103 protein-coding genes and 18 pseudogenes (2 of these 121 running past the window's edge) are annotated in these 113,513 nt (G+C 60.0%); 73 read left to right on the forward strand and 48 right to left on the reverse strand.

The features are described from left to right. Positions 1-1,137: the 3' portion of a site-specific integrase gene (locus BA011_RS35560; RefSeq protein ID WP_065284286.1), read on the forward strand. 12 nt of this gene lie to the left of the window's left edge; the window shows 1,137 of its 1,149 coding nt (coding positions 13-1,149); the start codon falls outside the window, past its left edge; it ends in the stop codon at positions 1,135-1,137. A 631-nt stretch (positions 1,138-1,768) separates the two neighbouring features. On the opposite strand, the gene BA011_RS35565 is transcribed toward BA011_RS35560, so the two are convergent. The 6 genes from BA011_RS35565 to repA all read right to left on the reverse strand — a co-directional run bounded on the left by BA011_RS35565 (position 1,769) and on the right by repA (position 8,120). After that, positions 1,769-2,755 (reverse strand): IS110 family transposase, encoded by a 987-nt coding sequence (locus BA011_RS35565; protein WP_065280768.1) that lies wholly within the window; start codon positions 2,753-2,755, stop codon positions 1,769-1,771. Positions 2,756-3,126: 371 nt separating this feature from the next. Next, positions 3,127-3,333 carry a cold-shock protein gene (locus BA011_RS35570; RefSeq protein WP_027511051.1) on the reverse strand — a complete coding sequence of 69 codons (207 nt, stop codon included), beginning with the start codon at positions 3,331-3,333 and terminating at the stop codon, positions 3,127-3,129. A 157-nt stretch (positions 3,334-3,490) separates the two neighbouring features. Continuing rightward, a complete protein-coding gene (locus tag BA011_RS35575; protein ID WP_065284287.1) occupies positions 3,491-4,225 on the reverse strand; it encodes an NYN domain-containing protein in 735 nt (244 codons plus the stop codon). A gap of 232 nt (positions 4,226-4,457) precedes the next feature. Next, entirely contained in the window at positions 4,458-5,672 is a 1,215-nt protein-coding gene (gene repC / locus BA011_RS35580) for a plasmid replication protein RepC (protein WP_065284288.1), read from the reverse strand. A 190-nt stretch (positions 5,673-5,862) separates the two neighbouring features. Beyond that, the gene (gene repB / locus BA011_RS35585; RefSeq protein WP_065284289.1) at positions 5,863-6,900 is read right to left on the reverse strand and encodes a plasmid partitioning protein RepB; all 1,038 of its coding nucleotides are present in this window, start codon (positions 6,898-6,900) and stop codon (positions 5,863-5,865) included. Further along, on the reverse strand, positions 6,897-8,120 hold the full coding sequence (repA, locus tag BA011_RS35590) for a plasmid partitioning protein RepA (RefSeq protein WP_065284460.1): 1,224 nt from the start codon (positions 8,118-8,120) through the stop codon (positions 6,897-6,899). The genes repB and repA overlap by 4 nt, the downstream gene beginning before the upstream one ends. Positions 8,121-8,496: 376 nt before the next feature. Here repA and BA011_RS35595 point away from each other — a divergent pair, with 376 nt between their 5' ends. The 13 genes from BA011_RS35595 (at position 8,497) to BA011_RS35655 (ending at position 19,654) form a co-directional block, all read left to right on the forward strand. Continuing rightward, positions 8,497-9,135: an acyl-homoserine-lactone synthase gene (locus tag BA011_RS35595; protein WP_065284290.1), complete on the forward strand. Its 639-nt coding sequence runs from the start codon at positions 8,497-8,499 to the stop codon at positions 9,133-9,135. After that, positions 9,132-10,109: a P-type conjugative transfer ATPase TrbB gene (gene trbB, locus BA011_RS35600; RefSeq protein ID WP_065284291.1), complete on the forward strand. Its 978-nt coding sequence runs from the start codon at positions 9,132-9,134 to the stop codon at positions 10,107-10,109. Before BA011_RS35595 ends, trbB begins: the two co-directional genes overlap by 4 nt. Continuing rightward, on the forward strand, positions 10,099-10,482 hold the full coding sequence (locus BA011_RS35605; RefSeq protein WP_065284292.1) for a TrbC/VirB2 family protein: 384 nt from the start codon (positions 10,099-10,101) through the stop codon (positions 10,480-10,482). Before trbB ends, BA011_RS35605 begins: the two co-directional genes overlap by 11 nt. Further along, positions 10,475-10,774 carry a conjugal transfer protein TrbD gene (locus BA011_RS35610; protein ID WP_065284293.1) on the forward strand — a complete coding sequence of 100 codons (300 nt, stop codon included), beginning with the start codon at positions 10,475-10,477 and terminating at the stop codon, positions 10,772-10,774. Before BA011_RS35605 ends, BA011_RS35610 begins: the two co-directional genes overlap by 8 nt. Before the next feature lie 10 nt (positions 10,775-10,784). Further along, positions 10,785-13,235, forward strand: a complete 2,451-nt coding sequence (locus tag BA011_RS35615; RefSeq protein ID WP_065284294.1) for a conjugal transfer protein TrbE — start codon at positions 10,785-10,787, stop codon at positions 13,233-13,235. Next, positions 13,213-14,010: a P-type conjugative transfer protein TrbJ gene (gene trbJ / locus BA011_RS35620; protein ID WP_065284295.1), complete on the forward strand. Its 798-nt coding sequence runs from the start codon at positions 13,213-13,215 to the stop codon at positions 14,008-14,010. Before BA011_RS35615 ends, trbJ begins: the two co-directional genes overlap by 23 nt. Next, positions 14,004-14,177 (forward strand): entry exclusion protein TrbK, encoded by a 174-nt coding sequence (gene trbK, locus BA011_RS35625; RefSeq protein ID WP_065284296.1) that lies wholly within the window; start codon positions 14,004-14,006, stop codon positions 14,175-14,177. Before trbJ ends, trbK begins: the two co-directional genes overlap by 7 nt. A 4-nt stretch (positions 14,178-14,181) precedes the next feature. After that, positions 14,182-15,369 (forward strand): P-type conjugative transfer protein TrbL, encoded by a 1,188-nt coding sequence (gene trbL / locus BA011_RS35630; RefSeq protein ID WP_065284297.1) that lies wholly within the window; start codon positions 14,182-14,184, stop codon positions 15,367-15,369. 22 nt (positions 15,370-15,391) lie between these two features. Then, positions 15,392-16,054 carry a conjugal transfer protein TrbF gene (locus BA011_RS35635; RefSeq protein ID WP_065284298.1) on the forward strand — a complete coding sequence of 221 codons (663 nt, stop codon included), beginning with the start codon at positions 15,392-15,394 and terminating at the stop codon, positions 16,052-16,054. A 17-nt stretch (positions 16,055-16,071) separates the two neighbouring features. Next, a complete protein-coding gene (gene trbG / locus BA011_RS35640) occupies positions 16,072-16,884 on the forward strand; it encodes a P-type conjugative transfer protein TrbG (RefSeq protein WP_065284299.1) in 813 nt (270 codons plus the stop codon). A gap of 3 nt (positions 16,885-16,887) precedes the next feature. Next, positions 16,888-17,328, forward strand: a complete 441-nt coding sequence (gene trbH, locus BA011_RS35645; protein WP_065284300.1) for a conjugal transfer protein TrbH — start codon at positions 16,888-16,890, stop codon at positions 17,326-17,328. 11 nt (positions 17,329-17,339) lie between these two features. Continuing rightward, a complete protein-coding gene (trbI, locus tag BA011_RS35650) occupies positions 17,340-18,638 on the forward strand; it encodes an IncP-type conjugal transfer protein TrbI (protein WP_065284301.1) in 1,299 nt (432 codons plus the stop codon). Positions 18,639-18,949: 311 nt separating this feature from the next. After that, positions 18,950-19,654 (forward strand): autoinducer binding domain-containing protein, encoded by a 705-nt coding sequence (locus tag BA011_RS35655; protein WP_065284302.1) that lies wholly within the window; start codon positions 18,950-18,952, stop codon positions 19,652-19,654. Positions 19,655-19,657: 3 nt separating this feature from the next. Here the strand turns inward: BA011_RS35655 and BA011_RS35660 are convergent, their stop codons facing one another. Next, positions 19,658-19,948 carry a transcriptional repressor TraM gene (locus tag BA011_RS35660; RefSeq protein WP_065284303.1) on the reverse strand — a complete coding sequence of 97 codons (291 nt, stop codon included), beginning with the start codon at positions 19,946-19,948 and terminating at the stop codon, positions 19,658-19,660. Between the two features lie 257 nt (positions 19,949-20,205). On the opposite strand from BA011_RS35660, the gene BA011_RS35665 reads away from it, so the two are divergent. From BA011_RS35665 to BA011_RS35675, 3 genes and pseudogenes are all read left to right on the forward strand, one after another. Then, complete coding sequence (locus BA011_RS35665) at positions 20,206-20,454, forward strand: helix-turn-helix domain-containing protein (RefSeq protein WP_065284304.1); 249 nt, start codon at positions 20,206-20,208, stop codon at positions 20,452-20,454. 238 nt (positions 20,455-20,692) lie between these two features. After that, positions 20,693-21,310, forward strand: coding sequence for a type IV toxin-antitoxin system AbiEi family antitoxin domain-containing protein (locus BA011_RS35670; protein WP_072642654.1), 618 nt, complete (start codon positions 20,693-20,695; stop codon positions 21,308-21,310). After that, positions 21,303-22,171, forward strand: a pseudogene (locus tag BA011_RS35675) (nucleotidyl transferase AbiEii/AbiGii toxin family protein). The gene BA011_RS35670 and the pseudogene BA011_RS35675 overlap by 8 nt, the downstream one beginning before the upstream one ends. 234 nt (positions 22,172-22,405) lie before the next feature. On the opposite strand, the gene BA011_RS35680 reads toward BA011_RS35675, so the two are convergent. The 4 genes from BA011_RS35680 to traA all read right to left on the reverse strand — a co-directional run bounded on the left by BA011_RS35680 (position 22,406) and on the right by traA (position 28,082). Next, positions 22,406-23,023, reverse strand: coding sequence for a TraH family protein (locus tag BA011_RS35680; protein ID WP_065284307.1), 618 nt, complete (start codon positions 23,021-23,023; stop codon positions 22,406-22,408). A gap of 16 nt (positions 23,024-23,039) precedes the next feature. Continuing rightward, entirely contained in the window at positions 23,040-24,203 is a 1,164-nt protein-coding gene (locus BA011_RS35685; RefSeq protein ID WP_065284308.1) for a conjugal transfer protein TraB, read from the reverse strand. Continuing rightward, positions 24,193-24,690: a conjugative transfer signal peptidase TraF gene (gene traF, locus BA011_RS35690; protein ID WP_420493455.1), complete on the reverse strand. Its 498-nt coding sequence runs from the start codon at positions 24,688-24,690 to the stop codon at positions 24,193-24,195. The genes BA011_RS35685 and traF overlap by 11 nt, the downstream gene beginning before the upstream one ends. Before the next feature lie 65 nt (positions 24,691-24,755). Continuing rightward, positions 24,756-28,082: a Ti-type conjugative transfer relaxase TraA gene (traA, locus tag BA011_RS35695; RefSeq protein WP_065284310.1), complete on the reverse strand. Its 3,327-nt coding sequence runs from the start codon at positions 28,080-28,082 to the stop codon at positions 24,756-24,758. Between the two features lie 255 nt (positions 28,083-28,337). Here traA and traC point away from each other — a divergent pair, with 255 nt between their 5' ends. From traC to BA011_RS35715, 4 genes and pseudogenes are all read left to right on the forward strand, one after another. Continuing rightward, on the forward strand, positions 28,338-28,631 hold the full coding sequence (traC, locus tag BA011_RS35700) for a conjugal transfer protein TraC (protein ID WP_011654562.1): 294 nt from the start codon (positions 28,338-28,340) through the stop codon (positions 28,629-28,631). 4 nt (positions 28,632-28,635) lie between these two features. Beyond that, on the forward strand, positions 28,636-28,851 hold the full coding sequence (gene traD, locus BA011_RS35705) for a type IV conjugative transfer system coupling protein TraD (RefSeq protein WP_027668129.1): 216 nt from the start codon (positions 28,636-28,638) through the stop codon (positions 28,849-28,851). Further along, positions 28,838-30,772, forward strand: coding sequence for a Ti-type conjugative transfer system protein TraG (gene traG, locus BA011_RS35710; RefSeq protein ID WP_065284311.1), 1,935 nt, complete (start codon positions 28,838-28,840; stop codon positions 30,770-30,772). Before traD ends, traG begins: the two co-directional genes overlap by 14 nt. A 440-nt stretch (positions 30,773-31,212) precedes the next feature. Next, positions 31,213-31,658 (forward strand): annotated as a pseudogene (locus tag BA011_RS35715) (thermonuclease family protein). 240 nt (positions 31,659-31,898) lie between these two features. Here the strand turns inward: BA011_RS35715 and BA011_RS35720 are convergent. Next, a complete protein-coding gene (locus BA011_RS35720; RefSeq protein WP_065284312.1) occupies positions 31,899-32,213 on the reverse strand; it encodes a hypothetical protein in 315 nt (104 codons plus the stop codon). Between the two features lie 783 nt (positions 32,214-32,996). Here BA011_RS35720 and ltrA point away from each other — a divergent pair. Together ltrA and BA011_RS35730 are read left to right on the forward strand one after the other, a co-directional pair. After that, on the forward strand, positions 32,997-34,490 hold the full coding sequence (ltrA, locus tag BA011_RS35725; protein ID WP_065283682.1) for a group II intron reverse transcriptase/maturase: 1,494 nt from the start codon (positions 32,997-32,999) through the stop codon (positions 34,488-34,490). 350 nt (positions 34,491-34,840) lie between these two features. Further along, a complete protein-coding gene (locus BA011_RS35730) occupies positions 34,841-35,149 on the forward strand; it encodes a WGR domain-containing protein (protein ID WP_065284313.1) in 309 nt (102 codons plus the stop codon). A gap of 62 nt (positions 35,150-35,211) precedes the next feature. Here BA011_RS35730 and BA011_RS44645 read toward each other — a convergent pair whose 3' ends face one another. The 3 genes from BA011_RS44645 to BA011_RS35735 form a co-directional block, all read right to left on the reverse strand. Then, on the reverse strand, positions 35,212-35,385 hold the full coding sequence (locus tag BA011_RS44645; RefSeq protein ID WP_167379016.1) for a hypothetical protein: 174 nt from the start codon (positions 35,383-35,385) through the stop codon (positions 35,212-35,214). A gap of 293 nt (positions 35,386-35,678) precedes the next feature. Beyond that, positions 35,679-35,840 carry a hypothetical protein gene (locus tag BA011_RS44650; RefSeq protein ID WP_018516739.1) on the reverse strand — a complete coding sequence of 54 codons (162 nt, stop codon included), beginning with the start codon at positions 35,838-35,840 and terminating at the stop codon, positions 35,679-35,681. Positions 35,841-36,139: 299 nt separating this feature from the next. Next, the gene (locus tag BA011_RS35735; protein WP_018482050.1) at positions 36,140-36,451 is read right to left on the reverse strand and encodes a DUF736 domain-containing protein; all 312 of its coding nucleotides are present in this window, start codon (positions 36,449-36,451) and stop codon (positions 36,140-36,142) included. Positions 36,452-36,903: 452 nt separating this feature from the next. Between BA011_RS35735 and BA011_RS44655 the strand changes: the two genes are divergently transcribed. Then, positions 36,904-37,080, forward strand: a complete 177-nt coding sequence (locus BA011_RS44655; protein ID WP_167379017.1) for a hypothetical protein — start codon at positions 36,904-36,906, stop codon at positions 37,078-37,080. 6 nt (positions 37,081-37,086) lie between these two features. Here BA011_RS44655 and BA011_RS35740 read toward each other — a convergent pair whose 3' ends face one another. Both BA011_RS35740 and BA011_RS35745 read right to left on the reverse strand, forming a co-directional pair. After that, positions 37,087-38,013: an ArdC family protein gene (locus BA011_RS35740; RefSeq protein ID WP_065284314.1), complete on the reverse strand. Its 927-nt coding sequence runs from the start codon at positions 38,011-38,013 to the stop codon at positions 37,087-37,089. Between the two features lie 296 nt (positions 38,014-38,309). Continuing rightward, positions 38,310-38,894 (reverse strand): hypothetical protein, encoded by a 585-nt coding sequence (locus tag BA011_RS35745; protein WP_065284315.1) that lies wholly within the window; start codon positions 38,892-38,894, stop codon positions 38,310-38,312. A 788-nt stretch (positions 38,895-39,682) separates the two neighbouring features. On the opposite strand from BA011_RS35745, the pseudogene BA011_RS35750 reads away from it, so the two are divergent. Next, positions 39,683-40,008: pseudogene (locus tag BA011_RS35750) on the forward strand (integrase core domain-containing protein); the annotation flags it as partial. Here the strand turns inward: BA011_RS35750 and BA011_RS35755 are convergent. The 4 genes from BA011_RS35755 to BA011_RS35770 all read right to left on the reverse strand — a co-directional run bounded on the left by BA011_RS35755 (position 40,005) and on the right by BA011_RS35770 (position 49,046). Then, positions 40,005-40,199: a hypothetical protein gene (locus BA011_RS35755; protein WP_065284316.1), complete on the reverse strand. Its 195-nt coding sequence runs from the start codon at positions 40,197-40,199 to the stop codon at positions 40,005-40,007. The pseudogene BA011_RS35750 and the gene BA011_RS35755 sit on opposite strands and share 4 nt — an antisense overlap. 87 nt (positions 40,200-40,286) lie before the next feature. Beyond that, positions 40,287-42,110: a ParB N-terminal domain-containing protein gene (locus BA011_RS35760; protein ID WP_065284317.1), complete on the reverse strand. Its 1,824-nt coding sequence runs from the start codon at positions 42,108-42,110 to the stop codon at positions 40,287-40,289. A 506-nt stretch (positions 42,111-42,616) separates the two neighbouring features. Next, positions 42,617-47,716 carry a DEAD/DEAH box helicase family protein gene (locus tag BA011_RS35765; RefSeq protein WP_065284461.1) on the reverse strand — a complete coding sequence of 1,700 codons (5,100 nt, stop codon included), beginning with the start codon at positions 47,714-47,716 and terminating at the stop codon, positions 42,617-42,619. Between the two features lie 298 nt (positions 47,717-48,014). Beyond that, positions 48,015-49,046 (reverse strand): DUF3991 and toprim domain-containing protein, encoded by a 1,032-nt coding sequence (locus BA011_RS35770; RefSeq protein WP_065284318.1) that lies wholly within the window; start codon positions 49,044-49,046, stop codon positions 48,015-48,017. A 228-nt stretch (positions 49,047-49,274) separates the two neighbouring features. Between BA011_RS35770 and BA011_RS44660 the strand changes: the two genes are divergently transcribed. Next, a complete protein-coding gene (locus BA011_RS44660; RefSeq protein ID WP_155755858.1) occupies positions 49,275-49,424 on the forward strand; it encodes a hypothetical protein in 150 nt (49 codons plus the stop codon). A 263-nt stretch (positions 49,425-49,687) separates the two neighbouring features. Here BA011_RS44660 and BA011_RS46690 read toward each other — a convergent pair whose 3' ends face one another. From BA011_RS46690 to BA011_RS35795, 4 genes and pseudogenes are all read right to left on the reverse strand, one after another. Beyond that, positions 49,688-50,086 carry a hypothetical protein gene (locus BA011_RS46690; protein WP_420493457.1) on the reverse strand — a complete coding sequence of 133 codons (399 nt, stop codon included), beginning with the start codon at positions 50,084-50,086 and terminating at the stop codon, positions 49,688-49,690. A gap of 50 nt (positions 50,087-50,136) precedes the next feature. Next, positions 50,137-50,470: pseudogene (locus tag BA011_RS45705) on the reverse strand (aminotransferase); the annotation flags it as partial. A 29-nt stretch (positions 50,471-50,499) separates the two neighbouring features. After that, entirely contained in the window at positions 50,500-51,264 is a 765-nt protein-coding gene (locus BA011_RS35790) for a GntR family transcriptional regulator (protein WP_065284321.1), read from the reverse strand. Then, positions 51,261-52,142 carry an N-acetylglucosamine kinase gene (locus BA011_RS35795; RefSeq protein ID WP_065284322.1) on the reverse strand — a complete coding sequence of 294 codons (882 nt, stop codon included), beginning with the start codon at positions 52,140-52,142 and terminating at the stop codon, positions 51,261-51,263. The genes BA011_RS35790 and BA011_RS35795 overlap by 4 nt, the downstream gene beginning before the upstream one ends. Before the next feature lie 132 nt (positions 52,143-52,274). Between BA011_RS35795 and BA011_RS35800 the strand changes: the two genes are divergently transcribed. The 4 genes and pseudogenes from BA011_RS35800 to BA011_RS43365 all read left to right on the forward strand — a co-directional run. Continuing rightward, positions 52,275-52,568, forward strand: a complete 294-nt coding sequence (locus tag BA011_RS35800) for a hypothetical protein (protein ID WP_065284323.1) — start codon at positions 52,275-52,277, stop codon at positions 52,566-52,568. 89 nt (positions 52,569-52,657) lie between these two features. Then, positions 52,658-53,380 (forward strand): Crp/Fnr family transcriptional regulator, encoded by a 723-nt coding sequence (locus tag BA011_RS35805; RefSeq protein WP_065284324.1) that lies wholly within the window; start codon positions 52,658-52,660, stop codon positions 53,378-53,380. Between the two features lie 143 nt (positions 53,381-53,523). Next, positions 53,524-54,735: an NADP-dependent isocitrate dehydrogenase gene (locus tag BA011_RS35810; RefSeq protein WP_065284325.1), complete on the forward strand. Its 1,212-nt coding sequence runs from the start codon at positions 53,524-53,526 to the stop codon at positions 54,733-54,735. Positions 54,736-54,796: 61 nt separating this feature from the next. Continuing rightward, positions 54,797-55,759, forward strand: a pseudogene (locus BA011_RS43365) (transposase); the annotation flags it as partial. On the opposite strand, the gene BA011_RS35825 reads toward BA011_RS43365, so the two are convergent. The 4 genes from BA011_RS35825 to BA011_RS35840 are packed head-to-tail and all read right to left on the reverse strand — an operon-like array spanning position 55,747 to position 60,452. Next, the gene (locus BA011_RS35825) at positions 55,747-56,670 is read right to left on the reverse strand and encodes a sugar phosphate isomerase/epimerase family protein (RefSeq protein WP_065284328.1); all 924 of its coding nucleotides are present in this window, start codon (positions 56,668-56,670) and stop codon (positions 55,747-55,749) included. The pseudogene BA011_RS43365 and the gene BA011_RS35825 overlap by 13 nt on opposite strands. Before the next feature lie 16 nt (positions 56,671-56,686). Beyond that, the gene (locus tag BA011_RS35830; RefSeq protein WP_065284329.1) at positions 56,687-58,396 is read right to left on the reverse strand and encodes an ABC transporter permease; all 1,710 of its coding nucleotides are present in this window, start codon (positions 58,394-58,396) and stop codon (positions 56,687-56,689) included. Continuing rightward, entirely contained in the window at positions 58,393-59,397 is a 1,005-nt protein-coding gene (locus BA011_RS35835) for an ABC transporter ATP-binding protein (RefSeq protein ID WP_065284330.1), read from the reverse strand. Before BA011_RS35835 ends, BA011_RS35830 begins: the two co-directional genes overlap by 4 nt. A 50-nt stretch (positions 59,398-59,447) precedes the next feature. After that, entirely contained in the window at positions 59,448-60,452 is a 1,005-nt protein-coding gene (locus tag BA011_RS35840; protein WP_065284331.1) for an extracellular solute-binding protein, read from the reverse strand. Positions 60,453-60,592: 140 nt separating this feature from the next. Here BA011_RS35840 and BA011_RS35845 point away from each other — a divergent pair, with 140 nt between their 5' ends. Further along, the gene (locus BA011_RS35845) at positions 60,593-61,750 is read left to right on the forward strand and encodes an ROK family transcriptional regulator (RefSeq protein WP_065284332.1); all 1,158 of its coding nucleotides are present in this window, start codon (positions 60,593-60,595) and stop codon (positions 61,748-61,750) included. Positions 61,751-61,866: 116 nt separating this feature from the next. Here BA011_RS35845 and BA011_RS35850 read toward each other — a convergent pair whose 3' ends face one another. Next, entirely contained in the window at positions 61,867-63,126 is a 1,260-nt protein-coding gene (locus BA011_RS35850) for an ROK family transcriptional regulator (protein WP_065284333.1), read from the reverse strand. Between the two features lie 286 nt (positions 63,127-63,412). Here BA011_RS35850 and BA011_RS35855 point away from each other — a divergent pair, with 286 nt between their 5' ends. The 28 genes and pseudogenes from BA011_RS35855 to BA011_RS35990 all read left to right on the forward strand — a co-directional run bounded on the left by BA011_RS35855 (position 63,413) and on the right by BA011_RS35990 (position 90,510). Continuing rightward, positions 63,413-64,867 carry an ABC transporter substrate-binding protein gene (locus BA011_RS35855; protein ID WP_065284334.1) on the forward strand — a complete coding sequence of 485 codons (1,455 nt, stop codon included), beginning with the start codon at positions 63,413-63,415 and terminating at the stop codon, positions 64,865-64,867. A 70-nt stretch (positions 64,868-64,937) separates the two neighbouring features. Next, a complete protein-coding gene (locus BA011_RS35860; protein ID WP_065283724.1) occupies positions 64,938-65,867 on the forward strand; it encodes a carbohydrate ABC transporter permease in 930 nt (309 codons plus the stop codon). A 1-nt stretch (position 65,868) separates the two neighbouring features. After that, entirely contained in the window at positions 65,869-66,702 is an 834-nt protein-coding gene (locus tag BA011_RS35865) for a carbohydrate ABC transporter permease (protein WP_018517040.1), read from the forward strand. A 28-nt stretch (positions 66,703-66,730) separates the two neighbouring features. Continuing rightward, positions 66,731-67,756, forward strand: coding sequence for a Gfo/Idh/MocA family protein (locus BA011_RS35870; protein ID WP_064249279.1), 1,026 nt, complete (start codon positions 66,731-66,733; stop codon positions 67,754-67,756). Positions 67,757-67,836: 80 nt separating this feature from the next. Then, positions 67,837-69,003 (forward strand): ABC transporter ATP-binding protein, encoded by a 1,167-nt coding sequence (locus BA011_RS35875; RefSeq protein WP_065284335.1) that lies wholly within the window; start codon positions 67,837-67,839, stop codon positions 69,001-69,003. A 181-nt stretch (positions 69,004-69,184) separates the two neighbouring features. Then, entirely contained in the window at positions 69,185-71,104 is a 1,920-nt protein-coding gene (locus BA011_RS35880) for a methyl-accepting chemotaxis protein (protein ID WP_065284336.1), read from the forward strand. A gap of 270 nt (positions 71,105-71,374) precedes the next feature. Continuing rightward, positions 71,375-71,959, forward strand: a pseudogene (locus BA011_RS35885) (2-hydroxychromene-2-carboxylate isomerase). Beyond that, positions 71,956-72,654, forward strand: a complete 699-nt coding sequence (locus BA011_RS35890) for an SDR family NAD(P)-dependent oxidoreductase (RefSeq protein ID WP_065284337.1) — start codon at positions 71,956-71,958, stop codon at positions 72,652-72,654. The pseudogene BA011_RS35885 and the gene BA011_RS35890 overlap by 4 nt, the downstream one beginning before the upstream one ends. Positions 72,655-72,935: 281 nt before the next feature. After that, the gene (locus BA011_RS35895) at positions 72,936-74,018 is read left to right on the forward strand and encodes a hydrogenase small subunit (RefSeq protein ID WP_065284338.1); all 1,083 of its coding nucleotides are present in this window, start codon (positions 72,936-72,938) and stop codon (positions 74,016-74,018) included. Between the two features lie 23 nt (positions 74,019-74,041). Then, the gene (locus BA011_RS35900) at positions 74,042-75,832 is read left to right on the forward strand and encodes a nickel-dependent hydrogenase large subunit (protein ID WP_065284339.1); all 1,791 of its coding nucleotides are present in this window, start codon (positions 74,042-74,044) and stop codon (positions 75,830-75,832) included. A 13-nt stretch (positions 75,833-75,845) separates the two neighbouring features. Then, positions 75,846-76,565: a Ni/Fe-hydrogenase, b-type cytochrome subunit gene (gene cybH / locus BA011_RS35905; protein WP_065284340.1), complete on the forward strand. Its 720-nt coding sequence runs from the start codon at positions 75,846-75,848 to the stop codon at positions 76,563-76,565. Continuing rightward, complete coding sequence (locus BA011_RS35910; RefSeq protein ID WP_050595928.1) at positions 76,566-77,174, forward strand: HyaD/HybD family hydrogenase maturation endopeptidase; 609 nt, start codon at positions 76,566-76,568, stop codon at positions 77,172-77,174. It begins immediately after the preceding gene. 11 nt (positions 77,175-77,185) lie between these two features. Continuing rightward, the gene (hupE, locus tag BA011_RS35915) at positions 77,186-77,761 is read left to right on the forward strand and encodes a nickel permease HupE (protein ID WP_065284341.1); all 576 of its coding nucleotides are present in this window, start codon (positions 77,186-77,188) and stop codon (positions 77,759-77,761) included. A 96-nt stretch (positions 77,762-77,857) separates the two neighbouring features. Further along, positions 77,858-78,154: a HypC/HybG/HupF family hydrogenase formation chaperone gene (locus BA011_RS35920; RefSeq protein ID WP_065284342.1), complete on the forward strand. Its 297-nt coding sequence runs from the start codon at positions 77,858-77,860 to the stop codon at positions 78,152-78,154. Between the two features lie 168 nt (positions 78,155-78,322). Further along, positions 78,323-78,772, forward strand: coding sequence for a hydrogenase accessory protein (locus tag BA011_RS35925; RefSeq protein WP_027691141.1), 450 nt, complete (start codon positions 78,323-78,325; stop codon positions 78,770-78,772). Further along, entirely contained in the window at positions 78,769-79,617 is an 849-nt protein-coding gene (locus BA011_RS35930) for a hydrogenase expression/formation protein (protein WP_064249286.1), read from the forward strand. The genes BA011_RS35925 and BA011_RS35930 overlap by 4 nt, the downstream gene beginning before the upstream one ends. Then, entirely contained in the window at positions 79,614-79,826 is a 213-nt protein-coding gene (locus BA011_RS35935) for a rubredoxin (RefSeq protein WP_064249287.1), read from the forward strand. Before BA011_RS35930 ends, BA011_RS35935 begins: the two co-directional genes overlap by 4 nt. Beyond that, complete coding sequence (gene hybE / locus BA011_RS35940) at positions 79,816-80,340, forward strand: [NiFe]-hydrogenase assembly chaperone HybE (protein ID WP_027667915.1); 525 nt, start codon at positions 79,816-79,818, stop codon at positions 80,338-80,340. Before BA011_RS35935 ends, hybE begins: the two co-directional genes overlap by 11 nt. Further along, the gene (locus tag BA011_RS35945) at positions 80,337-81,449 is read left to right on the forward strand and encodes a nickel-dependent hydrogenase large subunit (RefSeq protein WP_065284343.1); all 1,113 of its coding nucleotides are present in this window, start codon (positions 80,337-80,339) and stop codon (positions 81,447-81,449) included. Before hybE ends, BA011_RS35945 begins: the two co-directional genes overlap by 4 nt. Then, positions 81,442-81,783, forward strand: coding sequence for a hydrogenase maturation nickel metallochaperone HypA (gene hypA, locus BA011_RS35950; protein WP_026242366.1), 342 nt, complete (start codon positions 81,442-81,444; stop codon positions 81,781-81,783). Before BA011_RS35945 ends, hypA begins: the two co-directional genes overlap by 8 nt. Continuing rightward, complete coding sequence (gene hypB / locus BA011_RS35955; RefSeq protein WP_064249289.1) at positions 81,783-82,649, forward strand: hydrogenase nickel incorporation protein HypB; 867 nt, start codon at positions 81,783-81,785, stop codon at positions 82,647-82,649. Before hypA ends, hypB begins: the two co-directional genes overlap by 1 nt. 3 nt (positions 82,650-82,652) lie before the next feature. Next, positions 82,653-84,932, forward strand: a complete 2,280-nt coding sequence (hypF, locus tag BA011_RS35960) for a carbamoyltransferase HypF (RefSeq protein WP_064249290.1) — start codon at positions 82,653-82,655, stop codon at positions 84,930-84,932. Further along, complete coding sequence (locus tag BA011_RS35965) at positions 84,923-85,150, forward strand: HypC/HybG/HupF family hydrogenase formation chaperone (protein ID WP_064249291.1); 228 nt, start codon at positions 84,923-84,925, stop codon at positions 85,148-85,150. The genes hypF and BA011_RS35965 overlap by 10 nt, the downstream gene beginning before the upstream one ends. Beyond that, on the forward strand, positions 85,147-86,304 hold the full coding sequence (hypD, locus tag BA011_RS35970; RefSeq protein WP_065284344.1) for a hydrogenase formation protein HypD: 1,158 nt from the start codon (positions 85,147-85,149) through the stop codon (positions 86,302-86,304). Before BA011_RS35965 ends, hypD begins: the two co-directional genes overlap by 4 nt. After that, positions 86,301-87,353: a hydrogenase expression/formation protein HypE gene (gene hypE / locus BA011_RS35975; RefSeq protein ID WP_065284345.1), complete on the forward strand. Its 1,053-nt coding sequence runs from the start codon at positions 86,301-86,303 to the stop codon at positions 87,351-87,353. Before hypD ends, hypE begins: the two co-directional genes overlap by 4 nt. 9 nt (positions 87,354-87,362) lie before the next feature. Beyond that, on the forward strand, positions 87,363-89,048 hold the full coding sequence (locus BA011_RS35980; RefSeq protein WP_065284346.1) for a hydrogenase maturation protein: 1,686 nt from the start codon (positions 87,363-87,365) through the stop codon (positions 89,046-89,048). Then, positions 89,045-89,763: pseudogene (locus BA011_RS45710) on the forward strand (sigma 54-interacting transcriptional regulator); the annotation flags it as partial. The gene BA011_RS35980 and the pseudogene BA011_RS45710, both read left to right, overlap by 4 nt. Before the next feature lie 43 nt (positions 89,764-89,806). Beyond that, a pseudogene (locus BA011_RS35990) lies at positions 89,807-90,510 on the forward strand (IS6 family transposase). A 94-nt stretch (positions 90,511-90,604) separates the two neighbouring features. Here the strand turns inward: BA011_RS35990 and BA011_RS35995 are convergent. The 4 genes and pseudogenes from BA011_RS35995 to metK form a co-directional block, all read right to left on the reverse strand. Continuing rightward, a complete protein-coding gene (locus BA011_RS35995) occupies positions 90,605-90,949 on the reverse strand; it encodes a hypothetical protein (RefSeq protein ID WP_065284348.1) in 345 nt (114 codons plus the stop codon). Beyond that, entirely contained in the window at positions 90,937-91,656 is a 720-nt protein-coding gene (locus BA011_RS36000) for a hypothetical protein (RefSeq protein WP_151343746.1), read from the reverse strand. Before BA011_RS36000 ends, BA011_RS35995 begins: the two co-directional genes overlap by 13 nt. Before the next feature lie 14 nt (positions 91,657-91,670). Continuing rightward, positions 91,671-92,858 (reverse strand): MFS transporter, encoded by a 1,188-nt coding sequence (locus tag BA011_RS36005; protein WP_065284350.1) that lies wholly within the window; start codon positions 92,856-92,858, stop codon positions 91,671-91,673. 16 nt (positions 92,859-92,874) lie between these two features. Next, positions 92,875-93,795: pseudogene (gene metK / locus BA011_RS36010) on the reverse strand (methionine adenosyltransferase); the annotation flags it as partial. Between metK and BA011_RS36015 the strand changes: the two are divergent. Continuing rightward, entirely contained in the window at positions 93,780-93,992 is a 213-nt protein-coding gene (locus BA011_RS36015; protein ID WP_065284352.1) for a hypothetical protein, read from the forward strand. The pseudogene metK and the gene BA011_RS36015 sit on opposite strands and share 16 nt — an antisense overlap. A 304-nt stretch (positions 93,993-94,296) precedes the next feature. On the opposite strand, the gene BA011_RS36020 is transcribed toward BA011_RS36015, so the two are convergent. Continuing rightward, positions 94,297-95,067 carry a cyclase family protein gene (locus tag BA011_RS36020; protein ID WP_027667909.1) on the reverse strand — a complete coding sequence of 257 codons (771 nt, stop codon included), beginning with the start codon at positions 95,065-95,067 and terminating at the stop codon, positions 94,297-94,299. Positions 95,068-95,174: 107 nt separating this feature from the next. On the opposite strand from BA011_RS36020, the gene BA011_RS44670 reads away from it, so the two are divergent. From BA011_RS44670 to BA011_RS43370, 3 genes and pseudogenes are all read left to right on the forward strand, one after another. Then, positions 95,175-95,318: a hypothetical protein gene (locus tag BA011_RS44670; RefSeq protein WP_155773541.1), complete on the forward strand. Its 144-nt coding sequence runs from the start codon at positions 95,175-95,177 to the stop codon at positions 95,316-95,318. A 277-nt stretch (positions 95,319-95,595) separates the two neighbouring features. Further along, positions 95,596-96,054, forward strand: coding sequence for a nuclear transport factor 2 family protein (locus BA011_RS36025; protein ID WP_081374316.1), 459 nt, complete (start codon positions 95,596-95,598; stop codon positions 96,052-96,054). A 122-nt stretch (positions 96,055-96,176) separates the two neighbouring features. Next, a pseudogene (locus BA011_RS43370) lies at positions 96,177-96,299 on the forward strand (IS6 family transposase); the annotation flags it as partial. Here BA011_RS43370 and tnpA read toward each other — a convergent pair. After that, positions 96,257-96,691, reverse strand: coding sequence for an IS66-like element accessory protein TnpA (gene tnpA, locus BA011_RS36030; RefSeq protein WP_072642669.1), 435 nt, complete (start codon positions 96,689-96,691; stop codon positions 96,257-96,259). The pseudogene BA011_RS43370 and the gene tnpA overlap by 43 nt on opposite strands. A 215-nt stretch (positions 96,692-96,906) precedes the next feature. Beyond that, the gene (gene trxA / locus BA011_RS36035) at positions 96,907-97,227 is read right to left on the reverse strand and encodes a thioredoxin (RefSeq protein ID WP_064246335.1); all 321 of its coding nucleotides are present in this window, start codon (positions 97,225-97,227) and stop codon (positions 96,907-96,909) included. 331 nt (positions 97,228-97,558) lie between these two features. Here trxA and BA011_RS36040 point away from each other — a divergent pair. The 4 genes and pseudogenes from BA011_RS36040 to BA011_RS36055 form a co-directional block, all read left to right on the forward strand. Then, positions 97,559-98,097, forward strand: a pseudogene (locus BA011_RS36040) (IS6 family transposase); the annotation flags it as partial. 195 nt (positions 98,098-98,292) lie between these two features. After that, positions 98,293-98,809 (forward strand): annotated as a pseudogene (locus BA011_RS36045) (IS6 family transposase). Between the two features lie 53 nt (positions 98,810-98,862). Beyond that, positions 98,863-99,063, forward strand: a pseudogene (locus BA011_RS36050) (IS6 family transposase); the annotation flags it as partial. A 270-nt stretch (positions 99,064-99,333) separates the two neighbouring features. After that, positions 99,334-99,675 carry a hypothetical protein gene (locus BA011_RS36055; RefSeq protein ID WP_018496486.1) on the forward strand — a complete coding sequence of 114 codons (342 nt, stop codon included), beginning with the start codon at positions 99,334-99,336 and terminating at the stop codon, positions 99,673-99,675. A gap of 101 nt (positions 99,676-99,776) precedes the next feature. Here BA011_RS36055 and BA011_RS36060 read toward each other — a convergent pair whose 3' ends face one another. Then, positions 99,777-100,061: a LexA family protein gene (locus BA011_RS36060; RefSeq protein WP_420493416.1), complete on the reverse strand. Its 285-nt coding sequence runs from the start codon at positions 100,059-100,061 to the stop codon at positions 99,777-99,779. Positions 100,062-100,089: 28 nt separating this feature from the next. Here BA011_RS36060 and BA011_RS36065 point away from each other — a divergent pair, with 28 nt between their 5' ends. Then, a complete protein-coding gene (locus tag BA011_RS36065) occupies positions 100,090-101,205 on the forward strand; it encodes an IS630 family transposase (RefSeq protein WP_065282351.1) in 1,116 nt (371 codons plus the stop codon). Positions 101,206-101,301: 96 nt separating this feature from the next. Here BA011_RS36065 and BA011_RS43375 read toward each other — a convergent pair. Next, positions 101,302-101,517, reverse strand: a pseudogene (locus tag BA011_RS43375) (DDE-type integrase/transposase/recombinase); the annotation flags it as partial. Between the two features lie 529 nt (positions 101,518-102,046). Between BA011_RS43375 and BA011_RS36075 the strand changes: the two are divergent. After that, complete coding sequence (locus BA011_RS36075) at positions 102,047-102,904, forward strand: hypothetical protein (RefSeq protein WP_237352815.1); 858 nt, start codon at positions 102,047-102,049, stop codon at positions 102,902-102,904. A 147-nt stretch (positions 102,905-103,051) separates the two neighbouring features. Here BA011_RS36075 and BA011_RS46695 read toward each other — a convergent pair whose 3' ends face one another. From BA011_RS46695 to BA011_RS36105, 8 genes are all read right to left on the reverse strand, one after another. Beyond that, positions 103,052-103,204, reverse strand: coding sequence for a reverse transcriptase N-terminal domain-containing protein (locus tag BA011_RS46695; protein WP_196766967.1), 153 nt, complete (start codon positions 103,202-103,204; stop codon positions 103,052-103,054). Positions 103,205-103,508: 304 nt separating this feature from the next. Further along, a complete protein-coding gene (locus BA011_RS46700; protein WP_072642673.1) occupies positions 103,509-103,937 on the reverse strand; it encodes an ArdC-like ssDNA-binding domain-containing protein in 429 nt (142 codons plus the stop codon). Positions 103,938-104,330: 393 nt separating this feature from the next. Further along, entirely contained in the window at positions 104,331-106,811 is a 2,481-nt protein-coding gene (locus tag BA011_RS36080) for a glycoside hydrolase family 2 protein (protein ID WP_065284354.1), read from the reverse strand. A 16-nt stretch (positions 106,812-106,827) separates the two neighbouring features. Continuing rightward, positions 106,828-107,820: a DUF1839 family protein gene (locus tag BA011_RS36085; protein WP_186806624.1), complete on the reverse strand. Its 993-nt coding sequence runs from the start codon at positions 107,818-107,820 to the stop codon at positions 106,828-106,830. Then, positions 107,811-108,719: an amino acid--[acyl-carrier-protein] ligase gene (locus BA011_RS36090; protein WP_025396393.1), complete on the reverse strand. Its 909-nt coding sequence runs from the start codon at positions 108,717-108,719 to the stop codon at positions 107,811-107,813. The genes BA011_RS36085 and BA011_RS36090 overlap by 10 nt, the downstream gene beginning before the upstream one ends. A gap of 5 nt (positions 108,720-108,724) precedes the next feature. Further along, positions 108,725-109,906, reverse strand: a complete 1,182-nt coding sequence (locus BA011_RS36095) for an acyl-CoA dehydrogenase family protein (RefSeq protein WP_065284355.1) — start codon at positions 109,904-109,906, stop codon at positions 108,725-108,727. Beyond that, positions 109,906-110,157, reverse strand: a complete 252-nt coding sequence (locus BA011_RS36100; protein WP_065284356.1) for an acyl carrier protein — start codon at positions 110,155-110,157, stop codon at positions 109,906-109,908. Before BA011_RS36100 ends, BA011_RS36095 begins: the two co-directional genes overlap by 1 nt. 101 nt (positions 110,158-110,258) lie before the next feature. Then, positions 110,259-110,756 carry a TlpA disulfide reductase family protein gene (locus BA011_RS36105; RefSeq protein ID WP_237352816.1) on the reverse strand — a complete coding sequence of 166 codons (498 nt, stop codon included), beginning with the start codon at positions 110,754-110,756 and terminating at the stop codon, positions 110,259-110,261. 490 nt (positions 110,757-111,246) lie between these two features. Here BA011_RS36105 and BA011_RS43390 point away from each other — a divergent pair. The 3 genes and pseudogenes from BA011_RS43390 to BA011_RS36125 all read left to right on the forward strand — a co-directional run. Next, positions 111,247-111,908, forward strand: a pseudogene (locus BA011_RS43390) (PD-(D/E)XK nuclease family protein); the annotation flags it as partial. A gap of 25 nt (positions 111,909-111,933) precedes the next feature. Beyond that, positions 111,934-112,152: pseudogene (locus BA011_RS36120) on the forward strand (thioredoxin domain-containing protein); the annotation flags it as partial. Positions 112,153-112,436: 284 nt separating this feature from the next. Beyond that, the gene (locus tag BA011_RS36125; protein WP_237352861.1) at positions 112,437-112,802 is read left to right on the forward strand and encodes a transposase; all 366 of its coding nucleotides are present in this window, start codon (positions 112,437-112,439) and stop codon (positions 112,800-112,802) included. Here BA011_RS36125 and BA011_RS43395 read toward each other — a convergent pair. Then, positions 112,760-112,882 (reverse strand): annotated as a pseudogene (locus tag BA011_RS43395) (IS6 family transposase); the annotation flags it as partial. The gene BA011_RS36125 and the pseudogene BA011_RS43395 overlap by 43 nt on opposite strands. A 467-nt stretch (positions 112,883-113,349) precedes the next feature. Here BA011_RS43395 and BA011_RS43400 point away from each other — a divergent pair. After that, a pseudogene (locus tag BA011_RS43400) lies at positions 113,350-113,513 on the forward strand (AMP-binding protein) (its annotated part continues 957 nt past the right edge of the window); the annotation flags it as partial.

Here is a 113,513-nt window from a genome sequence, read left to right on the forward strand (position 1 = left end):
AAGACATCACTGACCGCCGTCGAGCGGCGCGCCGAAGAGCTCGACACCATCGCCGCCGTACTGCCGATCGAGCGCCGCGACGAACTCGCCGAACTGCTGACCGACCAGGATGTCGAGACGCTGCGCCATCTCGTCAACCAGGGCATGGGCGACAACACACTGCGGGCGCTGACCTCCGATCTGACCTATCTCGAAGCCTGGGGATTGGCGGCGACCGGACGATCCCTCCCCTGGCCGGCGCCGGAAGCCCTGCTACTCAAATTCGTCGCCCATCATCTCTGGGACCCGCAACACCGCGAGACCGATCAGGATCATGGCATGCCGGCCGAGGTCGACGAAAACCTCCGGAGCCAGGGTTTTCTCAAATCTCTCGGTCCGCACGCGCCCGCCACGGTGCGCCGCCGACTGGCGAACTGGTCGACGTTGACGAAGTGGCGCGGTTTTGACGGCGCCTTCGCCTCCCCTGCCCTCAAGTCAGCCATTCGGCTGGCGATCCGAGCCGCGCCAAGACAACGTCTTCGCAAGAGCGCCAAGGCCGTCACCGGGGACGTGCTGGCAAAACTGCTGGCGACCTGCGCGAGCGACAGTCTGCGCGATCTGCGTGACCGGGCGATCCTGATGGTCGCGTTTGCCTCCGGTGGCCGGAGGCGCAGCGAGATCGCCGGGCTGCGCCGCGAGCAGTTAACCGTCGAGCCGCCAATAACACTTGAGAATGGCCCTCCCCTCCCCTCTCTCGCCATCCATCTTGGTCGGACGAAAACCACGACCGGCGAACAGGACGACATCGTCTATCTGACCGGCCGACCCGTCGAGGCGCTGAATACCTGGATGACAGCGGCGAAGATCGACAAAGGGAGCGTGTTTCGGGGGATCGGGCGCTGGGGGACGGTGTCTCGGCGGGCGCTCGATCCGCAGTCCGTCAATGCCATCCTCAAGCAGCGGGCGCAGATGGCCGGGTTGGATAGTGGGGAGTTTTCGGCGCACGGGCTACGATCTGGATATCTGACCGAGGCGGCAAACCGTGGCATCCCCCTTCCCGAGGCGATGGAGCAGTCGAGACATCGCTCGGTTCAGCAAGCCTTGAGTTATTACAACAATGCCACCCGTCGCAGCGGACGCGCTACGCGTATGCTCTGAAGGCTGCTTCCGGCTCCAGTGGTCAGAAGTGGGTTACAGCCAGGTAATTTTACTAACGCTTTCCCCGAGATGGGGCGAGCGATGAACCGAGATTAAGTTGAAGTACGTCTACGTTGCAGCGTGACCTTCACCCCTTCAGCACTCCTCGCAAAGATGGGAATTTTCGACAGCATCAGAGCAATTGCCAAGTTTGATATATCCGCGCGTCAGCCCTTCACTCCAGGGGCGCCGAATGCTTCCTTCCTGTCATAAGCTGGCGGGCGGGGGACCGTAGATTAGAAGCAAATACGTGCGGCCCCTGTACCTTCGCCCGCTTGGTGTCGGTCACGTTAATCGTCCCTTAGCGGGCGCAGATGGAGCATCACGAGGGAACCTAGTACTCGCGAAACGGGGATGCTGCTGATTTCTCTAAGCTTCTGGTCTGCATCCTCTCAGCCGCATCGAAATTAAATGCGTCGATGGCGTCCTTGGGGCCGGCCGGCCGGCTCTAAGAACAGATCCGTCAAGACAATTGGGGCGATCTCGTGGGGCCTTGATCGATAAGGATGGCAAAAATCGTAATGAGGGATGTGGCGGTCGTCCTGCTTGCGCAACAGAAAGCCCAGCAAGGGATGAGCATCTGTGTTTGGTGTCAAGGTGGATTTGGTGTCCAGATGCGGTTTTTGGTGATGAGGGTATTTGCGAGCACGATGAGCTTTCGCATGACGGCGACGAGGACGACCTTATTGGGTTTTCCGGCCTTCTTCAGTCTTTCGGCGAAGTGTGCGAGGTCCGGGTTGTGACGGGAGGCGGACAGGGCGGCCATGTAGATGGCGTTCCTGGGTGCGGGGCGTCCGCCCCTGATGGCGCGATGTCCGGCCCGCTCGCCGCTTTCGCAGGCGAGCGGCGCAAGGCCAGCCAGCATGGCGGCCTGCTTGCCGGAGCAGGCGCCAAGTTCGCAAAGGCCAGCGATCAGGCTTGCGGCGGTGACGGCTCCGATGCCGGGAATGGAGATGAGGATGTCGAGGCGGCGGCGCATCTCGGGCTCGGCGCCGATGCTCCGCTGGATTTCGGCATCCAGTCTTGCGATATGGGTGTCGAGCGCGGCAAGCCGGCGCGTCAGTTCCTTGCGCAGGAAGGCGGTCACGGCCGTCTTCATCCGGTTGGACAGGGCGGTGCGTTCACCGTTGGCCGCAGATCGGGCATTGACCAGTTCCTGCAGGGCTTCCAGGGCTTGGTCCTGCGGTGGGGTCTGTGCGGGCTTGAGGGCTTCTCCCATGATGGCCAAAAGCCGCGCATCGAGCCGATCGGTCTTGGCGAGAAAGCCGCAAGCTTTGGCAAACAGCCGGGCGCGCAGCGGATCGACGACCGACACGTAAAAGCCATCGGCATGCAGCGAGCGCTGGACGGCGCGATGCCACTTGCCGGTCGCCTCCATGACAATATGCAGCGCCGAGCGCGGCATCTGACCAAGCGCATCGAGCTCCCGCTTGAGGCGGCGCAGGCCGGCCGTGTCGTTGGCCACCCGAAAACTGCGGCCGAGAGGATGCAGATGAATGTCCAGCCACTCTTTACAGACATCGATACCGACATAAACTGTCGCTATCGCGGTGCGTTCGGACGATACCTTGCCTTGCATACGGGACCTGCTCCCCACTATCTGTTCAGGACAAACGCGAAGGACGGGCGGACCAGGCTCATCCCCGGTTCAAGCCAAGGGGGTTACGGTCCCGCCCGTCCGACCTCTGGGGATGGCCATCCCCCAGAGGTCGCACCCATCATCAATGGATGCAGTTTGAACATGCAAGGGGCGCGGGCATCCGATAGTGACTGACAGCCTGCTGTCCGTCGGACCCAAGCGGTTCGGGAGGAGGTGAACCGCTTGAACACTCTGAGGGTAATACTGCAATGCAGAACATTGAGGTCCCGCGCTTGCACCGCGCACATGGCCTGCAAAAAAGGATAGTCCGGGCGAACCCGGCCTATCCGACCATCCAACTGCAGTCAGACTCAGGCCTGCAGGTTGTCCGCAGACATCTTGCCGGACTTGCGATCCTTTACCAGCTCATAGGTAATTTTCTGGCCGTCGTTGAGGCCGCGCATGCCGGCCCGCTCCACTGCGGAAATATGGACGAACACATCGGCGCTGCCGTCGTCCGGCTGGATGAACCCGAAGCCCTTCGTTGCGTTGAACCACTTCACCGTACCGGTCGCCATGACATCTTCCTTTGATCAATCGCATTGCCGAAGCGTGCTCGTTTGACAGTATTCTTTGCGGCAGCACTGATAGACGCTTCTTGCCGCGCGGGAAAGCCCATACTCACCGTCGAGGTTTCCCGGTATTCCCTCGCTCTCTATCGCCTCGACGATGGTGCTACTTGTTGCCTCGTTGTTTCACCCGGATGCTGATCGGACCGCCCTCGGCCTGGCGAATCTCGAACAGGTTCGTCTTGCGGATAAGATCGCTGAGTTTTCGGAAGCCGAATGTACGCGGGTCGAAATCCGGCGCCAGGTTCAACAACTGCTTGCCGACGGTGCCAAGGTTGACCCAGCCGTCATCGCTATCCTCCTGGGACAGTACCTTCTTGATCAGCGGCACGGCCGATGTTGCCGGCTGCAGCGGCTTGTCGGTGGAAGCAGTATTCTGCTCGTCCTTGATCGCGCCAGGAAGCAGATTTTCGGTATAGACGAACCGCCGGCAGGCCTGGCGAAAACTTTCCGGTGTCTTCTGCTCGCCGAAGCCGAATACATCGACACCCTGCTCGCGGATCCGGGCGGCAAGCCGCGTGAAATCGCTGTCCGAGGACACTAGGCAGAAGCCGTCGAACCTCCCGCTGTGCAGCAAATCCATTGCATCGATGACCAAAGTGATATCGGAAGCATTCTTTCCCGTTGTATACGCAAATTGCTGCTGCGGGATAATCGCGTGCTTTGCGAGCACGTCCGCCCAACCCTTGGAGCGGGTGCCGGAAAAATCACCGTAGATGCGACGCACGCTCGCCTCCCCGATTTTGGCTACCTCTTCGAACAGCCCGTCGGCGATTTTAGCGGATGTATTGTCCGCATCAATCAGAACAGCGAGGCGCGGAGATCGAGTTTCAGACGGCATTGCTCTTCCTCATTTTTAAAACGGTCTCGAAGGCCAGCAGAGCACGGCTCGGACCAGGCAAGCAACTTCATTTAATTTGCCCATTCGGACCGAGCGAAAACTTGCCTTGTCGGATGATGTCAGCATCCGCCAGCCGAGTTGATCTACCCTTCCCCGCTCCAGCATCCGCCGATCGCAAAACCCTGACAGCTGTCAGGGTTTTGACCAGCCGACCAACAGCCTAGGTAATCAACTATCCCGTCCTGCGATCGCTATCGCCATTCAGCCGAAGCAGCGCCATAAGCGCCGGGCCAAGTGAAAACTCGCCACGTGCCGCCTTGCGTGTCAGGTCTCGCAGATATCCTCCCGGCGAATTGATGTGCCCAATTCGCTCAAGGATACAGGCGATCGCCGTGGCTGCATTCTCCGGCCCCATGACCTCGCAGGCCTCCTGATAGGCTGACGGGCTGACGCCCAGCATCGACCGGACGACCACCGCTGCACCCATCATCTCGCGCCAACTTCCGATCGTGCCGCCCGGCCCATATATCGCGATCTCGGGGCAGGCCCGCATCACCATACCAAGCGGAAAATTCCGGACTGGCTCCCGCTTCGGCCGATCATCGTCCACCGCCTTTGCTCCCTGCTCGTCTTCGAGGCAAGGTTCAAGTTCATTGATGGATTCGGTATTTGAATTCTGTATGTGACGCTCATTGTGGTCACCATTGGTGCTATTATTTTCGTCTTTTCGCTGCATTTCCAGGATGTTGGTGACAACCTGCAGCAAGAGCTCCATCTCGTCCAAGATTGAAGTCGCATCACTGAGCGTCGGAGAGCGCGGAATCCTGCCCACGAGACCGATGTAAATTGCTTCGATGTTTTCCCAGTTGCCTGACGCACCTTCCTCGATCGCCGCAGAAATGAGCTTTCGAACGTCACGCCGGCATATCGTCAAATTTTCCTTCGCCCGGCGGAGGGCGAAACGATCTGCAACGACCTGTTGCGCCATCATGGCAAGCTCATCTGTTCGCATGAGCAACGGTGACAGATCAAAGCCGAAAGCGCTATCGATCGCACCCGCCTTGTCCTTCCGGGGGTAGCGCTTTCCATTAGGGCTGTCCTTCCGCACGATCAGTCCTGCCTCAACGAGAAGGGCCAGATGTCTGCGAAGCGTAGCGCCGGCGATACCGTGGGCTCGCAGCGTTAATTGCGCGTTGGACGGAAAAACGATGAGCTGCGCATCCTGGCGCAATTCGTTGTCTGGATGAAAGCTCAGGAGCGCGTCAAGGACGGCCAGGCTGCGATCCTGCAGCCCAAGCAGCTCCCTTGCTTCGGATGCGTCCCGAAAGACTTTCCATTTGTCCGCTGTCTTGCCCGGCTTGATTTTACTCGTCTCGATTTGCCGCTTCACCAGGGCAAGCGTCATCGGTCGCCGCCCAAAGGGCGTCGTCACACTTCCAATCTGCATTTTCTTCACCTTCAAAAAGGCAAAAGAAACCCGCTCACCAAATTACGGTGCCAAAGACTCTTGACTGGAATTCGGGGAAATGCGATTCTCTAGTTGTCACACATTGAGAGAGGCTTCCACGACGGCAACGTTTGGGGGGCCTTTTTCTTTTGCAGTTCGTCCTTTTTTTATCTCCAAACCCTGACAGCTGTCAGGGTTTCTCGTCTTCTCGCAGGCGGACAAAGCGCTCCGTTAGCGCTGGGAGCTCCGCCTCAATAAACTTCAAAAAGTCGCCCCCGAGTGAACCCTCAGCCGAAATTCGAACCTCTTTCGAGGATATCAACAGGGCGCCAAGCTTCGTTCCGCTCATGTCTGTAATCGGGCTTGGCTCTCTCCGACCAGTCGATACTGGCTTGATGGCATTCAATGCACGCTGAAACCTTTGATCAGAGGTCTCAGCCGTCTCACCCTTCCTAACCAGGACCGCCCGCAGTGCATCGAGCGCTCCCGTGTCGCCCGCAACCGTCTTGGCAAGGTCGAGCCAACGTGGCCGCCCGATCTTCGGCGCTCGCCCAATGGCCTCGATGATATCCGCGGGAACGATCCTGTAGACATTCCGCATCCGAGCCAGTTCTGCGTCCTCGATCGAAAGCGCGGCGTAGATGTGCCGAGGCTTGATCCCCGCATCATCCATTCGGGAGGCAAACAGCGCGCGCTCGATCCAGGTGAGGTCTTGGCGACCCGCGTTTTCGATGCCTTGTGCAAGAACTAGGTCGAGGTCGGAAATCTCGACTTCGAGGGCGCGAACAGGCCTATCAAGCTGCCTAGCAGCGAGCCAGCGTCGATGACCGTAGACGATCTGATAGCGACCAGGGGACGAGGGGTGTTTGCGGACCTGGACGGGAACCTGTTGCCCCTCAGTCTCGATCGACCGTTTGAACGCCTCGAAGCTCGTTGCGTCATCGTCCGGCAGTCTGTCCGGATAAGGGGAAGGGTCGATGAGCGACGGATCCAACTCGCGAACCGAACCACCGCCCGACTCCACGATAGCCTTCAAGCGATCTCGCTCTGTTCGAATGTCGTCGATTGCTCGGTGAGCAGCACCGATCACACCTGCTCCGACACGATTTCCGGGAACCGGGGCAGGGGCCTGCGACGGCTGCTGTTGATCCGCAGCCTGATCGCTTTCCAGCTCTGCGGAAAGCAACCCGAAGCTGGCGACAATCGACTTGCGAGGGGATTTGCTCATGTCCGCCCCCAGCTCTCATTGACGAGGCGAACAATCGCCTCGTTCACAGCATCTACCGCCTCGCGGGCACGCTTGTGAGTATCGCGTCCGATCTGTCCCAATTCGAGCTCGTATACCGAGCGTTTCGCCAAGCCGGCTGCTTCAACCGCGGTGCTTTCAATGGCGGTGGGCAATAATACATCGGAGCCGAACAGGTGCCGAAGCATCGCAACGACTTGCGACTGTGGCGCGTCATTCGGGTCGTGTCGTGTAACCAGATACCGAATGAAGTCCTGGTCCAACTGAGCGCCGCTCTCGTTCAGAACACTAATCAGATCACCCATCATGAGAAGGAACTGGCTCATTGACGCGACGTCCAGCATGGCCGGGTGGACCGTGATGATCATGCTAGTCGCTGCGTATATCGCGCTCAAAGTCAGAAAGCCGAGGGACGGCGGAGTGTCGAGAATCACGATGTCGTAGTCCGCCTCGACTTCCAAAAGGGCGAGTTTCAGTCGCTCAAAGAAGATTGCGCCGGAGCTGGACTTGTTCGCCAAGATCCGTGGCGTTTCGTGCTCATACTCCATGACTTCAAGATTGCCAGGAATGAGGTCGATGCCATCGAAATATGTCCTGCGAATTATATGGCGGATGGGACGACGCTCGGCGTCATCGTAACGCAAAGCGGCATAGATCGTTTCATTCGACCCGACATCAACTTCTGGCTGAGCACCGAACAAAGCGGACAAGGATGCTTGCGGGTCCAGGTCGAGTGCGAGGACACGATACCCATGAAGGGCGAGATAGTGGGCAAGGTGGACACAGGTTGTCGTCTTCGCGCTGCCGCCCTTGAAGTTGGCTATCGCAAGAACCTGGAGGTGCTCGCCGGCACGACGACGAGGAAGGAATCGCAAGGCGTCTGCAGGTTTCTGCAGCGCGAACAATTCACGCAGTTCATTGATCTGGTCCAGCGTGTAGACGCGATGGTTATTTTCCAGCCTACTGGGAATCGGCCCACGTCCTTCGGTGGACATGAGCTTCAGGGTGGAATCGGGTATAGACGTCAGCTTCGACACTTCGTTGGTCAGAAAGGGACGCAGGGTCTTTTCCGATTTTGGCGGATACATACGAGTTCTGAGCTGCTGCAATTGCCCGGACAGAAGCCCGGCATGGCGCATGATTTTGCTGCCGGCATCTTCCTTCGAGCCAACACTTGCTTCTACTCGGTTTGCTATCGCCATCTGTCCCTCTTGGCGGCTTTTCGCCGGTTTACCGGCCATTGCCCGCTAAAAATAGAACACGATTCTCCGAACTGGTCCAGAGGTTTAGGGTTAATAAAAGGTTAACGACCGGGGACAATCTCCATAAGGCTGTTCGCATTTTTGCTTTTCCGCTCCGAGAGTTAGCCTCAAATGCCCGGCTCCCTGATCCCGGAATGTTCTCCTGTGAATCCTACAAATCCGAACAGTGTAGCAGCAAGTAGATTAGGCGGCTCTGTAGCGCCACACCCCTCATGAGCCGCGACTCACCTCGCTACGTGCATGTTGAATCCTACAACTGCCCTCCGATTCCAAACTGTGCTGATTTCCCGCCGACCAACAACGACGGAGAAAGATCATGCGGACTCTCGCGCTCTCAACACCACGGACGATCCAAGAGGCGCATCTCCTACACATCCACTATCAGCTTCGTGCTCGGGTCTTTTCCGATCGCCTGGGTTGGGAAGTCGATGTAACGGCGGGGTGCGAGTCCGATCGTTTCGACGCGCTTCGGCCGACCTATATTCTCGCCATCGCAGAGACCGGCGAATTGGCGGGGTGCGCAAGGCTTCTTCCTGCGCTCGGACCGACAATGGTGGCCGACGTTTTCCAGTCGCTGCTCCCCGACGGCCAACTCAAGGGGCATGCCGCGATGATCGAGAGTTCTCGCTTCTGTGTCGACACGGCTCTCGCGGAGGGGAGGGGCGCCGGCTCGGTCCATGAAGCGACGCTGACAATGTTCGCTGGCATCATCGAATGGTGCATGGCAAATGGCTACACTGAGATTGTTACGGTGACCGATCTTCGGTTTGAGCGCATCCTCGCCCGCGTGGGGTGCCAGCTGCATCGTTTAGGCGAACCCAAGAAGATCGGCGTGACGACAGCCGTAGCGGGCACGCTGGCCGCCAATGCGGCCACGTTCCTCAGGCTTCGCCCCTCCAACTACCGTTCTGAACTCGCCCCCTGTCAGCCAGGCAGCGTAAGGAGAAATCCGTGAACCAGCTTCGCTCTCACCTTCGGCTCGTCCGCAAACTTCAGGAAGCGCTCGGCGACCAGCTTTGTGTTGCCCTGGACGACGCGAACGTCGTCGAGATCATGCTTAATCCGGACGGAAAGTTGTTCATCGAACGGCTCGGTCACGGCGTTACGCCCGCCGGCGAGATGTCGTCGGCTGCAGCGGAGATGGTGATCGGTACAGTGGCGCACGCGCTTCAGTCAGAGGTCGACACGGAACAGCCAATCATCTCCGGCGAACTGCCAATCGGTGGCCACCGCTTCGAGGGACTGTTGCCGCCCGTTGTCATCAAGCCTGCCTTCACGATTCGTCGCCGGGCATCGCGCCTCATTCCGCTCGAAGACTATATTCGCGCCGGCGTGATGACAGAATACCAAGCCGCCACGATCCGCAGTGCCATTTCCACGAGGCTGAACATCATCATTTCCGGCGGAACGGGCTCGGGCAAGACGACGCTAGCGAACGCGGTCATCCACGAGATCGTCAAATCTGCGCCCCAGGATCGTCTCGTCATTCTTGAGGATACCGCGGAAATCCAATGCGCGGCCGAAAACGCCGTTCTCCTCCATACCAGCGATTCGATCGACATGGCGCGGCTCTTGAAGAGCACAATGCGCTTGCGCCCCGACCGGATCGTCGTTGGCGAAGTTCGCGACGGCGCGGCCCTGACGTTGCTCAAGGCCTGGAACACCGGTCACCCAGGCGGCGTGGCGACCATTCACTCGAACACCGCCATGTCAGCGCTACGTCGGCTTGAACAGCTGACCGCCGAAGCAAGCCAGCAGCCGATGCACGAGGTGATCGGAGAGGCCGTCGACTTGGTCATCTCGATCGAGCGGACGCCGCGTGGGCGGCTTGTTCGCGACATCATTCAAGTCGAGCGGTTCATCAACGGACAGTACGAGATCGAATCCGATCAGCTCACCGAAGAACAGGAGGCGCGCCATGTCGCGTAAGTATACCCTCATCGCCGCCGCCCTCGTGGCGGCGCCAATCGTTCTTGCCTCTGTCGCACCGGCGCTCGCCAGTTCCGGCGGCAGCCTCCCATGGGAAGGGCCACTGCAGCAGATTCAGGAGTCGATCACCGGCCCGGTCGCGGGTGCGATCGCGCTTGCAGCCGTGGCCATTGCCGGCGGCATGCTCATCTTCGGCGGCGAGCTCAACGATTTCGCCCGGCGCCTTGTGTACGTCGTTCTCGTCGCCGGCATTCTGCTCGGCGCCACCAACATTGTCGGCCTGTTCGGTGCGACCGGCGCTTCGATCGGACTAACCGACGAGCAGGTCACGTCAATTGGTCCGAACGGGGGAGGGGAGGGAGATGATGGCTGAGTCCGTGTCCGGCTTGCGACGCAATCGCATCCATCGTGCCCTCTCGCGCCCGAACCTTCTGATGGGCGCGGACCGCGAATTGGTGATGATCACCGGCCTTGCGGCCGTCATTCTCATCTTCGTCGTTCTCACGGTCTATTCGGCGCTCTTCGGCGTCGCCGTCTGGATCGTCATCGTCGGGGCGCTCAGGATGATGGCGAAGTCGGATCCGCTCATGCGCCAAGTCTATATCAGGCACATTTCCTACAAGCCCTACTACAAGGCAACCACGTCGCCGTGGCGCCGGTATTGAGGAGGCGGCCATGGTAGCTCTCAAACGCTTCCGGGTAACCGGCCCGTCCTTCGCCGATCTCGTTCCCTATGCCGGCCTCGTCGACAATGGTGTTCTCCTCTTGAAGGACGGAAGCCTGATGGCCGGCTGGTACTTCGCTGGCCCGGATTCCGAAAGTGCGACCGACCTTGAGCGCAACGAGTTGTCGCGGCAGGTCAATGCCGTTTTGTCACGGCTCGGAAGCAGCTGGATGATCCAGGTCGAGGCCATTCGTATTCCGACAGTCGACTATCCATCAGAAGATCGATGCCATTTCCCCGACCCCGTGACCCGCGCAATCGATGCCGAGCGTCGGGCGCATTTCGCGCGCGAGCAGGGGCATTTCGAGAGCAAGCATGCGCTGATCCTGACCTACCGGCCACTTGAGTCCAAGAAGACTGCACTCAGCAAATACATCTATGCGGATAAGGAGAGCCGGAAGAAGTCCTACGCGGACACGGTGCTCTTCGTGTTCAAGAACGCGGTGCGTGAGCTTGAGCAGTATTTTGCCAACACACTTTCGATCCGGCGAATGGAAACCCGCGAAACACTTGAGAGGGAAGGGGAGCGAATTGCCCGGTATGACGAGCTGCTGCAGTTCGCCCGATTCTGCACCACTGGGGAAAGCCATCCAATCCGGCTTCCCGACGTTCCCATGTATCTCGACTGGATCGCCACCGCGGAGCTTGAGCACGGACTGACGCCAAAGGTCGAAAACCGTTTCCTCGGCGTCGTTGCGATCGACGGTCTGCCGGCGGAAAGCTGGCCGGGGATCCTGAACAGCCTTGATCTGATGCCTCTGACCTATCGATGGTCATCGCGCTTCATCTTCCTTGATGCCGAGGAAGCCCGACAGAAGCTCGAACGGACGCGGAAGAAATGGCAGCAGAAGGTCCGGCCGTTCTTCGACCAGATATTCCAGACGCAAAGTCGATCCGTCGACCAGGACGCCATGACCATGGTGGCCGAGACCGAGGATGCGATCGCGCAGGCCTCGTCGCAACTGGTTGCCTATGGCTATTACACACCGGTCGTCGTGCTGTTCGACCGCGATCGCGAAGGACTCCTGGAGAAGGCCGAAGCGATCCGGCGGCTAATCCAGGCGGAAGGCTTTGGGGCGCGGATCGAAACACTCAACGCCACCGATGCTTTTCTCGGTAGCTTGCCCGGCAACTGGTATTGCAACATCCGTGAGCCGCTGATCAACACCAGCAATCTCGCCGACTTGATTCCGCTGAATTCGGTCTGGTCCGGAAACCCTTTTGCGCCATGCCCTTTTTATCCGCCCAAATCCCCGCCCTTGATGCAGGTTGCGAGCGGATCTACGGCATTCCGTCTGAATCTGCATGTCGATGATGTCGGCCACACGCTGATCTTCGGCCCAACCGGCTCAGGCAAGTCGACGCTTCTGGCTCTGATCGCCGCGCAGTTTCGCCGGTACGAAAATGCGCAGATCTTCGCCTTCGACAAAGGCAGTTCACTTCTACCCCTGACGCTCGCCGCCGGCGGCGATCACTATGAGATCGGCGGCGACAATGCGGAAGAGGGGAGGGCGTTGGCCTTTTGCCCATTGTCCGAACTTAAGAGCGACGCCGACCGGGCTTGGGCGACGGAGTGGATCGAGATGCTGGTCGCTGTGCAGGGCGTCACCATCACACCCGATCATCGTAACGCCATCTCTCGGCAGGTCGGCCTGATGGCGAGCGCCTCTGGTCGCTCACTCTCGGATTTCGTCAGCGGCGTGCAGCTTCGCGAGATCAAGGACGCGTTGCATCACTATACCGTCGATGGCCCGATGGGCCAGCTCCTCGATGCGGAGGAGGACGGCCTCACACTCGGCGCCTTCCAGACTTTCGAGATCGAGCAGCTGATGAATATGGGCGAGCGCAATCTCGTGCCAGTGCTGACCTACCTGTTCCGCCGGATCGAAAAGCGTTTGGATGGGTCGCCGAGCCTGATCGTGCTCGACGAGGCGTGGCTGATGCTCGGCCACCCTGTATTCCGCGACAAGATCCGCGAGTGGCTCAAGGTGCTCCGGAAGGCGAATTGCGCCGTCGTTCTTGCGACCCAATCGATCTCCGATGCCGAGCGGTCCGGGATTATCGACGTGCTGAAGGAATCCTGCCCGACCAAGATTTGCCTTCCGAACGGCGCCGCCCGCGAGTCTGGGACGCGTGAATTCTACGAGCGCATCGGCTTCAACGAGCGGCAGATCGAGATCGTCGCTACCGCCATGCCGAAGCGCGAATACTACGTCGCCACGCCAGAAGGCCGGCGGCTGTTCAACATGTCGTTGGGGCCAGTCGCGCTGAGCTTTGTCGGCGCGTCGGGCAAGGAGGACCTCAAACGCATCCGCGCACTGAAATTCGAACATGGCCGCGACTGGCCGATCCACTGGCTTGAAACGAGAGGAGTTCACGATGCCGCATCGCTGCTCAAATAGATGGTTCGCCGGCTTGACGGCCGCCGTTCTTGCGATTGGAGGCTCGGGCTCAGTGCAAGCCGGTACAGCCACCGGTGCTGCGACGGAATGGACGCAACTCGCCAACAATGCGCAGCTCGTGGACCTCATGAAAAGCTCCGGCATCCAGGTCGACAATCAGCTGACGCAGATCAGCCAGCTTGCAGAGCAGATCCAGAACCAGCTGAAGATCTACGAGAACATGCTGCAGAACACCGCCCAGCTTCCTGATCATGTCTGGGGGCAGGTCGAAAGCGATCTCAACCAGCTGCGCAGTATCGTCGACCAGGGACAGGGCATCGCTTTTTCGATGGGGAACGCGGACGACGTTCTTCAGCAGCGCTTTCAGAGTTATGCCGATCTCAAGACAAACCTACCGAGCAATGCAACGTTCTCCTCGACCTATCAGTCCTGGTCGAACACCAACCGTGACACGATTGCCAGCTCGCTGAAGGCGGCGAGCCTCACGGCCGATCAGTTCGATAGCGAGGAAGATACGATGTCCTCGCTGCGGTCGATGTCCGAGACGGCTGGCGGGCAGATGAAGGCTTTGCAGGTCGGGCACGAGATCGCCGCTCAGCAAGTCGCGCAAATGCAAAAGCTTCGCGGTCTCGTCTCCCAACAGATGACAATGATGGGAACCTGGCTGCAGACGGAGCAGACCGACAGGGATCTGGCACAGGCGCGGCGAGAGAAATTCTTCAGTGCGACGGTTCCCTCCACTTCAGGCGGCGAGAAAATGAAGGTGGAATGGTGAGAACGAAAGCACTCCTCATCGCAATTGCAACGATCCTGGCAGTCGGAAGCGCCGGTGTTTGGTTCCTGATCTCCGAAAAGCAGGCAGCTCAGGAGCGCAGGGCGAAGTTCTTCGGATCGAAGGAATACCCGACATCGGGCGGCGAGAAGATGAAGGTCGAATGGTGATCGGATGACAGGCACGACGACACTTCATCAGCTCCGATTGGCTATGCTGATTGTCGCGTTTGCGGTGGTGACGACCCAGCCGGCGCTGGCGCAAGAGGGGTCCGTCTTGACGTCCCTCCAGAGCCAGATCACGACCACTGCGAAGGGGTGGGAAACCACCGTCATGAACGCGGCGAAATCCCTTTTCTGGATCCTCGCAACGATCGAGATCGGTATCGCGGCCGTCTGGCTCGCGATCCAGTCAGCCTCGCTGGACAGCTGGTTCGCCGAACTGGTGCGGCGGATCATGTTCGTGGGCTTTTTCGCGTTCGTGCTGGCGCAGGGACCAACCTTCGCCAAGGCGGTCGTAGACAGTCTGTTCCAGATCGGCGCCGGCGGAGGGACGGCGTCACCAGCTGACGTGTTCAATGCCGGGCTCGCAGTTGCAACAAAGATGTCGGAGAAAGTACAGTTCGGCCTCTTCGAAGACAATGCGCTGGCAATCTCGGCCGCGTTCGCCATGGTCGTGACAGTCATCGCGTTTTCTCTCGTAGCTGCCATTTTCGTTTCAGTCATGGTCGAAATGTATATCGGGCTGCTTGCCGGAATGATCATGCTCGGCCTTGGCGGTTCGTCGTTCACTAAGGATTTCGCAGTCCGTTACTTAGTCTATGCCTTCTCGGTCGGCATGAAGCTCATGGCGCTCGTCATGATATCTCGCATTGGTTCGGAAGTGCTGATCGGCCTCGCCAACCAGCCAGATATCGGCGACCAGTTTCAGACCGCTCTTGCCATCGCTGGAATTGCCGTCGTTGTCTTCATCATCGCGATGTACGTCCCAAACATCATGCAGGGTGTCGTTCAAGGCGCATCGGTTTCCGGAGGGATGGAATCGATCCGCCACGGCGGACAGGCGACGTCCTTCGCCGCCGGTGCTGGCTTCCTCGCCGCCGGTGCTGCCGGAGCGGGTTTTGCGGCCGCGCAAGCCGCACGAGCTGGCGGTTCATCCGTCGCAGGTGCCGCTCTTCGCGGCGTAGGCGCGAGCTTCAGTTCCGGCGCCCAGGCAGCCGGATCAGCCGCGAAGGAAAAGGCTATCGGCTCTCCGGGCGCTTATGCCGGGTCCATTCTCGGACTGGCCAATGCCAAGCTCGATGAACAGCGCGGCGGTCATAGCGGACTGAAGCCTCCTCCCGAACGCAACGACAAACCGTAATCGAGACAAGGGAAGAATCAAAATGGCAGCGAACCGCGCCCCGGAAAACCCGTATCTTGCCGCCCGCCAGGAATGGAGCGAACGCTATGGCTCCTATGTGAAGGCCGCAGCCGCATGGCGCATTGTTGGTGTCCTCGGCCTGGTCATGGCCGTCATCGGCTTCAGCTACGCGATGTATCTGAGCACGCAGGTGAGGCTCGTGCCTTACATCGTCGAGGTCGACAAGCTCGGAACCGCAGTCACGGCAGGCTTTCCGGAGCAGATCGAGTATGCCGATGTCCGCGTGGTGCGCGCCACACTTGGCAACTTCGTCACGAGCTTTCGCTCGATCACGCCGGATGCAGTGGTGCAGAAGCAATACATCGACCGCACCTACGCCCTTCTGCGCACGTCCGATCCGTCGACGGAGAAGGTCAACGCCTCGTTTCGAGGCAATTCTCCATTCGAGAAGGCGAAGTCCTCGACGGTTGCCATCGAGGTCAACAACATCGTGGCGCTTTCGAACCAGACCTATCAGATCGACTGGACGGAATACGAGCGGGATCGCAAGGGCAAGGAAACCGGCACACGCCGGTTCCGTGGCATCGCAACGGTGACGCTCACCGCGCCACAGGATGAGGCGACGATCCGCCTCAATCCGATCGGCCTCTATGTCCGGGATTTCGACTGGACGGCACAGCTTTAAGGGCAGGGATTCTTTCAATGAAAAAAACGGAATTGATCGCAGCCGCCGGCTGCATGGCCGGACTCTTGGTTGCGGCGGGCGCGCAGGCGCAAAACATGACGAGTAACGAGGTGAAAGGAACAAATCTTTCCAGGAAGTGGCGCGGCACGTCGGGACTGGTCGCGACGGGACCGGACGGAAAGGTGATCTTCCTGTTCGGCGAAACGCAACCTTCCGTCGTCTGCTCGCCTTTGCAGGTCTGCGACATCGAACTTCAGGGTGGCGAGATCGTTCGCGATGTCCTCGTCGGCGACACCGTGCGCTGGAAGGTAGAGCCAGCCACCTCGGGTGCGACAGGCGGACAGGCCATCCATCTCATCGTCAAACCATCTGAGCCAGGGCTTCTCACCTCGATGGTCGTCACCACGTCACGTCGAACCTATCACATCCAGCTCAAATCCCATCCCAGCCAGTACATGGCGCGCATTGGCTTCGAATATCCGGAAGACGTGCCCAGCAAGCTCGCCGACATAAACGCCCGTCTCGAAACGGGCGGCATTCCGGGCACAGCGCCGGACAAACTGAACTTCTCCTACTCGGTGAGCGGGAGCGCGCCCTGGAAACCGAAGCGGGTCTATTCTGACGGGGTGAAGACCTACATCCAGTTCCCGAAGTCGATCTCCGGTCAGGATGCACCTGTGCTCTTCGTCGTCTCCGGCGGTCAAAATCGCATCGTCAATTACCGGATGAAGAACGACATGATGACCGTCGACTATGCGATCGACAAGGCGATCCTCATTTCCGGCGTCGGTTGGCGGCAGCAGAAGATCACCATCCGGCGGGGAGGCTGAACCATGCGAAAGCTGTTCGCATTCTTCATCGCGGCCGCGCTGCTCTCCGGCTGCCAAACGGCCGACGACGCACTGACCACCAGCTCGACCCCGGTGGCCGTCACCGGACCGGCTGCTAGCGCCATCGCGGGCGACATGGCAAGCCGTCTGGCTGAACAGATCAGCCCCGCCGGTGCTACGACGACGATCAAAATGGAAACGGACACGTCGGAATTCGCATCCGCCCTCGAGGCGGCGCTGAAGGGGTGGGGCTACACAGTGGTCACGGACGGCAAAGTCGCCAAAGACATCAAGCCGGTCGAGCTTGCTTATGCAATCGAGGGCTTCGACGGACAAGTTTTAGCCCGCGTCTCGACACCTGCCATTGCTCTCGCCCGCGCTTATACGCCGACGGCGGCCGGTGCCACGCCGGCCAGTCCGCTTTCGATCATGCAGCGCAACTGACGGAGATAAACATGGTCCAGTCGCTCCAGCTTGGCACGCCGAGCCAAGCCGACGATCAGCAGGGCATGCGGCGGCTCAACCGCCTGCCGATCATCGTCGCCATCATTGTCATCGTGCTGTTCGTTAGCATCGTCGTGATCGGTCTGTCGCTGCGCGGGCTTTCCTTCAATCGTGGCGACATCGAGGGTGCTTCCAATAGCCCTGCGACCAGTTTCGGCGACCAGCTTAAGCGGGGTGTCACGGACGGCATTATCGGTGACCCAGAAAAGCAGGAGGTGTTTCAGCCGACACCCGTCGTCATCGAGAAAGAGGAAAAGCAGGAACCGGTCGTCGAGCGCCAACCGACAGATCGACAAGATCGCCGACAAAGGCTCGAATCCGAAGAGGAGTGGAAGGCTCGGCTGAAGCGAGAGCAGGATGAGCAATATATGCGCGAGGCACAACGCCAGCGGATGGCGCGTCTCCAGGCCCGTTCCACGGCGCTCGATTCGCCACTGAAGGTCGACATCTCCGATGTCGAGAAGGCTGCAAGCTCCACCAATGACACGGGCCGCCAGCCGACAAACGTCGCAGCAAACAGCGCGTCAGACCTTTACGCCGCGGCCATGAAATCCAGCCTGATGGGACAGAACGTCGATCAGAACGGGCAGACGTCGAAAGAGGATTTTTTCAACCAAGACATCAAGGATCTCGGCTACCTGCCAAACCAAGTCGTGCCACAGATGTCACCCAATGAATTGAAGCGCGGTTCGGTCGTCCCGGCGACATTGATCACCGGCCTCAATTCCGACCTGCCAGGGCGAATTACAGCTCAGGTCAGCCAGAATGTCTACGACAGCGCCACCGGCTATCGCCTTCTCATCCCACAAGGCGCAAAGCTGTTCGGCCGTTACGATTCCAAGGTGTCCTTCGGTCAGGAGCGCGTTCTCCTCGTCTGGACGGACCTCATTTTCCCGAACGGCTCCACCCTGCAGATCGGCGGCATGGCCGGCACGGACGCCGAAGGATATGGCGGCTTCCAGGATGAGGCCGACCGCCATCTCTGGAGGACGTTCGGTTCCGCAGCCCTGGTGGCAATCATCGGGACGGGTATCGATATGTCGATGCCTGAGAGTTCGACGCTCGCAACGCAGGACACGGCCTCGGATGCAGCACGACGTAATTTTGCCGAATCATTCGGCCGGGTAGCGGAAGAGACGATCTCGAAGAATCTGAACGTTCAGCCGACAATTCGCATCCGACCGGGCTACAAGTTCAACGTCCTGGTCGATCAGGATATTGTTTTTCCGTTTGTCTATAGCGGCCGCTAACCAGCTAATGGACCCTCAGATTTTCGCTTGTCGCTGAACATCGCAAGGTCATTCCGCGCGGCGGCGCGGGTGTGACTAAAAATCTCTACAAAAATCATCGTCTTTAGATCAGAAAGAGTTGAATACTCGGCAGAGGTGAATAGACCTAAGGGATGCAACGAACGTGGATCTGCTTCGCGTAGAAGCAACCGCCGTATGGTCCAATGTCCCATGTGGCTCCGGCTAGCCGAACGGTACCAACCAGTACCTCGCGGCGTCAGAACGGCGCCACGAGTGGGAGGCTTGCACCGTCGCAAAAGGAGGAAAAGTTAGTGGACGGTGACCTTCGCTCTCTCATCGATATGACAGAAGCCGCGCATGATGAACGTATGATCAAAAGTGCTTTGAAGACATTTGCGCACGCATGTGGCTTCGACCGTTTTGCTTATCTGCAGACCGAGGGGTTGGAAATCCGCACATTCAACTCCTATCCGGAGGAATGGCAGGGCGTTTATCTCGAAGGCCAGTACTCCCGCATCGACCCGGTCGTTACTGAAGCCAAGCGTCGCATGGAAATGTTTTCCTGGACGGCCGACGATTGGCCCGCTCGTGGAACCTCCGAACTCAGGCGTTTTCGGGACCAGGCGATCGATTACGGCATTCGGAGTGGGGTGACGATTCCCCTCGAAGGAAGTTTCGGGTCAACGATGATGCTGACGTTTGCATCCTCAGCGCAGACGGCTGACGTTTCAAAACTGCAGGATGCGCAAAAAGCGATCCGGGCGGTTCTGGTGATCCATTACCGCCTGAAGATCATCGCGGCGACGACGATTGTCGCTCCGAAACGGTTGCTTTCACCAAGAGAAGCAATGTGCGTGATGTGGGCGGCAAAGGGCAAAAGCGCTCCGGAAACGGCAATGTTGACAGGGATCAATCCGAGGACAGTGCAGCACTACCTTGATAAAGCGCGCGAAAAACTTGAGGCGGCGACCGTCCCACAGCTCGTCGCAATTGCTAAAGATCACGGTTTGGTTTGAACGTCATTCATGTTTATCGAGTGGAACCTCGGGGATGTAGCCTAACGCATCGATGATTTCCGAAAGTTCTTCTTGCTGGACTTCTGATTTCTTTTGGCGCGCGACATACTCATCCTGCAGGCTTTTGAGTACGGCGGCGGAGAACGACGGATCGGCGCTCGCGCGAGTCCATTCCTTATAGACAGCCTCATCGGCGGCAATAAGACGGCGGTGCTCACGGATCGCAGCAACTGCCAGCACCTCTAGTTCTGACTTTTGCGTCAAACTGTTGCGAGACGAGCCCACATCGTTCATCCGCTTCTCCCAAACTTCATTCTGTTGCCCGAACCTAAGGTTGCGGCCTTAATATCTGTTGAGCGGCACCACAATATCCGCTGAGCATCATCTGGGTCCTGTGCGATTTCATCTCGCGCCTCTCCATACCGACGTCGAAGAGTGCAGGGACTTGAACGACACTGTCTTGCTTATTTGCTCAAAAGGATTCGACCCTCGCTTGTGCTGTAGAGAATACTCCGTGGTAGGATACTCATCAAGCCGCTGTTCTCCGGATCATGGAGATTCGAGAGGTATTTGCGCGAAATTTGCGAGCTGCGCGGCAGGCTAAAGGCTTGTCCCAGGAGGAGCTCGCGCATCGCGCGGATATCGATCGCACCTACATCAGTTCCCTGGAGCGTAGCGTCTACAATGCAAGCATCGATGTTGTTGACCGTTTGGCGACCGTCTTGGGCATCGAAGCCTGTGAGTTGCTGAAGCGGCCCCCGAGGGAGTCACAGATGCCAACCACCGAGCTTGACGCTTAAGAGAGTTGTCCCGCGGAGGGACGGGCTCATGCCCAGCTGGCAATGCTTTCACGTCAATCGGCTAGGTCCGTCGGCAAGGCTACATCTTTACTCTTGACGACCACTGGATTTGTCAGCTCTCATCTCATCGAGGCAATTGTTCGTGGTGAAGAATTCACAGAGCGAGGGCTTTCTCGACCTCAGGGTTTGTGATACAAATCCTAGGATAATAGGTCCAATTCTCCGAGCTTTTATATCAATGCCCGGTTCCGTCACGCAACGCCAAATAGCCCGGACCGTGCTAACTGAGCGCGGAATAGCACGTTTGGTCGAACTGCGGAACGCAGGTGTGACGGCTGCCACCATGAGCCGAATGGAACGAGATGGTGAAGTGCTGCGGCTTGCCCGCGGTCTTTATCAACTTCCTGACGCGCAGCTCGACGTCAACCACAGCCTGGCGGAGGTTGCCAAACGCGCGCCCAAAGCCGTTATCTGCCTCGTTTCGGCATTGGCGTTCCACGGCCTGACAGATCAGCTCCCCGGACAAATCTGGCTTGCCATAGGCCGTAAGGACTGGGCTCCGAAACTGGACGGCCCCGCTATGCGCATCGTGCGTTTCACAGACAGCCTTCTCAACGAAAGCGTCGAAGCCCATGTCATTGAAGGCGTTCCTGTGAGGGTCTTTGGAATTGCCAAGACGATTGCCGATTGCTTTCGCTATCGCAACAAGATTGGCCTTTCGGTAGCGATAGAAGGGCTGCAGGAGGCGCTGCGGCAACGAAGGGCTACTCCTGGCGAAATCGCCAACCAGGCCGAACGCGGTGGCGTCGGATCGGTGATCCGGCCGTATCTCGAGGCGCTGACCGCCAATGGCTAAAGACATCAGAAACGTCGGCGCCTTGGTGCGCGCCCGCCTGTTGCAACTCGCCAAGGCAAGCGGGCAAAGCTTCGATCTGGTCCTGACGCGTTTTGCTCTTGAACGGTTATTGTTCCGGCTTAGCCAGTCGCCCCATGCCGGTCGCTTCGTTCTAAAAGGGGCGATGTTGATGATGAGTTGGTTCGACAATCCGCACCGAGGCACGCGCGACCTCGATCTTTTGGGTTTCGGTGATCCGAGTCCGGACCCGATGCTTGAGACATTTCGGGAAATTCTGGCGCAAGAGGCCGACGATGGCGTTACGTTCGACGCTGATACGCTGCATGTGGATCGTATTCGCGAGGCATTGGATTATGGTGGGCTCAGGCTGCGGGTGATCGCTTCGATCAGCGGAGCCCGGATTAACCTGACAATCGACATCGGTTTTGGCGATGCGCTTGAGCCTGGGGTGGAGGTTTTGGATTATCCTTCCATGCTCGATTTTCCGATGCCGCGGCTTCGGGCCTATGCGCGAGAAACGGTCATTGCCGAGAAGTTCCAGGCAATGGTGATGCTGGGGCGAGTAAACAGCCGCATGAAGGATTTCTACGACATTGGATCCTCAGCAGGTCTTTCGACTTCAGCGATGATCGGCTGGCGCGCGCAATAGCCGCTACCTTTGATCGCCGCGAGACATCGATCCCCATTGACCTCCCCGACGCCCTAACGGACGCCTTTGCCAAGGACCAGCAAAAGCAGCGGCAATGGCGAGCTTTCGTTGAAGGTGTTGCACACAATCCTGGCGATTTGACAGACGTCATCGCGGAGATTGCTACATTCCTGATGCCGCACGCGGTTGCGGCTGCGAGGCTGGTCGAATGAGCGGTTTGGTCGCAACCACGCGAGTTCATGGCTCAGCGAACAGAAATCAGATCCTGTCGGGTTTTTTATCGGGCAACTCCATAGCTGGAACCCGGCAGTATGCGGTTTCTTACTGGCTCGCCGCCATTACAACCACGGACCAAGCATCTGGAAGCACAGTAATTTCATGCTTTGGAGTCGCCTAAATTTTGGCTTGGCCGGAACATGCCTCGCCAATGCGAGGTGAACTCAACGCTATTGCTGACCATCAATGCGGGAAAGATCGATCCGTATCCCCGCATGCCTAACATCCTGCATCGTCTCTGGCTGTACGTCTTTCGGCGTCGCTTCCTCGCCATCCACTTCCTCGGCGGGACGCGTCTTATCACTTTGCTGCGGCGCTTCGATGGGTATGCCAGGATCCTCCGCCTGAAACACACTCACGCCCTCGAACTCGCCGGTTTTCCATGCGTAGACTGCATCAGCAAAAATCTGCGGGAAGACATCTTTGCTCGTGGGGTTGCCATACCATTTCGCAACGATCCTCAGAACCTTGGCGAACATCGTCGTGCCTTTGCGGAGGTTCTGGCAAGGATCGACGAAATCAGGCTTCAAATCAGCGGGCTCCTTGACTCCAACCCCAGCAGGAAACTGAGTCAGGCCGACTCGGACGACCGCCTGACCAGCGTATTGGCGCATGATAGCCATCGCCTCCTCAGTCGATGTGGCTTTCGGAACGAGTATTAACCGGCCGCCCGATTTGACAGTGACGGCGAGGGGATCATCCGAGCCCGCTGCCATCACGAATTGCTCGATGATCGCGGGCTTGAGAGAAGGGTCTGCACATTCTTTTATCAGGGCTGCGTCGATCATGGTGTCTCCTGGGCACTCAAGTGTTGAATGCAATAACAAGCGGCTTGGCGAAGAGCTTTGCCCAAGCCGTGGCAGTAGTTCGCTGAATGGCGACGATCGACGTCCCATCGGTCCACCAACCGTTGCCGACTGCAATGATGAAATCGGGATCGCGCAGCATGGACTGCAGCACCGGCCAAATGATCAGTTGCTCGTAGCAGATCAATGGTGCCGCGCGGCCGGCACCGATCGGGACGACCGGGTTCGCAAAAAAATCCGACCTGGCACCGCCACTCTCCCCGAACAAGAAACGCCACGGCTGCCACATCGACCCGGGAACCGGCATGCGTTCGCGATAGAGGATGCGGCTGCCCTTCCTGTCGATCGCGACGAGGACATTGTCGTAGCCCCTGGGGTCGACCATCGCGGCGCCGGTGATGACTGTGGCATCATCATCGCTGAAAGCGCCTGTCCAAAACCGCTCCACGGTCGATGTCCAGTAGCCAAGTGCACTTTCCGGCAGCACCACATACCGGGCACCGTCGCTGGTGGCGTTCCGCACCGTTGCGATTATGTCACGCTGGCGTTGAAGACCGGCCTCTCGGCCGAGCGAAGCGCCCAACTCCAGATCGACGCCGCGCCAGCCTTCCGGTAGTTTCGGATCGGTCCAGATCGCGGCGGACCACAGCCAAAGGCCTGCAAAGGCGATGGCGACAGCTGGCCAAATGCGGGTTACGAGGCCCGCAAGGCCAGCTGTCATAAGTCCAAGTCCCCACCATCCCCATCCCGGAAACAAAACGCCCGCGGCTGTGACGGGATGCGCCCAGCCCGTGATGCCGAACGGTGGGATGGCCATGATGACGGCCGCAAGGAGATAGCGAGAAGGACGAACGCGCGTGTTCTTTGTCCAGAGAACCGTATGCACGGCAACGAAGCTCAAAGACGCACACAACCAGAGCAAAAGACCCGGCCAAACGTCCGCCGCATAGAAGGTGGCAACGCCTTGCGGCAAACCACGTGATGCGGCCAGGAAATATGCAGCGGAGACAAGTGCTGCCCCCAATCTCGTTTGCGCGAGGGACCATAGAATTGGAAATCCCAGCGCGACGGGTAGAAGCAACACATGGCCGCTCCAGCCCACCACGCCGATCGCGATCGAAGCGAAAATCGGCAGCGCCGGCCGAAGGCAATCACGGGACATAGGTGAACACCTCCTGCGCCAGCCCGAGAATGCCGGAGATCGGCACTGGGCCAAAATATCGGGAGTCGTAGGAGCCTGGGAACGCGGAATGCAGGAAGATAGAATCCGGCGGTACGATGCCACTCGTAAACGGCGTCAACGGCCGGCCTTTTCCATCTCGTAGTGCGAGACTGGAAGAGGAAACCATCCACCCATCCACGCTCACGCTGACGCCGATTTCGACATTTTGTCCTGCAACGGCAATCACCGTCTTGATCAGCGGCGCGACGCCGCCCGGGCAGAAACCAGAACGAAAATAGCCACGCGCTCGTGCCTCCCGCATTTCCGCGGTAGCCGGTGGGCAGATGAACACCAGATCATTGACAGCAACGGGGCGATGGAGCGGAACGATACGCCATACGCCGAGTGGCTCGCTCGGCGTCAGATTGATGCGGTAGCCGCCGGCGAGGCCGGTGCCGATCGCCAGTATGACCACCAATGCGGCCATAAAAATGATTCCAGCCGCTCGTCGTTGTTGTGCGGTCATCGCCCGCCGCGTTCCAGCTCCCGCGGTCATTTCAGCGAGAGCCCCTGGTTCTTCGTCTGACGCAGCGTCTCGGCCTGCTTCAGCGCTTCGGTAGTACGCTCATGAGAGCCAAGTTGCTGGACCGTGCGCATGGAATTCCACGCGGACTGGACCTCGGCCTTCTGGCCAGCCGTCATGCCCGATGTGACGGTCTCGAAGGTCTTGCCACTCGTGTCTTTCGCGGCCAAAGGCAAGAATGTCCGTTCCCCGAAACGCTCGGACACAGCCTTGGCAAATCCTTCGAGTTCGGCTTTCACCATCTTGTCGGCCAGCGCATACTCGAGGCCGGCTGGAAGATCGTTGCGATCGATCGCATCGCGCACGCGTTCGAGCGTTTGCTTGGCGGCTGAAGATAGCGCCGGGATATCGACCGAAACCTTCAGACGGACTGCGCGCTCCTCTGTCTGGTGTTTCAATTCGGCCTCGGCCCGTTCACGGAGGTACCGTTCAAGATTTCGGGCGAGCGCCGGCACATTGGCGAGCGCTTTTTCCCGGTCCTGCTTGTCGCCACGGCTCGCGAGAAGACCGGTCTTGCCCTTCAGCGCGCCAAAGCTCTCTGGCTCCTCGGCAATCCTTGCCAGGGTGGACTGCGCGACCGACTGGTCCTTCAACATGGTATCGACATTGATCGCCTTGAAGGCAGCTTCCGGCTTCGCGTAGACGAGCTGGAAGCGGGTCGAGACGTCCTCCCATTGTTTCTTGAGGCCGGGATCGGCGGCGAGCTTGTCCTCGACAGCCCGCTCAAGCGATTTCGGGAAGGTGGTGATACCTGATACCATGGGCTTGGCCTCCTTGATTGTGTCCGGGATGGAGTGTTTGTTGCTGCCGCGGACCAGTCCAAGTGCCGCACCGATGGCGGCAAGACGTGCGCCGAGATCGGCGAGCTTTTGTTTCTGCCGGACGGTCCATTCGAGCCGATCGCGAGCGATCGTGCGGGCGACATTCATGAGGTGCAGGCCACGCGCCTCGGCAAAGCGCAAGGCTTGGCCGTAGAACGACGCCTTCTCGTAATCGAGGGTCGTCTCCTTGGCGTTTCGGCGCGACAGGATCGGGACGAGGCCGCCGGATTTCGCAAAGGAGCGACTGCCGAAATAGACGGCGAGATCCTCACGATGGCGCGTCATGGCGACATAGGTGAGATGCCGGTCCAAAGAGAGGGAAGCAAGCACCTTCACCCGGTCGACGGTCGCGCCCTGGCTCTTGTGGATCGTCGTTGCATAGCCGTGATCGAGATTGTTGTAGAAGCGCTGCTCGATCATGACCTGGCGGCGGTGCTCGCCGTCACCAACCTCCACAACAATCCGGCCAGGAGCGGCTTCAAGCACCTTTGCGAGCATGCCGTTCTTGACGCCAAGGCTGCCCTCGTTCTTGAGGAACACGATCTGGTCGCCGGCCGCGAACATGCGGGTTCCGTCCTCGGTCTTGAACGCAAATCCGTCTGCGACGACGCCGCGTTCGATCAGCTTGGCGCGCGCCATATCGTTGAGCATCCGGACGTCGCGGCGAAGGTGTGCGAGGATCAGGCTGGTCTTCGAAGGCTCGTAGTCGCGGTCCCAAGCTGCGATCAGACTTTCGACCGCTTCGTCCTTTAGTCTCAAACCAATCATTCGCCCATGAGCGGTGTAGGTATCGACAGCCTTGCGGACATTGCCACGAGCTAGATCGAGCGAGGCATCGCGCATCCATTGCTGGCGCTGGCGATAGATCGTCTCGAGTTCTGCATAGCCGATGCGATCGGCAATGGCGCGGAAGGCGGCGCCCGCTTCGATCGGTTGGAGCTGTTCCGGATCGCCGACAAGGACGAGCTTGGCACCGGCCTTGGTTACGGTTTCGACCAACACCGCCATCTGCCGCGACGATACCATGCCCGCCTCGTCCAGCACGAAGACCGTCTTGTGGTCGAGCTGGTTACGGCCCTGATTCCAGCGCAGTTCCCACGACGACAGCGTGCGCGATTGGATGCCCGCTTCCTTCTCCAATCCCTCGGCCGCTTTGCCCGCCAAGGCGCCGCCGACGACACGATAGCCGGCCGCTTCCCACGCCTCGCGCGCCGCCTTCATCATCGTCGTCTTGCCGGCGCCGGCGCGGCCGATGACAGCGGCAATCCGCGAGGCCCCGGCGACATGCTCGATCGCCGTTCGCTGCTCATACGACAGATGGGAATGGCGCGCAAAGGTCGCCTCCAGCACCGCCTCACGGACGCCATGGGAGGCGCGACCAGAGAGCCAAATCGCGCGATTGGCCATCTCAGCTTCAAGCCGGATCATCTCGCGCGTCGTGTACTTCGCGGGTGTCCGAATTCCTGTCGCAAAGTTGATCCGCTCGCGTTCGAGCCGGAGCGCTTCCGGACTTCGCAAAATGCGGACCATCAGACTTTGGAACAGAAGGACATCGTCGATATAGCGATACAACACCTTCGCAACATCGCGTTCGTCGAAGACGCTCTTCTCCCGCGTGATCAGGTCGAGCACGATCTCCGGACGGCGCTGGATGCGGCGGGCGTTCTCGCTGCGGCGCTCCTCCTGAAGCTCGATGCGTTCGAGTTTGGGAGTCGAGGTCTCCGACTTGTGGTCGGATTGCTCGGCCTTGCGCTCGATGGCTTTGGCGCCGACGCCGAGGTGAATGGTTGGCTCGAGGTCGATACCCTGCTTTTCGAAGGAACGGCCATCGATGCGGATATCGAGGCCGGCAAGCGCCAGATGCTTATTCTGGCAGGCAAACCAGCCGTCGCGAAACGCATTGAAATCCTCAGTGCTACCGGCCCACAGCTGATAGACGATTTTGCCGGCGTCATTTCGGATTGGCTTGCCATCCGGGCCGAGGACCGCAACCTTCTTCGAACCAAAGCCATCTTCGGTCAGCGGGCGCAACGTGGTCATGAGGTGGACGTGAGGATTGCCGGGGGCGTCGTGATAGACCCAGTCCGCGACCATACCCTTTGACGTGATGTGCCGCTCCACGAAATCCCGGACCAGCGCAATGTTCTGCGTGGCCGTCAGCTCTATTGGCAGCGCGATGGTGACATCCCTGGCAAGCTGGGCATCGGAGCGCTTTTCGAAACCCTCCACCTTGTTCCAGAAGGCCTCGGATGCGCCGGCGACCGAACGATCGGCAATCATCGAACGCAGCCATTCGGGCGAGTCTGCCGGAATGACGAACTCCTCGTGCAGGAGGCCTTGCTTGCGGGTGTAGTCGATCGTCCGGGCTTCCCGCTCGAACTCCATCTTGGCGCAGTGCCGGTAGGCCGCCGACAGCACGGCGCTGCGGCCGGATCCACGGCCGACGACACTGACGGAGAAATGGGGAACGGCCACGGCGGAATTCCCTCCCGGTTGCGAACGAAATCAAAGGGTTCGTCGGGAGCGGCGGCCCCACCAGGCTCTCTCAGCAACACGTCGCGCCGGCGACGTATAATTGCGCCCTTGGAAGCCGCTCCTTCGGAACGGCCGGGATCATTCCCGAAAGCATCGCCCTTGGCGATTGTAGGATTCACAGTAGTGCGTTCCGCACTCTGTTCGGAAAAACTGGGTTCGAAAGACAAGCTTTCGCACCCAGGGAGACAGACGGACATGAAGAAGCCATCCGCGAAACTTCGCGACGAAATCGCCAAGCTGCAGGAACAGCTCAAGATCGCCGAGACCCGGGAAGCGGAACGCATCGGCCGGATCGCGCTCAAGGCGGGCCTTGGCGAGATCGAGATCGACGAGGCGGAGCTTCAGGCAGCGTTTGAGCAACTGACCAAGCGATTTCGCGGAGGGCAGGGCGCTACGGCCGGAAAAGAAAGGGGAGGGGCAGCCGTCGTCTCGCAGCAAACCGCGCCGGTCACGTCTGGCGCGGGCGCGGGCAGCGCTGGCGAGGCTTGAACGCATGGCGAGGACGATGACATCCGACGCCCGCAAGAAGGACACGCGGGAAAAGATCGAGCTCGGCGGACTGATCGTCAAGGCCGGTCTGCGCTACGAGAAGCGAGCGCTGTTGCTGGGCGCGCTGGTCGATGCAGTGCGCCGCGTCAAGAGTGACGATACTGAGCGGTCCAGGCTCACGGCAATCGGCGTGGAGGCCTTCGGCAATGACGATCAATAGGATTGCGCTCGCCGTCATGCCTGCGGCGTTGATGATCCTGGTCGTCATCGGAATGACCGGGATCGAGCAGTGGCTTTCCGGTTTCGACAAGACCGAGGCCGCGCGACTGGCATGGGGGCGGACGGGCATCGCATTGCCCTATGTGGCGAGTGCGGCGATCGGAGTTCTGTTGCTGTTTTCGAGCGCCGGCTCGATCAATATCAAGCAGGCAGGTTGGGGCGTCGTCGCGGGATCGAGTGGGACAATCCTGGTCGCAGCAGTCCGCGAAACAGTGCGGCTTTCCGGTTTCATGAAGACGGTACCCGCCGACAAGACGGTCTTGGCCTATCTCGATCCGGCAACGTCGATCGGAGCGAGTACGGCGCTCTTGGGTGCCTGCTTCGCACTCCGCGTGGCGCTTATCGGCAATGCGGCATTCGCAAGGGCCGAGCCAAAACGCATTCAGGGCAAGCGGGCGCTCCATGGCGAAGCGGATTGGATGAAACTGACGGAAGCAGCAAAGCTGTTTCCCGATGCTGGTGGAATCGTCATCGGCGAGCGCTATCGGGTCGACAAGGACAGTGTCGGGAGCCAAGCGTTTCGAGCCGACAGCGCTGAGACGTGGGGTGCCGGCGGCAAGTCGCCGTTGCTGTGCTTCGATGGCTCGTTCGGCTCGTCGCACGGGATCGTCTTTGCCGGTTCCGGTGGCTTCAAGACGACGTCGGTGACGATCCCGACGGCGCTCAAATGGGGCGGCACGCTGATCGTGCTCGATCCATCGAACGAGATCGCACCGATGGTCTCCGCGCATCGCAGCGGAGCGGGAAGGGATGTATTCGTCCTCGATCCAAGGAAGCCTGGCATCGGTTTTAACGTGCTGGACTGGGTCGGTCGTTTCGGCGGGACGAAGGAAGAGGATATTGCCTCGGTCGCCTCATGGATCATGAGCGACAGCGGAGGCGCGCGTGGTGTCCGTGACGACTTCTTTCGCGCTTCGGCGCTGCAACTGCTGACAGCGCTGATCGCCGATGTCTGCCTGTCCGGTCACACGGATGAGCACGACCAGACGCTTCGGCAGGTACGCATGAATCTATCGGAACCTGAGCCGACATTGCGCAAGCGGCTGCAAGACATCTACGACAATTCGGGCTCGGATTTTGTGAAGGAAAACGTCGCAGCCTTCGTCAACATGACGCCGGAAACCTTCTCCGGCGTCTACGCCAACGCGGTCAAGGAAACACACTGGCTTTCCTATCCGAACTACGCGGCCCTGGTATCGGGAAAGAAGTTCGCGACCAACGACATCGCGGCCGGCAATACGGACGTCTTCATCAACATAGACCTCAAGACATTGGAGACCCATTCCGGTCTTGCGCGCGTCATCATCGGCTCGTTTCTCAATGCGATCTACAACCGCGAAGGACAGATCAAGGGGCGCGCGCTGTTTCTCCTCGATGAGGTCGCACGCCTCGGCTACATGCGGATCATAGAGACCGCGCGCGATGCCGGTCGCAAATACGGCATCACGCTGACGATGATCTATCAGTCGATCGGCCAGATGCGCGAAACCTATGGCGGCCGCGACGCGGCAAGCAAGTGGTTCGAGAGTGCCAGCTGGATTTCGTTTGCCGCGATCAATGATCCCGAAACCGCCGATTACATCTCCCGACGCTGCGGCATGACCACGGTCGAGATCGACCAGGTGAGCCGGAGTTTCCAGGCAAAGGGATCATCGCGGACACACTCGAAGCAGCTCGCTGCCAGACCACTCATTCAGCCCCATGAAGTTCTGCGCATACGTGCCGACGAACAGATCGTCTTCACCGCAGGAAACGCGCCGCTCCGATGCGGACGAGCCATCTGGTTCCGGCGCGACGACATGAAGGCATGCGTCGGCACGAACAGGTTTCACATGATCGGGGATACGCCAAAGTCTGCATGATCCAAGCCGGCGCGCGGTGCAACCGAGCAAGGCTGATCCAGAAAAATGAAGAGTATCGGAGAAATCAGCATAGCGACGCCCGACGGGCGAGATTTCGGGAATTCTCGTCGTGCGATGGGTGGGAAACAGGGCAGCCGCAGGAGCCTCAACATAGTGGCCCGAAGGGGAGGCGGGATCGACTGCCCCCGCCCGTCGCTCACCATTTTGCAGGCCACACCGCAGCCCGGAGCCAAGCTCCTCCGTAAACGCAGATGAAACCGGGTCCGACATAGGCTGAGGCGAAACGAGGGGATCGGAAAGTGGCGAAATCAAATGTGATTCCGTTTAGAAAGCCGCCGAAGGCCGGAGGCGGTCGCGACCGGCAGCGCGCGGGTGGAGGACTGCTGAGATCTGGGCGGAACAGATGGCGTAAACGCTCGACGGCAGTTCTATGCACCGTAATCATTGCTGTGGGGGGTTGGCTTGCCTATGGCGGCGCCGACGTTCTCCCCGATCTCGCCACTTTGGCCAAGAAACCGACGACGGATTCATTGTCGACCGCATTTTCGATCTGCGACGGAAGCCATCGAGCAAACTGCGTCGTCGACGGCGACACATTCTGGTTCAAGGCGAGAAAATCCGCATCGCCGACATCGATACGCCTGAACTCAGCCCGCCCCGGTGCGAGGCGGAACGGATAAAGGGTGAGGCGGCAAAATCCCGCCTGCTGACGCTGCTCAACGCTGGAAAATTCTCGCTAGCGGCCGGGTTCCGTGACGAAGACAAATATGGACGCAAACTGCGAACCGTATTTCGTGCAGGCAATTCGCTGGGCGATGCCTTGATCAAGGAAGGGCTTGCTCGATCATGGAATGGTGCCCGACACGGCTGGTGCCAGGGCGGGTGACAGCCATCATCACCTTCTCTGCACGGGAGAGGGATAGGGGTTTGGGGAAAGGGAGGAGGGAACCGTCCCCTTTCCCCATGGAGGAAGTTTGAAGGAGGGGCGTTGCCCTTCCTTCATGGGGTGAGGTTGAGAGGGGCGGCAGAGCCCCCCTTTCATAGCCGCTCCGCTCGGTCGATCCGGCTGGAGCGGCTCACGCGAAAGGCAAAGACCAGAGGCGACAAGCCGCCTCTGGTCTCGACCTCAGTCGCTCGGATCGAAAGGCTCTTTGTCCTCAAGGCCGACATGCCATCGTTTGTCGGACCACCGCGACGGGAGGTAGATCTCATCACCACCGAAGTGCGCAATGATGATCTCGCTGGCCTCGTGGAACAAACCGAAATCGACCTTGTTGTCGACTGCCCAAAGCAGCGCTGAAGACAGAAACTCCCGCGAGATATCGGCGGGAAGATGCACTTCCGCATCGAAATTTCCGCGCAAGCGTTCAAGCCAATCCGGCTGTTGATCCGGCCGCTTCTGATCTTCTTCAACCACACCAGTGATTTGATGCTTTGTCATCAGAGTCTCCTTTTCGTTTTCTGACGAACGGTGTCCGCACCGTAGTCCGTGAGGGGTCAGGGACCGCGGAACGCGGCCGCCCTGCGGCGAGCGGAGGAACCGATTTTCTCTGTGCCGCTTGCGGCGTTGGGAAAATTGGAGGGGGCCGCGATGTCCTTGACGCCGGAGTGCGACCTGAAAGTCGCATGAATCTCTGTTTCGAGAGGAGAACACGTAATGTGAACTTTACGAAACCGACCGTTCCATCGGTCGTTCCCTACCCGAACATGCGAAGTTGGCAACGACTTCGTGTGGAGCTTCGGGGACAACGTAACCACCGGGTTGACCGGTCCACCGAACCGTGAGGCGAAGTGGAAACTGCCAGCACAAAGGCGGTGAGGTGCAAGGGATGAGCAATGACGACCAACACAAGTGAACTTCCGATAAACGCCGTAACAAGGAACAAGCCAAATGTGCTGATAGGCTTGAACCAAAAGGTGTGCAGCAAGGTGTGGTCCTTTCCGGTTGGACCTCCATGGACGGAAAGCTGCCGGCGAATAGGAAGGGTCCGACTGGCTCTGAGATTCATGCGGAACAGGGTAAGCCCATAGCGCTGCCGGTAACGGCAGGCGAACCGTAAGGAACGCCGTTGGTGTTGTGGGTAAAGGAAGGCGGAGAAAGCGAAGGCCCGGCTGTAATGGTCGGGATACGGGCTGCAACATCGCCCGACACGAAAGTGGGCAGACTTCCGCCCGGTCATTCATGGCGAGAGAACATGATTAATTGCTGGACGAGGAAAAGCAGATGACGGCAATCGATGCGAAAGCAGCGAATGCTGGTGCGTCCTCGCACGGAGGGCAGATGTGGGATCAGACAGACTGGTCGCAGATTGAAGCAACCGTGAAGCGACTTCAAGTGCGTATCGCCAAGGCCACTCGCGAAGGCCGAAGGGGCAAGGTAAAAGCCTTGCAACGTCTGCTGACCCGCTCGCACAACGGCAAGATGCTGGCTGTGAAGCGGGTGACGGGGAATCGCGGCAAGAAAACGCCGGGAGTGGACGGAGAAATCTGGACAACCCCCGTGGCCAGATGGAAGGGAGTAATGTCGTTGCGGCATCACGGCTACCGTACGATGCCGTTGCGACGCGTTTATATTCCCAAGAGTAACGGCAAGAAGCGCCCGCTCGGGATACCCCGTATGCTATGCCGCGCGATGCAAGCCTTATGGAAGCTTGCGCTGGAACCAGTGACGGAGACCTTGGCGGACCCGAATTCCTATGGATTTCGGCCCAAACGCTCGACAGCCGACGCCATTGAGCAGTGCTTCATCACGTTGGCAAGGCGAAAGTCCGCCACGTGGATTCTAGAGGGCGATATCAAAAGCTGTTTCGATGAAATCAGCCATGATTACATCCTCGAGCATATGCCTATGGACAAGGCGATCCTGCGGAAGTGGCTTCAAGCTGGCTACATTGAAGAGGGAACTCTGTTCGAGACGCGGGCGGGAACCCCGCAAGGGGGCGTGATTTCGCCCACAATCGCTAACAGAGTGTTGGACGGGCTTGAGGCCGCAGTCGATGCAAGCGTGGGATCGTCGAAATCCACGTACCGAAAAGCCAAACCCCACGTCATCCGTTATGCCGACGACTTTATTGTAACCAGTGCATCGAAAGAAGTGCTGGAACACAAGGTCTTGCCGGCGATCAGGAAATACCTGGCTGTTCGCGGACTGGAACTCTCGGACGAGAAAACCAGAATCACGAACATTGCGGATGGTTTCGATTTTCTGGGCCAGAATGTGCGAAAGTACAACGGCAAACTCCTCATCACGCCGTCCAAACACAGCGTCAAGGCGCTGCTGGATAAGGTCCGGAGAATCATCAAAGGCAACGCTGCCATCGCGCAGGAGGGATTGATACGAATGCTGAACCCGATCATGCGGGGATGGGCGATGTATCACCGCCATGTCGTGGCGAAGGCGACCTTCTCTTCGATAGACTTCTACATCTGGCGCATGCTCTGGAGATGGGCGTGCAGACGACACCCCAACAAAGGAGCACGGTGGATCAGGAGAAGGTATTTCCGGGTCAACGGTAGCCAATCATGGGATTTCAACACGGCAGACGCCAAGTATGGGCTTGTCCGCGCGGCGGCTGTCTCAGTCAAGAGGCACGCCAAAATCCCGGCGTTGGCGAGCCCGTTCGATCCCACATGGGATGCCTACTTCGACCGCCGTCAGAACGCGAAACATACCGCCGGGGAGCCCGGTGTCACAACGTGGCGCTGGAGAATGGCTTGAGCCGGGTGCGAAGTGATCCGCACGCCCGGTTCTTAGGGGGCGGCGGGGCAGCAATGCCCCGCTGCTACCCGACACGGCGGGTGCAAAATGGGACGTCAGAGAGAGATAGAACCGCGTCCTGAAGGGACGCGACCGCTTGCCATCTCCGATGGCGAGGGGAGGCTCCGGCTGTCTCCGGACAATGAGATTTCGCAGGGGCATGCTTCTTGCTGCGAGAGGATCGTAACCCGGCTGGGCGGAGCCCGCATGCGGGCTCCGGTCGCGGTGCGACCAGAGCCGTGCGCCATCAGCGCCTCGCCCAAGCCCCATTCTTCACGAAAATGAATCGGTCGCATCTGTAGGATTCACATATGTCGTTGGACGTAGCGGCGCCGTGTGACGATCATGCCGGCATGATTTCGCAACCATACCAGCTCTATGTCGAACGAACGGATCCAGCCAAGAACATGGCGCGGTATTATGCCATGGAGATCGAGCAGACGATGTTCGGAGAGGCCTGCCTGACCCGGCGATGGGGACGGATCGGCAAGCGTGGACAGGAAAAACAGCATGTGTTCGAACGGGAGGAGGAAGCGGTTCGCTTGTTCCTTGAGCTCGTGAAGCAAAAACGTGGTCGCGGCTATCGGCCAAAAACAACCTGCCGATATTCGCCGAGCTGACGATGATTGTGTTCCGCGTTCCAGCTGGTAGAGGAGGGGTCGCTGAAGCGGCCCACGGCGTGTTATTCGCGCCGGTTCCAGTCGGTCTCGAACGACGCCTCGATCTCGACGAAGAACGGAATCTTGATGGCCAGTTTCAGGCCGAGTTTCCCCTTGCGGAAGTAGTGACAGATCACCTTGCCGAGGGTGCGGGGCCGACGGCCGGTGGCGGTGAGGAACTGAGCGAGCTGTTGCACGGTATTTTCTCCTTTCGAAATGCGGATATCGCGGGGATAGGCCGCATGGCGGACAAGGAGGGACGCACCTGAAAGGCCGAAACGAGAGTGAAGAACCTGCCAGCGCCAAGAATCTGGCACGCGAGGAGCCGCAATGCGGCGGGGAAAATTCTGGCGCCGGCAGGTTGCGGGCGACGGACGGGATGCAGCATCCCCGATGTCGATGACGGTAGATCGAAAGGAGAGTCGCAGCGGATCGCCCCTCTCGGGATCCTGGATGCCGGCGGTCCCCCGGTGCTGGTGGTATGCCGCCCTCAGAAGGGCGGCTCGGCGTCGATGGAACCGTCCTGTTCGCCAAGCATCATGATCAGCTCGGCCTGGGCGATTTCGAGCTCGGCTTCGATCTCGCGGCGCTCGGCGGGCTCGATGCAGGCGTTCAGCTCGGCGCGCAGTTCTTCGATTTGTTGTTCGATCATCGTCATCTCCTTGATGTTTGAGAAAGATGACGCCCGCCGGCGTGGCGGTGGGTCAGGGTCAAGGATCGCGCATGCGACCGCCAGCGGCGGTGAGTGGGGGAGCCGAAATGCGCCGGCATTTTGGGGGAACCGCTCGTCCTTGAGGCTGTCCCGGCTCCAGGGCACGATGGGCCCGATATGAGCAGACCCCCACCTCTCCGTATGGCACCCTAAAAGTCGGCCGCGGGCTCGACGCCCGTTGCCGGCTTTCTCAAAGCGGCCAGTTGGCCCCGCCTCGGTGGCGGGGCCTTGTTGGGATCTCAATCCCGATTGGGGCGGGACCAGATCAACTGGTAGCCGTCCTCGCCTTCGACCTCGGAGAGCGTTGCGTAGATCGGGGCGGGGAAGCTCGGGTCGTCCAGCTTGACCGAGAGATAGTCGCGGTCGCTCTCGCCGGAGCGCTTCTGCCAAGCCGCACCCAACTCGACATTGCCGGCGTAGATGCGGAAGTGCGGGCCCTTGTCGGAGGGGCTGTCGACGCGGGCGATGCGGGCCTTGACATTGAGTGCGAGGGTGCGGATCGAGCCGGTGAAGCCGTTTTCGTTTGCGGTGAAAGTGCCGATGGTAGCCATTGTCTGTTCCTTTCGGTTGTTTCGGGCCGCGCCCTTCGCGGCCTCGATGGCTGTCGTAAAGATCGGGGACGATCGGACCGCACCTGGAAGGCCGTAATGAAAATGGAGGGCGGTCGGGAGGAACTTTGTTGTCGCGCGAGGAATGCGAACGCAGTTCGCAGGGGAAGAAAGTTGCGGACGGCCGTTGCGGGAGAACGATCGAGGCGAAGCCGGTCTCCGATCAGACATGCCTCATCGAGCCCGCGGAGGGCGTGGCCTATGACAGCGGTGGAAGGAACTTGGTCATGGCCCTCGCCGTACGTTGTCCCGGCAGAACGGCCCGGCCGCGAAGCCGTTCCCCAGTCTCTAAAGCATAGCGTCGGCTTCGGATGCGACAAACTCGGCCGTCCGGGCAGTTGTCTCCTCTCATCAACGCAATATTGTCGGGCCGCGATTCGGCGCCTGGAGGATCTATGCGTCAGCAGACAAAGCCGTTTACCGTCGAAATCAAGCAGTCCCGAAAGCTGAAAGCCAACGATCGGAAACCATCGATCTGGGGGAGGCTGGACCTCACGTCCGATGAGCATGCGCTTGCGGAGAGAAAGCCGAAAGAGCTGTCGGTCGTTGCGGGTGACAACGACCGACCTTGACGTCTCCTACGCGGCCGCTCTCTCGTCGGCCTGAATGGGCTGGAGACCGTGCAGGAAGGCGACAGCACGCTGGGCATGCGCCGCGGCTCGGAAGATAGTCCGCTTGTCGTCAGATAGAACCTTCAGCCACGAGTCCAGGTAAGACGCATGGTCCGGCCGTGGCTCCAGCTCCGGTGCGATCCCGAGATCGGCGCATAGGAAGCAACTCCCGAGCTCCGCAATCAGCTCTTCGCGAGCCCGCTCGGTCTTGTCCTTCGTATAGTGGCTAAGATCGCGATCGACGCGATCGGGGCGCGCAGTCCAATGGCAACTTTCGTGACTGAGCGTGGCCACGTAGGACGCCGCGTCTCGGAATGTCTCGAACGGCGGCATCTGGATGTGGTCCGTGATAGGCGAATAATAGGCCTGCGCGCCACCATGCCGAATGACAGCGCCCGTGTTGCGGAAAAAGCGATCGGCGTGCTCGATGTGCTCGATCGCATCGAGCACCGGGGTCGGTGGGTGATGATAGTGTTCGGGCAGCCCATCGATCTGCTCGACATTGAAGACCGTGTATGCTTTCAGGAACGGGATCTCCCGGTCGACTTCTCCACCATTGCCGTCCGCCTCGGACTTGGTGAAGCGGCTGGCGAAGACGACGGTTGAACCGGTCTCGCCCTTTCGCACCGCCGCCCCCAGTTCAAGCGCCTGCTTGAAGGTCATCCACATGGGTGAAGTGAAGCCGCGCGCCATCCCCTCCGACCATAACAAGAGAATGTTCATGCCCGAATAGGGCTGACCGTTGTGGCGCAGCGGCCGGGTAATCCGGCCATTGGTGTTGGCCGCGTGCCATGGCTTCATCCAGGGTTTTACGCCCTTTTCAAGGTCGGTGACGATCCTATCCGTGATCCGCGCATAGATGTCGGCGCGTTCGCCTTCGGCTTTCCTGCTCATGTCCTTATCCTTCGTTTGAGGCCGCGCCATCGCGACCCCGTCGCGGAGGTCCGAAGGCAGGAGCGATCAGGCGGCTCGCGGCACCGGAACGGCCAGAACGGAGTGGAGGACGGCGAAGCCGTTGCGGCTGACCGCCGGCTCCTGCAGGACCGCCGACCGGGACGGGGCCGGCGTGGCGGGCAGGGTCCTTGTCCTTCCTTTCCTCCCCCTGACATGGAAAAGGCCGGTCCCAAAGGAACCGGCCCGAGAATTAAGAGAGAGGGAAATGGGCGAGCCGAAGCTCCGCCAAACGCTGCTCAACCGAGAGCCGCCAGCTGCGCCTCGGCCGCCTTGCGGTCGAGCGAGTGGCCTGGATTATCGACTGGGCGGTCGAAAGGCTTCCAGGCTTCGCCGATGACTTGGCCGTAGGCTGCGACGGCACCCTCAGCGGCCATCCGCAGCGCGTGGGACTGAATGCCCATGTCGGCCGCGAACTCGCGTTTTCGCTGGGCGGCGCTATCGTAGCCGACCGGGCCATCGAGATCCTCGTCACGGGCATCGTTTGCCGACTTGGCGGTGGCGTCTCGCGCCTCGGAGACTGCCCGGCTGTAGAACTGGCCGGCTCCGTGCGCCGAGCCGACATAGGCTCCGACGATGCGCTGGAGATGGATCTGCATCGCCTTCTCGCCGAGGCCGTTCGAGAGGCTGTCGGCGGTTTCGATTATCAGGCGCTCGTGGAGTTCACGGATGCCATCGCTGTCGACCACCGCGGTCCCGAAACTCTCGGCGATCAGCATTGCCTGCGCGGTGTCCGGGCAAGTGAACCTCACCATTTCGAGGGTGGCGCCCTTGCGGAGCGGCACGACGCGGGCTGCGGATCGAGTCGTTACGGGCTTGGCCATGGGATCTTCCTTTCGTGGTTTCCACCGAAGCGGCTCCGGCCCCTGCCGGTCTGCCCTTCGATGCGGTCGACAGGAACCGGCTGAGGACGGGCGCTTTCACAGGTCCGGGACGGCTGGAAGAGCGAAACGGGTTTGCGGACAAGCGGGGGTAAAGCCCTGCGAAGGGCGCGAACCCGTTTTGCGAGGAAGGCTGCACCGGCCGCTCCGCGGCGCGCCAGCGGCCTTGAAACGACCGGCCGCCGGTTCAGACCGCAGCGAAAACGAAGGGCCGACCGGCGGGAGCCGGGCTATGACTCCGAAACCCCGGGGAGAGAACCCCTTGCGACCGACAGCCCGCATTCCTCCTCCAGCTCGGATCAGCCGCCACGAAAGCCCGCGCTCCGGTTGGGCTCACGCCGCCACACCGTCCCGAGTCATCGCCGGGGGCCATACACATTGTGGCTATCGTCGACTCCTGGCGTTCGAGTTTGCGAGCCAGGAGCGGCGATTTCCCGTCCGCCGCTGGAAGATGAGCCGCTCGACGTGATTCTGAAACAGCTGTTCCTTGGCCGGACGCGACTCGCCCGACGGTGCGAGTGGACCTTGGCGTTCTCAGTAACCGTGATGCGCTCGGCCCGACCCCTGATCTGCCGGCTAATGCAATCGATATGGCGGCTTGTCTCTCGCCGCGCCGTCACCATGCCGGGCAGAAGAAGACCCGACCTAACTGCGGTCACGCCTATCCCTCCGCCCGAAACGCGGATGACTTGATACACGATCTTCTAGCGCCGCAAGCAACCCCAGCATTCGTGCAAACCTTGGAACGGGTGTGCCGGAACGTCGGCTATCGGAAGACGATCCGGGTCGACGGGGGACGGAGTTCGTATCCCGCGATCTTGACCTTTGGGCCTACGCCAAGGGGGTGACCTTGGACTTCTCACGCCCAGGCAAGCCGACCGATAATGCGTTCATTGAAGCGTTCAATGGCCGCTTCCGCGCGGAATGTCTGAACCAGCATTGGTTCCTGACACTTGCGGATGCGCGCGAAAAGATGGAGGATCGGCGTAGATACTACAACGAAGAACGGCCTCGTGGTGCAATCGGCAATAAGGTACCGATCTCGCTGATGAATTAGGCAGGCGCAACCAGTTCCAGTCCCAAATGGACTAACACAACGTGGCAGGTCAGCGGATCAGCCGCCCTTGCTGTAGGGGCTTTCCCTGCGGCGAGCTTCTTCCTTTGGCGTTCGGGCGGGCGAGGCGTGCCGTCGCCCCAGGCGACGATCGAGCCGCTCGGGGCGAGCTCATAAACCAAAGACGCAGACATCTTCGTTCTCCTGTTTTGAGTGTGGAAACAAAGCCGCCGCCGGTGATGGCCGGCGGCGATATCGGTCGAAATGAAGTGAGGAGATTGCTACTCGGCGGCGATCCCGTAAGCGGTCTCGAGGCCATTGGCGCTGGCGTCAGCGTCGGCTTCGTCCAACTCTTCGTGCTCGGCGTCTGCCGCGTTGCCGTCGTCCTCGGCTTCCGGAACACGCGGATTGGCCTCCGCTTCGTCCTCGACCGACGGCTCAGCCTCATCAACGGCGCCGTCCTCGATGCCGCCGACCGGCCCGTCGGCGGGGGCTTCGCCGTCCTCGCCACCATGTTCCATGTTCTTGGCAAGCCACTCGGCCAGCTTCGCGTCATCGGGCGCGAAGAGGGCAGACTGATGCACGAAGCGCTCTTCCTTGAAGTGCTCGACAAGGGCAGCGCGGGTGTCCCGGACGCGCGGGCAGGGAACGACACTCGTGCCGCCGCAGGACGCTTCCAATGCCGGGCGAGAGAGGCACGTGAGGAACTCCTCCGTGCCCATGTTCGGAAGATAAGCGTCGGCACCGATGGCATCGCCGGCGACCCGGACAACGACGCCGCTATCCGAACGATTGGTGCGGGCCGACAGCGCGTCGATCAGGGTCAACCTCGCCACGACGCGAAGCGTATCCATGTCGAACTCCAGCTTGCCGCTTTCACCGATCAGCCGGACGACGTGCCGGGCGAACCGCCTGGACCCATAGAGATGCCCGGAGACTTCGGAGCCGGAGTCGACCGAGACGTTCTGCCCGGCAAACGCAAGCACCAGCATTGCCATGAGCGTATCGTCCTCGATCGGAGCCCGTGCCAGCGCCTCGTGCAGCGCGCCGGTGCGGAAATCGCCGATCATGTCGATGCCGTTTCGGGTCACGTCCGGCCGGGTCTTGGCTGAAACGTTGATGGCCTCGTTTCCGTCCTCGCCGCCGGGCGCGGTCGGATCGCCCTTGCCTTTCGCTTGTCTGGCTTCCGGCATCCGAAAATGGGCAGACTGCACCTTGCCCTCACGATCGAGAAACATGGCGGTGCAATCGCCCTTGCCGGGCTTGCCATAGATACGCTCCGCCTTCGGCGGCAGTTGCGGCTGGCCCCAATTGTTGACCTCGACGATGGCGCCCTTCTTCGGGAGATTGCTGCTCATCCACTCCTGCTGCGCACCGAGGAATGCTTCGACGTTCGTCGTGTAGAGGTTATCCTCGTCGGCGGGTCCGAACAGGTCTTCCGCCCACTCGATGCCATAGGCCTGGCGAAGATCGTCGCCGAAACTCGCATCGCGCGCAAACATGCGGGTCTTGGTGAGGCCGTTTGCGATCGCCCACCAGGATGCTGTGTCACCCTTCTTCGGCTTGTGGGCCTTCCAGACTTCCTTCTGCTCGTCGAGCGACGCCGCGGAAATCGTGCGAAGCTGCTGCTCGTTCGGCATGTCGCCCTTGGCCATGTGGGCGAGCATCGCCGGCAGGACGTTGGCGAGCAGTCGAAGCTTGCGGATCTGTCTGACCGGCAATGCCAGCGCAATCGCGATCGCCTCCTCGGTCCAGCCGAGAGCAACGAGGCGCTCGATGCCGCGCCATTGGTCGACTGGGTTGAGCGGTTCGCGCGCGATGTTTTCGATCATCGAGCGCATGGCGCCGTTGTCGTTGGCCGCCTCGACGACGATGACATCGATTTCCTCGATGCCGGCGGCGATGGCCATGCGGGTGCGTCGGTGGCCGGCTTCGATGACATAGCCGTTGCCGCCAGTTTCCGCAAAAATCACGGGCGGCTGGATCACGCCGACCGCCTTGATGGTCGCAAGCAGCAGCGCGTCGGCCTGGGGCGTCGACTTCGACTGGCGCGTATTGTCGGGATTGTCCTTCAGCGCACGCGGATCGACCTTCATGAGTTGCATGGGAGTGTTCCTTTTCGGGGATGCGGACGCGGCCCTCTGCCGGTCCTTCCTGTCCTCATTTTTTCCTGAAGACACCTCCCGGACCGCAAAGCGGCCCGACCGGCGCAACTGCGGGCGAGCGGCCCTGCCGCGAAGGATAAGCGGGGCTAACAGCCTTGCGAAGGACGAGTGGCCGGGATGCGTAGGCCGCGGTTGAGCGCCAGCGGCGACGGGAGGACCGATCTGCGACCGGTTTCCTTTCACCCTCCTTTCCTGTTTTTTCAGACGGGCGATCCCATGCGAAGGTCAGAATTCGGGTTGAGCGGGAACAAAAAAATGGGCCGTCGGAAGAACCGAGGCCCATGAAGTGTGAAGGTTATTTAACCTCCAGAGGGGAACAGCTGTTGCGGCGGCACTGGGAGGAGACCGCCATGTGCATCAGCTGTGTGCACTATGATCATTTTTTGATCAGATGGAAAACATTTATTGTGCAATGCACCTATGCACATGCTGCACTGCTTCCAAAATCAGGCTGCCTCCCTGGCAGAGGCCCCTGCCTCGCGCGCCTCGGCCGCGAGTTCCGCCTCAACCTCCCGGAACTGGCGACGTTTTTCGGCCAGTTCCCCCGCGAAGGCAAAGTCACCACCCTGACGCGACTGGTAGGAGCCCAGGCGGCGACGCGCCTCACCCAGCCGCTGGCGATAGCGTTCCCGCTCGCCTTCGAAGTCGTCGAGCCGGTGCTCTAGGCGGGAGACGGCGCCGAGTGGCGTCACTGTCACGGCCAGATCGATCTCGTAGTCCGCGCCCGTGCGCTGGAGCATGGTGGTGTAGCGATAGCCGTCAGACCTGCCGAACCGCTCGCCATCATAGACGAGATCGAAGCCGCCAACGGAGGCGATGACGATCTCGCCCTCCTGCTGCAGTTGAACGAGAGTGAGAATTTCCTTCATCAGCGCACGGCCGGCATCCTTTCGCTCGTCGTATGACGCACCCGTGACGGTCATTGTGAAAGCCTCTCCCGCAGTCGGAATTAGCCGCTCGATGTCCTTGCCAATCTCGGCGAGCCGCCGGATTGATACCTCGATGTCGCGTTCGGCGTCCCGGACCTGCCGGCGCACCGCGAACAGGTCGTCATCATGGGCAGCGCGTAGCCGCTCGAGACGAGCGATGTCGGCTTCGAGACCAGCCTTCTGCATCAGGCGCTCGTCGCCCGAGGCAATCGCCTTGGCCATGGCGAACTGGTTGGCCTGGCCGTCACCGAGATCGTCCAGCCGACGGATCGAGGTGTCGCCGGATAAAGCCGCGGCAATGAAGCGGGCCTTGCGCTCATTGTTCTGCCACATGGCAGCATCAAGTGACCCTTGCGTGGCGTAGGCGAAGATATCGACGACATCATGCTGATTGCCTTGGCGGACGATGCGGCCCTCACGCTGCTCGATCTGCGACGGCAGCCACGGCACATCGAGGTGATGCAGCGCCTTCAACCTGAGCTGGGCGTTGACGCCGGTGCCCATGGTCTCAGACGAGCCGATCAGGAAGCGAACCTTGCCCGAACGGACGTCACCGAACAGACGTTGCTTGGCCTCGGTCTTCTTAAAGTCCTGCATGAACGCGATTTCCGACGCGGGCACGCCCAGGCGGATCAATTCGTCGCGAATCCAGCGGTAAGCGGAAAAGCCACGCGTCTTCTCGACATTGATGGTGCCGAGATCGGAGAAGATCATCTGGGCGGCGCCCGGCAGTTCATGGGGCTTGCCGCCCGGACGAAGATAGGTGTTTTCGCTCGTTTCCTTCCAGATGCAAAAGGCGTTCTCGATGAGGAGATTGAGCTTGTTGTCCGGCTCGTTTTCGTTTGCCGGAATGACCAGGCGCAGGTCGATCGCCGCGTGGCGGCCGTCGGTGATGACGGACAGCAGGATATCGTCGCCGGGTTGAGCCGGCCCCTCCCGCATCTCGATCGCCTTGATGCGGCTGTCGAGGATTTGCTGATAGAGTTTGAAGGCCGCCGTCGGCTGCGCCGTGAGGATCTGCCGCCGACCGGTCGAGAGGTCCGGAACCTTGACATATTGCTTCAAGTCCTCCGGCATCACCACGTCGGCGAACGAGCGGAACATGGCGATCAGTTCCGGCACGTTGACGAAGCTCGCAAACCGGCTCACCGGCTTGTATTTGCCGGACGGCTGGATTTCCAGTTCAGTCGTCGTGTCGCCAAAGGTCGAGGCCCAGGCGTCGAATTCGTGAAGCCCACGTTCGCGGAGCGCCTCGTGGCCGAGCAGGCGCTGGATCGAGAACATCTCACCGAGCGTGTTGGTGATTGGCGTGCCGGAGGCCAGAACCAGCGCGCGGCCGGGATTCTTGGTCTCGATATAGCGGGACTTGACATAGAGGTCCCAGGCCCGCTGCGACCCGTTCGGGTCGATGCCTTTCAGTGTCGACATATTGGTCGCAAAAGAGAGTTTGCGGAATTCCTGCGCCTCGTCGACAATGATCTGATCGACGCCGATTTCCGAGATCGTGAGAAGGTCGTCCTTGCGGGTTGAGAGCGCTTCCAACCGCTCTTGCAAACCTTCCTTCAGGCGCTCGAGCCGCTTGCGCGACACCCGATCCTCACTGTCCGCCATGGTCAGCAGATCCTCGTAGAGCTCGAGCTCGTCATGGATCATTTGCCTCTCGAACGCCGACGGCACGGCGATGAAGCTGAAAGCGGAATGGGTGATGATAACAGCATCCCAGGTGGCGGTGGCGGCTCGCGACAGGAACCGTGCCCGCTTGTCCTTGGTGAAGTTGGTCTCGTCGGCGACGAGAATGCGGGCATTCGGATAGAGAGCGAGGAACTCGCGCGCCGCCTGTGCGAGGCAATGGCCCGGCACGACCAGCATCGCCTTGGCGATCAGGCCGAGACGGCGCTGCTCCATGATTGCGGCGGCCATCGTCATCGTCTTGCCGGCGCCGACGGCGTGAGCGAGATAGGTGGAGCCTGCAGAAATAATCCGCCAGATGCCGCGCTTCTGGTGCCCATACAAAACAAAGGCGCCAGAGGCGCCGGGCAGCTTCAGATGGGAGCCGTCGAATTTTCGCGGCGCGATGTTGTTGAAGCGGTCATTATAGACGCGCACAAGCCGGTCGGTGCGGTCGGGGTCAGTCCAGACCCAATTCTCAAAAGCTTCCTTGATCTTTTGCAGCTTGTCGCGGGCTGCTTCCGTGTCGACGACATTCAGAACGCGACGTTCACCGCCAAAGTCCTTGAACACGTCGAAGATCTGCGGCACCCGGCTGTTCAGCGCATCCGCCAACAATTCACCGGCGTGACGGCGGCTCGTGCCCCATTCGGAGGTTCCAGCGGCGTTGTAGCCAAGCTGTCGCGCCTCCACCGTCCATGACCCAAGCTCCGGCAGGTGGTGGATCCGAATGTCGGCATCCATCGTCTCCCTGACGAAGACGACGACATCGGCAGCCGGGATCCATGGCGCGCCGAGACGGGCGGTGATATCCGACGGCCGGAGGTCGGCAGGCTGGACGTCCTGCAGCGCTCGGACATTGCGCTCGTATACTGGATCGAGCGACGCGGCTGCCTCGGCGACCGTGAGCTTGGTGCGGACCGAACCGGAGAGATAGGCGTCTGACGTCAGCCAGGAGCCATCGGCGGGATCGCGGAAGATGGCGTCACCGAGTTCGTCGATCACAGCATCCGGATCACGGTGCAGCAGTTCGGCAGTATGGTCGGGATCAACGCGGCCACGCTCGTTGAGAACGACGGCGAGCGCGTCGGCTGCCGAGGTTATGACCGGCGCCGCGGGCGGCGAGATCACCCGCTCGGTGAAGATCGGCCCAGGCTTCGCCGTATCGGTTTCGAGATCGTAGTCCTCGATCGACGCCACCAGCCAGCAATCGGGATCGTCGAGGAACGGCTGGAGATTCGGCCGGCGATGGGTTTCGCGGAGTTCGCCCGTTTCATCATCCTCAGAAATCGAAACCGTCGTATGGTTGATCGGCCCGAAGTCCCGGACGAAGCTCGACCAGGCGATGCGCAGCCGAACCTGCAGATCCCGCCACGGCTGATCGCGTTCCTGCGCGTTCAGCACCTCGCGCACGGCGTCGCGGATCGGGATCAGCTTCTTGATGATCCGGACATGCTTTTCGGACAGGCCCTCGCCGGTGCGGCCCTTGCGAACCTGGATCGAGACGGGAACGCCGTCGACCATCTGCATCGGGCCGTGCCTGACGTCGATGAAGAAGCTGCCTTCGCGAACCCTGTCGTTGCTGGGGCGGAGATCGACCATCTCGCCCAGTTCCCATTCCAGATCGATGTCGATCTGCGACGGCTCGCCGTCATACTGCCCCTCGGGAAGGAGCTTGATCACCTCTTCCAGCGCCGTTTCGAGATCCTCGCTGGGTCGGGGCAGGCATGTATAGCTGTCCCCATAGGGGCCGGAGGTCAGGGCATGCTTGCCAAGAACGAAGTCAGGATGCCGCGCGAACCAGTGGTTCACGCGGATCGCCCCCTCGTCGGATGTCGCAGGACGCACCTCCTCCAGATCGAGCCACGACAGCTCGCCCTCCGGCTCGGCGATCCGGCGCTTGCGGAAGAACAGGATGTCCACCACTACGTCCGTGCCGGCATCTGCCCGGAAGCTGCCCTCGGGCAGGCGGACGGCGGCGATCAGATCGGCGGATCTGGCGATGTGCTGGCGGGCCGTCGCGTCCGTCTTGTCCATCGTGCCCGAACTCGTGACGAAAGCGGCGAGCGCGCCGGGCTTCAAAAGATCGATCGACCGGGCGATGAAGTAGTCGTGCAGCCGCAGACCGAGCGGACGGTACTGCCGATCCGAGCGAACGGTTCGATCGGAGAAGGGCGGATTGCCGATCGCGAGATCATAGATCACGTTGAGATCGGTGCGCGCGAAGTCGGCGTTGATGATGCGCGCCTTCGGCTGAAGAAGCCGGACAATCCGCGCCGTCACCGGATCGAGTTCGATGCCGGTGACATAGCTTGTGTCGCGGAGCGCCGTTGGCATCAGCGCCGGAAACAGGCCCGTGCCGATTCCCGGCTCCAGCACGCGGCCCCCGCGCCATCCGAGCCGCCGCAAGCCCGCCCAGATCGCCCGGACGATGAACTCGGGAGTGAAGTGAGCATATTGGGTGCAACGCGCGAGCGAAGCATAGTCGGCATCGGTGACGGCGCTTTCCAGCGAACTGCCGAGGTCATCCCAGCCTTCCCGGAAATCGACTTCGCCTGGACGCCGGAACATGCCGTTCGCGAGTTCCGATGCGCCAAAACCGGTGAAGCGGATCAGCTTCGCCTGCTCGTCACGGATGGCGGGTCGATCCTGCTTTTCGATTTCGTTGGCGGTCAGGATGGCTGCAAGATTCGCCTTCGCTCTTTGCTTCCAGTCGATCGCAAGTCCACGATCGCCATCCTCGAGATAGAAGTTAGCGCACGCGCCCTGTCTCCGCGGTGCCGGCCGCTTCGCAGCTGGCGGATGCAATGCCCGCGTCGGGGAGAGCGGCGGCGGATCGGGATCGTCGTCGTTGGCGGCGAAACCGCCAAACGCGGTGACGCCCAAGCCAAGCCCGGACGACAATGCGCTGCTGCCTGATATATCGAGGGTGAAGGGATCGTTGGACATGGAAAACTCCTTTTCGAGGATGTGCGTCATCGCCCACGGGACAGGTCCCGCGGCTGCGAAGGCGGATGAAAGTGAGGTGAGGGATGGACCTGGTTTCGGCTGCAGCGATCGCGAGCTACAAGCGCGTGATTACGGAGACCTGCATGGTTTCCGGCGTAAACTGCGCCCGCAGGTGCGTCGCTTGCGGGTTTGTGGAAAGCAGTGCTTCCAGGTGGTTGCGGGAGAGGGGATCATCTGCGGCTCCTTACGCGTCTTCGAACTGATGTGCGGCGCCGTCCTCTCGACCTCGCCATCTTCTTCAGTTCTCCATGACCCCTTGCCTGCCGCCGGCATCGCGACCGGCCGGGTCAAGGGCCGGCTCAGCCGGGCGAAGCCTCCCTTGACGCGGGCGGCGGGAATGCGGCACGCCTCTTTCTTTTCGTTCCCTCATTTCCTTCTCCCTGATCTTCAGGGTCTCGTTCCAGTCCTCTTCGTGCGGGCGCAGCCGCGACCAGTCGCAGCCGGCATCCTCGGCAAGCGCCCGCAACCGCTCGGCAAACAGATCGCCTTGTGCATTGGCGTCCGTCGCAGCGACCAGCCGGGCATCCTGTCGGGAGGCCAAGTCCCACATCGCGGCCTGCGTGGCCGGCGACCACCCGCCGCCGGTGCTGAGATAGAGCGTGCCTTCCCGCATCCCCTCGATCGCCGCGAGACTCATGGCATCGATCGCTGCTTCCGTGACGGCCAGGCGCAACGCAGTAACCGACCCGAGACGGAAGAGAGCCTTACTTCCGCCAGAGGAGAAGCCCCGGTATTGCGGCCCTCGTGCCTCCCAGCCGGTCACAACTCCGGTCTTGTCCGTATGAGCTGCCCATATGCTGCCATGCGGGCCTTCTCGAAGAAGGCCGCCTTTGATCGCGGTGCGGAGTAAAGGCGACGGCAGGCAACGCTCACCATTGAGGTAACGCCATGTCGACGATCCTGGCCATGGGCGGCGGCGCGCCTGCCAACGATCGGGGAGGGAGAGGTCGTATCCTCCTCCATCAGGCTCCAACGGCTGCCACTCCGGCTCGGTGATCGTGAACCCCACGAGATCCGCGACCCTTTCGGCGCCTTCGCGAAATCCGACATGATCGAGATGCTCGACAAGCCCGAACACATCGCCTTTCGCATCACTGAGCGGATCGAACCATCCACGCCCTTCATGCGTGACGATGATGATTTCACCGCCACGGCGAAACTTGATCGCCCGCCGGGTGCTTTCCTTGATGTCGATGGCGAAGCTCGCCTTTTCGAGAACGGCCGCGCAACTGACCCGTTCGCGGAGCGCTTCTATGTCCCTTCTCTTCATTTTATTTCCGATCGCCCGGCGATCGGCCCTCGTTGCCCGTCCCTGCCCGTCGTTTCGCGGACACTTCCTCCCGCCGCGAAGAGCAAAGGCTGCAAGGGCGCGGCCGGCAATTGTCGGATCATGCAATGATCTGCCCGGTCGCGGCGAAGCCTCCCTTGCGGCATGCGGCTCGCAAGCGGCACGCCAAAGGCAAGGCCGCCTCCAATGAGCCGGCCAGGGAAAGAATTCATGGACGATCTCAAGGTCGTCGTCGGCATCGATCTCGGCAGAGGGAAAGACGCTGTATTCACCGTCGACTTCAAAGACGGTGACCGGACCATGAGGTCATGGGAGCTGGAAGGAGCGGCACTGTGTGCGGGAAAGACCGAGCGGCTTTAGAGAGGCTCCAGCGGGAGCCGGCCAATTCCCGCTCGATGGCTCCTCAAAGGCGTGGGACCTTTCAGCGGGGAAACCGCGGATTGGTTTGCTTTCCTGGCCACCTCGGTTCAGCTACGTTCCGCACCGACCGCAGGAGCCATTGTCTCCGTGTTTTCAAAACCGATGGCGCGACCTTGCTGCGCCTGACGTCGCCAAAAACGGTGCATTTACAAGCAGCATGCAAGGTAAGGTGAAAGCGTCCGGCGCCCGCCACCATGATGCGATCAGTCTGATCGCGTGAGCTTCATTTTCTCGAGCGCCTGTTCCACCGAGTCGGCGTTGAGCGAAATAACCGCACGCTCCACGCACGCCTGAATTTCAGCGGTATCCTTTCCCTCGATCAACGCTATATCAGCCACAGTCCAGCCTCTCGATATCCAATGGAGACAGGTTCGTTCAAACGGCGAGAGCATTGCTATCTTCATGACGCGCTGGTCCCACTCAGCTAAAGCCCAGCCGGTTTCCGAGCGGAAAAAATCGACCATAAGATTGGAGAACCTGTGCAAATTTGATCCAAGATCACCATGCCTGCTTGCCTCGAAAACCTTTAGTCCACCTATCCAGCTCGACTTCAACTCAAACTCGGGGGTCAACACCACGAGATCTGCGTCGTCTTCAGGCACAAGCCGACCTTTGTGCTCAGCATGCTCATGGCCTTTGCGGGTTCCGCAAGCGGAAGCTTATTCGTCAGAGCGATCGACGCGGCCATTGCGCGCGTGGCTGCCTTGGGAAGGCGGCCCGCGACCAAGTTGGGCTCGAGACCGTAGATTGAAGCGAGTGACAGCGGAATCGAAGCGACGGCAATTTCGCGCTTAGCTCGATTGAATATTTCAGGGACATGGCGGCGTGGTCGGACAAGCCGCACGCGACTGTGACGACGAATGTGGAGTCCTCAAAGCCGCTCCAGTGGCAGCGAAGTCTTTCGCTAAGCGATCGAGCAATCTGGCCGCAGCTTCTGGAATTTCGTCGATCTCACGGCGCATGTTCGCTTGCACGGTGGCCTGCATGATAGGATCCTGTCTTGTAAGAAGAGCCGTCAGTTTTCGAGAAAGGTGAGCTCGCTGACAAAACCTCCGGCATCGCCTCGAAAAAGTGAGCGGGTGAATTCGATCGCACGGCCCGAAGCAAGATAGGCAACGCGCTTTGTCAAAAGACCAGCCGTTCCAATCGCCACGCCAAGCAAGGAGGCGTCCGGATCTTCGATGTTGGATGCGAAAGTGCGCTGGATCGCACGAACGGGTCTAAAGTTTGCGTCCGGGAGTGTGTTGCAGATAGAAGAGGTAACGGTACGAGCGTGGGGCAGGAACTCCGAGGAAATGCATGTGCGTTCGATCGCAAGCGGCTGGCCCGCCGAGCTCCGCAAGCAGGTGATGCGCACGACGTGACTGTCGCTTGACAGGCCGAGTGTCATCATCTCCTCTGGTGCGGGATGAGACGTGCTGCGCTCGATGCACTCGACTTTCGTGTCCGATCCACGCCAGGAAATGTTACCCGTCAAAGAGTTCGCGCATAACGGAGGCTGATCTGCGTGGACCGCCGATCCGCCAACGAAGGTTCCTGAGCCGCGGCGACGGACCAGAAAGCCGTCTTGGACGAGATGGTCGATTGCTTTGCGGACCGTTACACGGCTAACGCAGACATGTTCAGCGAGGTCTCGTTCGGGATAAAGAACGTCGCCCTCTTTGAGTTTACCCGACAGGATCGCCTTTTCAAGCGCCAGGCGAAGCCTTTGATAGAGCGGACCGGCGCCCTTGATGTCTGTGCCCCATCCTGGAAGCATGGCCGCAAGCCTGTCACTCATTCGATCGCTTTCAGATGCCCGAAGCGCGACACAGCCAGGGCCACGGCCCCGGTCAGTGCATCGCCTTCGGGCGTTGCCAATAGACTTTGATGCCGTGCAGCGATCCAGGACGAATACAGCGGCCCCAATCCCCCGAGCAGGCAAATCTTCCGCGTTCCTCGAGCGACTAGACGATCAAGTGCTTCGTCAACTGAAACAGCGGCTTCTTGCAACAGGCGCGCGGCGACGGCATCACCCTGTTTGATGTGCTCGAATACGCGCGGCGCATAGCGACCAAAGGCGCCGGGCTTTGCCTGCCGCGCAAACTCGACGATATTGCGTGGGTCATTCTTGAATTCCGCAAGGACGGAGGCGGTCATCGCGGACATGTCATGGATGCCGTCATATGCGAGCAGCGTTTCTTGCAAAAGCGCATGTCCAATACGAGCGCCGCTGCCGAGGTCGCCCACAGTAAAGCCCCATCCGCCGGTGTAGGTCACCGTATCGCAGTGGCGGGAGATGTAGATCGTCCCTGTTCCTAAAATGGCGACGGCTCCGTCTTTATCGCCAAGCGCGCCTTGTAGCGCAATCAGCCCGTCTGACTCGATGTCCGCCTCGGCGAAGGGTAGCCTGTTTCTCACGTAGTGAACGGCCTCGCCGACATTATTGCCCGCGACCCCAAGAACTGCACGCGCCGAGGCGATGCTACGCGCATTGATGCCAGCTGCGTAGAAAGCCGCGCGGGTCGCACTGGCAATGTTGTCGAGCGCCGTATCCGGATCGGAGAGAATGTTGGCTGGCCCGGCTTGAGCCCGCGCAAGGATACTCCCGTTCGCACCGGCGACTGCAGCACGGCAGCTGGTGCCACCGCCGTCGATTCCGATTAGGTAGACAGTCATCCGCCCGTTCCTTCAGGAGGTCATCTGACACAACGTCGATCGCGTTCGGGCCGCACCAGCTGCGCGCACTGCGTTAGTACGTACGTCGCACAAACATACTGGACTGTCAACTGGAAACCGGCTAGAGAGAGTATGGGCGACCCAGCTGAAGGAACCCGTAATGCCTTCGACCTGAACCCTTTCCCCGTCGCGAGTAACCGTCATACAATTTGGGAAATGGTCGTGCGCAAACAGGTCGGCGGCTTCGTCGCCCAGGATTGGAAGATCTTTGCTCCGTCGTTCAAGTTTGAAGGATTCTGCGGGACGGCCTCGTGTCGAGGCAGGCGCTTCCAAAAACAGCCATGGCACCGAAACTTTGATCTGGATCAACTCGCGGTCCCGGCGAAATTGGTAATCATCAAGCCGCGCCGGAAGAAATCGGGTTAGCCGAACCCGCAATCGCGGCGTAATCGTCTGGGGTATGCCCAGCATGCGCAGCCACATCCGGCACACGCGGATTTTGAAGGGATCAGGACATGGACGTTGCACGCAGTAAGGCTTCCGACGCCGGCACTCCCGTCGCTTGCGCTTCCTGCCAGGCGCGGCACGGCGTCGTCTGCGGTGCGCTGTCGAGCAGCCAGCTCCGCGAACTCGACCGCCAGTCGCTGCGCCGCAAGTTCGAGGCCGGCAGCGAGATCATCGCTCAAGGGTCGGAAAGCTCTTTCTATTCGAACATCATGCGCGGGGTGGTGAAACTCTGTAAGGTGATGCCGGACGGGCGCCAGCAGATCGTCGACCTGCAATTCGCCCCCGATTTCGTCGGCAGGCCCTTCGTACGCGAAAGTATGCTGTCGGCTGAGGCTGCGACCGATGCCGAAATCTGCGTCTTCCCGCGCGACCTGCTCGACCGCATGATATCGGAGACGCGGAAGCTGCGGCGCAGCCTGCACGAGCAGGCGCTGAAGGAGCTGGATGCCGCGCGCGAATGGATGCTGACGCTCGGCCGGCGCACCGCCGAGGAGAAGGTCGCAAGCCTGCTCCACCTCATCGCCACCCACGCCGAACCGCAGACCGCCACGACCACCGCTTTCGACCTGCCGCTGTCCCGCGCCGAGATCGCCGATTTGCTCGGTCTGACCATTGAAACCGTCAGCCGCCAGATGACCAGGCTGCGCAAGAGCGGCGTCATTCGCATCGAGAAGTTTCGACATATCATCGTCCCCGACATGGATGAACTGGAGCGGATGATCAGCGCATAGAACGGGATCATCTGCCGAATTCGGAATCAGCGCGTGATCACGACGCGGGTATTGGCGAGGCCAGCCTGTGACGCCAGCAGCGCTCCTCATCATATCACCCACCCGGGACCCCGTCCCCATTCAAGCTCGAACGAGGCAGATACATGAACAAGATCAAGGTCGCCAATCCCGTCGCCGATCTCGACGGCGATGAAATGACGCGCATCATCTGGCAGCTCATCAAGGATAAGCTGATCCATCCGTATCTTGACCTCGACATCGACTATTTCGACCTCTCCGTCGAAAACCGCGACGCCACCAACGACCAGGTCACCGTCGATGCCGCCAACGCCATCAAGAAGTACGGCGTCGGCATCAAGTGCGCGACGATCACGCCGGATGAAGCCCGCGTCAAGGAATTCAACCTCAAGGAAATGTGGAAGAGCCCGAACGGCACGATCCGCAACATTCTCGGCGGCGTCATCTTCCGCGAGCCGATCATCTGCAAGAACGTGCCGCGCCTGGTTCCCGGCTGGACCAAGCCGATCGTCGTCGGCCGCCACGCCTTCGGCGACCAGTACCGCGCCACCGATTTCAAGTTCCCCGGCAAGGGCAAGCTGACGATCAAATTCGTCGGCGAGGACGGCACCGTCATCGAGAAGGAAGTCTTCAACGCACCGGGCGCCGGCGTCGCCATGGCCATGTACAACCTCGACGAATCGATCCGCGAATTCGCTCGCGCCTCGATGATGTACGGCCTGATGCGCAAGTGGCCGGTCTATCTGTCGACCAAGAACACCATCCTCAAGGCCTATGACGGCCGCTTCAAGGACATCTTCGAGGAAGTCTACGAGGCCGAATTCAAGGATCAGTTCAAGGAAGCCGGCATCACCTACGAACACCGCCTGATCGACGACATGGTCGCCTCGGCGCTCAAGTGGTCGGGCGGCTACGTCTGGGCCTGCAAGAACTACGACGGCGACGTCCAGTCCGACACCGTCGCCCAGGGCTTCGGCTCGCTCGGCCTGATGACCTCGGTTCTGCTGACGCCCGACGGCAAGACGGTCGAAGCCGAAGCCGCTCACGGCACGGTCACCCGTCACTACCGCCAGCATCAGAAGGGCCAGGAAACCTCGACGAACTCGATCGCCTCGATCTTCGCCTGGACCCGCGGCCTGGCGCATCGCGCCAAGCTCGACGACAATGCCGAGCTCGCCCGCTTTGCCGCGACGCTCGAAAAGGTCTGCGTCGACACCGTCGAATCCGGTTTCATGACCAAGGACCTGGCGCGGCTGATCGGCCCCGACCAGCCATGCCTCTCGACCACCGCCTTCCTCGACAAGGTCGACCAGAACCTGCAGAAGGCCATGGCGTAAGCCGGCCTTTCCAAGATAACATCGAAGCGGCGGGGATTTCCCCGCCGTCAGATTGCTGCGAGTGTTCGACGCCCCGACGCTCAGCCCAGAATCGCCGCCGCCGTTACAACGATACATCGGTTGCCCAGGAGATCTTCGATCACATCGTCGAACAGGCGATCGGCCACGGGCTGGTCGACGGCACGGTGCGTTACGCGGATTCGACCCATCTGGAGGCCAATGCTAACAAGGGCAAATACGATCTTGCGATGGTCGAGAAGTCGCGCGCCGACTACTGGACCGATCTGGATGCGGCGATCGAGGCCGAACGCAAGCTGCGCGGCCAGAAGCCCTTGAAGGACAAGGAACGCCGGCCGGAGGTGAAGAAGACCAAGGTCTCGCGCAGCGATCCAGACAGCGGCTATATGGTGCGTGACGGCAAGCCGAACGGCTTCTTCTCTCTCGATCATCGCACGGTGGACGGCAAGCTCGCCATCATCACCGATACTTATGTCACGCCGGCCATGTCCACGACTCGATCGTCTATCTCTCAAGGCTCGACCGGCAGCAGACCCGTTTTGGCTTCGATGTCGGCGCGGACGGGCTGGATGCCGGCTATGCTACACCGGGCATCGCCAAGGACCTGGAAGACCGGCAGATCCTTGGCGTCACAGGCTGTCGCAATCCCACTCCGCCCAAGCCCGTCATGATGCGCAAGTCGACGTTCGTCTTCGAACCCGAGACCGATGGCTATCGCTGCCCCGAAGGCCAGTTGCTGACCTATTCGACGACTGACCGCAACGGTTACCGGCATTACACATCCGACCCGGCCATCTGCGCCAATTGCCCGCTGTTGGCCTCCTGCACCTCGAATGCCAAGGCACTCCGCACCGTCACCCGCCATGTCTGGGCCGATGCCCGCGAACGCACTGACGGCCATCGTTTCACCGCCTGTGGCAAGGCAGTCTACAAGAGGCGCAAAGAGACGGTCGAACGATCCTTTGCCGACGCCAAGCAGCTTCATGGTAATCGCTATGGGCGGTTCCTCGCGCGCGCCTCGGCGATCATCTCCTCGAGCCTGACGGCAACGCTGTGCGCGCGGCGATAGTAGGCAGATTCTGGAATCCCATACCGGTCCATTGGTGTCTCGAAGTTGAGCGGCGTCTGGTAAGGAGTTGCTGCGATCGCCGAGATGATGGTGTGCCAATCCAACCGGCCGTCGAATGGCAAGAGATGGTTATCCATTGCTCCGAAATTGTCGTGAATGTGAGTAGCGATGAGGCGATCCGCGAAGCGCTCAAGCACGCTGAGCTTGCCTGGCTCGATCAGTTCCCAGTGGCCACAATCGAAGCAGACGCCGATGAACTCCTTGCCGTATCGAGCGAACAATCGATCATAGAGGTTGAGGAAATTCTGGGCGTTGGCGCAAAGGAGAGTTTCCGCGGCAATCTGGACGCCCTTTTCGACGCAGTAGGACCTGATTTCGTCGAGAGACTGGTAAAGGGGGTCGAAGAACGCTCGTTCGGCGGCTTCGCTGCCGAAGACGTTGTCGTTGATATCTATGTGCAGAACAATATTTGGGGACTGGAACGCGGCCGCCAGGTCGACACGGTTACGCAACAGCTCGACTCCGCTGCGGCGTTGCCATTCATGCGGCGACAGGAAGTCCTTGCGCGTCTCCATCGCGAAAGGGCCAGGGTTTTTGTGGCCGATCTCGGTGATAGGATTGCGGCCATTGCTGCCATGAACCGAGTGCACTTTCAGCCCAGCATCGGCCACAATCCTGCTTGTAAACTCGATCTCGGCGTCGGCCAGCCAGTACGAACTGCCGGAGTCGGGATTCCAGTTGATGTGTGTGAAGCCAGCTTCCTTGATGAGGGTGAGCGAGTTGCGAATGCCTTCGTCGTACCAACGCTCCTGGTGCGGCCAATGCCAGACGGTGATGCAGGTATCCAATGGATAGTCTCCTGTTCTACAATGTTGTCGTTTCTGGACCTTTGCCAAGGCCGATCCGCTCGGCCAACAGAATGATCGCCATTGAAAACGCCATGATCAGAGTGACATAGACAAGATTGAGCGCGGCCTGCTCAGGATCGACAGACAGCGCGCTGTCTACGATTGCAATCGGCAGCGGTTTGTTGTTGACGTTGTATAGAAACGCCGACAGGGGGTATTCCGACAGGAGATCGTTGAAGGCCATCCCGGCGACGAGGATTACAGTCGGCGCCACTATCGGCAGAATGATGCGGCGATAGCGATAAAGACCAGTGGCGCCCATCGAGCGGGCCGCCTCGTTATAGGCCGGATCGATTCCTACGAAGGCTGCCCGCAGGAACCTCACCATAAACGGCAAGGCGACGATGGCATAGCCAATCGGCAGGAGCCAGTAGCCTCCGAGGAGGACTGCGTTTCCAACGAGCGGGTTTGGCGTGTCGAAGGTGACGATCAGCCCGACAGCGAGCAGAATACTAGGAACTACCCACGGCAGGAAGAAAGTGATGTCCAGAAGGCGCGTCAGCCAACCGCGCCGGCCAAGAATAACCGGGACGGCAAACAGTGTAACGACGAGCGCCGCCGATACCGCGACAAGGCTCATCACTATGGAGTTGAAGAACGGAAGAAAGGCGGTGCCTTCGGTAAAGACGCGGGCATAGTTCTTTAGTGTCAGGCTGGATGGGATCACTTCGACGCCGATGCTCGCGGCCGGGGCGAAGGAGAAGAGTACGACAAGAGCGATCGGCACCGCATAGATAGCCACGAGAAGATAGGCAAAAAAATGTAGCACTGCATTGCCGATCGGGTTGCAAATTTTGCGTAGCTGGATGGGCGCAGTCGCTTTCGCGCCGCCGACATAAGAGCCGCGCGCTTCGTAATATTGAGACAGCAGGATAAGCGCCATGAGACACAGTCCCATCATAAGCGCCAGTAAGGCGGCCATGTCGGGACGGCGCAGGCTGTTTAGAGTCAGCACCATCTGGCTCAGCATGTGGAAATCGCGACCGCCCAGCACCTGAGGGGCGGCGAAAGAGCTGATCGCGGTGTAAAGGGTGAGAAGGGTGACAGCGAGGAGCGTCGGCATGATTGCGGGCAGTACCACACGCCACAGGATCGTATATTCCGAGGCACCCATACTGCGCGCGGCTTCGATGGTTGCGTAGTCGACGCGGCGCATCGCAGCACGCAGAAAAAGATAGTAAAAGTTGGTCATCAGAAAGGTATGCGTGAAGAGCACGCCAAACCAGCCGATGAACCAGTCTTGCGGGAGACTGGAAACGATCGCCTTCACCAGATGTGTCACCGCACCACCGGGACCATAGGTAAAGTTATAGCCCGCCGCCGCAACGACACCGCCGAAGACCAGCGGCGTTGCATAGGCGATTTTCAAGAGTGCGCGACCGCGTACGTGAAAATATTCAAGGACGACCACTTGGAAAATCCCGACAATGGTCACCGTGACCATGGTCGCTGACGTCATCCAAACCGTGTTCCAAAGGGCAGCTCGCACTCTTCGTGATCTTGAAAGTTCGCTTACGATCTGGCCGACCACCAGGCTGCCGTCCTTGAAAAATGCCGCATGAAGTGACGCGACGAGCGGCAGGATCAGGAAGGTGACGACGATCCAGATCAGGACCGCCAACCCCACCCAATAGAGTACCCGCTCGACGGCCGCCGCGCGGTTCATCGGTCCGCTTCCTCGAAGATATGCGCCGAGCCCGCTCGGATCGTCCAGGACACGGTCTCACCGATTCCAGGTAACTCGTGCCCCATCCTGGCGGCCGAAATGAAATGTCCGCCGGCATCCAGGTCGATGCGGCTGTGGGCGCCAAGAAATTCCACATGGCGGACGGTCGCCGGCAACCCGGCTTCTACCGCCTTCCCGACGAACACATCTTCGTGACGGACAAAGATGCGCCCCCGAACGTCGCGGCCCAGGATTTGCGCGACAACCGGTGCGAGCAGTTCGTTGGCGGTGCCGATAAACTCGCAGATGAACGGCGTCGCGGGCTTCCGATAAAGAGTACGTCCGTCACCGATCTGTTCAACGCCACCGTTCGCCAGCACAACGATCGTGTCGGACATGGTGAGTGCATCTTCCTGATCATGCGTGACAAAGACTGCCGTGAAGCCAAATTCCTGCTGGAGCCTCTTGATCTCGCGGCGCATCGTCACTCGCACCTTGGCGTCGAGATTGGACAATGGTTCGTCGAACAAAAGCACCTTGGAGCCCGCGACGAGCGCGCGCGCAATCGCGACCCGCTGTTGTTGCCCGCCTGACATGGTCGCTGGCTTCTTGTGCAGCTGCTCCGTAATCCCGGATGTTTCGGCGATCTGGGCGACGCGCTTGCCAATCTCGCTCTGCGGCATCTTCGCCACACGCAAAGCAAAGGCTATGTTTTCGAACGCCGTCATCGTTGGAAACAGCGCATAGTTCTGGAATACCATGCCGACATTGCGGCGCTCCGGAGGCTCGTTGGTGATATCTTTTCCTTCAAGAATAATCCGCCCGCTCATGACCGGATGAAAGCCGGCGAGGGTCCTTAGAACGCTGGATTTGCCGCTGCCGGAAGCCCCGAGCAGAGCAACGAACTCGCCTTCGTGAATCTCAAGCGAGAGGTCGCGGATGACCACCTTATCGCCATGGCCAATATGCAGTTTATCGATGATGAGGATCGGGGTCGGCATGATCATACTCCTGTGAAGCCTGGCGATCTGCGTCGCCCGGTCCTACATCCTCACCGGATTTCAAGCTCGATCTTCTGCAACCAGCCGTCCAGTTTGGGCGCGACGGCATCCCAGTCGATCGGCTGCGCCTTGACTAGTTCCCCATTCGCCTGCACCTCTGGCGGCGATTTAGCCAGCGCCGCCGGCAGCACCGGAACCTGACCGAACTTTTTGGCGTAGCCGGCCATGACATCGGCAGAGCCGAACCAGTCGACGAATGCCTTTGCCTGCTCCAGCTGATCGGTTCCCGCCATGATCGCCACGCCTTCGGAGATGACGGGTGTGCCACCTTCCGGGTCAATGACCTTGACTTGCATGCCGAGCTCCTTGGCGTCTTTGATGACGCCGCCGAACCAGTTCAGATTGATGATCGCACCTCCCGATTTGAAGGCTTCCTTGCGCGAATCGGCGTCATCGACAACGATCGCATTCGCATAGAATGCGCCAAGAAAATCCCATCCAGCCTGAGTGACTTCGCCCTTGTCGTCGAGGAACCGGGCCAAGATGCCGGCCAGATAGACCCTTGTCGTTTGCCAGGCGGTGTTGCCGATGACGTATTTGCCTTTGTATTCGCCCCTTGTCAGGTCCAGCCAGCTTTTCGGCGCCCGCTCAGCGGCAAGCTTGTCGGAATCATAGGCGATGACAACCGGTGTGCTCCAGAATTTGTAGACAATGCCTTCTTTGTCCTTGTATTGCGCAGGGAGGTCCGCCGCCCAGGCTGGTGTGTATGGCTGGAACAGGCCGTTCTTTTTGAGCAGAGCCATAGACGTGTCGACCATGCCGAGTACGACATCGGCCTGGGGGTTGTTCTTCTCGGCGACCAGCCGATCAAAAAGTTCTCCTCCGGGTGCGCGCAGAAACTGGACATCGTGACCGGCGGCTTTAGCCTGGTCGATTATCCACTGAACGTTCTCTTCTCCCTGAGGTGAATAAACGACAAGACTTTTTGCCAAGGCGGGAGAGGCGATCGCGACCAGCACGGCCGCGAAGGTCAATAAACGTGTGATCTGATGCATGGTGTTCTTTCGTTTCAGTTTCGTCCGTCATTCCGGCACCTTCTAAAGGAGCATTATGACATTTTAATTACATTGCGTAATTTAATATATTTTGCCATAGCTCTCTCGCTACCGCCGATTTTGACTCACTTTTGGAACCAATGGACCTTTCACGGAACGAACGACGACTGGTCGAACTAATTTTCGTAGGCAAGAAGATTGCGCGCGTCGACCTGGCCGAACGATCCGGCATGACAGGCGCTTCCGTCACTCGGCTGATAGGTCGCTTAATTGAGATCGGACTTCTGATCGAGGTAGTCGAGCGGACCGGCGCCCAAGGCCAGCCACGGCGCTTGCTGAGCTTGCGGGCTGACCGGTATCTTTCCGCGGGAATAACATTCTCGGTCTCCCGAATGGAGGTAGCAATTGTTGATCTAGCGGGTAGGATTCTTACCTCCCGCTCAGCCGACATCGAAACCAGCACAGCTTTGTCTGTGGCGGAGGCGGCGCAGGCGGCTATCGCAACGATGCTGGCCGACCTTGGCACGCCTAAGGATCGTCTTCTCGGGGTCGGGTGCTCGGTACCCGGCAATTTCGGCACGATGTCGAACATCCTCAAGGCCCACAGCTTCTTCCCGGCTTTCGATGACGGTGAGGCGGACCAAGCCTTTAAAGCGACTTTCGAAGCGCCCTATTACATCGAGAATGATGGAACATCCGCAGCGCTCGGAGAGTATGTGTTCGGCGGACGCATCCCACAGCCTGATCCGATGTTCTTCATTCACATCGGACACGGCGTCGGGGGAGGGGCAGTTATCGACGGACGACCGTACCGCGGTGTCAATGGAAACGCCTGCCTGCCCGGAGTTCTGTACCCGTACGACCAGCCGCGCCCGTCCGGCCAAGACCTCTTTGCCACCCTCAACGATGCCGGCTTCGCCATCCACGACTTCTTCGATCTCGAGCGGTTGCCAGACAGCGCCGAAGCGGCGTTAGAAATCTGGGTTGAACGCGCCGGAAAGCAGCTCAGCGAGACGGTACGTGTAGCAACGGCGATGTTCGACCCCGCGCTGATTGTCCTGGGGGGACGGCTGCCAGAACTAGTGACAGACAGGCTGGTACGCGCAATTTCCAGTCAGCCAATCCTGGGCCCGTCGCGGGGCTTGGAGGCTGCCGCAGTCGAGGCCTCCCGACTTGGCCCTCGCGCCGGCGCGATCGGGGCGGCCTGCATTCCGTTCTTTGCCTCTCTCTTTTCCGCCGCCGTCGCAGACGATGGCAGTCCTTACCTTAACGGTCGCAAGCCCAAATCCCGACCTTAGAAGATTTGATTGCGCGCCTGATTCTCTTTATGAGGTCTACCGGGGCAGGCTCAGGCGCGAACCGCACCTTGCAGGTCCCCAAGCCCTTCCTTGCAGATTGGTGCCGCTACAAAGCCTCAAATGACCAGCTTGAGGTGGCTGGATAAAACCAGACCCGCGGCGCCACGCAGAGCCGTATGGCCTTCGCCGATACCATTCACCGTGATCGATATCTCCTGACCAGGTCTCTTCACCACTAGCTGCTCAACATGCTGCCTGATCAGTTCTGCTGCCTTCATTCCGCCTCCGGCGACGTCTCCATGAAGGACATAGGAGTTGAGGGAGAGTGTTTGCTGTAGGTTGACGATGCCGAAAGCCACGTTCCGCGTATAACGGTCGAGAAGCTCCTCTGCCGCCTTCGACCCTTCGTCTGCTTCCTTGACAAGCCTGGCACAGGTGACGCTCTTGGGATGCGAAAAGCTCAATCGGGCGGCTTCTTTTCGTAACCAAGGAAGGGCAGCGACGGTCTCCCAGCAGCCGTGCTTTCCGCAATTGCAAAGGGCACCATCGATCTGCACCACGCTGTGACCGAGCTCGCCTCCGGATCCGGCGAGTCCACGATAGACCTTACCATCGATGAAGAAGGCGCCGCCCAGAACCTCACCGGTATAGACCGCCGCAAAATTTTGTTGGCCACGTCCAGGTCCAAACCATCGGTCACCGACAAGCAAGGCGCGGGGGTGATGATCGATGACAACCGGGAGAGAGAAGTGTTCCTGTAATATGGCTACAAGTGGAAGTCCCGTCAGAACGGGAGCAAGGTTGACGGTAAGAATGGTTCCATTGTCACTGTCGATCATTCCAGCGGATGCCACGCCAATGCCGAACGGTGCCTGCTGGGCCTGAGACAGTGTGGCAGTAAGCGTGTTCGTCATGACCGCGATGAATGCTTCTGTGTCGCCATGCGTATCAAACTCAGCTTTCGTAACGGCCTTGATCTCACCGGTTAATGCGACCAGGCAGGCCTGTATCGTGCCGGGCAGAAGGAGTACTGCGCCAAGCATCGGTGCATCAGGGTTGAAATAGAGCGGACGAGCCGGCTTGCCGCCTTTGACGTCAGAAGGCGACGCGTCTCCCTCAACGAGAAGCCGGTCTTCGATCATTGGCTGCACGATACCGGTTATCGTGGTCCGGTTGACACCAGCAAGTCGAGCGAGATCTGCCCGGCTTTTAGGTCCGTTATCATACAAGGCCTGAAGGACGCGAGCGCGGTTTATCGCGCCAAGTGCCGATTGGGAGACAAGTGTCACGTTGCCGCTGTTCTCGCCGGCGGCGACTTCTCTGCTGGCAGGGGTGCGCTGGCCCAACGAATAGGACGGCTGGCTCTCAAACTTCAATTCTCTTCTCCAATCTACCGGATCCTTTTAGCCCGTACATTATCGAACGGCCATACAACATAAGGCCCTTTCCGGTGATGCAAGCAGGACGTCGATGACAACCGTGGTACTGCGCGGAAATTTTCGCCGTGACAACTTCTTGACACTAACATAAGTTTGTGCGAGGTACAAACTAACTGCTTACAAAAAGCACGTTAGGGGTAACAATCTCAGTATCGACAAGCGGAAGCCCCGGGCTGCGCTGAAGGGCCGGGGTTGGGATACGAAGCAACTGAGGAGGCTGTTTATGACAATCGATATCGGAAATATGTCGCGACGTGACCTGCTGAAAAGCGCTTCCGTCGCAGCTCTTGTGGCTGGCGCGGGATCGTTGGCCATTCCACGGCGAGGTGCCGCGCAGGATGCGAACACGGTTCGCGTCCTGTCCGTTGAAGACCCATTCTTTTTCTCAATGAAAGCGCTGGTGCCAGAATACGAGAAGGAAACCGGCATCAAGGTGGAACTGGAGAGCCTCTCGTATGACGCCCTTCAGTCTCGCCTAGTGTCTGCTTTTGTCGCCAAGACCTCAGACGCCGACGTCATCGTTGTCGATCAGATGTGGCTCGGGCAGTATCTCGACAATGGCTGGATCATCCCGCTGAATGATTTTATTGCCAAGGACAACGAATTCGATCTCTCAGACTTCATCCCGGAGGTCCTTTACTCCTCGAATATCTGGCGCGGCCAGGTCGGCACGTTGCCGGTCGCCGCCTATGCTCAGGGGGTTATGTACCGCAAGGACGTCTTTGACGAACTCGGCATTGCAGCACCGCCGACCGAGACATCGGAAGACTGGACCTGGACGAAATACGTCGACACCCTGAAGTCGATGGAAGGCAAATCATTTGGCGGCAAGCCGCTCTTCCCAACCGTCGTTTGCGGCTCTCAACCGTCGCCGATCGTCCACATGTTTACGCAGGTCTCAGCAAGCCACGGCGCGAACTGGTTCAAATCATTCCCGGCCGCTCCGTGGGATTTCTCCCCGCAACTGACAAGCCCCGCCTGGATCAAGTCTGTCGAAGTCTACAGGCAGCTCTACAAGTTGTCTCCGCCTGAAGCCATCAATTATGTCTGGTTCGACGCCGGCACCCGTTTCGCCAAGGGCGACATCGGCATGTTCTACTGGTGGACCCCGTACTTCTATCTGATCAAGAATTCCGGCTACATGACCGGCAAGAAGTCGGACGTCATGGAGAAGTATGCAACGGCAGCCTTACCGAAAGCTGAGGGCGTGCCTCAGACGGTCAGCCTCGGCGGCTGGAGCCTTGGCATCCCGTCCAGTTCCGAAAGGCAAGAGGCAGGCTACGCCTTCATCAAATGGGCGACCTCGAAGGCCACGCAGAAGAAAATGGCTCTTTGGCCGGACCTCAACTACCAGTTCTCCGACTTTGCGCGCGTTTCGCTCTATCAAGACGAGGAAGTCAAGGCGATCTATCCGTACCTCGATGTGCAGTATGCGATGATGAAGCAGGGCAACGGCAAGGTCACACGCCCGCCTGTACCTGGTTACACGGCCATCGAAAGCGTGCTGGGCCTCACATTGAACCAGCTCTTAACCGGTAGCGAAGAGCCGAAGACCGGCCTTGAACGTGCCAACAGCCTGTTCGAGAGCATCCTGAAGGGCAATCTCATGATCCCTTATCAAAAGGATAGCTACGCAGATACTCTTGACGGGGCCAAAGCCCTGATCGCCAAGAAGTAACAGAGTTCTCCTCGGGCCGGCGCGACAGCGATCGCGCCGGCATCCACTAGAAGAAGAACTGGATCTGGCAATGCACACGACAACTGTTCGCTCTCCGCGAGCCTTCGGGCCTACCCGGAAGAGCTTTATCCGACGAAACCTGCCCTACTTTCTGATCGCGCCTTCGGTCGTGATGCTGCTCGCGCTCATCGCCTATCCCTTGCTGTTTGCCCTAAGATCGAGCTTCTATTTCTGGAACCTGCAAATCGGCCCGGAGCCGCTCCAGTTCGTTGGCTTCGAGAATTATGTGCAGGCGTTTAACGCCTTCGATTTTCGCGCCGCACTCACCAACACCCTGATCCTGTCGATGCTTGGCACGACACTTGAGTTCACGTTTGGCCTGGCGATCGCGCTCATCCTGCTCAAGGCCTTGCCTGGCATGAACGTTGTGCGTGCCCTGCTGATCCTGCCCACCACGATCGCGCCCATCGTCGTCGGCTTTTTGTTCCGCTACCTCTATGATCCCGGCGGTGGACTGTTGAGCTGGCTGTTGCAGTCGCTCTGGCTCCCCGTTCCCGCAGAGGGAATTCTTGGCTCGCCATCGACAGCACTCGCGGCCATCCTCCTCGTCGACATCTGGCAGTGGACGCCGTTCTTTGCAATCGTCCTCTATGCGAGCCTGCTGGCCGTGCCCGACGAGATTTTGGAGGCCGCACGACTGGATCGGGCGTCTGCGTGGACGATCCTGATGCGGATCAAGCTGCCGCTGATCAAGCGCACCGCGATCATCATCGTCATGCTGCGCTTCATGCAGATCTTCAACACCTTCGACACGGTGCTCGTGCTCACCCGCGGCGGACCGGGCACGTCGACGCGCACCCTTGGATACTCGCTGTACGAGCAGGGCCTTGTCAACTTCAACATAGGCCTAGTCAGCGCAATGACCTGGATCACCGTGCTGATCGTCAATGTCATCGTTGCCCTCTACGTCTTCTTCGCGTTCCGAAACGAGGAGTGGTAAAATGTCCCGGCGCCACACGAGCTTCAACACGGCACTCACCTACGCCGCCGGCCTCCTCTTCCTGGCAATCTTCGTCGGTCCGATCCTCTGGTTCATCGCCCTTGCGATCCGGCCGGCCGAGACGGCGTTCACCATGCCGCCGCAACTCACATTCGAGCCCAATCTCGACGCATTCCGGCACATCCTCGTCGATCCGGGCACCAATGCGCGGCAGCTGGTCAACAGCCTCATCGTCGCGATTGGTGCTGTGCTACTCAATCTGCCCTTTTCGGTTCCTGCGGCCTATGCGTTGTCCCGTTTCAAGCTCCGCGGCAAGAAGAACATCATGTTGTGGTATCTCGGGCTGTTGATGGCCCCGCCGGTCGCATTCCTGATCCCTTATTTCATCCTCATCACGCGCATCGGTCTGCAGGGTTCCTATTTCTCCATGATCCTGGTCCTGCAGACGCTGACGATCCCGTTTTCCGTCTGGTTGATGAAGAGCTTTATCGATGAGGTGCCAGTGGAACTGGAGGAAGCCGCCCGGGTGGACGGCGCCCGTTGGTACACGATCATGTTGCGGATTACGCTGCCGATCGTTCGTCCCGGCATCATTGTCACCTCGATGTTCGCCTTCGTGTTCGCATGGAACAACGCCGCTTTTCCGCTGGTGCTGAGCTCACGCTCGACCGCCACCCTTCCGATCGGAACACTTGGATATTTCGCAACGAGCGGAGTGACCTGGAACTACATCGCCGCCGCCGCAGTGCTCGCGATGATTCCTCCGATGATCATCTTCCTTGTTTTCGATCGATACGTCGTACGAGGCCTCACCTTTGGTTCGGTGAAGGGCTGAGGTTTCCCCTTATGAATGGAGTAATGAAATGAGCAGACTGCGAATGGGCGTCATTGGCGCCGGTCTTTGGGGCGGCAATCACGCCCACACCTTTAATGTCTTGCCGGAGACCGAGCTGGTCGGCGTCTGCGACCTCGATGAGGGCAGGGCGCTGAAGATGAAGGAAACCTACGGCGCAACGCGGGCCTTCACCGATTATCAGAAGCTGATCTCCAGCGATCAGATCGATGCGATCTCGGTTGCGACACCCGACTTTACCCACACGCCGATAATCCTCGCCGCTCTGAAAGCTGACAAACACGTGTTGAGCGAAAAGCCGCTTGCGACGACGGTGAGTGAAGCCGAGGAAATTGCGGCGGCTGCCGCAAAATCCAAGGGCAAGCTGATGATTGATTTCCACAACCGTGTAAATCCCATCCTCGCCCAGGTTCGCGACATGATCCAGGACGGTCAGATCGGCTTGGCCAAACACGGGACCGCGCGGCTTTCGAATACGACATTCGTTCCGTTCGAAATGCTGAGCTGGGCTGCAAAGTCTTCGGCACTCTGGTTCCTGGGCAGCCACCTCGTCGATGTCCTGCGTTTCATTCTCGCAGACGAGGTCGTGCGTGTTTATTCCGTCGCCCGCTCTGGGACACTGTCTGCCGGCGGCGTGGATACGAAAGACTTCCATGCCTCGATCCTTGAATTTTCCAAGGGCACGGTCGTGACCATGGAGAACAGCTGGATCCTGTCGCGCGACAATCCTTCGCTTGTCGATTTCAAGGTCGAGTTCGTTGGTGAAAAGGGCCAGATCCAGGCAGACCCGACCCATAGCGGCGGCCTGCGCCGTATCGTCGACGGCGGACTGAAATACAATGACTACATCGGCATAACGCCAACCGGCGCGACGCGCATCGGTGGCTTCGTATTGGAATCCATCGCTCGCTTCGTCGATAGCGTGGTGCGTGATGCTCCTCTGCTGGCAGATGCACAGGACGGTCTGGAAAACACCAAGATCCTGGCGGCGATCGAGGAATCCGTCGCGACCGGCAATGCTGTGAACATCGGCTAATGCCGGAACCAAAAGCTCGGGGCAAATCCGTGCGGAACAGTTCGGCTTGCCTCGCCCAAAAATACTGGGAGTAAATAAAAATGGCGTCCATGACCTTCGATGGGATAGGCAAGACCTTTCCGGACGGAACCGTTGCCGTTGCGAATGTAAGTTTTTCGGTCGGGGACGGAGAATTCGTCGTGTTGGTCGGCCCGTCCGGTTGTGGCAAGTCGACATTATTGCGGATGGCAGCGGGTCTTGAAACGCTCAACAGCGGGCGGCTGCTGATGGATGACGCTGATGTCACTGAGACCGAGCCCCAGGATCGGGATATTGCGATGGTTTTTCAGAACTACGCGCTTTACCCTCATATGACTGTCTACGACAACATGGCTTTTGGCTTGCAGCAGCGCAAAATGCCCAAGGACAAGATTGACAAGCTGGTGCGCGATGCAGCCGAAATGCTTGATCTCGCGCGCTATCTCGAGCGCAAACCGGGGGCATTGTCGGGTGGTCAGCGCCAACGCGTGGCGATGGGTCGAGCGATCGTTCGCCATCCCATGGCCTTCCTGATGGACGAACCGCTTTCCAACCTGGACGCCAAGCTCCGCGTGCAGATGCGCGGTGAACTGAAGCTGCTTAATCAGCGGCTCGGCGTCACAACCCTTTATGTGACCCACGATCAGGTCGAGGCTATGACCATGGGCGATCGCGTGGCTGTACTGAAGCCGGTGTTTAACGGGCAGGAGAGTAATCTTCAGCAGATCGACACGCCGCAGATGCTTTACGACAAGCCGTCCAATCTGTTCGTCGCGGGGTTCATCGGTTCGCCCGCCATGAATTTCGTACGCATCGGGCTGACAGCGGAAGCCGGGATGCTGAAAGCTGCGGTTACCGGGACGAAGATATCCTTCTCTATTCCCGCCCAGCCAGCATTGTCGACCTTTGCCGGGCGACAAGTCATTGTTGGAATTCGCCCGGAGATGTTCAAGGTTTGTCCCGAGGCCGAGGCGTTGTTCAATGAGCAGATCCCTGTTGCCGAAGCGCTTGGAGCCGACACTTTCGTATTTTTCGACATCGCGTCACCGCCGGTCAATATCAACGATGCTGAGGATACCGAAGACTTTCCCAATAAGGGTAAGAACCGGCTTGTGGCGCGCATACCACCGGCGCTGACGCCACGACCAAATCAACTGCTGCCATTGACTGTCGACCTGGAGAAATTGCACTGGTTCGATCCAGTAACCGGGACTGCGATCCGCGACTGACAGAACGTGCACGAACTATCGCCAGCTAGGGTTTCAACTCATTTCTCCTGCCCTCCCAGGCAACTTGGCTGTCGTCGATTACGAGGTCGACGGCAGCCATTTTTTTAAGACTCGAGACATCAAACCATCAGAACCTGAACATCCATCCGCCGTAAGTGACACCGAGCTAGAGGAGTGGCCTGTGAAACACGTTTCCATTGTCGGTAAGTTCTTTATCATCATGGCCGTCTTTGGCATCATGGCACTCGGCCTGACGTTCTACCAGAGCTGGCAAATGCTGAAGGTTAACGACAGCTATCAGGAGCTTCTCGACAGAGATGCATCTGCAGCACTTCGCTTGACCCAGTCGAACCGAAGTCTGGAAACAGCGCGTGCCAGCATCAGCGACATGGTGATGACGCGGTCGAAAGAGGCGAGGGTGCGCGCAGAAGCTGGCTTGAATGACGCACAAGAAAACTTCGTCAGGTTCATGGATCTGGCGATCGCTGCCGTTCCTGAGCAGAGCGAACTGCCGATGTTGAAGGCGGATGGATTCTCCGTCCTGACCGATACGTGTGGTGCAGCCATCGCAGTTGGTCGCGGCGCAACCAGTGAAGCCGAGCTTGCCATGGTCCAGCAACTCTATCTCACTCTTTGCCAACCCGCCTTTGCTGCCATCTCACCGAGATTCACATCCGTCACGGAAAAACTCGCTTCGGACGCAGAGCAAAAGCGTGCTAACGTTTCGAGCGTTGTCCGTGACACGTCCGTGCTGAGTTTGGGAACAGCTATTGCGGCACTCTTCGCTGTCTCGTGTTTCGGCTTTCTCGCAATTCGCGCCTGGTTGGTCAAACCGATCAAGCAGATGGTTACGACGATGAAGGTCATAGCCGACGGCGATCTCACTTCGACTGTCGAGGGAACGATTCGCCGCGACGAGATCGGATCGATGGCCCGGGCAGTACAGATCTTCAAGGACAACGAATTAAGGGCGCGCGATCTCGGAAAGGATGCAGAGACAAGTCGTGGCGCAAATGAGATTGAACGTGCGCGTCTCGCCGAGACCGAGCGTCAGCGAGCGCGGGATATGGCGGAGGCAACGTCCGGGCTTGCAGAGGGCCTAAGGCATCTCGCCGACGGGAACCTCGTGTTCAGCCTCGACGACAAGTTCGCCGAGGACTTCGAACCGTTGCGGGCGAACTTCAATGCTGCTGTTGCCCAACTCGCTGAGAGCTTGAGAGCTGTGTCGAACGCAACTGAATCGATAGATGATGGCGCTCAGGAAATCAGTTTGAGCGCGCAGGACCTGTCACGCCGCACAGAGCATCAGGCTGCTTCGCTGGAGCAAACCGCCGCCGCGCTGGATCAAATTACCCAGAACGTCGCCAGTTCCTCAAAGCGCACAGCGGAGGCGCGACATGTTGCGATCGAGGCAAACAAGTCGGCGCGCCACTCCGGGGAAGTGGTCTCCAGCGCTGTCGCGGCAATGCAACGCATCGAACGGTCATCCTCGCAGATCTCCAGTATTGTCGGGGTCATCGACGAAATCGCGTTTCAGACCAATCTTCTGGCGCTCAACGCAGGCGTCGAGGCGGCACGATCCGGCGAGGCAGGAAAAGGTTTCGCGGTTGTTGCCCAGGAGGTGCGGGAGCTTGCTCAACACTCTGCGCATGCAGCAAAAGAGATCAAGGATCTTATCCTCAATTCGGTTGACGAGGTCAGCAGTGGCGTCAAGCTGGTCCGCGATACCGGCGAGGCGCTCAAGATCATCGTGGACCAGATAGTGCTGATCAACACTCAGCTTGATGCCGTCACGGCCGCTTCCAACGAGCAGTCCGCAACTCTTTTTGAGGTCAACCGGACAGTCAATCAAATGGATCAGGTTACGCAGCAAAATGCAGCCATGGCCGAGAAATCCACGGCTGCAAGTACGGCACTTGCCATCGAGGCAAAACAGTTGCGCGGGATTGTGTCGGAGTTTCAGATTGACGCGGGCGACAAGCTGCATGGCAGCGTCATTCTCTTCGATAGAGAGCCACTCGCCGAGATGACGCTGACACGGGCCGACAAAGACCCTTTTGACGCTCCCCGTAAAGTCGGTTCATCCGTCAAAGGTGGATAGCAAAATAGCCTTCACTGATAAAATCGGCGAGTGCGGCTTGTAAGAAAAGCGATGGGTAATGTCCGGTATTACAGGCGACCCGCCTTGAACCCTTCCTTTATTTGTATGCTAATGGCCAAGGCAGACCGTCAGTTACCCTAGACGCCCATCTTTTTCTACGACCGGCCTTGGGCCGGCGTTCCGTCTATCTCGCCAAGATCGCAGCCGAGCGCGGAGCCGGCTTCGACGATGAACATTTTGTATAACGACGGATTGCTTTAAGGAGCCTCGATGAGAACGCTCGACTTTTATTTCGACTATCGCAGTCCCTACAGCTTCCTGGCCCTGTCCCAGGTTCGCAAGATGGATGTCGAGATCGCCTTCCATCCTTTAGAAATCGGGGACCTGATGAAACAGGTGGGGAACGTGCCAACGAGCATCACCTGCGCACCCAAGGGTCGCTATGTGATGACCGATATTCAGCGGTAGGCGGTCCATTATGGGGTATCGCTTAACTGGCACCCCCAGCTGTTGGAGATCGATGCCAGCCGGCTATTGCGCGCCACGCTGGTGGCTGGGCAACTGGGCGCTATGCCCACGGCGGTAGAAGCGATCTTCAACGCGATATGGTCGGCTCCGGCACCGCTGGCGACGGCAGCAGAGGTCGCCGCCGTGCTGGGCGCCGCCGGTCTCGACGCCGAGGAACTTGCAGAGCGAATGGACGAGCCGGCGGCGCAGGACCTGCTGGACGAGGCAACCGCAAACGCGGTGTCGCGCGGCGTTTTTGGCGCGCCGACCCTATTCGTGGGTGACGAGATGTTCTTCGGCAATGACCGCCTGCACTTCGTGCAGGGTCATCTGGCGCGCGCCGCATGAACCCGCTCGTTATCATCACCGGGGTGGGGCCAGGTACCGGCTCGGCAATGGTTCGGCGGTTCCATGACGGCGGCTACCAGGTCGCCATGCTAGCCCGCACAGCCGAACGCTTGAGCGATCTTGAGAGCGAACTTCCAAACGCTTTTGCAGTCCCCTGCGATGTGGCCGACCCTGCAGCGCTCGCAGCCGCCCTTGAAACCATCGAGCAACGCGCCGGCGCACCCAAGGTGGTGATCCACAACGCCGTGGGCGGGGCCTTCGGCAATTTCCTCGACATCGAACCGGAAGTCCTTCAGCAGAATTTCCAGATCAACGTCATGGCACTGCTACAACTGGCCAGGTGGGCTGCACCGCGAATGGAGGTGGCAGGGGGCGGCGCCTTGCTGGTGACTGGCAACACCGCGGCATACCGCGGCAAGGCCGCCTTTGCCGGCTTTGCGCCAAGCAAGGCGGCGCAACGCGTTCTGACGGAGTGCATTGCCCGCGAGATGGGCCCGCGGGGTGTACATGCGTCCTTCATGATGATCGACGCGGTTATCGACTTGCCTTGGACCCGCGCGCGGTTCGCGGACAAACCAGATGACTTTTTCATACGGCCATCAGACATCGCCGAAGAGGTCTGGCACGTCACCCATCAGCCGCGTTCGGCCTGGTCGTTCTTGACGGAATTGCGGCCCTTCCGCGAGCCTTGGTGACCGGAGGGCTCAGCATCAGGTAGGGGGCTGCAGACCGGTACGGGCAAGGCGATGATAAAGTCTACAAGTGACGTCGCCATTGTCTGCTTGATGCGCCGAGTTCAATCCCGCTTATCCGGTTCTCTTGCCGCCGCCACCCTCAAGGTAAACATTAAATATCAACTATTTACCGCGAAATTTGAGGGTCATTTTCGAACTGGTCCGCTTCTTGCGGTACTCATGACAGAGCCGGGATGTCATCCTGAGCGATGTGATGGGGATGGGACTGCTGGAGGAGCAAGATGGCAACTGCCGAGACTTTTTATGACGTCATTCGCCGCCAGGGGATAACCCGGCGCAGTTTCACCAAGTTCTGCAGCCTGACGGCCGCGAGCCTCGGTTTCGGCCCGGGTGCGGCGATCGCTATGGCGGAGGCGCTTGAGACCAAGGAACGTGTTCCGGTCATCTGGATGCATGGCCTCGAATGCACCTGCTGTTCGGAGAGCTTCATCCGATCGGCCCATCCGTTGGTCAAGGACGTCGTGCTGTCGATGATCTCGCTTGACTATGACGATACGATCATGGCCGCGGCCGGCCACCAGGCAGAGTCGATCCTTGCGGAGACCAAAGAGAAGTACAAGGGCAAGTACATCCTCGCCGTCGAGGGCAATCCGCCGCTCAACGAGGGTGGCATGTTCTGCATCGACGGTGGCAAGCCTTTCGTCGAGAAGCTGAAATGGATGGCCGAGGACGCCATGGCGATCATCGCCTGGGGCGCCTGCGCCTCCTGGGGCTGTGTCCAGGCGGCCAAGCCGAACCCGACCCAGGCGACGCCGATCGACAAGGTCATCCTCGACAAGCCGATCATCAAGGTACCAGGTTGTCCGCCGATCGCCGAGGTGATGACTGGCGTCGTCACCTTCATCACCACCTTCGGCAAGCTCCCCGAACTCGACCGGCAGGGCCGGCCGAAGATGTTCTATTCGCAGCGCATCCACGACAAGTGCTATCGCCGTCCGCATTTCGACGCCGGTCAGTTCGTCGAGGAGTGGGACGACGAGGGCGCGCGCAAGGGCTACTGTCTCTACAAGATGGGCTGCAAGGGCCCGACTACCTACAACGCCTGCTCAACCGTGCGCTGGAACGGCGGCGTTTCCTTCCCGATCCAGTCGGGCCACGGCTGCATCGGCTGCTCGGAGGATGGCTTCTGGGACAATGGCAGCTTCTATGACCGGCTGACCAACATCCACCAGTTCGGCATCGAGGCCAACGCCGCCAAGGTCGGCATGACCGCAGCCGGTGTCGTGGGCGGCGCGATCGCGGCACATGCCGCGGTGACCGCCGTCAAGCGCTTGACCACCAAGCGCGAAAAAGCTGACGCTTAACATTCTGGGCGGGAAACACCATCATGACGATTCAAACTCCGAACGGCTTCACGCTGGACAATTCCGGCAAGCGCATCGTCGTCGATCCCGTCACCCGCATCGAAGGTCACATGCGGGTCGAGGTCAATGTCGATGAGAACAACATCATCCGCAACGCGGTGTCGACCGGCACGATGTGGCGCGGCATCGAAGTGATCCTGAAGAATCGGGACCCGCGCGATGCCTGGGCTTTCACCGAGCGCATCTGCGGCGTCTGCACGGGAACGCATGCGCTGACCTCGGTGCGCGCGGTCGAAAACGCGCTCGGCATCACCATTCCGGACAATGCCAATTCGATACGCAACCTGATGCAGCTCGCGCTTCAGGTCCATGACCACGTGGTGCATTTCTATCACCTCCATGCGCTTGACTGGGTCGATGTGGTCTCGGCGCTCTCGGCCGATCCGAAGGCAACCTCGGCGCTCGCACAGTCGATATCCGACTGGCCACTCTCGTCGCCGGGCTATTTCAAGGACATCCAGACGCGGCTCAAGAAATTTGTCGAGTCGGGCCAGCTCGGTCCGTTTAAGAATGGCTACTGGGGCAACGCATCCTACAAATTGCCGCCCGAGGCCAACCTGATGGCGGTGGCGCACTATCTCGAGGCGCTCGACTTCCAGAAGGAGATCGTCAAGATCCACACGATCTTCGGCGGCAAGAACCCGCACCCGAACTGGCTCGTCGGCGGCGTGCCCTGTCCGATCAACGTCAATGGCACCGGTGCCGTCGGCGCGATCAACATGGAACGGCTGAACATGGTCACCTCGATCATCGACCAACTGATCGAGTTCAACGACAAGGTCTATGTCCCCGACATCATGGCCATCGGCTCGTTCTATAAGGACTGGCTCTATGGCGGCGGTCTCTCGGGCAAGAACGTGCTTGCCTATGGCGACGTGCCGGAACATGCCAATGATTATTCGGAGGCGAGCCTCAAGCTACCGCGCGGCGCGATCATCAACGGCAACCTCGCGGAAGTCTTCCCCGTCGATCATGCAGATCCCGAGCAGATCCAGGAATTCGTCACCCACTCCTGGTACAAGTATCCCGACGAGTCCAAGGGCCTGCATCCCTGGGATGGCATCACGGAGCCGCATTACGAACTCGGCCCCAACGCCAAGGGCACCAAGACGAACATCGAGCAGCTCGACGAGGGCGCCAAATATTCGTGGATCAAGGCGCCGCGCTGGCGCGGCAATGCCATGGAAGTCGGGCCGCTGGCGCGCTGGGTGATCGGCTATGCTCAAAACAAGGCCGAGTTCAAGGACCCGGTTGATAAGGTGCTGAAGGACCTCGGCCTGCCGGTTACGGCGCTCTTCTCGACGCTTGGCCGCACGGCGGCCCGCGCGCTGGAATCGCAGTGGGCGGGTTACCAGATGCGCTATTTCCAGAACAAGCTGATCGCCAACATCAAGGCCGGAGTCTCGAACACCGCCTTTGTCGACAAGTGGAAGCCGGAAACCTGGCCGAAGGAGGTCAAGGGTGTCGGCTTCACCGAGGCGCCACGCGGCGCGCTCGCGCACTGGATCAGGATCAAGGACGGCAAGATCGACAACTACCAGTGCGTTGTCCCCACCACCTGGAATGGTAGCCCGCGCGACCCGACCGGCAATATCGGTGCCTTCGAGGCGTCGCTGATGGATACGCCGATGTCCAATCCCACCCAGCCGCTCGAAATCCTCAGGACCATCCATTCCTTCGATCCGTGCTTGGCGTGCTCGACGCATGTCATGAGCCCGGATGGGCAAGAAATGGCCAGGGTCCAGGTCCGATAAGGGAGGTTCGGTCATGACTATCCACGAAACACTCGCCGCCGACGCCCATGGCGAAAAGGCCATCGAGCGCCAGAGCGTCTATGTCTACGAGGCTCCGGTGCGCATCTGGCACTGGATCAACGCCTTCTCGATTCTTACGCTCGCGCTGACCGGCTACTTCATCGGCTCGCCGCTTCCTTCCGTGCCCGGCGAGGCGAGCGCCAACTTCCTGATGGGCTATATCCGCTTCATCCACTTCGCGGCGGGGCAGCTCCTCGCCGTGTTCCTGATCCTCAGGGTCTACTGGGCCTTCGTCGGCAACGTCCATGCCCGGCAGATCTTCTACGTGCCGTTCTGGAGCGGCCGTTTCTGGAAGGAATGGCTGCATGAGGTGGGCTGGTATACATCTCTGGTGCGGCAGCCGAAGAAATATGTCGGCCACAATCCGCTCCCCCAGTTCACCATGTTCCTGATGTTCACTTTGCCGCTCTTGTTCATGGCGATCACCGGCTTTGCACTCTATAGCGAAGGTGCCGGCCGCGACAGTTGGGAATATTCGCTCTTCGGCTGGGTGTTCTCGATCTGGCCGAACAGCCAGGACATCCACACTTACCACCATCTCGGCATGTGGGTGATCCTCGTCTTCGTGATGGTCCACATCTATGTGGCGGTGCGCGAGGACATCATGAGCCGGCAGAGCATCATCTCGTCGATGATCTCGGGTGAACGGCTCTTCAAGGACAGGGAGGATTAGATGACCATCCCGTATCCCCTGGCACCTCCGCCGGCGCCTCGTATTCTCGTGCTTGGCATCGGCAATATCCTCTGGGCCGACGAGGGTTTTGGCGTGCGCGCGGTCGAGGCGTTCCACAAAGCCTATGAACTGTCCGACAATGTCACCATTCTCGATGGCGGCACGCAGGGGCTCTATCTCGTGCAGTTCGTCAACGAGCACGACCGGCTGATCGTCTTCGATGCGATCGACTACGGCCTCGAGCCGGGCACGATGAAGGTGGTGGAAGACGACGAAGTGCCGAAATTCACCGGCGCCAAGAAGATGAGCCTGCACCAGACCGGCTTCCAGGAGGTGCTGAGTGCCGCCGACTTCATGGGGCACTATCCGGAGCGGTTGACCCTGATTGGCTGCCAGCCACTCGATCTCGAGGATTGGGGTGGCCCGCTGACGGCGCCGGTCAGGGGAGTCATACCCGCGGCCATCGAAACGGCGGTCCGAGTATTGAGAAGCTGGGGTGTCGCCGTCACGGCGCGCCCGGAAGGCGCGGCGGTTCCGCCGCTCCTCGAACACGATATCGATTTCGAACGTTACGAGCGCCGTGCCGAACCGGCCGCGTTGAACTGCTGAGGAGGACAACCATGAAGTATCGTAAGATTACGACGACGCTCTCCGCGCTGGCGCTACCGAGCATCGCCCACGCCCATGTCGGGCTGCACGCCGATGGCACGCTTGCGGGTCTCAACCATCCGTTCAGCGGCCTCGATCATATCCTGGCGATGGTCGCGGTCGGCTTCTGGGCCTCGACGCTGGGCGGCAAGGCCGTCTGGATCGTGCCCTCCGCCTTCGTCATCGTCATGGCCGGTGGCGGCGTCCTGGGTATCGAGGGTATCGCGCTGCCGATGGTCGAAACTGCAATCGCGCTGACCGTGGCGATGCTCGGCTTGCTGGTGGCCTTCGAGGTGAAGATTCCCACCCCGGTGGCCGCGATCGTCGTCGGCATATGCGCGCTCTTCCACGGCCACGTCCATGGCATCGAGTTGCCGACAATGTCAAACGCGACGGGCTACTTGGCGGGCATCCTGGCTGCGACGGTCATCCTGCACGTCCTCGGCATCGGGCTGGCTTCGCTGAGGTTCGGCAAAGCCGGACAGGTGGTCGCGCGGGTGGCCGGCGGGGCCGTCGCCCTGGCCGGCGCGGCACTGCTGGTCGGCTGAATCACTCCCAAGGCTGAGGCCTTCCGTGAGCCGCGTGGGCACCCCTGCTCCGTCGCGGCTCCCGATTTCACTAGATTCGGACGGAGATAGAGCGTCATGTGCATCGGCATTCCCATGCGGGTCGTCGTCGGCAGCGAGTTCATCGCGCAATGCGAGCGCCATGGCGCGATCGCCTCGATTTCCCTGATGCTGGTCGGCCCGCAGCCGCCCGGAACCCATCTTCTCACCCATCTCGGCTCGGCCATCCGCGTGCTCCATGCCGACGAGGCCCGCGCAATCGACGACGCGCTCGCCGGACTTGCCGAAGCGGTGGAGGGAAGAGCCTTCGATATGCTCTTCGCCGATCTCATTTCCCGCGAGCCGGAATTGCCGCCGCATTTGCGCGGCGAGTGAAAAGAGAACTTCCAAAATGGAAGCTGACTTTCCACCCAGATGTTGGCGATATTTTCCTCTAGCGAAAATTTCCCTTCCAGATCAATGGAATCCTACTTTCCTCAGTCTGGCACGCCGTTTGCAGATCATCATTCGCAATGTTTTGCATCGTGATTTGTGGAGGAGACAATGCCATCTGCCCTGGTCCGCGCCCTGAGCGAGCGGGCGCACCTACCTGTCGTCGATGAGACGAATATCGATGCCTTCCTCGCCCCGGCTGCGGGCGAGCCCGACAATGCCGTCCTGTTCTTCACCGGCGATCCGGCGCAACGGCCCGAGGCCGATGATGTCGCCGTGGTTCTTCCAGAACTCATGCAGGTCTTCCGTGGCCGCCTGCGGGGCGCGGTGGTTCGCCGTGCGACGGAGGACAAGCTTAAGGCGCGCTTCAACGTCGTCGTCATGCCGAGCCTCGTCGTGACGCGGCGGGACCAGCCGGTCGGCGTGCTCGGCAAGATCCGCGACTGGTCGGAATATGTCGAGAAGATCAGTGCATGGCTGTCGCCCGACGCGCCGGTCATGGTGTCCTCGGGCGGGCCGAAGGTAGAGATCACCCATGCCGGCAAGGAGATCGCGCGATGAAGGCTGGTTTTTGGGTTGCCCCCGAGGGCGAAGGCGCCGCCATGACGGTGATGCCGATCGGCGCCGAACCGCCACTTCGCGCCCGCAAGCTCAATTTTCTCGCCACGAGCAGCGCCGAGGAAATGATCCGTCGATGCCGGCGGACGGCGATGCTCCTGCCGGAGCTCGCCGATGCGCTCGCGGTTCAGAAGGCCGAGCAGCCGGGCCGGCTGTTCGACATCACCGATTTCCCCGACGACGACAGGGAACTGATAACCCAGACCCTTGGTGAAGGTGAGGTGGCCGGCGTCGCTGCGTTGGCGAACGGCGTCACGGCCCAGATGCAGGAGGCCGTGATGGCCGGCGTCTGGCGCATCCGCTTCACCGACGTCGATGGTCGGCTCATTGCCGACTATATCGAGGTGGCGAGCATTCCCGCCGCCGTCCGGCAGGCGTGTTCGGGGCTGCCCGCATCGATTAGCCACGGACCGGCGCCGGCGGGCGCCATGAACGTCATGCCCGTGCTGACCGAGATCGGCGACCGCATCGCCCGGTACCGCGACGGCGATCCGGCCCATGTCATCACCTTCTCGCTTTTCCCGATGAGCCCGGAGGACATGGCGTTCCTGCAGGATGCGTTGGGGGCGGGACCGGTGCAGCTTACCTCGCGCGGCTACGGCACCTGCCGCGTCGTGGCGACCGGCGCGCGCAATGCCTGGTCGGTTCAGTTCTACAACGCCATGGACACGATCATCCTCGACACGCTGGAGATCTGCAACATTCCTTCGGTCGCCATCGCCGCCGAGGAGGATTTCCGCGACTCCGAGGCGCGACTGCGGGACATCTGGGAGGCCTATTTCAAATGAGCGCCTTCGAGAATTTCGGCAAGCGCGAGACAGTGTCCGACGACCGGATGGAATGCGGGATCTGCTGGCATGTCTACGATCCCGCCGAAGGCGACCCGGTCTGGCAGATCCCGCCAGGCACCCCGTTCTCCTATCTGACCGAGGACTGGCGATGCCCAAATTGCGATGCCCTGCAGTCGAAGTTCATGAGGCTCGGCGATGGACGCTGAGTCGCACGATGTCGCGGCCATCGATCCGGCTTTGGCGCTCGGGCTGCAGCTCGAGATGCGCTACCGGGAGATTTATGCGACCGCGATGGCTGACGTGCCGATCTGCAACCCCGCGCTTGGCGTCGCCGCGACCGGCTTCCGGACCTATGGCGGACGCGCCCTCGGCATCGTCACCACGCCCTGGTTCATGAACCTCGTGGCCGCCGACCTGCCAGATGGCGTGCCCTCCGGCCCAGCCGCCACGGGCACAACCCTGCGCGTCAACCTGCCGGCGGGCGAGGTCGAATTCATCGCTGGCCAACTCGATGCGATCGGCCGGATCGATTCCTGCTCGCTGTTTTCGCCGGTCTTCGAGTTCGCGACCATGGAAGCCGCGCTGGAAACCGCGGAGGAAGCCGTCCGCGCCTTCTTCGATCCCGCCACGCTCGAACCGCCGCCGGCTCCACCCGCGGCCGTCAATCGGCGCGACCTGCTGCGCGGACATTTCCGCGGGCGCGAGGAGGCATCGGAATGACATTCCTTTTCGGGGCCGGCACGATAGGGATCGACGTGACGGTGTCGCGCGCGCTCGCCTGTTCCGTTGCGGTGAAGGCGAACCGCCCGCGGGGGCTGACGCGCATGTTCGTCGGCCGCGAGCCCGAGGAGGCGCCCGTTCTCGCCGGCCAGGTCTTTTCGCTTTGCGGCTTTGCGCAATCGGTGGCGGCGCGGCTCGCCGTCCTCGCCGCGGCGGATCTGGCGATGAACGACGAGGAGAGTCTCGGCGCCAGTGCCGGCTTGCTCGCCGAGCGGATTTTCGAAACCTTGCGCGCGCTCATCCTTCAGTGGCCGACGCCGCTGCCAGAGCGCTTTGCAGCGGATGCCGGCAGACATCTCCGGGAGGCGCTGGCCGCCTCGCTGGCGATCATCTCGCATGCCAAGGCTGGGAGAACCAGCCGACCGCGATTGGCGGCCGCGGCCGAGCGGCTTTCAGCGGCGGCCACGGCGCTCGGGATTCCGGGCCGGGGCGACACGCCGTTGCCGGAGACGGCCTGCGCGGCGATTTTGCGCGATGTCGAGGACGACCACGTCTTCGCCGGTCGACGGCCCGACCCGCTGACTATCAGTGACGACGCGGAGGTCGTGGCGCGGCTCCGCGACGAAGCCGGCTATGCCAGCCTGCCGCATCTTTCCGGCCGCGTCGCGGAGACAGGAGCCTATGCCCGGTCCGCGTCCGCCGGCCTCCCGGAGGCGCCCCATCTGGCGCGGCGCCTGCAGGCCCGGATCGGCGATGTCCGCATCTCGCTCACGCAGCTCACCGCTCTCGCGAGAACCGGCGACTTCGACTGCGCTTCACTCGCTTGCAGCGGCCCGACGCCGGGCGCGGGCGGCTATGGCGCGGTGGAATGCGCGCGCGGCAGGCTCTATCATCAGATCGAAATCGGCGGTGACGGCAGGCTCGCAGCCTATCGCATTCTTGCTCCGACCGAGTGGAATTTTCATCCGGCTGGCCCTTTCGTCGAGACGCTGTTGTCGTCACCGGTCGGGGCCGACGAGGCCGCGGTCCGATCGATATCCCGGCTCGCGGTCCTGTTCGACCCCTGCGTGGCCTTCGAAATCAACGTTCGCGAGGCTGCCGATGCATGAAATGTCGTTGATGGAGAGCGTGATCGAAATCGTCTGTGAGACGGCGCGGCAGAACGGCGCGACGCGGGTCAAGTCGGTCCGGCTAGATGTCGGCGTATTGAGCCATGTCAATCCCGACGCGCTGATCTTCTGCTATGAGGCGGTGCGGCATGGTACGGTCGCCGACAGCGCGACACTCGAGATCAATCGCATCGCTGGCGAGGGTTGGTGCCTCGATTGCGGCAAGACGGTAGCTTTGGAGGAGCGGTTCGGCGCCTGCCCGGACTGCGGACGGCATCGCGTCCAGATGACGGCAGGCGACGAATTGAAGATCAGAGACATGGAGGTGATCTGATGTGCACGGTATGCGGTTGCGGAACGTCGGCCATTGAGGGCCACACGCATGAGGTTGGAGATGATGGCCACGGCCATCATCATCACGATGGTCACCACGGTGATGATCATGATGACCACCACCACGCCGAGGACGGCAGCGTCCATTATGGCAAGGGCATCGCCGGCGTGCATGCGCCGGGCATGAGCCAGGAGCGGATCATCCAGGTGGAGAAGGACATCCTCTCCAAGAATGATGCCTATGCGGCCGAGAACAGGAGACATTTCGAGCGCCAGGGCGTCTTCGCGCTGAATTTTGTCTCCAGTCCCGGCTCAGGCAAGACCAGCCTGCTGGTTCGGACGATCAAAGACCTCAAGGACCGCCTCTCGATCTCCGTCATCGAGGGCGACCAGCAGACCTCGAACGACGCGGCGCGTATCCGTGAGACCGGCGCGCGGGCGATCCAGATCAATACCGGCAAGGGCTGCCATCTCGACGCCCATATGGTCGGCCACGCGGTCGAGGATCTCGCGCCCGAGCCCGGCTCGGCGCTCTTTATCGAGAATGTCGGCAATCTCGTCTGTCCCGCCGCCTTTGATCTCGGCGAGGCGCACAAGGTGGTTGTGCTGTCGGTCACTGAAGGCGAGGACAAGCCGCTCAAATATCCCGACATGTTCGCCGCCGCCGACCTGATGATCCTCAACAAGGCCGACCTGCTGCCTCATCTCGATTTCAATACCGGGTTCTGCATCGCCAACGCGCTGCGCGTCAATCCGCGCCTGCAGACATTAACCGTGTCGGCTCGCACCGGAGAGGGCATGGAGGCGTTCTATGCCTGGCTCGAAGCGTCCGCGGCGCGCCGGGCAATTCGTTCGAAGGTGGCTTGAAGTATGACGCCGTCGCTTGCACGACAGATCGAAAGCCCGGTCCGGCGGCTTAGGCTCCGGGTGCGCGGCGTCGTGCAGGGCGTCGGTTTCCGGCCTTTTGCCTATCGGCTCGCTCGGGCAATGCGGCTCTCCGGCTTCGTGCTGAACGACAGCGCGGGCGTGCTGATCGAGATCGAGGGTAGGGACGCGAACCACTTCCCCGAAGCGGTCAGGACGCAGGCGCCGCCGCTCGCCCGCATCGATTCGATCGATGTCCTCGAACTGGTCCCTGCTGGCGGCGAGCGGTTCGAGATACTCGAAAGCCTGGGCGGTCGGAGTGCGACCAGGATCGGCGCCGACGCCGCAACCTGTGACGAATGCCGTCGGGAGTTGACGGATCCGGCGAGCCGCTTCTTCGGCTATCCCTTCGTCAACTGCACCCATTGCGGCCCGCGCTTCACCATCACCCGCGCCCTGCCTTATGACCGGGCTCACACCTCGATGGCGTCGTTTCCGATGTGCCGGACTTGCGCCGCGGACTATGTCGATCCGGAGAACCGGCGTTTCCATGCCGAGCCTGTCGCCTGTCCTAATTGCGGGCCGAGGCTCAGTCATCCGATCAAGGAAATCTCCGCGCGGCTCGAAGGCGGCGCGATCGTTGCGCTCAAGGGCGTCGGCGGTTTCCACTTGCTTTGCGACGCCCGCAACGATGGGGCGATCGGCCTGTTGCGGCTGCGCAAGGCGCGCGACCAGAAGCCATTCGCCGTCATGGTTCGCGACATCGAGGCGGCGCGGCAGCTTGCACGGCCGAACGAAGCCGAAGAGGCGTTGCTGATCTCGCCAGCACGCCCGATCGTTCTCGTCGCGGCCCGTGCTGGCGAACTCTCTGGCCTGATCGCGCCCGGGCTCACGCGGGTAGGACTCATGCTCGCTTATGCCCCGGTGCATCACCTGCTGCTCGACGAGCTCTCCCGCTCTTCGCCGCACCGTCACGCCGCGCTGGTCGCGACCAGCGCCAATCCCGGCGGCGAGCCGCTGGTAGCCGATAATGACGACGCCGGGCGGCGCCTTGTCGCGATCGCCGACCTGGTCGTTACCCATGACCGCGACATCGTCGTCCGCGCTGACGACTCCGTCATGCAGGTGATCGATGGCGCCCCGGCCTTCATTCGCCGCGCCCGCGGCTTCGTGCCGGAGCCGGTCGATCTTGGCGCGGACGGCCCCTCCGTGATCGCCACCGGCGCGGACCTCAAGAACACTATCTGCGTTACACGTGGCCGGGAGGCGTTTCTGTCGCAGCATATCGGCGGCCTCGACAATGCCGAAGCGATCCGCTTCCAGCGCGAGGTAATCGCCCACCTCTGTTCGATCCTCGACGTGAAGCCGGAATTCGCCGCCTGCGACCTGCATCCGGATTTCCGTTCGGTGCGAACGGCGGAAGGCTTGAACCTGCCGATTGTGCCGGTCCAGCATCATCTTGCCCATGTCGCTGCCGTGGTGGCGGAGCATCGCCTTTCCGGGCCGGTTCTAGGACTTGCGCTCGACGGTCACGGCTTCGGCACCGACGGCACGAGTTGGGGCGGCGAAATAGTCGTGATTGACCACCATCGCTGGCAGCGGGCGGGATCACTCATGCCCCTTCCGCTGCCGAGTGGCGATCGCGCGGCGCGGGAGCCTTGGCGCATGGGTGTCGCGGCGCTTCAGGCGGCCGGCCGCATCGATCTCGCGCCACAGCTCTGGCCGGGTCATTCAGGCGTAACGCAATTGACGGCGATGTTTTCGCGCAGCATGCGCACTCCGGTCACCAGCAGCCTCGGCAGGCTGTTCGACGCAGCCGCGGCGATAGCGGGTGTTCGCCTCGTGCAAGACTACGAGGGGCAGGCCGCGATGGAGTTCGAGGCGCTGGTTCGGGCACCGCGCTGCCTTGCCGGCGGATATTCGATTGGGGATGGTACGCTCGATTTCCGGCCGCTCATCCTGCACCTCGCTGAACAAGGTCGTCCTTGCGGCGCCGATGCCGCCGACGTCTTTCACGGCACGCTGATCGCGGGTCTCGCGGATTGGGCGGCCAGGGGCGCGGCCGCGCGCGGCACCCGGCAGGTCGCGCTCGGCGGCGGATGCATGATGAACCGCGTCCTTGCGGCGGGCCTCGCGCGGGCTCTGAGGGAGCGTGGCCTCGAGCCCAGCCTGCCGCGTCTCGCGCCCGCCAATGACGGCGGTATCGCGCTCGGCCAGGCCGCCTATGCGCGGCAGGTCATCATGAACGAACATGCATCAATGGAGGAGAACCGGACATGTGCCTAGCCATACCTGTCCAGGTTAAGGAATTGCTGCCCGACGACATGGCGAAGGTCACGCTCGACGGCGTCTCGAAAATCGTTTCGACGGCGCTCGTCGATGATGTGAAGGTGGGCGATTATGTCGTCCTCCATGTCGGTTATGCCCTGGCGAAGATCGATCCAGAGGAGGCGGAGAGGACGCTGGCTTTGATCCGCGAAGCTGCGATGGGAGATGCGGCATGAAATATATCGACGAATATCGCGACGGCAGCCTCGCCAAGGACGTTGCCCGGCAAATCACCGCGCTCGCCGACCCCGCGCGCTCCTATCACTTCATGGAATTCTGCGGTGGCCACACGCATGCCATCTCCCGCTACGGCCTTGAGGACCTGCTGCCCGCCAATGTGCGGATGATCCACGGGCCGGGATGTCCCGTCTGTGTCCTGCCGATCGGCCGCATTGATGCTGCGATCGCGCTTGCCATGCGGCCGGAAATCACGCTCTGCACCTATGGCGACCTGATGCGAGTACCGGGCTCCAACGGTTCGAGCTTGTTGAAGGCCAAGGCGGCCGGTGCGGACATCCGCATGGTCTATTCGACGCTCGATGCGTTGCAGATTGGCGAAGCCGAACCCGACCGCGAGGTCGTATTCTTCGCGATCGGCTTCGAGACGACGACACCGACGACCGCGCTCGCGCTCAAGGCGGCAATCGCCAGGGGGCTCGGCAATTTCTCGATCTTCTGCAATCACGTTCTGACGCCCGCGGCGATCCAGAACATCCTCGAAAGCCCGGATGTCCGAAAGCTCGGCACGATCAAGATCGATGGATTTATCGGTCCCGCCCATGTCTCGACGGTGATCGGCACCGAGCCTTATGAGTTCTTCGCCGAGGAGTTCCGCAAGCCGGTGGTGGTGGCGGGTTTCGAACCGCTCGACGTTATCCAGGCGATCCTGATGCTGGTGCGGCAGGTCAGCGATGGCCGCCATGAGGTGGAAAACCAGTATATCCGCGCGGTCACCGCCCTCGGCAACGAGAAGGCCCAGGCGGAGGTCGCAAATTTCTTCGAACTCCGGGAAAGCTTCGAATGGCGGGGGCTCGGCGAAGTGCCCTATGGCGCGCTGCGGCTTAGGCCACAATATGCGGCCTATGATGCCGAAAAACGCTTCTCGATGGTCACGCCCGCCGCGAAGGACAATCCGGCCTGCGAATGCGGCGCGATCCTGCGCGGCGTCAAGAAGCCGGCCGACTGCAAGCTGTTCGGTACGGTCTGCACGCCGGACACACCCATGGGTTCCTGCATGGTTTCGTCGGAAGGCGCCTGCGCGGCGCACTGGGCCTATGGCCGCTTCCGCGAAAAGGTGCGGCAGGTTGATGCGCGGAGAGCGGTCGCATGAACATGATGATCAAGGCCTACAAACGCAAGTTTGATGTCGCGAACGGCCGCATCGATCTCTCGCATGGCGCGGGCGGGCGCGCCATGGGCCAACTGATCGAGGGCATCTTCCACAAGGCCTTCGACAATGACTGGCTGCGGGCCGGCAATGACCAGTCGGCCTTTTCGGTGCCGGGCGGCCGCATGGTGATGACGACGGACGGCTATGTCGTCTCTCCGCCGTTTTTCCCTGGCGGCAATATCGGCACGCTTGCCGTCCACGGCACGATCAACGATATCGCCATGGCGGGCGCCGTGCCGCTTTATCTTTCGGCGAGCTTCATCATCGAGGAAGGCTTCCCGCTCGTCGATCTCGAACGCATCGCCGACAGCATGGGCTCGGCCTCCCGCGAGGCGGGGGTGCCGATCATCACCGGCGACACAAAGGTGGTCGAGCGCGGCAAGGCCGACGGCGTCTTCATCTCGACGGCCGGCATCGGCATGGTTCCGGATGGGCTCGACCTCCGCTCGGACGCCGCCCGGCCCGGCGATGCGGTGATCATATCCGGCTCGATCGGCGACCACGGCGTCGCCGTCATGTCGAAGCGCGAGAACCTCGAATTCGACACGGACATTGTCTCCGACAGCGCGGCGCTGCACGGGCTGGTGGCGGACATGGTCGCAGCCGGCGGCGCGCATATTCGGCTGATGCGCGACCCGACGCGCGGCGGCATCGCAGCGACGCTGAACGAGATCGCCAGCCAGTCGCGGGTCGGCTTCCGGATCGACGAGGAAGCCATTCCCATGAAGCCCGAGGTGGCGGCCGCCTGCGAGTTCCTCGGCCTCGATCCGCTCAATGTCGCCAACGAGGGCAAACTGGTGGCGGTTGTCGCGCCGGAGGGCGCGGACGCGGTGCTCGCGGCGATCCACACCCATCCGCTGGGAGCCGAGGCGGCGTTGATCGGCCATGTCGTGGCCGATGACAATTACTTCGTGCAGATGCTGACCTCGTTCGGCGGCGGCCGGATCGTCGATTGGCTTTCGGGCGAACAACTGCCCCGGATCTGTTGAGGGCGGACGATGCGCATCCTGCTTCTCTGCCACAGCTTCAACTCGCTCTCCCAGCGCTTGCATGTCGATCTGAGGCGGGCAGGACACGAAGTGTCGGTCGAACTTGACATCCATGACGACCTCACCCGCGAGGCCGTCGCACTCTTCTCGCCGCATCTCATAATTGCCCCCTTCCTCAAGCGGCCGATCCCGGCCGACGTCTGGCGCCGGACGCTCTGTCTGATCGTTCATCCAGGCATCCGGGGCGACAAGGGACCGAGTGCGCTTGACTGGGCGATCCTCGAAAGCGAGGCGCGCTGGGGCGTGACGCTCATCGAGGCCCGGGAAGAAATGGATGCCGGCCCCGTCTGGGCGTGGCGGGAGTTCCCGATGCGCCCCGCGCGGAAATCGAGCCTCTATCGCCGCGAGGTAACGGAGGCGGCCACGGCCTGCGTCTTCGAGGCGCTCGGTCGCATCGAGCGCGGGGAAGGTCCGGTCATGCCGGCCAATTGGGGCCGCGGGCGCGAGCGGTCCGCTTGCCGGAAGTCCGACCGCATGCTCGATCCCGCGCTTCATTCCGCCGAGGAAGCGCTCCGGATAATCCGGGCCTCGGACGGAGATCCCGGCGCGTTGCTGACGATCGTCGGCCAGACATTCCTGGTGTTCGACGCCGAGCCAGCGGAGGGGCTCGCGGGGCCGCCCGGCACTCTGGTCGGACGGTCACGGCAGGCGGTGGCCATGGCCTTCCGCGAAGGCGCGCTTTGGGTCGCCCATCTTCGCCGGCCGGAAGCGCGGAGCCTGAAACTGCCGGCGCTGCGGCTTCTTGGGGTAGACGCGGACGTTCTGCCGATCGTGGCGCGGCCGCAACCCTGCCGCTACCGCGAGGAGAATGGTGTCGGCGTCCTCGAGTTCCGCTTCCACAACGGTGCGATGTCGTCGGAGGATTGTGATATTTTGCGGGAAGCGATCGTGACGGCGAAGGCGCGCGCGCTTCCGGTTCTTGTGCTGCGGGGCGACGCGGATTGCTGGTCGAACGGCATCCATCTCGGCATCATCGAGAGCGCCGACAGCGCCGCCGACGAATCTTGGCGCAACATTAACGCGATGAACGAGCTGGTGCGCGAGATCATCGTGACCGAAGATCGGCTGGTGATCGCCGCCGTGCTCGGCAACGCCGGCGCCGGCGGCGTCTTCCTTTCGCTCGCTGCCGACGAGGTGTGGATGCGCGAGGGCGTCATTCTTAATCCGCATTACAAGGACATGGGCAATCTTTACGGTTCGGAATACTGGACCTATCTCCTGCCCGCCCGCGTCGGCGAGGATCGCGCCCGCCGCGTAATGCAGGCGAGGCTGCCGATGGGGATCGACGAGGCCCTTGAGTTTGGGCTCGCGACTCGGCGCCTGCCGGGCAATATCGACGCTGCCGAGCAGGTATTGCACCGCGCCGTCGCGGAACTCGCGGTGTCTCCCGAACTTGCCGGACGCATTGCCGCCAAGCAGGCACGGCGCGGCCGCGACGAGGCCGAGAAACCGCTTGCCGCCTATCGCGAGGAGGAATTGCGGCGCATGCAGCGCAATTTCTACGGCTTCGATCCGAGCTATCACGTGGCGCGCTACAACTTTATCCGCAAGACGCCCAAGTCGCGCACGCCCCTCACGCTCGCGATCCACCGTGCAACCGGCAACGAGGCGGACCGCGGGAGGACCATGCGATGACGAACCCGCACGCTACCGTTCTCGTCGTCGATGACGAGGTGCGCTCGATCGAGGCGATTCAGCGGGTTCTGTCCGACGAATTCGAGGTCATCGGCGCGCGCAACGCCAAGGAAGCCGAGGAAGTGCTGGAAGGCGAGATGGTGCAGGTGATCTTGTGCGACCAGCGCATGCTCGGCGAATCCGGCGTCGAATTCTTGAAGCGCGTGCGCGAACTCTGGCCTGACACGATCCGCATCATCATTTCCGGCTACACCGATTCCAGCGACATTATCGAGGGCGTCAACAATGCCGGCATCTACCAATATATCACCAAGCCGTGGAGCCCCGACAAACTGATCGACTGCGTTCGCGAAAGCGCCAATCTCTGGCGTCTGCAGCACGAAGTCACCGATATGCGCATCGAGGTGAAGCCGGCGAGCGAGGCGCTCAAGAAGGTCATCAGCGATCGCCGCCGCAGCCAGAGCCAGTCCTTCGGCTTCGACGCATCGTTCACCGCGGCGACAGCCCGCTGGTCGGCCCCATCACACTCGCCCGCCGCGCCGCGCGCTACGATGTCTCGGTCCTCATTACCGGTGCCTCGGGGACCGGCAAGGAATTGCTGGCGCGCGTCATCCATCAGGAATCGGCCCGAGCCGACAAATCCTTTGTTGTGGAGAATTGCGGCGCCCTTCCGGATGACCTGCTCGAAAGCGAGCTCTTTGGCTGCAAGAAGGGCATCGTCAACTTAACGGAATGTGGAATTCGATGTGCGATGAAGGTTGATGACAGACCGTGATCCACTCTATCGTCGACATCGCTTTCCCGCTGAAGTTATTGCCCACGCCGTGTGGCTCTATTTCCGTTTCCCTCTGAGCCTGCGAATGGTCGAGGACTTGCTGGCTGCCCGTGGGATCATTGTCGCGCACCAGACCGTCCGGCTGTGGGCGGAGAAATTCGGCCGCACCTTTGCCAACGAGATCCGTCGTCGATCATCCGGTCGGCTTGGGGACAAGTGGCATCTCGATGAAGCCGTTGTTTCAATCCGCGGCAAGAAGCATTGGCTGTGGCGCGCAGTTGATCAGGACGGTTTCGTCTTGGAGGTTCTCGTACAAAGCCGCCGAAATGCAAAGGCCGCCAAGCGCCTGATGCGCAAGCTCTTGAAGGGTCAGGGACCGTCGCCGCGTGCGATGATCACCGACAAGCTTCAGTCCTACGGCGCAGCAAAGCGAGAGATCATGCCAAGTGTAGAGGATCGCTCCCACAAAGGGTTGAATAATCGGGCGGAGAATTCTCACCAACCAGTCCGGCGGCGAGAGCGGATCATGAAGCGCTTCAAGTCACAGCGACATCTACAACGCTTCGTCTCCATCCATGATCCGATCCCAACCTATTTCAAATCCCGCGCCACGACATCTCCTCCGGCCACCATCGCGAACTGCGCACGGCGCCGATGAGCCTGTGGGCGAAAATTGCCCGAGCATGAGAGATATCTGCGGATGGCGTCTTTCGCTGGCCTTTCATCCGTTAAGTTTACGATGCCGGATCTTGACCGCGACCGTCAGGCCGAGCTCCCCGAGTCAGTCCTCGGCTGCAATCGCCGCGTCCATTACGGGAATTTGCTCCATGCCGTCAAGATTGATGATCGAGCGGCTTACGCCGATCGATTTGGGTGCAAGTGAAAGATAGCGCTTTGGTGGAAGGATGTGCGCGCGCATTCCCGTTTGCCTACGATCCAAAACGCCTGCTCCTATCCAAAACTGGACGGCGCTTCGACGATTACTGCCGAGATGCAACCAGCCATCGAGACCCCTTCGAAGGGCGATAGGTATCGTTGTCGGAGCGAAAAGGATAGTGCCACGTTCAACGTTGTCAATTTCCAAATACGCCTGGTGCTGACACACCGATCTCGTCAGGACGCGCATTCGATCTTCCAAATCCATCGGGAGCGCGCCAAAACAGTTGCGCTCGGCGGCCCCAGGAGGCGTGCTTTTTCATCCGAGAACAGATTCGAGAACCACCTGCTTTCCAACGCCTTGCCAAGCTCTCGAATCCTCCGCGAGAGACCGTCAATGTCGTAGTCATCCCGTAGGAGGCTCTGCTTCAGCTTTAGATTCCGATGTTGCCCGGCAGCGACGACACTCAAGATATGGTCAAACCTGCTTCTGTATCGATTGAGCACGACTTCATCGGCACCCATGAATAAGGGGACAACGGCTTCATCCGATGAGAACTCGATGACCACCCCTGGCGCGTGAATGCGGCAGATTGGCGAAACGAGCTCGCACATACCGGCAATGGCAAAAACCTCAGCCCAAGATGCCTCCGGATACTCTCGGGAGGCCGGGCTTTTATAGCCACCAAACGGGATGAACAGGCGCAATGGCACGTCTTCTCGAACCGCATGAGATACGACGCCTAAGACGCGTTGCGCTACAAGGCTATCAAGGGAAGAGCCACGAAAATTCTTGCTGAGAAGTCGTTGCGCAACCAGTTGCTCGACGGTCGATCCAGCGCGGAGGCGCTGATACCACAGATTGATCAGCTGCCCATCGTCTGACCTGATCAACCATCGAAGGTGTTCATCGACGGCGCCTGTGTTCGTCGACGTATTCTGTTCGATTGCAGTCACTGCAGCCTTGATCCTCACTGTTTGCGTGCCGCGTCGGCACCTTGTGCCTCACCTGCTCCGGAGCCCCGCCAACGGCAGGAAACGATCGCGACAACGGAGAGCGATGCCAGGAGTGCAGCGAAAAGGAGGACGAAAGAAAGCGAGCGCGTTGCAATGGATCCTGCGACCGCAGTTGCAGCTGCCGAGCCGAGCCATGATCCGGCCTGCAGCCATCCGAATGCCTTCCCCTGCTGAAAAGCGGGGGTAACCCGGGCGACTTCCGAAGTCAGAAGCGCTGTCGTCGGCGCCACTGCAAAACCACTCAGAACAAGAACGAGCGAAAATAAGCCCAGATTGCTGGTCGTGAAGGTCGCCATGATAGCGCATGCTGCAACTGGAACAGGCAGGAGCGCGAAGCGAAGGCGATCAGCGTTCTTAAGACGGCTGAAGCACAACCCGCCAACAAACGAGGTTGCCGCCCATGCGGACAATACCAACGCCGTTCCTGTTCGGTCATCGACCCTCGCAACAGTCGCGACCTCGACGCAGGCAAGCATCCCGTAAGCTGTCGTTCCCGAAAAGATTAATGCGAGAGTTCGCCAGCCCATTCTTGCGTCGTCTTCGCGTTTCGAAAGTTCGCTATTCTCTTTCGATCCACGCTCAATCCCGCGACCCACATACCCAAAGGCGAGCGAAACCGCGCCTAGTAGGATTGCGCAGCCAACTGTCGGCCCCACTTTCCCGGCCAGGCTGGAAACAGCCACGATCAAGGGAGCGATGACAAATGCGGAACTGGCCAAAGCAGCCTCTGCATCGAAGGCGGCTCGGAGACGACTGCTACCAAGGATGTGCGCCAAGAGCGCGCGTGCCTGTGCTGTGACGGGTGGAAGTGATGCACCAGCAACGGTAGACAAAACCACCGCAGCAAGTGCGCCGTCGACGACACCGATCCCAGCATGGCTCGCAAAGCTCACCGAGCCCAACGCCAACAGCGTTCGCTGCAGACCGGCCCTGTTGGCAACCGAAATCCAAAGGGGTTGACTGAGAGCGCCAGCCAAAGTCCATCCGGTGAGCGCAAGCGATGCAATCGAAAGCGACAGCTTCTCGGTGAGCGTGAGAAGGATCGCCAACGGCCCCATGCTCGTGGCGACGCGATAGAACAGCGTCACGCCAAGAATCGCAAGCGCATGTGTTGGCAATCTTTCCTTGATAGTTGAGTTCATTCGTCTCTCAGAGATGTTAGGCTAACCCTGCCGCGGCACGCAAGGCGGAGACCTGATTTGTTCTCTCCCATGGTAGGTCGAGATCCGACCTTCCGAAATGCCCATATGCCGCAACGGGCCGGTACCTAATCTTCCGCAAACCAAGCTTTTCTATTATCGCGCCCGGGCGAAGATCGAAAACGTCGAGAATAGCCTGCCGGATGCGCTCGGGAGCCACCTCGTGGGTCCCAAAGGTCTCGAATGAGACGGACAACGGCCGCGCCATCGCCACGGCGTACGAGACTTGCAGTTCGAACCTTTTTGCAAGGCCGGCTGCGACGACGTTTTTGGCCACCCAACGTGCGGCGTAAGCGCCAGACCTGTCCACCTTTGTCGCGTCCTTACCACTGAACGCTCCGCCTCCATGCCGCGCAAAGCCGCCATAGGTGTCGACCTGAAGCTTGCGCCCCGTCAAGCCGGAATCGGCTGCGGGTCCGCCATGCACGAAGCGCCCCGTGGGATTTGAATAGAACTTGGTATACTCATCGAGAAGCTCATGAGGAACGACTGCGTCAACCACATGAATGCGTAGGTCACGTTCCAACTGGAGCGCATCAATCGATTCATCGTGGTGAGCTAACACCAGGATCGTATCGACGCGCAACGGCTGGCCATGGGCATACTCGACGGTCACCTGGTTTTTGCCGTCCGGTCGCAAATACGGCAGGGTTCCATTCTTGCGCACTTCTGCCAATCGCCGCGTCAACCCGTGTGCCAACGTAATAGGCAGCGGCATTAGTTCCGGCGTTTCGTCTGAGGCAAATCCCGTCATGATACCTTGATCGCCGGCGCCGATCGGCTCGATATCCGGTGAGCCGCTGCTTTCAAAGTCGACTGCATGATCAATTTTGCCGAGGTAGTCGGGAGATTGGTGGACCAGAGATGTCAGGACAAAGCATTTCCGCGGTCGTCTTCGGTCGTGTTGTCCGCTACGAGATTGCCAGCCTGGGGGCGCTCAATTTCGTCTTGTCAGATGCGCTTGCGGGCGGTGTCGTCTCGTCACTTGCCGTTGATGTACACGGGAAGTCGCTTGGATCGGCAATTCTGTCGCTGGAGATCCCCGAGCCGTCGCGGACAGCAGGCGAAGATCGGTGACCTTAGCGACGTGCGCTTGCACAATTCGGGACATCTGTTTCAGATTTGCGGCGAGCAGGGGGCAAAGGCGAGGAGCAACCAATGTTGCCTCCGGCTATCTCCGAGCGTTATTTGATCGCGCTTGCCGATCTGGCGTAGACCGCATCGCGGGTCATGCTTACGTCTGACAAGCTTAGATGCGTCACCGTGTCATGGGCAACCATGCTTATCGCAGTCGAACGGCATGTCGGAAGCTCTCGTCAAGACGATCAAACGCCACTGCATCCACATCGCACGGCTGAACTTCCGTCTTTTATCAATTCAATCAATCGAAAATCGCCACCGCGCGGCACCAGCCCGCGGAGGCTCGCTCGATCTTCACCGGGAAACAGGCAATGCGAAAGCCCGTCGCAGGCAGAGCCTCGAGATTGTGCAGCTTTTCGATATGGCAGTAACCGGTGTGGCGCCCTGCCTTGTGTCCTTCCCAGATCAGCGCGGCATCTCCGGTTGCGGCAAACTTCTTTGCTGTATGGAGAAATGGCGCGTCCCAGGACCAGCCGTCGGTGCCGGTCACCCTGACCCCGTGGTCCAGCAGAAACATGGTTGCCTCGTATCCCATGCCGCAGCCGCTGGCGACGTAATCAGGTTGTCCGAACTTCATACCGGCTGCGGTGTTCACCACCACGATTTCCATCGGACTGAGCGTATGGTTGATGCGCGCCAGTTCGGCTTCAACCTCTTGCGCGCTGACGACATGCCCATCGGGAAGGTGGCGGAAGTCCAGTTTGACACCGGGCTGAAAACACCAGTCCAGCGGGATTTCATCTATCCGCATCGAGGGTTTACCGTGATCCTGGGTGGGGTGAAAGTGCCACGGTGCGTCGAGATGAGTGCCATTATGTGTGGACAAATCGACGCGTTCGACCGCCCACCCCTGGCCATCGGGCAGTTGATCGGCAGTCAGGCCGGGAAAAAAGGCCAGTATTCCGTTAAGGCTTTGCTGGTGGTCAGTATATTGAATTTTGGGTTCATTGCCTGGCGGATCGGCAGCTACGCCGTTGGCGATTGGCACCGACAGATCTACAATCCGGGTCATGTGACTCTCCCTCAGTTAAATATTGCGCGTGGAAATGGTGGTGCGCAAGACGCCGCGCCGCCCGCTGAGTATCGTCCAACCGTGACTTGGGCCTAGGAGCCTTACCGTTGATCGGCCCGTCAGGGCCATACGCATTGAACCGCAAGACCCAACCCCCGCACGATCTGAAACGTGACATTGCCCAGCCGCGCCGCATCCTTGGTCTGGCGCGCCCGACGCCGCAAACGCTCTGCGTCGAAATCCTCTCGTGACGAAATCGCTGAACCCATCCCACACCTCCGATTTGCACCAGAGATTCAGATTCATCGCGTTTTGGGAAGTCCGTGAGTCGAATTCAGCAAGATGCCGTATTAGAGCACGTCCGACACGCATGGTTCCTTACGTGTAACCAACGTATTAAAAACTGCCTTCTTACAACGAGATGGCCAATTCTCTAACTAAGGTCTCAGGATTTGTGGGGGTTCATCCCGGCGATCCGACACAGCTGAGGAGAGCTGCATTTCGATAGTCAACTGAATTGGAGAACCTATGTCTTTGAAGAACTTCATGCGCGCTGGCGTATTTGCGGCTGTCGCCATCATAAGCCTTGCAGGCGCTGCACATGCGGGTCCTGCAAAAAACAGGGAACTGGTCATCAGGGCTGTTGTCGGCCTCTTCATCGATCACGATCCGGCGGTCGTCGACAAATACTGGAGCCAGAAATATATCCAACACAATCCCATGTTTCCCAACGGCAGGGACGTCATCAAGGGATTTGTATCCAACACTCCGCCGGGCTTCAAATATGAAATGGGTGCCGTTGTCGCCGACGGCAACATTGTCATGGTGCGCGGTCGGTACACAGGTTTTGGTCCCAAACCGATGATCGCGGTCGATATGTTCCGCGTTGAAAAAGGAAAGATCATCGAACACTGGGACGTGCTTCAGGAGGAGGTTCCAGCCAACCAAACCAAAAGCGGCAACCCGATGTTCGTTCCGGGGATGTAAAATGAACGAGGGTCCGGTGGAATCTACCTGGTTCTGTCGCAAAACTTTTCACCGGGTTTGCAACCAGTATGGTAGGCGTAGATCCGGGTTGGAGATGAGCAGGCAGATTGAGTTTCCCGATCATGGTCGATTTCAAAGGCAGTCATTACCCGAAAGACGTGATTTTATACGCGGTATTTTTCTACGTGAGATATGCGGTCTCCTATCGTGATCTGGAAGAGATTATGGCCGAGCGCGGCGTTACACCCGAACGCCGGTCCCAGGCCCAATCATGCTGCTTCCACTGCCGGATAATCTGCGTCAGGGTGCCGGGCGCCACCGAACTCTCGAAGCGAAGTGTGCGGCCGCAGCTCAATCGTAGCTCGATCATCCCGCAGCAGCTCTCCCTGAGTTCAGGGACATCAGTCTGCACGGCATTCATATCGACTGGAATGAACAATGCATTCGCAGATGCCGACAAAAGCCCCTTCTTCTTGAGCTCGCTACGCCAGGCGTATATCTGCTGCCGCGTTAAATCGTGACGATGAGCAACCTCTGTGATCGTGGCTCCAGCAACCCCAACCGACATGACAATCGCAAGCTTGTCTTCTTCGCGCCACCGCCGTCGACGTTCCTGCCCAAGAATTTCAACGCGCATCGCAATCCTCGCCTAAGACACGTCGCTAACGACGTCGTTAAACACGTCTCTTAGGCCATCAGGGCGCTAGGCGGCAGGCGGTGCCAATCGGGCGGTTACCCTCGTCGGCGATGTCCTTGCCGACAACGGTACGCCCCCGAAATGAAGGCTGCAAAATGAAAAAAGCCCGGTCGAACCGGGCTTTTTTCATTGTGATACAAATTGAGCCATATCAATCAGGCAGCGTTCGAAATCCAGTTCGAAAGGGCCGTCTTCGGCTTTACGCCAACCGAGATATCGGCAACTTCGCCGCCCTTGAAGATCGCAAGCGTCGGAATGGAGAGCACGCCGAACTGTGCAGCGAGTTCCGGGTTCTCATCGATATTCAGCTTGGCCACCTTGACCTTGCCTTCCATCTCGACGGCGATTTCCTCGAGGCTCGGAGCAATCATCTTGCACGGGCCGCACCATTCAGCCCAGAAATCGACGACGACGGGTTCTGCGGACTCCAGAACTTCCGACTGGAAATTATTGATATCAACTTTCACGGTAGCCATGGGCTGCTCCTTTAACGGAATTGGGTGTTGAACCACATGTGATGGTGCGGTGCGGGATTTTCAGTTACCGACCCGACGCTATTTTGGACATAGGGGGCGTTGCCCCTGTGATGCCGGAGTTTGCCGAGACAAGGCGGTCGGACCCCTTGACCATGCGCGGATTCTCAAAATGTGCCATAATTGCCGCCTGACGGATTTGTATATGCAGGACGTTTTTCGTCCGTCGCGACGTATAGAAGCGTTATTCATGACAGTCAACAGTCAATAAGCTGCCGCGCTGGTACTGTCACATTGATTGAGCGGTAAGGGAAATTGAGGTAGCAGCGCACCCATGACCGTGAGTGCACCGACCTACAAGAACCACCGCTATCCGATCGAAATCGTAGCCCGTGCTGTCTGGCTCTACTTTCGCTTTAATCTGAGCCTGCGCGATGTCGAGGAAATGCCGCTCGATCGCGGGATTGTCGTTTCCTACGAGACCATCCGCCGATGGTGCCGAAAGCATGGCCTTGATTATGCGCGCCGCATACGCCGCAAGGCGCCGACGAAAGGCGATGTCTGGCACCTCGATGAAGTCGTGGTGCGCATCAACGGTCAGAAATGCTGGTTGTGGAGAGCGGTTGATCAGGACGGATATGTGCTCGACGAGATCGTCCAGACGCGGCGTAACACCGAGGCGGCCAAGCGCCTGCTGACGCGACTTCTGAAGAAGCAGGGCATGCCGCCAAAGCGTATGATCACCGACAAATTGCGCTCCTACGGGGCGGCCAAACGCCAGGTCAACACCGCTCGCATAAAGGCTTGAACAACCGGGCGGAGAATTCTCACCTGCCGTTGAGAAAACGGGAGCGAACGCGACAGGGTTTCCGGGGTTCTGTCGCAAAACTTTTCACCGGGTTTGCAACCAGTATGGTAGGCGTAGATCCGGGTTGAAGATGAGCAGGCAGATTGAGTTTCCCGATCATGGTCGATTTCAAAGGCAGTCATTACCCGAAAGACGTGATTTTATACGCGGTATTTTTCTACGTGTGATATGCGGTCTCCTATCGTGATCTGGAAGAGATTATGGCCGAGCGCGGCGTTACCGTTGACCACGCGACGCTGAACAGATGGGTCGTGAAATATTCGCCCCTGATTGCCTGCCAGGCCCAGCGGCGCAAATCCGCAACCAGCAGCTCCTGGCGGATGGACGAGACCTCTATCCAGGTCAAAGGCAAGTGGACCTATTTCTATCGGGCTGTCGACAAATTCGGCAAAACCCTTGATTTCATGCTGTCTGAGCACCGCGATGAGGCCGCGGCCAGCGCTTTCTTCGCCCGCACGATTAAGACCAATGGCTTGCCCGAAAAGGTCGTCATCGACAAGAGCGGCGCGAACCTGGCAGGATTGCAAAACATCAACTGTGATTGAGCAGGACCACCGGTTTATCAAGAAGCTGACCCGCCCCATGAAGGGCTTCAAATCCTTTCAGTCTGCGTCAGCAACACTGGATGGTATCGAGGTGGCTCACATGATCCGCAAGCGCCAATTTTCAACCAGTGGCCAATCGGCATTTCAGCAATTCGCCGCACTCGCTGCATAACTGTGTCCAGCGATGGCCGCTTCTGCGGCCTTTTAAAAAGTTTGCGACAAAACCAGAATTCTCACCAACCAGTCCGGCGGCGAGAGCGGATCATGAAGCGCTTCAAGTCACAGCGACATCTACAACGCTTCGTCTCCATCCATGATCCGATCGCCAACCTATTTCAAATCCCGCGCCACGACATCTCCTCCGGCCACCATCGCGAACTGCGCACGGCGGCGATGAGCCTGTGGGCGAAAATCGCCCGAGCATGAGAGATATCTGCGGATGGCGTCTTTCGCTGGCCTTTCATCCGTTAAGTTTACGATGCCATTGAACTTGTGCGGCATCGTCAAAATCCCGATCAGGAGACTGAAAACCACCGCTCAATATCAGTCGCCGGGTGATCCACGCAACAACGCCGGTAATTCACCGAGTTCTCGAAAGAAGACGGCATCTTAGGCTCTGTCTTCATCGATAAGATATCCAAATACGGTTGATTGTCACACGAAAGCGTGGATAGTCACCGGGATGGAGAGCCGGAAATGAATCTCAACGATGACGACGAACACCTCATAGAAACGCTTTTCCGCAACGGCACGATTACCGTCGTGGGGGTGGTGCTTTCATTTTCCCTAGGCTTCCTTACGCAGTGGGCCAGCAATCCAATACCGTGGAGACTGGCCGACCTGCCGACGTTGGTCGTCATAACTATAGGCATCGTCTTTCAGCTGCGCTCCCTCGCTTTACTTTTGCAAACGTCATCACTGAAAAAAGTCGTCTACGACAAGGCAAGCCGGCTATTTCTGAATGGCGTGATCATCACTGGGTCTGGCGTTTTTCTGGCGATCCTCATTGACACGTTCCAGTTGCTGATGGAGCGTTAACCGACACTTGGATTGAGGGGTTCCGCCGGTAAATACCGCCGAAAATGTTAAGGCGACACTACCCGGCTAGTACCACGCCACAGAGATTATGACGGTTTGTCTTATCGTAGAATTGGCAGGGCTTCTGGTGGGATGAGAAGTTGGATGCTGCGTGCGGCGCCTGGCACGCGAGATATAAAACCCGCCTTCTCGAGGGTCAGCACCATCTGGTGAACAGACGGAGCCGTAACGCCGAAGTGGCGACGCATGTCGGCTTCGGCCGGAGGCTGTTTGAAGATGCGGCTGTAGGCGTAGATGAAGGCCAGGTACTGGCCTTGGATCTGCGTAAGGCCCCGTCTTGCCGTTGCGGCTTGCGGGTCAAGTGAGGGACTCATTTTGGGATTCATCTGCGTCTCCACGCTGAAGGAGGTGTCGATGAATATAAAGTTTCACATAGAGCTTAGCCAATCGGAACGTGACCAACTGGCCGCTTTGTTGAGCGGGGGGTGCCACAGGTCGCGCAAGATCAAGCGCGCCCAGATCCTGGTCGCAGCGAACGAAGGCTTCAGCGACGAGGTGATCGCGGCAACCTTGAACGTCAGCGGATCGACGATTTACCGGACCAAACGCCGGTTTGTGGAAGCCAATCTGGAAGGGGCGCTCAGCGAAGAACCGCGCCCGGGTGTTGAGCGCAAGCTATCGAGCAAGGAGGAGGCGCTGTTGGTAGCGACCGCCTGCTCAAAGCCGCCGCCCGGGCGAGCCCGCTGGACCCTGGAGCTTCTGGCAGATGAGATGGTCCGGCTCACCGATCATGACCAGTTGTCCTCGGAGACCGTGCGTCGCCGGCTGGCTGAGAACCATCTCAAGCCTTGGCGCAAAGACATGTGGTGCATCCCAAAGATCGATGGGGAATACGTCGCGCGCATGGAGGATGTTCTCGACCTCTACGCAGAAACGCCTGATCCACAAAGGCCCGTGGTCTGCTTCGACGAGAGCCCGACCCAACTCATCGGCGAAGTGCGCGAGCCCATTGCGGCCAAGCCTGGCCAGCTTGAACGCTACGATTGCGAGTATCGCCGAAACGGCACGGTCAATCTGTTTGTCTTCATGGACGCCCACCGGCCCTGGCGCAGGGTGAAGGTCACCGATCGGCGAACCAACCAAGACTTCGCCGAGTGCATGCGCGAACTGGTCGACGTCGATTATCCCGACGCGCCGATCATCCGCGTGGTGATGGACAACCTCTCCACTCATTCCGCCGGGGCGCTTTACGACGCATTTCCCGCCCCGCAAGCTCGAAGGGTGCTGAAGCGACTGGAGTTCCACCACACGCCCAAGCACGCCAGTTGGCTCAACATGGTCGAGATCGAGATCGGTGTCCTGCGTAGCCAATGCCTCGACCGTCGTATCGACAACAAAGACACCATAATCGCCGAAGTCGCAGCCTGGGAGCAGCAACGCAACGCCCACGGCGCAAAGATCCAATGGATGTTCACAACCGAAAATGCCCGCAAAAAGCTCCGTAAAGCTTACCCCGTCAAAGAGTCATAATCTCTGTGGCGTGGTACTAGGTGTTGTCACGTTAGTTTCTCTGGTTTTGTCGCAAACTTTTTAAAAGGCCGCAGAAGCGGCCATCGCTGGACACAGTTATGCAGCGAGTGCGGCGAATTGCTGAAATGCCGATTGGCCACTGGTTGAAAATTGGCGCTTGCGGATCATGTGAGCCACCTCGATACCATCCAGTGTTGCTGACGCAGACTGAAAGGATTTGAAGCCCTTCATGGGGCGGGTCAGCTTCTTGATAAACCGGTGGTCCTGCTCAATCGTGTTGTTGAGGTATTTGACCTGCAGGATCTCGATCAGCCAGAACCATCCATACAACAACAGAAGGCCGGGACCGTGATCGCCGCCGCCAGCGCCTGCGGATGGGCGACGCAGGCAATTCTTAGCAAGATCGATTCCGAAATTCCTGCTGCGCAAAGAGCCATCGACAACGCGCAAAGAAACAATGTGCCGAACTACAAAGAAATCGTCGACGACAAGACAAAAGTAAATAACGCATTTCTGGGGCATCGAGAAGAATTACCGCGATACCGCGCTCGCCTTGAACAAGGCGGCGAATCTGATGAGGCAATACCGCAGAAACGGCTGCAAGGCCGCCACGCAGTCCACACTCTGCGCCGACCTCGATCGTCGCAGTCATTGCGCAAGCCGAGGCTGAGCAGGCGCTACTTGCCTTCAACAATGACGGCAAGACGATGTCCGCCAACGTCAAGGAACTGGGTTACGACGTGAAATCTTGAATTGAATTTGCCCGTTCGAATCTTCGGCCGGCCCGTTGAAAGCAGTGGGCTGGCGTCAAACTCCATGGAAGATGAGGATCTACTACTCAATGTCAACAGGCAAAAAGAAATTGCTGCGCGTCCTTCTCGTATCGCTTACAGCTTTGGCGGTCTATTGCATTTACTGTATTTTCCAGTCGGATGAAATTGCACCAACGGCCGAGGTGTTGCCTGGCGACCCTCAAGCTCCCGTTCGATTCGATCTGTTGAACCCGGCGCAATATGCATTGCAGGCCAAGGATTACGGGGGGCATCCCGCCTACGGCGCAGCGATGCTGGCGCGGGGATGCGCCAGCTATTTCGAATCTAGGAGCAATCACGACCAGGATCTGGCCGACGCCGCAAAACTGGAAAAAAGCGGCGACAGGAACTTCGAAGATCTTGTCGCCGCCACCGCTTTCAAGATTCGCACGATGGAGGTGCAGTGCAGCGGTGTCACCGCGGAAGACATCCGGAATTCCGGCGATTTGCTGCGCGAAGCCGCGGCCGCGGGGGATGTCAATGCCAAGGGCATTGTCTTGTTGGAGGATTTCCGCGCCGCAGATGCCGCCCGGGCCGAAGCCAAGCTGGCCAACAAGGCCTTCGACGTTGATCCCGCCGTTTACAAGGATTGGCTGAACGAAGCGGTGCATCTGACCGAACAGGCAAATCTGAGAGGCGCCCAGCTTGCCGCCTTGTTGACCGGCGTCAGCGCCTACGGGCAAAAAGACATGACTACATCGGCCATGTGGTCCATGGTCGCCCAACAATCCAAAGGGGAGGCATTCGATTCCGGCAAATTCTCTTTCGAAACGGAGCCATACAACGAATTGAGCAGTGCAGAAAGAGCCGCAGCCACCGAGCGCGCAAAGAATGTTTTCGGCACGTGTTGCAACCAGCCTTCGGCGCAAGACCAGGAGGCACCCTGACAGAGTGATCGCCGCACCGGAGCGCGAGGAAATCGGACAGCTTCCGGCGCGCTGAATCTCGGATGGCAGGCCGTTAAGCCGCCTTCCTGGTCTTGGCGGCCGTCTTTTCAAGGCTGCCTTTCAGCGTGTTCGAGTAACTCCTGAGCATCAGTTTCTGTAGAGAACGGACCTTGGCGAGGTCTCACGGGACGCCCGGAAGGTACGCTGTCTCAGATTGCGAACGCGTCGATTGACCTGCCGCCAGTTGATGGCATTCCAATCGGTCTGTCCCTTGGTTCCGTTTGCAGAGGATTTCCGCACCTAACTTTTCCCTCGGTTAACAATCATCACAACGTCTTTGGGCGGTTCACCAGACCCACGTCAGCAGCCTTTCGGCTCGGGCATCGCCCTATCCGGCGGGTTATGGATTTCCCCCTTGCGGTCCGCCTACTGACGAAATCACCAGTTCCCATCGGGGTTTCCGTGTTCCACATGAAGGAGCTGCGGTCGGGTCGGGCGCTCTCTGTACGCCGGGGCGCGGTGGGGCCAAGCGCACCCCGGTTCGCATTTGCCCAGCTCGGCCGTATCAACCAACGGTTACGGCCTTACTTCCTCACGACGCGTTTCAATGAGAATTCACTCGCGTTCGCCCTTCCGACCTTCGCCTCGCCCGATAAAATGCGTTGGCTGCATTTCCATCTTGGGCTTTCATTCCCGCTTCACACCGCGCCGTAACCAGCACCGCATGGGGAAAGCGGCGACAGAGTTGAACACTACTCATGGACCCATGGGTCACTCCTTTCATGCGACTTTCACGTCGCACCGCCTGCTTGAACGTCATCCACATGGGTGACGTGAAGCGCGCGCCATTCCCTCCGACCATAACAAGAGAATGTTCATGCCCGAATAGGGCTGACCGTTGTGGCGTGGGGGCCGGGTAATCCGGCGGCCATGGCTTCATCCAGGGTTTTACGCCCTTCCCGAGATCTGCAACGATCCTATCCGTGATCCGCGCATAGAGGTCGGCGCGTTCGCCTTCGGATTTCCTGCTCATGTCACTATCCTCCGTTTTGGGGGCCGCGCCATCGCGACCCCGTCGCGGAGGTCCGAAGGCAGGAGCGATCAGGCGGCTCGCCACACCGGAACGGCCAGAATGGAGTGAGGACGGCAAAGCCGTTGCGGCTGACCGCCGGCTCCTGCAGGACCACCGACCGGGACGGGGTCGGCGTGGCGGGCAGGGTCCTTGTCCTTCTTTTCCTTCCCTTCCCCTGACATGGCAAAGAGCCGGTCCCAAAGGAACCGGCCCGATCTCCACCGGCCTACGCGGATTGAAGGCAAGACGCGACCGCGGGATCAGCCGCTGCAGAACATGGGCGCGCAGAAAGCGGTATATCGTTCTCAAATCACGGTCTTTCCCAATGGATCGGCATCATCCTTCGCAGGGGCGTCAGCCCTCGATTGCGACGCGATGCGAACTGCCTAGACTTCTGATCTCGCCCGCAGGCGGAATATCGCTTTCCGCGCCGGACAGCGCGTGGAGCATCACACGCCGCATCGCACCGGGGGCAAGGTGGAACCAATCGTCGTCGGCTCGATAGCCTTCGACATCGATATGCACCGATTGCGCCAGCCGGTCGGTCCTGAGGTCAACGAACCAGTCGCCGTCGTCTCTGGTAAATGATGCTTCGATCCCTGCGTCATGCAGCGCCTTCCCCCTTCCGCAGGGGAAGTGGAAGCTCTCGGCGAGAATGGCGCCGTCCGCCAGCGAGCGCAGGCGCGCCACACTGGCATCATGCGCCGGCGGCCCGAAACGGAAGGCATAGGTCGCATCGAAGAAGGCACCGAACAGCGCGGTGCAGGCAAGGCGCTCCGTATCTCTTGCCGCAAGCTTGAAGGCCCTGCTGCCGCTGACGACCTGCTGTTTTCCGCCGCGCAGGCAGACGACCTCGAGCTCGACATCGAGTGCTGCATCCGTCTCGTTGATGACATGCACGTCGAGACCGTTCGTTCCCTCGTCGGTGAAGACCACTTGCACCGGCCGGAATGCACGGCGCATCGCATACCAGACCGGCTTCGGCTCTCCGGTGGAATCGATCACTCCCCAGCCGGGACCGGGCAGCAGGTCCTGCAGCGTCCAGACGAGCGCGCCATTGCAGGCGGAGCCCTTGCGCCGCCATTCAGCAAAAGTTTCCTCGATCACCTCGCCGGTAACGGCGCGGGAGAAATCGAGATAGCGTTCCGGATCTTCGCGGCGCAGCTCAGCCGGATCGAAACCGTAGAGAAGCTGCAGGTAGAAGTCGCGAACATCCTCGAAATCCCACGATGCACTGCGGTCGCGGGGCACGCGGGCCTTCCATAGCGGGCTGTGGACGGCGGGCACGTCGAGATGACGTTGCAGCGTCCTTTGCTGCGGCACATGCGCGAAGGCGAGACTTTCGGAGGCAAAACGCACATCGGCGCGGCGCGCATCGGCAATCGGCAGCATATAGGCGCCGACGCCGTAATAATGGGCGATACCGGCATTCGGCGAAAAGGGCATCGCTCCGCCATAGGGCGAGTTCGGGACATAGGGCACGTCCGGGCGCATGCGCGCGACGACCGCCGGGATGATTTCATCGGTGACCGGCCCGCTCCAGAATTCCGCCGGCAGGCCGAGCATTGCCGCCTGCTGATGGATTTCGCTGCCGCCGCAAAGCACGGCCAGCGAAGGCGACGCCTGCACGCCGTGCAGGAATTCTTCGACCTCCGCATGCACGTGGCCGAGAAAAGCCTTGTCGTTGCGCGGATAATCGAAGTTGGCGAACATGAAGTCCTGCCAGACGAGCAGACCGAGTTCGTCGCAGAGCGCGAAGAAATCAGGCGTTTCGTAGGCCATGGTGCCGCCGATGCGGATCATGTTCATTCCGGCTGCAACGGCAAGCCGCAGGAACGGCTCATAATCCGCTCGCCCGCCCGGCAATCGCGCGATATCGGCCGTCGTCCACACGGCGCCGCGGCAGAAGATGCGTTCGCCGTTGATGAGGAGCGCGAAGTCATCGCCATCGGCACCGCGGTCGACGTCGATACGTCGGAAGCCGATCCTGCCGAGCGGATATTCCACGCCGTCGGAAACCAGCGTCAGCGCGTAGAGACGCGGAGCGCCATGCGTATGCGGCCACCAGGCCTCGATGTCGGAAAGCTTGAGGATAGCCGAGTAATGACTGTCGCCGACCTTTTCGAAGGGCTGCTCCATCCCGCCGCAGCGCAGCAGCATTGCCGGATCCTCCGCATTGCTATGCAGGGACACGCTGAGACGGCCGACGCCACTCTCCTCCAATACGGCGCGGATGGAGACATTGTCGATCGAGACGGGATGACGCTGCACCATCGAAATCGGCCGCCATGGCCCGACGGCATGGATATCGGGGCACCAGCCCGGCATATGGCCGAGTAGCGTCGTGCGGAAATTCTTCAAGCCTGGCGGCGTGATCATTTGCGGCCGCCAGCGCGCGCGCGGGCCCGGCTCCGACAGGCGGGGGCCGAGCGCCCGGAAGCACAGTGCCAGCTCATCGCCGCCCGAAAGCGTCACCGGAATCTCGTGCGCCGTGAACATGCTCTCGGAAAACAGGATTTCCTGGCCGTTCAGGAAGACGTGGCAGAGTGTCGCCAGCCCTGCGAAACGCAGGATCGCGTCGCCGGGCTCGGCATCGAAAAGCCGGCAGAGATACCAGGCATCCCGCGTGTTCAGCGGCTCGGGATTTTCCCGGTCGAAGAGCCCGGCTTTTTCGAGCGCGGCGGCGACGGTGCCTGGAACGGGTGCTGGAATGAACTGTGCCGACAACGGGATGTCGTGCGGCACGGCGCAGGCGCCCGACTCCGTCAGGATCAGGTTCCAGCCTTCGGAAAGTAGACTTTCCGCGGCACCGATGCTCGCCAAACGCCCCCGCATGGTCAGATCTCCGGCCTCAGATTCGCCCCGCAAGCGACGCCATCATGGAATCCCATGCATCGGCGGCCGGATCAAGTGCTGCCTGCAACGGCTCGAACTTCTTGCGGGTGACGGCGCGGGCAAGCTGGAACTGCACCGATTTCGCCACCTCCGAAATGCGCCCGGCATGCTCGGCGGCAGCCGCGAATTCACCAGGGGAAAGCCAGGTGAGGTAATCGGCCGCCAGCTCGAAATTGGCGCCCACCTGGCGAAGCGTGTTGAAGGCGTATTTGTGGAAGAAGCCGAACGGCCGTTCCGCCACCGCTTCGACCTGTTGCGGAAAGACGCTTGCAAAGGCGTGGATCGGGTTTTCGCGGGGACACCGGGCAAAATGAAAACCGGCAAGCCGCCGCGCGGTCGCGCGCAGATGCGCTTCGTCTGCCGGTTTTTCCGGGAATCGTGCAAATTCCGTATACGGCAGGAACGGCGGGTCGTTTTCCGTCAGATGCAGCTGGAACAGCCCGTCGAAATCCTCGCCTTCGAGACGAAAATAGCCGGCATTGTGGAAATAATCGACGCGCTTGGCCGCAACGTCCAGCCGGTTGATCGCAACCGTCGTCTTGCCGTGCTCCTGCCGGTAGGCGGTGCCGCGCGTATCCGGCATGTAGAAGGAATCCATTTCGATCAGGCAAAGGCGGGCTCGCGCGATCTGAACCTCGACATGGCGTTCGACGCGGTCGTAGATGGCAAGCTCGGTCGCACGAATGCCGTAGAGCGCCTCGAGATCCTCTAGCGGCACTTTGAAGAAAGTGAACTGGTCGCCCTCGAAATCCTGCGTCAGGGTAAAACCCAGCATCGCCTCTGGCGCAACGCCTGATGTCGCCAGAACCTCGATCCAGAGATCGACATAGCAATTGGTTTCCGGCCAGGCGCGCTCGCCGGAATGCAGCGCATGCGCCCGGTAGGTTTCCGGGTCGATTCCCGAAAATACCCCCGAAAATAGCGATGTCATCGATTTGCTCAGCCCCACAACGCTTTCCGTACGCTGGCCGGCCATTGCTTCACATCGAGCCCATGATGATGGAAGAGGGCAAGGGCGATGCGCTCCAGTCCGAAGCCGACGCAGGCGGTGTGCGCGACACTGCCGTCTTCGAGATTGAGACCCCATTTCGTGCCGAAGGCATCCTGATGGTAGTTGAAGCTCATGCAGGCGGTCGGATTGGCAGCCGAGGTAATCGGGATCAGAAGCTCGAACTTCAGGTTCTGGTCGCGCTGATTATTGGCGAGCATCTTGCCGGCGCGGCCGAAGAACGGATCATTGGCGACGTCGATCGTCACGTCGAGACCGACAGCCTTCATCATCTCGACGCCGCGATCCATCCAGCGCTGGCGGAAATCGGTGACGTGCAGCTCGGTGCCCATGCAGACATATTCACGCATGCGGAACAGCTGCTGGCGGGCCGGGTCTTTCGACGGCTCATGGCGGAAGCAATAGGATTGCAGGTCGAAGAGGCCGCCCGTCTTCGGCAGGTTGCCGCGTTTGGCGATCGTCGGATAGAGCGGATAGCAGGCAGCCGGCGTCAGCACGATGTCGGTCGCCTCCTGCCCCTTGGTCCAGTCTTCGCCGACTTCCATGCATTGCAGCAGGCTGACATGATCGAGCTCGCTGCCGCAGAAGCTGTGCACCGTGCCGGCGAGCTGCGGAAAGCTCTTCATATAGCCGCTCTTTTCGAAGAAGGCGCGGTTCATGCCGGGCGGAAAGCGCATGGCTTCGGCACCATCGGCGCCGCCGAACGTGTCGATCAGGCGCTCGAAGGCAGCGATCACGTCTTCGAACTGGCCGCTACGGCCGTAGAGCCCGTCGATGCCGGTATCGATCAGCAGACCGGATTCGAAAAGCCGGTCCAGAAACGAGGTCTGCATATCCATGACTGTCACCCCAGTAGGCTAGTGTCCTGCTTATGGACAAGAAGCATGCTCGACGTGTTGCCGAGGATGCGGTCATTCGAGATCATGAGCTGTGCGGAATGCGCGTCGCGCAGATGGCGTCCGAGGCTGAAGGGCGTACCGTTCTTGTAGCCCATGATGCCGCAGATCAGCATCGCATGGTTGACGATCTCCAGGATCGTCTCGGACGAGGCGATTTTGACGTTGTTCATCGCCACCGCAAATCCCATCGAAGATAGCCTGTCAGCATCGGCCTTGGCATCCTCATAGGCCTTGAGGCCGGCAACCACGTTGGATTTCACCATCTGCAGCAGGTTCGAAACCTCGGCAAGGCGCAGCGCACCCGGCGGCTGGGCATCCGGCGCCTTGCGGGCGGCGGCGCGCACGAAAGCCTGGGCGCGCACAACGGCATCAACGGCGATGCCGTACCAGACGCCGCTCCACAAGAGGTGCGAGGAGGCAAGCATGGATTGCGCCGCGATCTCCGCAAAAGGCTTCGGCAGGATCTGATGCGCCGGCGCTTCACCCTTGAACAGGAAGCCGTCGGAGCAGGTTCCGCGCATGCCGAGCGTATTCCAGACATGCGTTTTCTCAAGCGTGTACTGGTCCTTGAGGAAGGCCGTCAGCACCTGATCGGAGGAAGCCGCCTGCGCGTGGGCACGCGAGGTGATGAGAATGGCGTCGGCATGCGAGCCATAGGAAATGACGGTCGCATCCTTTTCGAGACGGCACATGTCGCCATCGACCTCGACCGCACAGATGCTGTTGCGCAGGTTTCCGCCGATACCGCCTTCGGTGGTGGCGGATGCGATCAACAGCTGCTCGGCGGCGATGCGGCGCATGAAACCGCGATGCCATTCGCTGTCGGCGCCGTGTTCAACGAGGCTCGACAGCTTGATGTGATGCATGGCGAAGACCATGGCGCTTGCGGCGCAAACCTGGCCGAGCAGCGAGCACAATTCGGCGATCTCGGTGATCGAGGCGGATTCGCCGCCGAGATGGCGCGGCACCTGGATGCCGAGCAGCCTTTCGGCCTTCATCGCATCCACGGCTTCCCGGGGGAAACGGGCTTCAGCATCGACGGCATCCGCGTGCTTCGCAGCGATTTCGGCGACGCGGGCCACCCTTGCGACAAGACCGTCCTGCATGATCTTGACGGGGAAATTCATCACGCGACCTCCCCGCTGTCCCGGATGAGATCGACGGTCCTGGCGATGGCCGAGATGCTCGCGAAGGATTTGCGGTTGAGGAGATTGTCGGGAAAATCGATGTCGAAGGCCTCTTCAATGCCAAGCATCAACTGCACAGAAGCAAAGGATGTCAAACCTGCCGCATAAAGATCGGCGTCGTCGGCGACCTGGTCGATCGACACAGGAAGCTTGCCGAATTTGGCTACGAGGTCGCGGATTGTCTTATTCATCTCATCACTCCAAGATTCTCATGATCCCGAACCGGCGTTCATCGGCAATCTTTCGCCAGCGACGCAAAGTTCGTATTTGCATGCAGTGCGAAGTTCTCGCGCTATTTCGGCCTGGCGCGCCAACTGCCGTCAATCACTTTTGGCAGAACGTCCTCGAGTGAGTTCGAATCTTCGATAAAGGCGATGCTACCGTCTCGGTCGACAATGAACGCCTGTGGAACATGGAAAGTCAGGCTAGCTTCCAGCCAATGCTTAGCCATTTCGCCTGAGTGGTCGAACGCGATCCGTATGTTCGTATTCGGGAGCCATTTGGTTACCCATGCGTCCACCTGAGCTCGGGCCTCGTCAGCCGTTGCAGCTTCCTCATTTGCTGCGACCCCGATGACCTCAACTCCCATGTCGCTGTATTCCTCCTGCAACTGCGCCGCGTCGGACAGCGCCGGCCCGCAAGGTCCGCAGGTAGTCGAAAAGAACTCAAGGATGTATATCTTGCCGGGCTGGAAGTTGGAAAGCGGATCGCCGCGCAGCCAGTGCTGCACGTCGATCAACGGGGCTGGAGAGCCGCTATTCAAACTAGAGGTCATGTTCTTCTTCTCCACAGTGTTTTCCCCCGCTTCGTGCGCCAGGAATGAGCGTGTTAAGGATCAAGTCGAGTTGCTTCGAGTTCAAAACGCGGCGCGCGTTCCATCTGTTGGACAATAAACGCCGGTGATCTCGTCTTCTGAAATGGCTTCTGCGGGTGCGGGCCGACAGTATCCTTCTTTTGGGAGAGCGCCGATGTCCCCGTCGTGACAGGACGACGCCCACTTGATGCAGATGGAGCAGGAGCGACGACGTCGAGGGTTTACTCGCCGGAGACGCCGAAGATGTCCTCGACCCCCTCGTTCTCAATCGCCGAGCAAGGAGGTCGGACCCCTTGACCATGCGCGGATTCTCAAAATGTGGCATAATTATCTCCTGACGTGTTTATATATGCATTTTGCTTGTAAACCGTCATGACGCTATATGATCGTTATCCAGACTCGTCAACAGTTAATAAGCTGCCGCGCCAACAAACTTACCGGCTCCATCGGAAGGCCGTGCCTCATTGAATTTTCTCTTAGTGAAGGCGCAGCGAGACAATTTCCTCAGCGATCCGCTCCGCGGTCCGGCGTGGGCACGATCATCGATGAAGACGAGGGCGGTTTGCTGGTCGTTTCGCCGCTGTTTGGCGAGAAGGAGCGCGGCGATCGTTCACTGGAGAAGGGCAGGTTGATCCATCGCATGCTGCAGGCGCTTCCCGAAATTCCACTCGGCGAACGGCCTGATGCGGCGAGCCGCTATGCCGAACGGGCGGCTCGGTTGTGGCCGGAAGCCGAGCGGCGCAAGCTTGTCGATTCGGTTCTGAAACTATTGGCGAAAAGGGTCTGCAGGCTGTCCTCGGTGCGCAGGCCCAGCCCGAGGTCTCGATCATGGGAACATTGACGCTCGAAGACAGGCGCTATGCCGTCTCCGGCCGTATCGACCGGCTTGCCATCCTTGCCGATCGCGTCGTCATTCTTGACTACAAGACCAATCGGGTGCCGCCGGCATCGGAGGAGGCTATCCCCTTCGCGCACCGGGCGCAGCTGGCGATCTATCGCGAGATCCTGGCGCCGCTCTATCCGGGTAAGCGTATTGATTGCATGCTTGTCTACACCGAGAACGCCTCGCTCTTCACGCTCAGCGAAAAGGCGCTCGGTTTAGCGCTTGCAGCGGTCAAGACAAAGTGAATACCGGACATTGAAAATTCGGCACCGCACCATTGCTCCGAGCCTCGAGGAAATCGCCGTCGAGATGGAAGGCAAGGTCAAGGTGGCCAAGCTGAATATCGATGAGAACCCGGAACTCGCTGCACAGTTCGGCGTGCTCTCCATTCCGACGCTTGCGATCTTCAAGGGCGGCGAAGTTGCCGATATCTCGGTTGGCGTAAAGCCGAAGACGGCCCTTTCGAACTGGATTTCGAACGCTGCCTGATTGATATGGCTCAATTTGTATCACAATGAAAAAAGCCCGGTTCGACCGGGCTTTTTTCATTTTGCAGCCTTCATTTCGGGGGCGTACCGTTGTCGGCAAGGACATCGCCGACGAGGGTAACCGCCCGATTGGCACCGCCTGCCGCCTAGCGCCCTGATGGCCTAAGAGACGTGTTTAACGACGTCGTTAGCGACGTGTCTTAGGCGAGGATTGCGATGCGCGTTGAAATTCTTGGGCAGGAACGTCGACGGCGGTGGCGCGAAGAAGACAAGCTTGCGATTGTCATGTCGGTTGGGGTTGCTGGAGCCACGATCACAGAGGTTGCTCATCGTCACGATTTAACGCGGCAGCAGATATACGCCTGGCGTAGCGAGCTCAAGAAGAAGGGGCTTTTGTCGGCATCTGCGAATGCATTGTTCATTCCAGTCGATATGAATGCCGTGCAGACCGATGTCCCTGAACTCAGGGAGAGCTGCTGCGGGATGATCGAGCTACGATTGAGCTGCGGCCGCACACTTCGCTTCGAGAGTTCGGTGGCGCCCGGCACCCTGACGCAGATTATCCGGCAGTGGAAGCAGCATGATTGGGCCTGGGACCGGCGTTCGGGTGTAACGCCGCGCTCGGCCATAATCTCTTCCAGATCACGATAGGAGACCGCATATCTCACGTAGAAAAATACCGCGTATAAAATCACGTCTTTCGGGTAATGACTGCCTTTGAAATCGACCATGATCGGGAAACTCAATCTGCCTGCTCATCTCCAACCCGGATCTACGCCTACCATACTGGTTGCAAACCCGGTGAAAAGTTTTGCGACAGAACCATATTGAATACCCTGCTTGGTGAGCATTTTTTGAAGCAAATAAGAGAAGCGCATTCCTGTTCCTCATCTTGTAAGCCCGGCGGCGCCCTGCGCCTCTGACCGGACCTTGGTCACGTTTTCAATACTTTTGCTCTCGGGAACGTAGATAGCGAACTAATAAGAACATCAACAGTTTGAAAACACAAGTACATCAAGAGCGGTTATATTTTATATTTAGCTGTGCGAGATAAAATTAAATATATTTCCCTAAATGCAAAAAAACTTACTGTATGAAAACCAACGCCGACCGGGGGCATGCTTGAGCTCGACCACGAGAGCGGCGCAGAACATTCTTTCATTATGCGGGCTATTACAGTCAGGGGGATGGCATTCTCATGTCGGAAACGCGACCGAACTACTCTGTCCTGTCGCCGATTGGCTTTCTCACGCGTTCGGCGAACCTCTATTCTGAGCGGACGGCTATCGTTTACGGTAGCCTTCGCCGATCATGGAGCGAACTCCATCGCCGCTGTTGCCGATTGGCAGCAGCCCTGATCGA

The sequence above is a fragment of the Rhizobium leguminosarum genome (genome assembly GCF_001679785.1).
In the GTDB taxonomy this organism is placed as follows: Bacteria; Pseudomonadota; Alphaproteobacteria; order Rhizobiales; family Rhizobiaceae; genus Rhizobium; species Rhizobium leguminosarum_R.

Bases quoted from the DNA above. Each gene is read 5' to 3' on its own strand.
- BA011_RS35830 (WP_065284329.1), bottom strand. From the start codon at position 58,396: ATGAACCGCGCGGCGGCCGTCGAGCGGGTACTCTATTGGGTGGGGTTG.
- hypF (WP_064249290.1), top strand. From the start codon at position 82,653: ATGACGCCGTCGCTTGCACGACAGATCGAAAGCCCGGTCCGGCGGCTT.
- BA011_RS35875 (WP_065284335.1), top strand. From the start codon at position 67,837: ATGGCGTCCATGACCTTCGATGGGATAGGCAAGACCTTTCCGGACGGA.
- BA011_RS44660 (WP_155755858.1), top strand. From the start codon at position 49,275: ATGGACGATCTCAAGGTCGTCGTCGGCATCGATCTCGGCAGAGGGAAA.
- BA011_RS35665 (WP_065284304.1), top strand. From the start codon at position 20,206: ATGGAGATTCGAGAGGTATTTGCGCGAAATTTGCGAGCTGCGCGGCAG.
- BA011_RS36015 (WP_065284352.1), top strand. From the start codon at position 93,780: ATGTCAGGACAAAGCATTTCCGCGGTCGTCTTCGGTCGTGTTGTCCGC.
- tnpA (WP_072642669.1), bottom strand. From the start codon at position 96,691: ATGCGCGTTGAAATTCTTGGGCAGGAACGTCGACGGCGGTGGCGCGAA.
- BA011_RS35800 (WP_065284323.1), top strand. From the start codon at position 52,275: ATGGGCGACCCAGCTGAAGGAACCCGTAATGCCTTCGACCTGAACCCT.
- BA011_RS46700 (WP_072642673.1), bottom strand. From the start codon at position 103,937: ATGAGCAGGAAATCCGAAGGCGAACGCGCCGACCTCTATGCGCGGATC.
- BA011_RS35575 (WP_065284287.1), bottom strand. From the start codon at position 4,225: ATGCCGTCTGAAACTCGATCTCCGCGCCTCGCTGTTCTGATTGATGCG.
- hypE (WP_065284345.1), top strand. From the start codon at position 86,301: ATGAACATGATGATCAAGGCCTACAAACGCAAGTTTGATGTCGCGAAC.
- BA011_RS35720 (WP_065284312.1), bottom strand. From the start codon at position 32,213: ATGACAAAGCATCAAATCACTGGTGTGGTTGAAGAAGATCAGAAGCGG.
- BA011_RS35840 (WP_065284331.1), bottom strand. From the start codon at position 60,452: ATGCATCAGATCACACGTTTATTGACCTTCGCGGCCGTGCTGGTCGCG.
- BA011_RS35730 (WP_065284313.1), top strand. From the start codon at position 34,841: ATGTCGTTGGACGTAGCGGCGCCGTGTGACGATCATGCCGGCATGATT.
- trbG (WP_065284299.1), top strand. From the start codon at position 16,072: ATGAAAAAAACGGAATTGATCGCAGCCGCCGGCTGCATGGCCGGACTC.
- traG (WP_065284311.1), top strand. From the start codon at position 28,838: ATGACGATCAATAGGATTGCGCTCGCCGTCATGCCTGCGGCGTTGATG.
- trbL (WP_065284297.1), top strand. From the start codon at position 14,182: ATGACAGGCACGACGACACTTCATCAGCTCCGATTGGCTATGCTGATT.
- hypA (WP_026242366.1), top strand. From the start codon at position 81,442: ATGCATGAAATGTCGTTGATGGAGAGCGTGATCGAAATCGTCTGTGAG.
- BA011_RS36065 (WP_065282351.1), top strand. From the start codon at position 100,090: ATGAATATAAAGTTTCACATAGAGCTTAGCCAATCGGAACGTGACCAA.
- trbH (WP_065284300.1), top strand. From the start codon at position 16,888: ATGCGAAAGCTGTTCGCATTCTTCATCGCGGCCGCGCTGCTCTCCGGC.
- BA011_RS35635 (WP_065284298.1), top strand. From the start codon at position 15,392: ATGGCAGCGAACCGCGCCCCGGAAAACCCGTATCTTGCCGCCCGCCAG.
- BA011_RS35890 (WP_065284337.1), top strand. From the start codon at position 71,956: ATGAACCCGCTCGTTATCATCACCGGGGTGGGGCCAGGTACCGGCTCG.
- BA011_RS35680 (WP_065284307.1), bottom strand. From the start codon at position 23,023: ATGATCGACGCAGCCCTGATAAAAGAATGTGCAGACCCTTCTCTCAAG.
- BA011_RS35935 (WP_064249287.1), top strand. From the start codon at position 79,614: ATGAGCGCCTTCGAGAATTTCGGCAAGCGCGAGACAGTGTCCGACGAC.
- BA011_RS35870 (WP_064249279.1), top strand. From the start codon at position 66,731: ATGAGCAGACTGCGAATGGGCGTCATTGGCGCCGGTCTTTGGGGCGGC.
- BA011_RS35595 (WP_065284290.1), top strand. From the start codon at position 8,497: ATGCGGACTCTCGCGCTCTCAACACCACGGACGATCCAAGAGGCGCAT.
- BA011_RS35810 (WP_065284325.1), top strand. From the start codon at position 53,524: ATGAACAAGATCAAGGTCGCCAATCCCGTCGCCGATCTCGACGGCGAT.
- traD (WP_027668129.1), top strand. From the start codon at position 28,636: ATGGCGAGGACGATGACATCCGACGCCCGCAAGAAGGACACGCGGGAA.
- BA011_RS35765 (WP_065284461.1), bottom strand. From the start codon at position 47,716: ATGTCCAACGATCCCTTCACCCTCGATATATCAGGCAGCAGCGCATTG.
- BA011_RS44650 (WP_018516739.1), bottom strand. From the start codon at position 35,840: ATGATCGAACAACAAATCGAAGAACTGCGCGCCGAGCTGAACGCCTGC.
- BA011_RS35855 (WP_065284334.1), top strand. From the start codon at position 63,413: ATGACAATCGATATCGGAAATATGTCGCGACGTGACCTGCTGAAAAGC.
- BA011_RS36055 (WP_018496486.1), top strand. From the start codon at position 99,334: ATGAATCTCAACGATGACGACGAACACCTCATAGAAACGCTTTTCCGC.
- cybH (WP_065284340.1), top strand. From the start codon at position 75,846: ATGACTATCCACGAAACACTCGCCGCCGACGCCCATGGCGAAAAGGCC.
- trbI (WP_065284301.1), top strand. From the start codon at position 17,340: ATGGTCCAGTCGCTCCAGCTTGGCACGCCGAGCCAAGCCGACGATCAG.
- BA011_RS35900 (WP_065284339.1), top strand. From the start codon at position 74,042: ATGACGATTCAAACTCCGAACGGCTTCACGCTGGACAATTCCGGCAAG.
- BA011_RS35565 (WP_065280768.1), bottom strand. From the start codon at position 2,755: ATGCAAGGCAAGGTATCGTCCGAACGCACCGCGATAGCGACAGTTTAT.
- BA011_RS35845 (WP_065284332.1), top strand. From the start codon at position 60,593: ATGGACCTTTCACGGAACGAACGACGACTGGTCGAACTAATTTTCGTA.
- BA011_RS35670 (WP_072642654.1), top strand. From the start codon at position 20,693: ATGCCCGGTTCCGTCACGCAACGCCAAATAGCCCGGACCGTGCTAACT.
- repA (WP_065284460.1), bottom strand. From the start codon at position 8,120: ATGGCGATAGCAAACCGAGTAGAAGCAAGTGTTGGCTCGAAGGAAGAT.
- BA011_RS35965 (WP_064249291.1), top strand. From the start codon at position 84,923: ATGTGCCTAGCCATACCTGTCCAGGTTAAGGAATTGCTGCCCGACGAC.
- BA011_RS35760 (WP_065284317.1), bottom strand. From the start codon at position 42,110: ATGCAACTCATGAAGGTCGATCCGCGTGCGCTGAAGGACAATCCCGAC.
- BA011_RS36025 (WP_081374316.1), top strand. From the start codon at position 95,596: ATGTCTTTGAAGAACTTCATGCGCGCTGGCGTATTTGCGGCTGTCGCC.
- BA011_RS35835 (WP_065284330.1), bottom strand. From the start codon at position 59,397: ATGCCGACCCCGATCCTCATCATCGATAAACTGCATATTGGCCATGGC.
- BA011_RS35930 (WP_064249286.1), top strand. From the start codon at position 78,769: ATGAAGGCTGGTTTTTGGGTTGCCCCCGAGGGCGAAGGCGCCGCCATG.
- BA011_RS35605 (WP_065284292.1), top strand. From the start codon at position 10,099: ATGTCGCGTAAGTATACCCTCATCGCCGCCGCCCTCGTGGCGGCGCCA.
- BA011_RS35995 (WP_065284348.1), bottom strand. From the start codon at position 90,949: ATGCGCGTCCTGACGAGATCGGTGTGTCAGCACCAGGCGTATTTGGAA.
- hypB (WP_064249289.1), top strand. From the start codon at position 81,783: ATGTGCACGGTATGCGGTTGCGGAACGTCGGCCATTGAGGGCCACACG.
- BA011_RS35790 (WP_065284321.1), bottom strand. From the start codon at position 51,264: ATGAGTGACAGGCTTGCGGCCATGCTTCCAGGATGGGGCACAGACATC.
- traF (WP_420493455.1), bottom strand. From the start codon at position 24,690: ATGGCCGCATTGGTGGTCATACTGGCGATCGGCACCGGCCTCGCCGGC.
- BA011_RS35865 (WP_018517040.1), top strand. From the start codon at position 65,869: ATGTCCCGGCGCCACACGAGCTTCAACACGGCACTCACCTACGCCGCC.
- BA011_RS35660 (WP_065284303.1), bottom strand. From the start codon at position 19,948: ATGAACGATGTGGGCTCGTCTCGCAACAGTTTGACGCAAAAGTCAGAA.
- repC (WP_065284288.1), bottom strand. From the start codon at position 5,672: ATGCAGATTGGAAGTGTGACGACGCCCTTTGGGCGGCGACCGATGACG.
- BA011_RS36090 (WP_025396393.1), bottom strand. From the start codon at position 108,719: ATGGATATGCAGACCTCGTTTCTGGACCGGCTTTTCGAATCCGGTCTG.
- BA011_RS36020 (WP_027667909.1), bottom strand. From the start codon at position 95,067: ATGACCCGGATTGTAGATCTGTCGGTGCCAATCGCCAACGGCGTAGCT.
- BA011_RS36060 (WP_420493416.1), bottom strand. From the start codon at position 100,061: ATGAATCCCAAAATGAGTCCCTCACTTGACCCGCAAGCCGCAACGGCA.
- hypD (WP_065284344.1), top strand. From the start codon at position 85,147: ATGAAATATATCGACGAATATCGCGACGGCAGCCTCGCCAAGGACGTT.
- BA011_RS35860 (WP_065283724.1), top strand. From the start codon at position 64,938: ATGCACACGACAACTGTTCGCTCTCCGCGAGCCTTCGGGCCTACCCGG.
- trbJ (WP_065284295.1), top strand. From the start codon at position 13,213: ATGCCGCATCGCTGCTCAAATAGATGGTTCGCCGGCTTGACGGCCGCC.
- BA011_RS36075 (WP_237352815.1), top strand. From the start codon at position 102,047: ATGTCAACAGGCAAAAAGAAATTGCTGCGCGTCCTTCTCGTATCGCTT.
- trxA (WP_064246335.1), bottom strand. From the start codon at position 97,227: ATGGCTACCGTGAAAGTTGATATCAATAATTTCCAGTCGGAAGTTCTG.
- BA011_RS35735 (WP_018482050.1), bottom strand. From the start codon at position 36,451: ATGGCTACCATCGGCACTTTCACCGCAAACGAAAACGGCTTCACCGGC.
- BA011_RS35685 (WP_065284308.1), bottom strand. From the start codon at position 24,203: ATGTCCCGTGATTGCCTTCGGCCGGCGCTGCCGATTTTCGCTTCGATC.
- BA011_RS36080 (WP_065284354.1), bottom strand. From the start codon at position 106,811: ATGCGGGGGCGTTTGGCGAGCATCGGTGCCGCGGAAAGTCTACTTTCC.
- repB (WP_065284289.1), bottom strand. From the start codon at position 6,900: ATGAGCAAATCCCCTCGCAAGTCGATTGTCGCCAGCTTCGGGTTGCTT.
- traC (WP_011654562.1), top strand. From the start codon at position 28,338: ATGAAGAAGCCATCCGCGAAACTTCGCGACGAAATCGCCAAGCTGCAG.
- BA011_RS35745 (WP_065284315.1), bottom strand. From the start codon at position 38,894: ATGGCCAAGCCCGTAACGACTCGATCCGCAGCCCGCGTCGTGCCGCTC.
- ltrA (WP_065283682.1), top strand. From the start codon at position 32,997: ATGACGGCAATCGATGCGAAAGCAGCGAATGCTGGTGCGTCCTCGCAC.
- BA011_RS44655 (WP_167379017.1), top strand. From the start codon at position 36,904: ATGCGTCAGCAGACAAAGCCGTTTACCGTCGAAATCAAGCAGTCCCGA.
- BA011_RS35945 (WP_065284343.1), top strand. From the start codon at position 80,337: ATGACATTCCTTTTCGGGGCCGGCACGATAGGGATCGACGTGACGGTG.
- BA011_RS35925 (WP_027691141.1), top strand. From the start codon at position 78,323: ATGCCATCTGCCCTGGTCCGCGCCCTGAGCGAGCGGGCGCACCTACCT.
- BA011_RS35615 (WP_065284294.1), top strand. From the start codon at position 10,785: ATGGTAGCTCTCAAACGCTTCCGGGTAACCGGCCCGTCCTTCGCCGAT.
- BA011_RS35920 (WP_065284342.1), top strand. From the start codon at position 77,858: ATGTGCATCGGCATTCCCATGCGGGTCGTCGTCGGCAGCGAGTTCATC.
- BA011_RS35570 (WP_027511051.1), bottom strand. From the start codon at position 3,333: ATGGCGACCGGTACGGTGAAGTGGTTCAACGCAACGAAGGGCTTCGGG.
- BA011_RS35740 (WP_065284314.1), bottom strand. From the start codon at position 38,013: ATGAGCAGGAAAGCCGAAGGCGAACGCGCCGACATCTATGCGCGGATC.
- BA011_RS35805 (WP_065284324.1), top strand. From the start codon at position 52,658: ATGGACGTTGCACGCAGTAAGGCTTCCGACGCCGGCACTCCCGTCGCT.
- hybE (WP_027667915.1), top strand. From the start codon at position 79,816: ATGGACGCTGAGTCGCACGATGTCGCGGCCATCGATCCGGCTTTGGCG.
- BA011_RS36100 (WP_065284356.1), bottom strand. From the start codon at position 110,157: ATGAATAAGACAATCCGCGACCTCGTAGCCAAATTCGGCAAGCTTCCT.
- BA011_RS35610 (WP_065284293.1), top strand. From the start codon at position 10,475: ATGGCTGAGTCCGTGTCCGGCTTGCGACGCAATCGCATCCATCGTGCC.
- BA011_RS36005 (WP_065284350.1), bottom strand. From the start codon at position 92,858: ATGAACTCAACTATCAAGGAAAGATTGCCAACACATGCGCTTGCGATT.
- BA011_RS36125 (WP_237352861.1), top strand. From the start codon at position 112,437: ATGTCGGTTGGGGTTGCTGGAGCCACGATCACAGAGGTTGCTCATCGT.
- BA011_RS35980 (WP_065284346.1), top strand. From the start codon at position 87,363: ATGCGCATCCTGCTTCTCTGCCACAGCTTCAACTCGCTCTCCCAGCGC.
- BA011_RS35770 (WP_065284318.1), bottom strand. From the start codon at position 49,046: ATGAAGAGAAGGGACATAGAAGCGCTCCGCGAACGGGTCAGTTGCGCG.
- BA011_RS36095 (WP_065284355.1), bottom strand. From the start codon at position 109,906: ATGAATTTCCCCGTCAAGATCATGCAGGACGGTCTTGTCGCAAGGGTG.
- BA011_RS35910 (WP_050595928.1), top strand. From the start codon at position 76,566: ATGACCATCCCGTATCCCCTGGCACCTCCGCCGGCGCCTCGTATTCTC.
- hupE (WP_065284341.1), top strand. From the start codon at position 77,186: ATGAAGTATCGTAAGATTACGACGACGCTCTCCGCGCTGGCGCTACCG.
- BA011_RS35895 (WP_065284338.1), top strand. From the start codon at position 72,936: ATGGCAACTGCCGAGACTTTTTATGACGTCATTCGCCGCCAGGGGATA.
- BA011_RS35795 (WP_065284322.1), bottom strand. From the start codon at position 52,142: ATGACTGTCTACCTAATCGGAATCGACGGCGGTGGCACCAGCTGCCGT.
- trbK (WP_065284296.1), top strand. From the start codon at position 14,004: ATGGTGAGAACGAAAGCACTCCTCATCGCAATTGCAACGATCCTGGCA.
- BA011_RS35755 (WP_065284316.1), bottom strand. From the start codon at position 40,199: ATGTCTGCGTCTTTGGTTTATGAGCTCGCCCCGAGCGGCTCGATCGTC.